Source organism: Brevibacillus sp. HB1.1, from assembly GCF_013332445.1.
Classification (GTDB): Bacteria; Bacillota; Bacilli; order Brevibacillales; family Brevibacillaceae; genus Brevibacillus; species Brevibacillus porteri.
Map to the genome: position 1 here is coordinate 57,672 of NZ_JABMIV010000009.1, position 115,343 is coordinate 173,014.

Here is a 115,343-nt window from a genome sequence, read left to right on the forward strand (position 1 = left end):
GACATGATTCATCTCTCCTTATCTTATGTGCCTATCAGTATACATAAGTCCAAGCAGCAAAGTCTACATTTGCGGTGCAGTGGAGAAATGAAAAAAGAGATACCTTTCTTCCAGGCATCTCTTTATCCTTACACCATAATTTTCGTGAGACGTTCGCGTAGCTCCAACATCCATTTTTCATCGCCAAGGGACTGCGCCAACAAAAACAGATCCAATAGCTCGTTGACTTTTTCACCAAGTAATTCTCTTACGGTCGAATTCACCTTCTCATTAGCAATCAATACCAATAAGTTGGATAACTCTGACATTTCTTCGAATTCGACTGCCTTGCGCTGCGGATGTTGGCCCAGTTCCTCCATGAGTGACTTCAAATCATCCTTAATCACATCTACCACTTGGGAATGGTCACAGTCTTCGTCCACGCAGACGTGTACAGGTACATTCATAATTTTAACCCGTTTCCGGTACACGACGTTGCGCAGCTCGATCTCCATTTCGTTCCCGCAGCGGCTGCATCTCTTTTGCACGGTGTTCACCCCTATATCTACTTATGTATGCCTCTCATACTATTCGAGAAGCCTCCTTTCAATCCTGCTAAAGAACAGGTGGTACTTGGTGGATATAGAGTCAGATATAGACTAGAGTCAACATAGTGGAGGAGAAGAAAAAGCACAGTTCTCTTCGACTCTGACACGCCAGCATGGGGGGAACTGTCCGTCTACACTTAAAAAAGGGGACCGTCGAGCCAAAGCCACCCTACGGGCGGAAGATTCTCAAGGAAGAAGTGTTCGACAAGCGTGGTCCCCTTTTGAAAGTTCCGACTGGGTAGGCGTTGTCAAGGTCTACGAGCCCTGTGCTTTTTCTTCTCACCAGCTTTGTGCGTTCATCGGTACCTTTGAAAACTAGCAACAACTTAAACATACTAAAAAAGACGATGCTAGCAAGCAGCATCGTCTTTCCTTTGCGATCAAACTTCAATCTCACGCGTAGATAGCGTTTACTTTTTCACAATGCGGACAAACAGCGACTTTCCCTGCTTTTCCGTCTTCATCTTCTACACGATAGCCAGTAATTTGCTCGGAAAAACAAAACAGACATTCTGTATTGAAGTCCATATCGTACTGCGCTTTCCACACAATGGATTTAAAGTCTTCGCCAACATTAATCGTAATTTGGACCAACTCATGCTGCAGGCTCGATAATAATCTTTGCATCACATAAACATCCTTTCATACTTGCAAAGTCTTTTGGTATCCTCTAGCTTTTCCTGCTTTTCAGAATAATAAACATCGAGAACTGCAAGAGTATGAAAAAGAGAGATTCCCCAAACAATTTTCTTAAAAATGGGCGGATGCCCGGTTCGGTCCTATGCGATCACCCATATGTTGTAGATGTAAGCACAAGAGGCTTAACACACATATGAGGAGGATGTTTATTCGATGAGCGGCATCTTTAATGGAGAATTCGACGGCTTCACTCTGGTTTTGATTCTTTTCATCCTGCTGGTTATTATCGGGTGCAGCTGCGACTAATCTTTCTTCCCCGAAGATATAGCCATATTCAGCAGGTCCTTGCATATACATGAAATACCGAATCCTTCAAGCGCGTTTCCTCCGCAAGCTACCCTCGCCAGTGGGTAGCTTTTTTCTGTTTGAGTTGTGTACAATGGATATGAATGATATGGAAAGCGAGGGATCCCCTTCCTATGAAAGATCCACGAATTGAAAAACTGGCTGACGTCCTCGTCAATTATTCAGTGACTGTCAAGCCTGGTGAAAACGTTTTAATTTACTCCATTGGCAACGTTACCGATTTGACAAAAGCCGTGATTGCCAAGGTATACGAAGCTGGGGGAAATCCGTTTGTTCAACTGATCGACCAATCCGTTCAGCGTGAACTTTTGATGGGTGCCAACGAAACACAATTGGGTATCATGCGTGAAGCAGATGTGGCTTTCATGAAGCAAATGGATTGCTACATTGGCATCCGCGGCGGCGACAACATCAGCGAGCTCTCTGATGTGCCTGGAGACAAAATGCAGCTGCACTCCAAGCTGCTAGCGCGTCCTGTACTGGATATTCGCGTACCGCATACCAAATGGGTCGTGCTTCGCTATCCAAATGCATCTATGGCTCAGTTGGCTAACATGAGCACCGCTGCTTTCGAAGATTTCTATTTCAAAGTGTGCACGCTTGATTACGGCAAGATGGATAATGCCATGGACAGCCTGGTCGAGCTGATGGAGAAAACCGACAAGGTACGTATTGTAGGGCCAGGCACCGATCTGACCTTCTCCATCAAAGATATTCCTGCAATCAAATGTGCAGGCGAAGCCAACATCCCTGATGGAGAAGTATTCACTGCTCCTGTCCGTGATTCTGTCAACGGTACGATCGCGTACAACACGCCATCTCCTTACCAAGGCTTTACATACGACAATATCAAGCTGACCTTCAATGATGGCAAAATCATCGAAGCAACTGCCAACGATACAGAGAAGATCAATGAAATCTTTGATACCGATGAAGGTGCCAGATTCGTTGGGGAGTTTGCGATTGGTGTGAATCCGTACATCCAAAACCCGATGAAAGACATCCTCTTCGACGAAAAAATCGATGGAAGCTTCCACTTTACACCAGGCCAGTCATACGATGAAGCGTTTAACGGAAACAAATCCTCCGTACACTGGGACTTGGTTATGATTCAACGCCCTGAGTGGGGCGGAGGAGAAATTTGGTTTGACGATCGCCTGATCCGCAAAGACGGACGTTTCGTTGTACCAGAGCTCGAATGCCTCAATCCAGAAAACCTTAAATAAATGAAAATAAGCGAAGGGCTCATTGTTCACAAGACATGAGCCCTTCGCTTTATGTGGCTAAACGGAATAAGCTGGTTGTTTCATCAAGGAAGTCATTTTTTGTTCCATGAAGGAAATCGTTGACTCCAGATGATGGATAGTATACTCCCAGCAAAAACGTTGATATTCGTCAAAATTCACTTCCAGCTTTTTATAAGAGGCCTTACTTTGTTGGAGCAATTGACGTTGCGTATCCAAACAGCCCTCTAGCAAATCCTTTTGTTCGTCGATCGTGCGGCTCTTGCCGAAGAAAATCTTAACCAGCATGTCTGAGCGTAATACTGGCGGCAAGATAGGCGTCTGGATTTCTTGACGGAAAGATTGTTTTCCGGCTTCTGTAATACGGTACAAAATCTTGTTCGGCTTGCCAGACTGAATGATTTCTTGCTTCGTCACGAAGCCTTCTTCCTCCAGTTTGCGCAATGCTGGATAAATAGCACCAAAGCTAGCGTCATAAAAGAATCCAATGCTGTTTGTAAACGCTTGCTTAATATCGTAGCCACTCATTTCCCCATAGCTTAAGAAACCCAGTATGATCGTTTTAACATCCATCTCTTCGCATCCTCCGTTACCGTTCTTTTTCTCTCTCTAGCGGCTAGGACTTAGCCTTTATGTTCAAAATATTCTTTAACTACATGTTATTATAAATGGATTTAAATAATTATACCAATGCTATTTCTTTATTATATCAATCAAAATTAATGATATATCCTTCACGTGACTAGAAATTGGGCGTCCCTTCCCACTCCACTCCCCATAAGATGATACATACCTATCTGCTGTAGGGGGAGAGATCGGTGAAAAGTAAAAAATGGTCCCAATATACGCGGGTAAAGTACCCTGTGAGCAGCAGTAGTCTGCACCCATTCAATTTCTTCGTTCCCATTGTCGAGCGAGTTCAAGAAGGAGTAGTCTCCATCGTGACCGAGGATGCTCCCCATTCCAAAGACGTGGATTCGTTAATTCGCAGCCTTATTGATCAAGAGGATAATTCTCCACCCACGGAACGAAGCTTTGGCTCCGGATTTCTTTTTCATCCGAAAGGGTATATCTTGACGAGCGAGCATGTCATCGGTAAATCCAAAAACATTTTCGTGAAGCTATATAACGGTAGAGTGTTTGAAGCCAAACGCATTATAGCTGATCGAGTCCGGGATTACGCCGTCATCAAAATTGATGCAGACTGCAAGCTATATCCACTGCCACTAGGCAACTCCTCTCATACAAAAGTAGGAGAATGGGTCATCAGCGTCGGTTCACCATTTGTGTTCAAAGAGACAAAAAACGAGCCTGGTTCCGGGCCAAATACAGCGCAAATTGAACGGGACGAGCGATCGCCTTTTTGTATAGTCCCATGTTACCCATCTGGCGAAAAACCTCTCTCCCCGGCTTGGGGTTCACTTCGATTAACCACGAACGTCCGTCCACATCCACCCCAATATCCAGACCGAATTCCATCATGCGACCGAAATAATCCTCGAGCGTGTTTGCTACTTCGAAAGCAAGCTGATAACATTCCTGCTTGATCAGCTCTCCCCGCTCCTCTCCAAATCGCTTGAACATAAACCATTCAAAGGGAATCGCTCTGCCTCCCCCATGCAAATTGGAAGTAGCACTGCCGTTCTCCCCCATACGTACTGCGCAGCCTGTCACCACCCACTCCCCACGCTCGTCCTTTTGAATCAATAACCGTACATCGGCGACATGCTTGCGTAGCAGCCCCAGGTTCAAACCTTGCTGCACCAGGAAATTGCCATCGCGAATACGCTGTTCCGCCACCCACGTTTTGACCCATTTTTCCACGCCTTCCACCGTATCAATCCGAGCTACATGATGGTTATGTTTTTTGTCACGTCCGGAGAGGCTATAGTCCTTGCCGCTGCTCTTCACTCTGAGGATACTTCTTCCCCCTGTGCCATTGCCTGGCTTGACATAGACGAGCCCATGACGTGCGAGCATGTTTCGGACCAAGCCTTTTTCGTAAATATGTGTCTCCGGAATCCAGCGTTTGACACGATCATCGGAAGCGAGTAGATTCGTCACTCTCCATTTCTTACTGAACGGACTGTTTGCAAAGAAAAACAGATCGCTATTCCGCAGCCGGATATACTCTTTTACCCTGCGTCGGTACCGATCGATTACAACTTGTGGCCAAGGGAAAGATTTACTTATCCAGCCCCCGTTCGGTTTGGGGATGAAGCCCTTGATCTTTCTTGCGGAAACATTGACGTCCTGATGCGAAAACAGGTAGATTACTGCGCCTAGCTTTTGCCCTGTTTGAACCAACCTTCGCAAATAATCTGGTTCCTCAAAGCGTACACCCTCCCGCCAGGTTAAAATACCGATTACCCGTTTAGAAAGCATCGTAACACCCTCTTCGCTTCTTATTTCGCGATTAGTGTATGTGTGGACACCTTATAGGGAAACATTTGTCCATGAAAACGGGCTTGACTACTCAACCATTGACAAAGTGTCATTCCAACTTTTCGTTACTTACTTTTTTCAAGCTAATCTGTTAGAATAAAGGGCAACAATAATGCTGCTAGATAGAGGTGACGCCGATATGAGTCAAGATTTTTCTGGCGAACACATGTGTCCAAAATATGAATGTGCAATAAACGTCCTTGGAAAGCGCTGGACCGGCCTGATTATTCATGTGTTGCTACGTGGTACTGTACGATTCAAAGATATCCGCGAAATGGTTCCGCATATGAGCGATAAAATGCTCTCTGAAAGGCTGAAAGAGCTGGAGGAGCTGGAAATTTTGGAGCGAAAAGTGTACCCAGAGATCCCGGTTCGCATTGAATACGAATTGACCGAAAAAGGAAAAGATCTGCGTCCTGTCATTGATTCCATTCACGAATGGGGCCAAAAATGGATGTAGCATAACCCCACTTGTCCAAGACGGATAAGCGGGGTTTTTTATGTGCGGTCAGGCATAAGCTCCTCCCTTTTGCTGTACACTCTAGCAACCCAAGGTGAAGGGAGGGCGGGCGATGCGAACGGCCGTCTACATTCGTGTCAGTACAGAGGATCAGGCACGTGAAGGATTTTCGATTCCCGCTCAAAGGGAAAAGCTGCTCTCGTACGTTCACTCTCAAGGTTGGGAAGTCCATGCCGTCTACGCAGATGAAGGCGTGAGTGCCAAAGATACGAATCGCCCCGCACTCGGTCAGCTCCTGCAGGATATCCGAACGGGTGAAATCGATGTCGTCCTCGTCTATCGACTCGATCGACTCACTCGCTCTGTCCTTGATCTGTATCAGCTCCTGCAGGAGTTCGATCGACATGCGGTACACTTTAAAAGCTGCACCGAGGTTTACGATACGACTACGGCAATTGGGCGACTGTTTATTACCTTAGTGGCTGCCCTCGCACAATGGGAACGAGAAAACTTGGCAGAACGGGTCAAGCTGGGAATGAGCCAGATGGCAAGAGAACGAAAACGACCAGGAGGACCTGCACCGTATGGATACAATCTGGTGCGAGGAACGCTGGTCGTGAATCAAAGGGAAGCAGCTGGCGTACGCAGCATGTTCGAGCGCTATGATCGAGGCGAGTCCCCGCGCCAAATCGCTGAATGGGCGAATCATTCCGGATTGCGCGGGAAAAATGGCGCTTCATGGAGTGCAAGTGCCGTACTTCGACTGTTAAAAAATCCCGTCTATCATGGTGCGTTGCGTTGGAATTACACCGACGCCGATCAACAACGCAATGACCCGGAGGAATGGATTATCGAAGAGGCGACTCACCCAGCCATTATCGATCAGCCATGTTTCTCGCGAGTGCAGGAGCGGATGAGTGCTCGCGGAACAAGCCATCCCCGCGTTCTCAGCTCCAACTACCTCTTTTCCGGATTGCTGTACTGCTCGCGTTGCGGCTCCTCTATGCGCGGGAAAACAACCACGATTACGGGAAAAGGAGAAAAACGTTACACGCACCGCTACTATTTATGTAAAAACAAGCTGGCTGGTACGTGTGATGCTCCTGCTATACGTGAGGATCGCTTGGAAAAAGCCATTGTGCACGAGCTGATGCAGCATTCGCCAGAATCAATCGCTGCGTTGAAGGAAGTGTATCAGATTGTGTTACAGACGAATTCCCGCGCTCCTGCGAAAGAAACCGAGCAACAGCTGCAAATTCGGAGGCAGCGCTGGGAACAAGCTTATGAAGATGGATTCCTTACTCTCCCTGCCTTACGAGAGAAAATCAGTGCGTTGGAGAGAGCTGCAAAAGAACAGGAACGCGCTTACTCCTCTTTTTCAAAAGGACAACGGCTGGATCTAGATGCGCTTTCCAATTGGAAACTGATTTGGACGTATGCAAATGAAAAAGAACGGCGATTGCTCGTATGCACACTCATCCAACGTGTTGATGTGGAAGCAACAGACACTGCCTCTGGTCAGAAAAATCGAGAGGTCTGCCTGCATCTATTGTCTTTTCACTAAAATTGCCCCTGATTTTGCCTGTATGGCGACAGGTGGTTCCCCACTTGGTTTGGAAAATTCTGTGACAGCGGGAATCATCAGTGCCAAAAACCGCCGCTTACAGGTTGCGAAGCGAATGTACGAAGAAATTTTTCAGACGGATGCTGCCATTAACCCAGGGAATAGCGGAGGTCCACTCATTAATTTGAATGGGGAAGTCGTTGGCCTCAATGCATTCATCATTCAATCCAGCCAATGCTTGGGCTTCGCCATCGGGATTGACGCCCTCAAAATGCAACTGGAGCAATACGTATTCAAGTGAGAAGCAAACGATTCAACAAAAAAACCCCGTCTAGGAGGACGGGGATTGCTTCTCTAATGCAATAAGATATACATTTGGACCTTCTGTGTTGATTTGTTCTTCTGCCTGTTTTAATTGTTGCAGCTGAGCGGCCGTAAGCTGTGCGATAGGCAGTTCACTCAAACGATTCTGTTCCATGCGTCATTCCTCCGTTGGTGTCAGACTCACGAACGTAGTCTGCCCGTTCTGGAGAGTATGTATTTACGCAGTGAGATCAAAGGCTTTGGCAATCGCAGAACACGAACGCTTGCAGAATACGATGGGCAGCTCGCGATCTTTGGCTTGGTTTTTCACCGTTTTGGCTAAGTTGTGATTGACGAAATCAGTCAACACCAAAATCATGTGGATACCAGCTGGAATTTTCACCCCGGTTTGCGAGCTTTTCCGTCCAGTTACGTGGTGAATATCCTTGAAGCCTTGCCCTTGCAAAAGTTCGATAATATTGCCCAGGCGATCTCCGCCTATTACTAAAATGGATGACATAACTTGTTACCTCCTTAAATTTAGGTAATGTAGGATTTATGTTTTCTTCTCAGAATGCTAATTGATAATGAATATCACTCTTATTGATAAATATTATCATTCCCAATTGACTTTGACAATACTCTCCATGATAACTTTTTTGTCAAAAAACAAAACTAGAAACGAAGCCTCTAGGCAAAGCCACGGCGCTCTAGTGCTCCCGCCCTCTTTTCCAAATTACACCGCACCATATTCTTCGTAATCATAAGAAAATGTACATAGGTGTTGCCCGGGTGTTTTTTCCAACGGTATAATGAAAAAATAGATTGTAATGAGGAGGTGGCGTAGGGTGCAAGAAATTACACAGCTGCACGCCATTTTTGATCGCACCAGAGGTTATATCAACAGCTTCATGGGCGTTATCCAGCCGATTATCGACGCGGCAACGGACGAGCATACTCGTCTTTACTACCATCATATTTTGGAAGAAGAAGAACAGCGCATGGGTCGCTTGCAGGAATTGGTTCCCTACCTGGAGAAGGTCTCCTCAGGAAAAAGCCTGGATCAGCTAAGTGATCGCGACCTCTCGCAAATGCTGTCCGATGTGAATCTGGAACGTTTTGGACTGCACAATTTCCGCGAGCATCTGGAGCTCTCTCTGTATGAATTCAAGGATGACGAAACACGTCAGCTTCTGGATGGCATGCGTGAAAAGACGCATACAGACTATTTGACAGTCAAAGAGATCATGGCGAACATGAGCCAACGATTCTCTGATGCGGCTCATCCTGATCTCACTGATCACGATGAGGGGCACGACATTCACCAGGTAGATCATTTGAAAGCTTCGGCTTCCGCTCCTCACGGTGTTGCTTCCGTGGTCAAGCATTCCGCTCCTGCAGTTTCTGGCAAAAAAGGACTGACAGTTGGCAGCTTGAAAGGAATGTAAAGAATCGGAAATCCTGAAATAACATGGAGGTTACACTATGGACAAGCTTCGTAAATACCCAGACTCTCCCTTGACGACTGAAGAATGGAACCAGTTGGATGCAACTGTCGTTGACATGGCTCGCCGCCAGCTGGTAGGACGTCGTTTTATCGATATTTATGGACCATTAGGTGAAGGTATCCAAACCATTACCAACGATGTATATGAGGAATCCCGTTTTGGCGGTCTCTCCCTGCGCGGAGAATCACTGGAAATGACACAGCCTAGCCGCCGTGTCAGCATGACGATTCCAATCCTGTACAAAGATTTCATGCTCTACTGGCGTGATGTTGCCCAAGCACGCACACTGGGCATGCCTTTGGACATGAGCGCGGCTGCCAATGCAGCTGCTGGTGGTGCACTGATGGAAGACGATCTGATCTTCAACGGTGCTGCTGAATTCGACCTCCCAGGTCTGATGAACGTAAAAGGCCGTCTCACTCATCTGAAGAGCGATTGGATGGAATCTGGCAATGCGTTTGCTGATATCGTGGAAGCACGCAACAAGCTGTTGAAAATGGGCCACAGCGGTCCGTATGCACTGGTTGTTTCTCCTGAGCTCTACTCACTCTTGCATCGCGTGCACAAAGGCACCAACGTGCTTGAGATCGAGCATGTTCGCAATCTCGTTACAGATGGTGTCTTCCAATCTCCTACCATTAAGGGCCGTTCCGGCGTATTGGTAGCGACTGGCCGCCATAATCTCGACCTGGCGATTGCAGAAGACTTCGACTCCGCATTCCTCGGAGACGAGCAAATGAACAGTCTGTTCCGTGTTTACGAGTGCGTTGTATTGCGGATCAAGCGTCCAAGCGCAATTTGCACGTTGGAAGAAACAGAAGAATAGGAAGCCCTTTGGCACACCCATTGACGATTCTCGTTGTGGGTGTGTTTTTTCATCCTTGAAATATGTAACAGATCCCTTATAATAAGAACGTACGTTCCAAACTTTCGAAACAATCTGACACAAATGTCGTTGGGGGGATTTATATGAGATGCGAGGTCAATGGGGTTAACCTTTATTATGAGGAGATCGGAAGCGGTTTTCCTGTCGTGATGATTCACGGTTTTTCACTTGATCACCGCTGCATGACTGGTTGTCTGGAACCAATTTTTGAGAAACGCTCAGGATACCGACGACTTTACATAGACCTGCCTGGAATGGGACAAACGGAAAACTACGAACATATCCACACCACGGACGATATTCTGGAGGTTGTCCTTGCGTTCATCGATCAGCTCATTCCAGGTGAACCCTTTTTCATTGCGGGTGAATCATACGGCGGATATCTTACACGAGCAGTTATCGAGAAGCGCCGGGATCGAGTGAAGGGCGCCCTGTTCATCTGCCCGAACGTCATTCCTGAAAAAGCAAAGCGCACACTGCCGGATAAACCCGTCTTAATAGAGGAGCCTTCTCTCTGGGAGAAGTTGAGTGAGACGGAACGAGCAGAGTTTGAGTCGATGGCGGTAGTAGCTACCAATTATACGTGGAACCGCTATAAAAAAGAGATTGTCGACGGCTACATGCTGTCTGACCCTTCTTTCCTCAGTAAAATCAGACAGTCATACGGCGTGTCATTCCCATTGGATACGGCTCCCTTCCCTCACCCGAGTCTTTTTGTTGTGGGCAAACAAGATCATTCTGTCGGCTATCGCGATATTTGGGATATTATTGAGAGCTATCCCCGCTCTTCTTTTGCCGCACTCGATTGTGCGGGACACAACTTGCAGATTGAGCAGCCGCTTTTGTTTGCAGAGCTTGTGAATGAATGGCTGGATCGGGCGCAAAGAGAGCTTTCCCTGTAAATATGCATCAAAAAAGACAACCAGCTCCAATGGCAATGGTTGTCTTTTTGCTTCTATTAAACATTTGTCACGAGAGATTCACTGTAGGCGTGGAATGCTTTGCCCAATCTCGAAATCGCAAGCTCCGTGTCTTCCTGGTTCAAGAGTGTATAATTCAAGCGCATTGTATTAACTTGAGGCTCAGCTGCATAAAACGGCTTCCCTGGTACGAATGCCACGCCTTCCTGTACGGAACGGGCCAGCAGCTTCTCCGCATCGATATGCTCCGGCAGATTCACCCAGAGGAACATCCCGCCTCTTGGTTTTTCCCACTGTACGCCCTCCCAGTTTTGCGCAACCAAGAGCTCATGCATCCATTCCATGCGCGCTTTGTAAGACTCGCGAATCTTCTCAATGTGGCGCTCCAGATCAAAGCGGGACAAAAGCTCATACAGAGCGTACTGGTCGATTGTGCTTGACTGCAAATCAACTGCTTGCTTCGCCTTCACCATCATTTGAATCACACGTGTATCTCCGATGGCCCATCCGGTACGCAAGCCTGGCGCGACAATTTTGGAAAAGGTACTGGTGTACACCACACAGGAATCAGTCGGATGCTCATCCAGTGAGAAAATCGAGCGGTACGGTGCTTCCCCATCGAATTGGATCTCTCCATATGGATCGTCTTCCAGGATGAGAATGTTTTGCGCCTTACATTGACGAAGCAAGCCGAGACGGCGTTCGAGACTCCATACCTTTCCTGTCGGATTGGCAAAGGTAGGAATGACGTACACCATTTTTGGGCGGTACTGGGCAATTTTTTTCGCCAGATCGTCCAAATCCATCCCATTGGCGTCACCGTCCACAGGGACCGCTTTGATTCCCCGGAATTGAAATAACTGAACAGCTGCCAAATAAGTAGGGTTTTCAACGAGAACGACATCGCCTTCGTCTAAATATACACGACACAACAAGTCTACTGCTTGCTGAGAGCCCGTTGTGATGATCATATTATCTACACCGACGTTCATATGCTTTTGCTTCATGCGGGATGCAATCCACTCACGAAGCGGCAAGTATCCATCAGTTAATCCGTACTGAAGAGCTTTTGCTCCTTGTTCAAATGCGCGGTTGAACGCTTCACGCATCTCTGCGATTGGAAAAGAATCCTCTGCTGGCAGTCCACCTGCGAGCGAGAGCACTTGATTGCCTTGGGTCAGCTTCAAGATTTCCCGGACAGCCGAGGAGGATAATGCTTCGACAGATTTTGAAAATGAGTACTCCATGTTCCGTTCCCCCTTGATTTTGCTTATCCTTGTTTTATCACTGTCCACAGCGTAAGTCCAATCCTTGGTAGCTATGAGTGGATAGGTTTTGACTATGTCGAGCGGTTGTTCAATCGTTAGTCTTGACACACTGCATGCAAAAAACCCCTCTTCGTCTCAAACGAAAAGGGGTTCATATGTATGGGCTATATCTTCTTAGGCGATGCGAAACACACGCGGTTTCTCTGTGTGTGGGAGGAAAGAGAGGTCTACGTGCGTGGACGCTTCTTCCATGCCAATATCGTTTGCCAACAGCAATGCCTCTTCCTGGAAGGTCGGCGTACAGCTGCCTTCATTCAGTTCACAGAGACGTTTCAATCGCTTCAGTCTCTCTGCGGATTTCTCCACTCTCATGCCTTCATTCGTCAGCTCACAAACGTTGACGTGACGAGCATCAGCGATCATGCTGATATCATTCACATGGACAATCAGTCTTTTGCCTTCTTCCGTAACAAAACCGATCGAGCAAAAATGCGCACCTGACATTTCCAAACGAGTGAGAACAGCATTGGCGTAAACTTCTCCCGTCCGCAGGCGAATTTGGCCTGCTTCAATGGCTCCGCCGATTTTCCGCTCGTTGGCGATCACCGTATACATATCCGTGTAACCGTTAATCTGATAGCGCATGGTACCCTCCCGCTCTCGATGAGACTAATTATCATTAACAATGCCATCGTATAATGAAAATCATTATCTGTCAATAATGAGAATGATTTTTATTCTAGAATAAAAAAGCCACACTCCATTTGTATGGTAGTGTGACCCAATTACCTCGCCTTTATTTTGTTTTCGTAAATAACCCCAACCGCTCAATTCGCTGAACCGCTTCTGCGAGACGCTCTTCATTTGATAACAAAGCCGCTCGCACATAACCCTCACCTGTCGGACCAAAGCCATTTCCTGGCGCTACGACGACATGCGCTTTTTCCAAAAGCAGGTCAGAGAACTCCACGGATGTGAAGCCGCTTGGAACAGGAAGCCAAGCAAAAAACGACCCTTGAGATGGTGGCGCCTGCCAGCCAATCCGATGCAGATTGGAGTACAAAGCATTGCGGCGGCTTTCGTAGACAGCAACGAGATCGCGAACGCACTGCTGTGACTCTGTCATCGCCTTCGCTGCCGCCATCTGTACCGCTCCGAACAGACTGACGAAGTAATGGTCCTGAATGAGATTAATCAGACGAACCAGCTCGCGATTTCCTACCATAGCACCAACACGCCAGCCTGCCATGTTATACGTTTTAGACAAGGTATAAAATTCTACACCCACTTCTTTTGCACCCGGAACCTGCATGAAGCTGACCGGCTTTTTCCCGTCATAGCTGATCGCCCCGTAGGCGAAGTCGTGGCAGACGACGATTTCATGTTTTCGGGCAAAACGAATGGTCTCCTCATAAAACTCCAGGGGTGCGTTGACTGCTGTCGGATTGTTCGGATAGTTGAGAAACATCAGTTTCGCTCGATCCAAATCAGTTTGGGAGAGCTGGCTGTAGTCAGGCAAGAAGTCATTTTCCGCCTTCAACGGCATCATGACCATCCGTCCGTCTACGACAGCAACACCCGACCAATAATCCGGATAGCCTGGGTCTGGAACCAGTGCAACATCGCCTGCATTCATAAGGACTTGGCAAATCTCTACGAGTCCGGTTTTGCTGCCGAACAATATCGCGACTTCTTCCTCCGAATCGAGGTCCACATCAAATTCTTGCTTATACCAATGAGCCACTGCCTGCTTCAGTTCCACGCGTCCCTGAAAAGGCGGATATTTGTGATGGAGTGGTTGTGCCGCTTGCGCCTGTAATTCTTCAATAATGTGTGGCGGTGTCGGCAAATCAGGATTGCCCTGCCCTAGGTTTATGACGTCATGGCCTTGCGCAATGACCTTGTTTACTTTTGCCACCAGGGTCGCAAAAAACTGGGTAGGGAGTCGATCAATCATGTCGGAGGGTTGAATGCGCATCTTTCTTCCATTCCTTTCTTGGGCCCAATACAGTAAAACCCCCTTTTTCCATACAGAAAAAGGGGGAGATCAGCTTGGTCACGTCCTTATCTGTCAGGAAAAAATCCTGCTGGAATTGGCACAGCATCTGTCCATCGCATAGAACAGATCCGCTGCCGGGCTTCATAGGGCCAGTCCCTCCACCTCTCTGAATAAGTCAAACACACGGAATATACTGTTTTTTCGTCTATATCATACTACTTGAGCACGTAAACCGTGTCAAGATGCTTGATTCTGTAAGGGTACCTGATGCCTTCTTTTTTGAAAAGATGTGTGGAAGGCAAAGAATGCGACAGACAACAGACACAAGCCCGCCATCACGAACAATAGTCCCTGCGCATGAATCGATTGGAAAATGAAGGCGCCAAGAAGTGGTCCGAGCATCCTCCCAGCAGATCCAGTCCCTGCAATCAGACCTTGAATGAAGCCTTCTCGTCCCTCTGGCGTAAACTGTGCCGCTACTGCCGGCACCGCTGGCCATACGAGCATTTCTCCCAGCGTCATGATGAACATGCCTGCAACAAAGCCTGCATAAACCGTTGATTGAGACAAAATCAACATCGACATGGCAAAAATATAAGCGCCCAAGAGCATTTGTGCTTTTAGCGTACGGGCAAAGCGTCGTATGACCCACGCAATCAATGGCTGACCAAACAGGATCAAACCGCCGTTCAGCGTCCACAACAGACTGTATTGACGGAGTGAAATGCCCAGGGATTGCATGTAGGTCGACAGCACCGTTGTCCATTGTACATAGACAATCCAGCTAATGAGCAACCCTCCGCATAAGAGTAGCAATGCTCCCCATACGACCTTGGTCTCTTGCTGTGGTTCTCGTAGAAGTTCTCCCTCTGCTTGTTCGGGAGCAGTCGTCTGCAATTGACGTTTTTGCTCTGCCAGTTTTAACTGACGCGGCAAAATGAGCATAAACATCGTCAGCACAATTACTTGTGTGATCGCATTTCCGAAAAACGTCCAAGCAAACGAAACGCTTGCCAAGAAGCCGCCTAAAGCAGAGCCGGCAGCTACACCCACATTGAGGGCGACGTAAATCAGATTGATTCCTTTACGGCCTCCCTCCGGCCATAAAACCACTGCCAGCGCATTCATAACGGGAGAAAGGGATCCATAAAACAGACCATTCAATAATAACAGTAGGACATATACGGTAAAATCTTGTGTAACACCTAAACAGACCGAAATGATCATTCCACCGATGGAGCCTACAACAATGGTGCGCATTTTACCCCAGCGGTCAAACATCATCCCGCCGACAATACTCCCGATCAGGAATGCGCCTTGATTTAAAAGCAACAAGAAGCCGGCTACAGTCAGCGGCTTTCCGAGATGGTTGTGAATATAGATCGTGACCAGCGGCCAAATACACGCCATTCCGGTAGAAAAAATGACGGCAGCAATCGCCAATAAACGAATGCTGCTCGGATAGGATTCCCACTTTTGCCTCATGGCTTACTTCTCACCCCGATGGAAATCGCCGCTTTTTCCGCCTGTTTTGGATTGCAGACTGGTCGGACCGATTATCATTTCTTTATCCATGGCTTTGCACATGTCATACACCGTCAAAGCCGTTACACTGACAGCGGTCAACGCCTCCATCTCGACGCCTGTTTTCCCTGTCGTCTTCACGGTTCCTGTAATCGCAAGCGTCGTTTCATCTACAAAAGCAAATTGTATGTCGATGCCAGTCAATGGCAGCGGATGACACATCGGGATGATTTCCCACGTCTTTTTGGCAGCCATGACACCTGCTACCTGCGCAACTGCGAGTACATCGCCCTTTTCGATTCGACCTTCACGGATTCGGGCGAGTGTTTCGGGTTTCATGCTGATTTGGCTCTCGGCTACAGCCACCCGTTTTGTGACGTCCTTCTCAGACACGTCCACCATCCGCGCTCGATTTTGTTCATTAAAATGTGTTAATTGATCAGTCATACGAGTATCTTTCCTCCTCTATCTTCTCCTACCTTACTCCCGCCGCTGGATAAAAGCAATGGGAATGTAGAGGACATCGTTTCGTTATCTTGCTCATCCACTCCCAAAAACGTACGAAGAACAGGTGCTGGAGGTATACTGTGCGTACACAGCTCAAAGGAGGCGTATGGAAATGGAAACGATGAAGGATCAGACGGTACGTTGGTCAATGCTTGTGCATGGTGATTGGACTATTTATTTGGCTGCAACGGCTGCCGGACTTTGTTATGTCGGCTCAGTCAACCAGCCTTTTGCTGAATTGGAAGCGTGGGTTGAAAAGCATCGCCCACAAAGTGCACTGGTGCAAGACGATCCATGGCTAAAGCCTTTTGCAACAGAACTGATGGAATATATGCAAGGAACGCGCGAGCATTTTTCCATGAATTGCGACCTCTCTGGAACGCCTTTTCAGCTCGCTGTCTGGGAAGCACTCCGTCAAATCCCATACGGTCAAACGGCATCGTACACCGACATTGCAAACATCATTGAAAAGCCTGCTGCTGTTCGTGCAGTCGGTGCAGCAATCGGTGCCAATCCGGTTCTCATTACAGTCCCCTGCCACCGCGTTGTCGGTAAAAACGGTTCACTGACTGGCTATCGTGGAGGACTGCCCATGAAGACAACTCTGCTTGATCTGGAGCAAAAGTCGAATCGGGGTGTGAAGCATGGCTAGTTCACTGACAGAAAGGATCGCTGCACTTGACTGGCATTCCCTGCAACAGAAGTTGGACGAACAAGGGTATGCAGCTTTTCCTTCCTTAATAGGCTCGAATGCGTGCGAAGAATTAATCGCTTCGTATGGACAGGATGATCTTTTTCGCAATACGATCCAGATGGCACGGTACCGTTTCGGTGAAGGGGAGTATCGTTATTATCAGGCTCCCCTTCCCTCACTTTTGCAGGAGCTTCGCGAAGGCTTTTATCCGATGCTTGCGCAGACTGCGAATCGGTGGCTCGAAATGCTTGGACGTGAAGCTATTTATCCTGCTACCCTCCCTGATTTTTTGGCGCAATGTCACGACCAGGGGCAGCTGCGCTCTACTCCATTGATTTTGAAATACGAAACGGGTAGCTACAATTGTTTACATCAGGATATGTACGGCGAGGTGTTCTTCCCGTTTCAAGTCGTGTTTGCCTTGAATCAGAAGGAGAAGGACTACACTGGCGGAGAATTTCTGCTGATGGAGCAACGGCCGCGCGCGCAGAGCCGGGGACATGTGATAACCTTGGACCAAGGCGCTGGACTGATTTTCCCGACATCCTATCGTCCTGTGCAGGGAACGCGAGGCTTCTATAAAAACACGCTGCGCCACGGTGTCAGCACGATTACCTCAGGAAAGCGCTACAGCCTCGGAATTATTTTTCATGATGCAAAGTGAGGAACGCACAATATGAAGAGCATCCTTTCCTATAAAATGCCGAAAACCCTCCTCAATAAAGGAAGCGGATTTCTTGCGGATTACACCCACTCGCTCAATCCGTATACGGGCTGTTCTTTCGCCTGCTCTTATTGCTATGTTCGGCAAATGCCTGTCTCTTTGTTTCGCAACGAGCAATGGGGCACATGGGTTGACATTAAGCAGCAAGCTGCCGATTTATTGCGCAAGGAGTTAATACGGGCTAAGAAAAAAGGAAAGGTGACCATCTTCATGTCTTCGAGTACAGACCCGTACCAGCCCATCGAACAAACGGAAAAGGTAACGAGGTCTTTACTCGAAGTCATGGTAGAGCATCCACCCGATTTTTTGCTGGTGCAGACGAGAAGTCCCTTGGTTTGGCGGGATGCCGATTTGTTACTCCTGCTGGGTGATCGCGTCCGCGTCAGCATGACCGTCGAGACCGATTTGGAGGAGATTCGCAGGCACTTTAGCCCACAAGCTCCCCCCATTCAAGCGCGGCTTAAAACACTCCAGCGTTTGGCGGAAGCAGGCATCCCTACACAAGCAACCATTGCCCCTGTTTTGCCTAGCAGTGAGTCATTTCCGGAGATTTTGCGCCCCTTGGTAACACGTATCTGTGTCGACGACTTTTATATGGGAGATGGCAGCGGCGGTAAACGAACGAAAAGAAACGGCATTCCCGCTCTCTATGAACAGCTTGGACTGGAAGAATGGTATGATCCTACCGCCTATCGGATCGTCTATGATCGGCTATTACGTATTTTTCCCCCGAACCAGATCTATTTGAGTCAGGAAGGCTTCGCCCCTTAGAATCAACCGCTGATTGAAACACCCCATTCATTGGCAACTTTGATCGGTTTATGATATCGTCTAGCCTAGAGTGTAGTATCATCCAGGGAAATGAGGAATTGTCTTGACCATTACGATCTTGTTATTTGCCGGACTCGCTGAACGTGCGAATGCCCGGGAAGTACAGTTGACCCTATCTGAAGGCGCGACCGTTAGCGACCTACTGCAAGCAGTGGAAAGAGAATATCCTGCGCTCTCTGCGCTTTTGGGCAGTTGCTTTGTCTCCATCAATCATGAATATGCGGCGAAAAATCAGGTCATTTCAGCCGACGACGAGATTGCCCTCTTACCTCCTGTAAGCGGCGGAGAAGAAGACCCGCGCTTCGCCATTACCGAGGAGCCCATTTCTGCGGACAAGTTGGTTCGTCTGGTGAGCAACCCGCATGCAGGCGCAATCCTTACTTTTGTCGGAACTGTTCGGGAATTTACCCATGGTCAGCGCACCGTGTATTTGTCCTATGAAGCATATGCCCCTATGGCTGTTGAAAAAATGAAGCAGGTCGCAGCAGAGATCGAGGAACGCTGGCCGGGAGCGCAAGTCGCTATGCACCATCGTATCGGTAACTTGGCTGTAGAAGAAATTGCGGTTGTTTGTGCCGTTGCAACAGCGCATCGAAATGAATCGTTTGAAGCAGGCCGTTATGCCATCGAACGACTCAAAGAGATCGTTCCCATTTGGAAAAAAGAAATGTGGGAAGATGGAAGCGAATGGAAGGGACATCAGCAAGGACCGTGGAATCCGCTTGCGATGCCAGAAGGAAAGGTGGAGTAACGCCTTGGATACTCGCTATTCCCGTCAGACATTGTTTCATCCGATCGGGCGCAGTGGACAGGAAAAATTGGGGCAAAGCCGCGTAGCAATCGTCGGTATGGGAGCACTTGGGACTGTTCTCTCCAATCATATGGTCCGTGCTGGAGTAGGTTTTGTCCGCATCATTGACCGCGACTTCGTCGAGCCGAGCAACCTGCAGCGTCAAATGCTCTACGACGAATCCGATGCAGCCGAGCATTTGCCAAAAGCAATCGCCGCTCACGCCAAGCTGACAAAGATCAATTCAGCTGTCACGATCGAACCGATTGTCGCAGACCTCACCGCTTACAATGCGGAGGAATTACTGGCAGATGTCGATCTCGTTCTGGATGCGACGGATAATTTTCAGGTGAGATATCTCGTGAACGATGTTTGCGTTAAGCATAGTATTCCGTGGGTGTACGGTGGCGCTGTGAGTGCGACTGGAACATTTACCGCGATTCGTCCGGGGATCACGCCTTGCTTGCGCTGTCTTTTCCCTGAAGCACCAAACCCGGGTGAGATGCCTACCTGTGACACGGCTGGCGTCATCGGACCAATCATTCACATCGTCGCCTCCTATCAGGCAACAGAAGCATTCAAGCTGTTAGTTGATGCAACGGATGAGCTTAATCCGAATTTGGAGCACTTTGAGATTTGGCATAACCGCCATCAGCAAATCAAGGTGGTCAATGCCCGCCGAGACGACTGTCCGACATGTGGGCACAAGCAATTTTCGTTTTTGCAGCCGGATACCCAGGATGGACAAGCCGTTTCGCTTTGCGGTCGAGACACCGTACAAATCTCGCCCGCCGCTGCCATGACACTTGATCTGAACGCATTGGCTGATAGACTCTCCCCTTTGGGACAAATCGAGCAAAACAAATTTTTGCTGCGTTTCCGTGTCGATACATACACGCTCGTCATTTTCCCGGATGGTCGTGTCCTCGTGCAAGGCACAGATGACATCAGCCTAGCACGTTCGCTCCATGCCAAGTATATCGGCGCGTAACTGGTACCCGTAATGAAAATAAGCTGTCCCAGACCGTCATCCGGACGAAGGGGCAGCTTTTTTATCTGTTTGAACAAATGTAATCGTAAACGTGGTACCAATCCCTACTTCACTCTCAACGACGATCGTGGCATGATGCAAATCGATTATTTTTTTCACGATTGCCAGTCCCAGGCCACTGCCCGAATTGGCTCGGTTCCGCGATGGGTCCGCCTTGAAAAATCTTTCGAAAATGCGCTCCTGATTTTCCTTGGATATCCCGATTCCCGAGTCGATTATTTTCACGAGTACTTCTCCGTTTACCCTCTCCAGCTTTACGTTAATTTTCCCGCCTGCCTCCGTGAATTTGATGCTGTTGCCAAGCAAGTTAGTCCAGACTTGGTTCAGCATATCTTCGTCGGCGACGATTTCGACTTTTTCCAAGTCTATGTCCATTTCAATCTCTTTCGCCATCCATTGCGGCTCGCATGCGAGGATGATTGCGCGTAGTTGCGTGTCCAGCCGATACCGCTTCCGCTCTAAATCATGCTGGATGCCCTCTAGCGCAGTGAGTTTAAGCAGGTTGTCACTGATCTTGGATAGGCGCTTGCTTTCCGACTCGATAATCTCCAAGTAACGTTTACGATCTTCTGGGCTCAGTCTTTCATTATGCAGGGCGCGAGCAAACCCGCTGATCGACGTCAAGGGCGATTGAATTTCGTGGGAAACATTGGAGATGAACTCCTGCCGCAGCTTCTCCATCTCGTTTAATTGCTCCGCCACGTGGTTGATGCCCTCCACCAGCTCCCCCCATTCGTGCGCCAGCTTGATATCGAGATTGACCCGAAAATCCCCCATGGCAATCCGTCTGAGCGCATCAATCAATGGTTGAAACCTGCCCCGATGTCTTGGCATGGTGAAGAAAGAAATGATCATGCCTACCCCAATAAACAGAATGCAGCTCAAAACTGAATTGACCAACGTTTTTACAAGATCATGGGGATCATAGTCCATATAGCCATAAAAGAGAGAGGTAATCCCGTATGCACCTAGCCCGCACAAAGCAAAAACAGCACATAAGCCCACTACGCCTGCGATTTTCAGCAAAACATGGGGACGTTCTGGCCTCCTCTTTTTCATACGACGATCTCCAATCGATAACCAAGTCCCCGGACTGTCCGGATCAAAAAGCCGTACATCGCTTCCGGAAAACGCTCCCGCAATCGGTTGATGTGCACGTCTACCGTACGTTCATTGCCTTCAAAATCATAGCCCCATATTTGTTCGATCAGCTGCTCGCGGGAGATGGTCTGCCCGGGATAGCTGGCCAGTTTGAACAGCAGCTCGAACTCCTTTAGTGGAATGCTCCATGTTTTCGTGCCACTGGCGACTGCAAACGTTTTACGATCAAGCAGCAGTTTTCCTGCTTGAACCTGATGCGAAGCGGCAATCCGGTAACGCTTGAGCAGCGCTTTTACCCGGACGACCAGCTCTTGCGGATCAAACGGCTTCACCAAATAATCGTCTGTCCCTAGCTCGAAGCCTTTGATTTTTTGCGATGTCTCTCCCTTGGCAGTCAGCATGAGTAAGGGAAAATCGTAATGCTTGCGAAGCTTTCGACACAGCTCCCAGCCATCCATGTTCGGCATCATAATGTCAAGAATCACCAGTTGTGCCTGAACCGACTCTAGTTTATCCAGTGCCTCCTGTCCGTCTGCGGCTTCCACTATCGTAAAGCCTTCATTGCGCAAAAAGACGCTGACGAGCTCGCGAATATGCGGATCGTCGTCGACTACCATAATTGTGGTCACGTTCTACACCCTCTCTTTTACGAGCAATTGCTGACTAGCCAATTCACGGTACATCGCATGGGTTTGAAAAAGCTCTTCATGTGTACCCATCCCTGTGATTTTTCCCTTTTCCAAAAAGATGATTTGATCTGCTTCCACCACAGTCGACAAGCGATGGGCTATCACGAGGGTGGTACGTCCCTTCATCAAATTTTGCAACGCCTTCTGGACGATCATCTCGGAATTGCTGTCCAAGCTAGAGGTCGCTTCATCCAGCATCAAGATTTGCGGGTCACGAAGCAGTGCACGGGCAATGCCGATTCGTTGGCGCTGACCGCCCGATAGCTTCATACCTCGCTCCCCTACTTCTGTTTCATAGCCATTCGGCAATTCCTCAATAAATTGATCCGCATAGGCCATCTTTGCCGCCTCCTTCAGTTCCTCCTCGCTAATCGTCCGTGAAATCCCATAGCAAATATTTTCTCGGATGGTTCCGGCGATCAAAGGACTTTCCTGGGATACGTAGCCGATTTGACTTCTCCATGACTTCAAGGAAAAATCCGTGATGGGATCATTGCCCAGCCTGATTTCTCCATTCAGTGGCTGATAATACCTTTCGACCATTGAAAACAACGTCGTTTTGCCGCTGCCGCTCGGCCCGACAATCGCATTTACTTTTCCGGCCCCAATCGTAAAGCTGACATCGTCAAGAATCGTTTCCCCGTTCTCATACGCGAAGCTAACATGATTCACATGAATCGGCAGCCCTGCGTTATCAAGGGTCCGTCCTGCCAGAAGATCTTCTTCCTCTGCTTCCAGTGTCGCAATGATTCTCTCTGTTGCCCCCATGGCCTTTTGCAAGGAGGTGAAAAACTGTGTGAATTGCCCCAGCGGTATGACAATTTGCACCAGATACAAAATAAACGCGACCAGCTCACCAGCTGTCAATGCTCCCGAGGACACCCGCATGCCGCCATAGCCGATGACAACCACGAGCAGCACCATCAGGATAAAGGACATTAACGGTCCAATGATGGCTTGGACTCTTCCTTCTCTCAACCCGAATCGGAACAGGTTTCCGATTGCCTTTGTCCCCATCCCCAATTCGTACACCTCGGCATTGGAGGATTTTACGAGCCGCATCTCCTGAAGCACCTGATTCATGATCGTTGTAAAGCTCGCAGTCTCATCTTGCAATCCTTTTGAAATTTTGTACATTTGGCTGCCAAGCGGCAGGAGAATCCCCATGCACAACGGAACAGCAACGAGCATCGTTAAGGTCATTTGCCAATCGAGGTATAGCAACGTCACGACGGAACCAACAATCGTGATCAATCCGGTGAAAAAACTGGATAATTGATCACTGATCAGGCTTTTCACGACGCCCGTATCGTTGGTCATTCGACTGATCGTCTCACCTGTCCGGTTGTTGTCATAATAAGAGATCGGCAGGACGAGAAGCTTTTTCCAGAGTCGTTCACGGAGCGAAGCTACCACACTTTCGCCAACATGGTTTAATAAGTAGATGGACAGCCCTCCCGCAATGGCTTGTGCAACAAAAGCGACGACCAAAAGCACAATTTGTCCTGTCGTGATCGTAGCTAAGGAAAAGCTGTCGACCAAGTCTTTTGTAAAGAGCGGAATCACTAAAGTAACCAGTGTGGTGGCGATGCTCATGAACAATGCGACACCGATTTTTAGCTTGGATGGTTTTGTTTCCTTAATTAATCGAAAGAAAGGCCTCCAGTTTCCCCATTTCGCTACGCGATTGGTCTGTTCCATTCGTTATTTCTCCCCTTTTTCTCCACTCATTTCTCTTGCAAGAGATAAGATACTGCATGAATGTAAACGAAATATAAACGGGATAATAATTGAAGTGCGTGCAATTTTCTTCTTTATAATAAGAAGACGTTCGTGATCCAATTTTCTTTACCTATGATTTTTGTATAATAATGATGAATTTGGGGTAGAAGCCGGGAAACAAATCGTATATAATAGGTTCGTAATGAAGAAACGAAACAACGTTTCACCTGGTGAAACTCCAAGTTATTATAGGGAGGTTGTATACATTGGCTAACAAAGATGCTTACAAAGTAAAGTCATCCCTGCAAGTAGGCGACAAGTCTTTTGCTTACTATCGCCTGCAAGGGTTGGAAGAACAAGGTTTGGGCGATGTTTCCAAACTGCCGTTCTCCATTAAAGTTCTGCTCGAGGCTGCTGTTCGTCAGTTCGACGGCCGTGCAATCACGAAAGAACACGTACAACAATTGGCGACCTGGACAAAAGGCCGCGACGAAAACCAAGAAGTACCTCTCATGCCTGCTCGTATCGTACTGCAAGACTTCACTGGTGTACCAGCTGTAGTTGACTTGGCAGCAATGCGCATCGCGATGAAACGCGCTGGTGGAGATCCAAAACGAATCAACCCATTGGTTCCAGTTGACCTCGTTATCGACCACTCCGTCATGGTTGACGATTTCGGTAACGCGTCCGCTCTGGACAACAACATGAAATTGGAATTCGAACGCAACCAAGAGCGCTACCGCTTCCTGCGTTGGGCACAAACTGCGTTTGACAATTTCCGTGCGGTTCCTCCAGCTACTGGTATCGTTCACCAAGTAAACTTGGAGTACCTCGCTACTGTAATCGCTACTCGCGAAGTTGATGGCGAATTGGTTGCTTTCCCTGACTCTCTGGTAGGTACTGACTCCCACACCACTATGATCAACGGTCTTGGTGTTCTTGGATGGGGTGTTGGTGGTATCGAGGCAGAAGCAGGAATGCTCGGCCAACCTCTGTATTTCGTAACGCCAGAAGTAGTTGGTTTCAAACTGACTGGCACACTGAATGCTGGTGCAACTGCAACTGACCTCGCTCTGACTGTTACGCAAATGCTGCGTAAAAAAGGCGTTGTAGGTAAATTCGTGGAGTTCTACGGACCAGGCCTGTCCAACATCTCGCTGGCTGACCGCGCTACCGTAGCGAACATGGCACCTGAGTACGGCGCTACAATGGGCTTCTTCCCAGTAGATGCTGAGACACTCAACTACATGCGTCAAACTGGTCGTGAAGAAGACCTCATCTCCTTGGTTGAAACTTACACCAAAGCACAAGGCCTCTTCCGTACTGACGAGACTGTTGACCCAGTATTCTCCGAAACATTGGAACTGGATCTGTCCACTGTCGTACCTAGCTTGGCTGGTCCAAAACGTCCTCAAGACCGCGTAGAACTGACTGCTATGAAGGAATCCTTCAATAACAGCTTGCGTACGCCGATCGACAAAGGCGGATTTGGTCTCTCTGAAGAGAAAATCGCAGCTAGCGCACCAGTTGCTTATGCAAACGGTGAAACAGCTACGTTGAAAACAGGTGCAGTTGTTATCGCAGCGATCACTTCCTGTACCAATACATCAAATCCTAGCGTAATGCTGGGTGCAGGTATCCTGGCGAAAAAAGCTGTGGAAAAAGGCCTGAAAAAGCCTGCTTTCGTAAAAAGCTCCCTGGCTCCAGGTTCCCGCGTAGTTACGCAATACCTGACTGACGCTGGTCTGATCGACTCCTTGGATGCTATCGGATTCAACGTAGTAGGTTATGGTTGCACCACTTGCATCGGTAACTCCGGTCCATTGCCAGAGGAAACCAGCAAAGCAATCGCTGACGAAGATCTGACAGTTGCAGCGGTACTCTCCGGTAACCGTAACTTCGAAGGCCGTATCCATGCACAGGTAAAAGCGAACTACCTCGCTTCTCCTCCATTGGTTATCGCCTATGCACTGGCAGGTACTGTAGATATCGACCTGACTACAGAGCCAATCGGTACTGGCAAAGACGGTCAACCTGTATTCTTGAAAGACATCTGGCCTTCTCCACAAGAGATCGCAGCTGCAATGGACAAAGCTATGAATCCTGCTCTGTTCCGCGCTGAGTACGGCCAAGTGTTCACGCAAAACGAAGCTTGGAACAAAATCGACGTTCCAACTGGCGACCTGTACGAGTGGGATGAAAAATCCACGTACATCCAAGAGCCGCCATTCTTCCAAAACCTGGCTGGAGAAATCGCTAAAATCGCAGACATCAAAGCAGCGAACACCATCGCACTGTTCGGTGATTCTGTGACAACTGACCATATCTCCCCAGCTGGTAACATCTCGCCAACTAGCCCAGCAGGTCTGTATCTGCAAGCAAACGGCGTAGAGCGCAAAGACTTCAACTCCTACGGTGCTCGTCGTGGTAGCCACGATGTAATGATGCGCGGTACATTTGCAAACATCCGTATCCGCAACCAAGTAGCTCCTGGAACTGAGGGCGGCGTAACCAAATACTTGCCAACTGACGAAGTAATGTCCATCTACGATGCTTCCATGAAGTATCAAGCAGACGGTACTCCACTCGTTGTACTGGCTGGTAAAGAGTACGGTACTGGTTCTTCCCGTGACTGGGCAGCAAAAGGTACATTCCTCTTGGGTATCAAAGCGGTTATCGCTGAGAGCTTCGAGCGTATCCACCGTGCTAACCTGGTTGGTATGGGCGTTCTGCCTCTGCAATTCGCTGGTGACCAAAGCTGGAAGTCCCTCGGCATCGACGGTACTGAGTCCTTCAACATTGTAGGCCTCTCCGATGATGTTCAACCTGGCCAACGCGTAAAAGTAGAAGCTACTAAGAAAGACGGCAGCACTTTCGAATTCGAAGCAATCGTGCGCCTCGATTCCATGGTAGACGTAGACTACTACCGCAATGGTGGTATCCTGCAAACGGTTCTGCGTCAATTGCTGGATGAAGGTAAACCAGTAACTGCGTAAGCAAACGATTAAAAAATAAGTTCGTATCAGCACCCACCCAACGAAAAGGGCAGACTCCGAGTATTCGGCAGTCTGCTCTTTTTACGTTTCCAGCCAGACACATGGTTGTCGTTTGCAGGCCACTCTACACATGGCCTGCTTTTTGTTATCTCTTCCCGGTAGGCCACGCTTAAGTGGAAGATACGGTGAATACGCATGGAAGAGGGAACCGTTTCCCAGAAAAAGGGAGGGATTCGTGATGAAACAGTTGTTTCGCGAAACCTGGATTGAGGTAAATCTCGATGCCATCAAGAAAAACATTCGAGCGATACGTCGGCATATTCCTAAACAGACGAAAATCATGGCGGTTGTAAAAGCGAATGCCTATGGCCATGGTTCTGTTGGAGTAGCCCGCCATGCCCTCGAATACGGGGCTACTTCCCTCGCTGTCGCCATTCTGGAAGAAGGTATCGTCTTACGAAAGGCAGGAATTGTAGCCCCTATACTCGTGCTGGGATTCACTCCTCTTTCACGTGTCAAAGAGGCAGTCGCCTGGAATATTGAGCTGTCTGCCTTCCAGACTGATTGGATCAAAAAAGCCGATCAAATTGTCAAATCAACAGCTTTCTCCAATCGTCTGAACATCCATATCAACATCGATACAGGTATGGGACGTTTGGGCGTACGGACAAGATCTGGGTTGCTTTCAGTCGTGAAGGCCTTAACGTCAAGCTCTTCCCTTACATGGACCGGAATCTTCACTCATTTTTCCACTGCGGATGAACCCGATCACACATTGACCAAAGCGCAACACGAGTTGTTTGTTCAATATCTTCGTTATCTGAAGGAAAAAGGGTTCGAGCTTCCGACCGTACACATGTGCAACACCGCTGCTACCATTGCTTTTCCCGCATACAGCGCCGATATGATCCGCCTCGGAATCGGCATGTATGGGCTGTATCCATCCGCTTATATCCGACAACTCAATCGCGTCAAGCTCGTTCCGGCACTCAGCTTGAAATCGCGCTTCTCCTATGTAAAGACCATGCTGACGCCACCGTATACGATCAGTTATGGTGCTACATACATAGCAAAGCGCGGAGAGGTCATCGGGACGATTCCAATCGGTTATGCCGATGGTTATTCGCGCGCACTCTCTAACCGGGGATTTGTTCTGTATCGAGGCAAACGGTTGCCGATCGCAGGGCGAGTGACGATGGATCAGATGATGGTCAGCTTGGGAGAAGGCAGTGGAAAGCAAGGCGATGAGGTCGTGATTTACGGCAAGCAAGGAAACCGCGAGATTACTGTCGATGAGATTGCCGAAATGCTCGGGACGATCAACTATGAAGTCGTTGCCACCCTCAGTAATCGCATCCCTCGCTTGTTTTTGGAAAAAGGGGTGGTTGTCGAGATCTCTCATCTGTTACCGGAAGGTTAAATGAGGCAGCCTTGGAGAATAATTTTTCCGCGAAAACAAAAAATAGGGAAAACCAAATTCACAAAAAAGGAATGGAAACATGAAGTCGCGATTCACATTCGCCATCCTTCTCCTGTTGGCGCTGAGTCTGACTGTGATCAGCTGCAAGCCAGACTCAGCCTCCCAAATCCGTCAGCATAGCCTTAAGGCTCAACCCTCAGCTGAGAGAAAGGAATCGCAAAAGCCTGTCCTGCTCATTCTCATTGATTCGTTAATGGACAAACCACTTCAAGAAGCGATCCGGCAAGGTCGCGCTCCTGCTTTAGGTTATTTGCTTGCAAACGGGCGCTATTACCCGCAAGTTGTGAGTTCTTTTCCCACCATGTCGGTAACTATCGACAGCACGCTCCTTACAGGAACGTATGCCAATGAGCATCATGTACCGGGATTATCCTGGTTCAGCAACAAGGAAAAGCGGATGATTTATTACGGGTATGGTCCCAAAGAAGGTCTGAAGATCGATCAGCCACAAGTGCTGCTAGATATCCTTCATCAATTGAACCTGGTCCAGCTCAATCGAGATACGAAAACCATCCATGAAGAGTTGGCGGAAAAAGGCAAGGATACCGCTTCCATCAATGCTATTCTATGGCGAGGCACAACGCCGCACACCTTACAAATCCCCCGTCTCATTGATTTCGGCACGCGATTGCCTGGCGAACTGAATGTGACCGGACCAAAACTGATGTCGTATGCAGCATTTGCCCAGCTGGATCCGAATCAAAAGAGTGAAAAGCGCATTTGGCGAAAATACGGGATGAATGATGAGTTTTCCGCGCAGGAGGCTGCCTATCTCATCGCCAACAAGAAGCTCCCCCCTCTTACCATCGCCTACTTGCCGGAAAATGATATGGAAGTACATAAGAAGGGCCCCGCTACGATCAAAGGGATTGAAAAAGCGGATAAAGCGCTTCAAGCCGTACTCGATGCATTTGGATCTTGGGACAAGGCAATCAAAGAAGCGCGGTGGATCGTCATGGGAGACAGTGCCCAGAGTGCTGTTCTGGATGATCGCAAGGCCGCTACCATTGACTTGCGCAGCTTACTGACCGACTATCAAATAGCCAAAATCAGTCAGCCTGTCACCCCTTCTGACCAAATCGTGATTTCGGCCAACGAACGGATGGCCTATATTTATGCCCTGGACTCACGTATTCCGTTATCCGATATCGTAAAACGTTTGCAGCGTGAACCAAAGCTGGACATCCTTGCAAGAAAGGAAGACAAAAAGATTATCGTTACAGCAGGCAAAATCAACCGAGAGTTTAGCTATCAACCAAACGGTCCCTTTACCGATCCATATGGGCAAACATGGACCTTCAGCGGCGATCCGCGTCTGCTCGATATGACCATGAACAAGAACCGGATCACGTATGGGAAATATCCGGACGTTTTGGCGAGGCTCTACGGTGCGATGAATTCGCATGAAGGCAGATATGTGGTCGTTACTGTTCAGCCAGGGCATGAGCTCATTACCGAAAGTTCTCCCACCCATATCGGCGGAGCGGCACACGGTTCCTTGCACGAGGTGGATTCACTCGTTCCCCTCCTGGTAACTGGGACCACCACAGGGCCCCAAACTTTGCGTATCGTCGACTTGAAAGATTGGCTGCTGCGCCTGACAACCGAATGAGCGAATCAGCTTTTACAAAAAAGGGCAGGTATCGGCAAATCTGCCCTCTTCTCTTTTTATTTCACCGTCTCCAGCAATGTTGTAAAATTAGGAAAATAAAGGAGCTGAGAAGATGTCATTAAAAGAAACCTTGCTCGCGATTCGGGCGAATAGCTTTCTGGCGCCGCCACATGCTTTTGAACTGGCGCTCGAAATGGTTACGCACATCGGTTCAGCCGATCCCCAACTGCGTGATGAGCTCATCTATTCCACGTTTTCTCATTGGATAGAGGAAGGTGTGCTCTCCCCTGAACAGCTACAAGAGTTGCTAGCGATTGCACTCGACGACCAGCATTTATTTTATCGCATAGGTGAAAATGGGACTGACTCAGTATTCACGCGCTCCTTTTCCGTTTTATTGCTCCCCCTTATCCTGATCCTGCATCGGAATCATCCTTTTCTCGCCAAAGAAGCGATCCTTTACGTGAAGGACAAACTTTTCGCTTACATACGGCAAGAAACAGACCTGCGAGGCTATGTGGAAGAAAAGGGCTGGGCACATGCTACCGCTCATGCTGCTGACGCTCTCGATGACCTGGCCCAATGCTGTGAACTGGATCAGACTGACCTGAAGCAAATTCTCGGAGTCATCCGCGAAACAATCATAGGGGCGAAATCAGTTTATGCGCACGAAGAAGATGAGCGCCTGGTGACTGCTGTCCTTTCTGTCTGGAATCGTGATGAACTCTCCTTGGATGATATCGATGGATGGGTTCGGAGTTTTGCGAATCGTTTAGATAGTAGCTATTCAATCGAAGCGTACACGGGGCGAATCAATGCGAAAAACTTTTTGCGGAGCCTGTACTATCGCATCCACGACCAGGAAAAATATAAGCGGATAGCAGCGACCTTACTTCCTCTTAGTGCACAGCGAGCATAGTCCCCGAAAGCAAAAAACGAATGCATGTTCTCCTTTGTTTTAGGCACCCTACTGATGAGGAGGGATGATGCATGGATCAGCGGAGCTTTGAACAAATTTATGAGGCCTACAAAAATGCTGGAGAACAACAGGCGATCCAGGAAAATGGAGATAACAGCCCACTGACGAATACAGGAAAAGAGCAAATCGTGGCTGTCAGGAAAAACGACGATGGAGACTTGATCGCCTTTAAAACAGACACAGGCCGTGAGCTCGACTATATCACCGCACTCAACGATGCAAAGGCTGGCAAGCTGGCTCATGTAGACGTGTTTCACAAGTATGGGAGAGACATTCTGCGTAGTGAGCCAGACGGAATCAAGGAAAACAATTTGGATCGTCTACCTGACTTTTGACGGAAAAAAGGTCGCCCACAGCAGAATCGGGGCGACCTTTTTGTATCGACGCGTATTGGATTAGTGGATAAACTTACCGGTAATCGACTCTTTCGTGGCCGCCACTTCTTTTGGTGTTCCGCTCGCAACCACGTTCCCTCCAGAACTACCGCCTCCAGGTCCCATATCAATCACCCAGTCAGAAGCGGCGATCAATTCTGTGTTGTGCTCGACCATAAAAACGGTATTTCCGGCGTCGACCAATTTGCTCAAGAGGACATGGAGCTTCTCGACGTCAATTGGATGCAATCCTGTCGATGGCTCATCCAGTAAATACAGTGTATGACCTGTAGAAGATGCACTCAGCTCCCTAGCCAGCTTCAACCGTTGTCCTTCACCACCGGACAAGGTCGTCACGGACTGCCCCCATTGCAAGTAGCCGAGTCCTACCTCACACAGCAGGGTCAGCAATTGCGTCATCTTCTTTTGCTCGCTGAACAGGGAGAGGCTCTCCTCAATACTAAGCATCAATATATCGGAAATGGAATAGCCTTGGTACGATACCTCCAAGACCTCTGAACGAAATCTTTTTCCGCGACAATCCGGGCAGACGACCTGTAAGTTGGATAGAAAGTGCATGTCCACTTCCACTCGCCCCAGTCCCTCGCATCGCTCACATCTTCCGCCCGGCGTATTGAATGAAAAGTGTTTGGCATCCAAACCACGCTTTTTGGCTGCGGGCAAGGCAGCGTATATTTTGCGTAAGAGCGTGTACAAGTCGACGTACGTGGAGACATTGGAGCGCTGCATGCGTGATAGCGGCGACTGATCCACTGTTATGACGCTTTGAATGGCTTCGAGTCCTGTAATTGCGCGGCATCCTGCTGCTTTTCCCGTTCGCTTCTCGGCAGCGGCTGCCAGCAAATCGTAGACGAGTGTCGATTTACCCGAGCCAGAGACACCCGAAACTGCTACCAGCCTTCCCAGTGGGAACGATACCGTCACATCCCGCAAATTGTGCAACGTGGCCCCTTCAATCGTAATCCACTCGCCTGTTCCCTTGCGCTCTTTGGACGACAGCACTCTCTGCTCTTTCAAGTAGCGACCTGTGACAGAATGCGGTTGGTTCAGCAATTCTTTCAGCGAACCTTGCCCGACGATTTCGCCGCCAAAACGTCCTGCTCCTGGCCCTACATCGATCACGTGATCCGCTTCTTGAATGACTCGTTGGTCATGCTCGATGAGCAGCACAGTGTTGCCCAAATCACGCAGCTCCTTCATGACCTTCACGAGTCCATCCGTGTCCTTTGGATGTAATCCCGAGGTTGGTTCATCCAGCAAATAAAGTACACCAGTCAAGCCAGAGCCGAGAATGGAAGCGAGCCGCAATCGCTGTGCTTCACCGCCAGAAAGAGAGATGGCCTGTCGATCGAGAGTCAAGTAGCCCAGCCCCACATGGATGACGCGCCTGATCTTGATGAGCAAATCATGAAGGACAGCCTCCAAAATCGTGTCTCCTTCACGGACAGCTCGTACAAGCACACTCTCCACCCAATCCCCCAGCTCCTCCAATGAGCTCTTGGATAGGCTCGGCAGCGTCCTCCCTTCGACTGTAACGAGGCGACTCTCCTCCTTTAACCTCTCACCATGGCAGTCGTGACAAGGCTGGGTCAGAAAGTAAGCAGCTTCACCCGATTGTCCGTCTTTTTCCTTATAGCGTTGCCACATCCCTGTGATCACACCTTTAAACCTTCCCTTTCCTACCGTTTTCGGAGGCTGAACAGAAGGGAAGTGTCGAGAAAACTCCTCGCTCTCCACGCCATATTTGAGCAAATCCCACTGCGCTTCGTTGTACTCGTTCAAAGGCAGATTCATCGACAAGCCGTAATGTTTTCCTGCCGCCTCCATCACGCTGGCCTGATATTCATTAATCGCCTCGTACCAAAAGGTAACAGCTCCTTCCCGAATGCTCTTTGTTTCATCAAACACGGCTTCCACATCAATATCGACGACCGTCCCCAATCCACTGCAAGTCGGGCAAGCACCTTGGGGCGTATTAAACGAAAAATCTGCTTTGGTCAGAGGGAAATGAATATAGGCACATACCGGACACGTAACGGCTTCTGTTTCTTTGCCATTGGCAGCAGGTGCTATTGGTGTGTGACATTTTTGGCAGTGTCTCTCCCCCTTCTTTTCATAGACTGTCCGCAGATAGGTATACATGTCTGTAACGGTTCCCACTGTTGATCGAGGATTACGGTTGGTCACATGTTGACTGATTGCAATGGAGGGAGACAGTCCCTCGATCGAATCCACACGAGGCTTCGCTAGTGATTCAGATGACATTCCACTGGACTCCATATATTGTCGTTGGCATTCTCGTTGCAGAATATCAAGTGCCAGTGTCGATTTACCCGATCCAGATGGTCCGGTTACCACCACGAGACGATGCTTGGGAATCTCAAGAGAAATGTTTTTCAAGTTGTTTTCTCTTGCTCCCCGAATGCGAATCAAGTCTTTCATGCAAAAAACCTCCTTCATGATTGAAATGTCAGTCCCTTTCGCTGACGAAGACCGACCTGCTTGATCTACTATACAACATTCATGCAAGTGCCAAGGTTACTGCAAAAACGACCCTTTGACTACTGCTAGAAAGACGAAGCATCACGTCATGGAGCTTTAAAGTTTTTCTCGAACAAAACGACCCTCTCTTCCTTAGACCTTGCAGCAGTTGGACAATCAGTCCAATGCTGCATCGCTCTAAAAAGAAGAAAGGGCCGCTTGTTTGCGACAAGCTATTATAGTGTAGGAGAAGGAACCGCTGGCTCGTTCTCACCGCCCAAACGCCGGCGTGCCGTCTCCCTTTTTCTCGCGTAATTTTCCAAGTGCTCATAGGATCGCCAGTACTGGATTTGGGTGATTTCACGCAGATTAAAATGCGAAGTGTGACCCAACAGTCCGAGCTCCGGGTGCTGATACAACTCTCGCATCATGCCTCCCATGGCGTTGGCTACTGGCATCCATTTGTGAACCGCAAGCCTACGATTGATTCGCATCCCGATGATAAATACGACGAAAGGTCCTTCCATTTGTGCTGTAAAACGCCCCGGAACTACTTTTGCCATCCGACTCCCCTACCTTATCAAAGATTTGAGGTGCAACTCGTAAAACGCCATATAATCAGACACATGAAACAAATGTGCAGTCAGATAGGCTCCGTAAAAGATCGAGAATAGCAAAATAACAGCCTCTTCCTCCGACAAGTGAAGGGCAAGCTGTCCATCTTCGGCTGCTTCTTGCACGCACGTTTGCAACATTTCATGCAGATCAGTAGCTCGAATGGCTTCTCTCTCCTCTTCCTCGGGGAAGCGCAAATACAATTCAGCATCAGATAAAAGTGGGACACACGGGTGCATTTTTTGCTCGGCTAAAAAGCTGATAAGGCTAAGCATGATCCCAGGTTGCTTCTCACTATCGCATGTAACCTTGGCAAAAATATGCCGAACGGCTTCCCATCCCCTCTTACCTGTACTCCGCAACTCAACAAAGCACTCTGCTTGCCATATGCTCATGTAATAAATCAAGAGCTCTTCCTTTTGCGGGAAAAATTTAAAGAATGTGACCTTCGACACCTCTGCTCGTTCGCAAATGTCATCCACTAGGACATTTCGGAAGCTCCCGTCGCCTATCAGCTCCAAGGCAGCGTCCAGAAGGGCGAATTTAGTTTTGGCTTTCTTTTTCTCGCGTAGCGATAATGCTTCTGCCATCTTGAACTCCTTTTTCCATATTTCCACTTTACATTTATAATAGTATATAAATTAACTTGAGTAAAGTTTTTTATTCAAGTAAGCAAAAAAATCAGCTCTCCTATTCAAAAAAATGAAAACTTTAATCAAATGACTCCGTATAAAATAGGAAAACAACCAAGGCTAATTGGAGGGCGAAGAGATGAAAGCGATCGTATACGAGCAATATGGGCCGCCCAATGTCCTACAGCTCCGGGATGTCGCCAAACCGGTACCGAAGGACGACGAGGTATTAATCAAAGTCTATGCTGCAACTGCCGCAGCGGGGGATTGGCGTTTACGCAAGGCAGATCCTTTCCTGGCACGTCTGTTCAATGGTCTGTGGAAGCCGAGGAAAATCAAGATTCTCGGCTTCGAATTAGCCGGAGTGGTCGAATCAACGGGCAGTGGCGTTTCTCAGTTTAAACCGGGGGATGCCGTCTATGCTGCCTGCGGAATCGGCTTCGGCGCGTATGCCGAATACAAATGCTTACCTGAGAACGGTTGTATTACACTGAAGCCTGCGAACATGACGTTTGAGGAAGCAGCCGCGGTTCCGGTCGGTGCCTATACTGCCTTGCAATTTCTCCGGAAGGGCAATATCCAGCACGGCAGGCGTGTGCTCATATACGGTGCTTCTGGCAGTGTCGGGACGTATGCGGTACAGCTCGCCAAGTATTTCGGTGCGGAAGTGACCGGAGTATGCAGCACATCGAATGTGGAGCTGGTAAGATCGTTGGGGGCCGACCGAATCATCGATTATACAAAAGAAAACTTCGAGGACGAGACTGCGGTCTACGATATCATTTTCGATACGGTCGGAAAGAGTCCGTTTCAGGCATGCGTCGAGCGACTGACACCGAACGGTTACTACCTGCGAGCGGTCCATTTCAGCCCTTTGCCAATCGTTCGCGGGTTATGGACGAACATGACGAGTGGTAAGAAGGTGATTGGTGGAACCGCGAACGAAAACGCGGACGACTTGAGGTATGTAAAGGAGCTAATCGAGGCCGGCAAGCTGCGTGCCGTCATCGATCGCATTTATCCGCTAGAGCAAGCAGCGGAGGCCCACTCTTATGTGGAGCTGGGGCATAAGAAAGGCAACGTGGTGTTAACCGTGCGCCAATGATTACGCATCGATCGTTCAATAAATAAAGCCAATCAAAACACATTCTCTTTGTGTTTTGATTGGCTTCTTCGTTATTTCATCATTTTCCCCATCCGATAGGCTGCTTCCATGATATAAGGCGCATATTGGCTCATTTTTTCAGGAGTCAAGCGGTTGGAAGGACCCGACGCCGCAATAGACGCTACCAATTGTCCGTTGCGGTTGAATATCGGGACGGCTACGGCTGCTGTCCCCAGCTCCCGTTCCTCCACGCTAGTCGCGAAGCCTTGCTTCCTGATTTGATCCAATTGCTCAATAAAAGACTCCTTGTTCACATAGTCAGGCCAATTCGGGTCGCTGATGACTTCCTGCAAAATAAAAGGCTCTGCATATGCCACAAGTACTTTGCTGGATGCCCCCACCGTGAGTGGCATACGCGCTCCGATTGGCGCCACCCTGCGAATCGGCTGCTTGCTTTGGACTGCCTGTACGCGTATCCGCTCGTTTCCATCCCGCACGTACAGACTGATTGTTTCCTCCACCAAATCCCGCAATCGCTCCATCTCCGGCAGCAGCAAAATCGCTGGATCATCGTTTTGCGACAAATTGGCGGATAACTCCCAAACCCGAAACCCAAGTCGATACTTCTCCGTCTGAACATCACGTATCAGAAATCCTTTGTTCTCCAGCGTTGCCAGCAAACGATGCACGGTACTTTTATGCAAGGAGAGTCGACTCGCTATCTCACTCAGGCCCAGGTCCGTAGCGTCTGTAAAACAGAGCAGGATATCCAAAGCCCGATCGACTGCCCGAACGTTTGCTTTTTGTTCTTCTTCCATAAGTGTTTGACACCTGCTTCCTACTTTGTTCCGATCGTTTCGTCTGATGAAACGAATATGCTACTTTTCAGTATACGAAAAAATAAAGCATAGTAAAGAGCGAATCCAAGGTCCACTCCAAGACAGGAATGAAAAAAGGGTAGCCGACCTGTTGCGGCTCCCCTTTTATGCCTTATCGTTGTCCCTTTAAAAATCAAAGTTATCTGGGTCTGGCCCAAACCGCTTGTTGTCATTTACGGCAGTGATTTTTTCTACATCCTCTGCACTGAGGGAGAAGTCAAAAACATCTGCGTTCTGGCGAATCCGCTCTGGTGTGATCGACTTCGGAATCGTGACCACTTGGTTTTCCAAATCCCAGCGAAGCACAATTTGTGCAGGAGACTTGCCATATTTTTGTCCCAATTCCACCAAGAGAGGATGATCGAGGTTTCCTTGCATCAACGGGCTCCATGCTTCTAGTTGAATATGGTGCTCTTTGCAATACGCATGCAATTCTTTTTGGGTAAGCAATGGATGATACTCGACTTGGTTGACAACCGGAATGATCTCGCTATGTTGGCGTAAATCCTCGAGGTGGTGGCTATGAAAATTACTGACGCCAATCGCACGTACATATCCATCGCGGTACAGCTTTTCCAAAGCCCTCCATGTATCTACGTACTTGCCTTTTACGGGCCAGTGAATCAGGTACAAATCCAGCGTATCGATACCCAATTTTTTCATACTTTCATCAAAAGCCTTCAGCGTTGACTCGTAGCCTTGATCCGCATTCCACACCTTGGTCGTGATGAACAATTGATCGCGATCAATCCCGGCTTGACGGATTCCTTCGCCTACGCCGGCTTCGTTACCGTAGATGGCTGCTGTGTCTATACTGCGATAGCCCGCCTCAATCGCGGAACGGACGGCCAACGTTTCGTTTCCGTCTTTTGCCTTCCAGACACCCAGACCCAGCCAGGGCATCTTCACCCCGTTGTTCAAAACGGAATGATCTGTGATATGTGTTGCCATTGGATCTCCTCCCGTCTAACGCTGATATGTACTTACATTAAGAAAGTGTAGCATAAATACAGAATGAAGCAAACCTTGCTACTCTTGTGAATCTTGATGCGCCACGTCCTCTGTCCCAGCTGCCTGCGGTTTGATCGCCCACCACCTGATCCTTGCCCGATCTGTCTGAACAGCTCCCTTTACCTGAACACCGATCCGAAACGTTCCTTTCTGCGGATAAACGATGACCCCTACGGCAAAATGGGCTGCATCTGTCGCATACTCTGAATCATCAAAAACACTACTATGCCCGTACATCACTTGCTCATGTTGGGAAAGCAACTCATCGATCACATCTGCATGAAAATCCTCGACTCCTGCACTGACATACACGTTCCCTTTTCCGAGGGAGTGCTTGATCTCGTCAGAAAAATATCGATTGCCGATCCTGACTCCAAACGGCCAGTTGGACGAATATGGCTCAATCGGTATTTCCACCACGCCAGTTGCTACTTGTTCATTGGCCTTTCCGGGTCGGGGCAGACCAAGCTCAAACTGGTAGACGGACGCCAGATGATCGTAGCTCACATCAAACTGCGGCTTATCGCCTGCTGCGATTTCTTTCACACGCGTGGTCACCCGGAAGGAATCCGCATGGGACCCTTGCTCGACTTGCTTCCCCTTCTGCGCACGCAACGCAAGCTTTTGCAAAAGCGCTGGGGTATACACGTACTCACCAAACGGAACAGGAACAACCTTCTCAATGACATAGGTCGCATTCATTTGCAGCAAGCATACTTTTGCCAAATAAAGAAAAGGTTGTTCGTTTGCATGTGTCACCTGATCCAGCTTGCGATTGTAGTAATCGGACACGAGCCGCTCTACCAGATCGTCTGGCGTGATTTCGATTTTTCCTACAGAAACGAGATCAGTATGCACCAAGCGATCGCCGAGTTGAACCTCTGCCTTGCCCCCCAGCACTGCCAGCTCCACCGTTCCACGATCCCAGCCAGCCTTGATCGGAATGGAGATGACGTAATCCGTCTCTTTCGCGTCAACAGGCTCTAAGAAGGATACACTACCGTCACTGCTCTCCAAGACTGTCAGCCCTGGTGCATCCAGCTTGTATTGGAAGTGCACGCGTGACGTTTGTACCGTCTTCTCGATGTGCAACTGCAAGGTAAATACTTCACCTGGATTGACGTATCGTGGGGTCGCCTGCCAGATGCGCACCTGTGGATCTGCATATAGTAGCACTCTTTGCTCTACCAGTTGCACCCCTTCGATGGCAGCAGGATGTGGTGCCTCCTCTTTGATAAAAAGCCGATATCCTTCTGCCACTCGGTTGTATTCAGCCATTTCCTGCTCGACCGTTTCGGAGACGGAGAAGACCTGTTCTTTGCCTTTTTCATCATAGGACAAGCAGACGTACACATTTTTCGCGTAATCGTTGTTGCTAAAGCCTTCCATCATAGACAGCTTCAGCTTCACAGGCTCAGGAAGTACGATTTCCCTCCCGAGATAATCGAGAGCGACTCCAGCCTCGACCGAAATCTGCTTTTCGTCCACAGCGATCACTTGCAAACCGCATACCACTCCACCCCCGTGAAGCAAGCGATTGGTGAGTCGACGTTTGTCATTGAAATAGCGCTGTTCTGATTCGAAATCTCTGACGGTCAACAGCTTCCCTTTGAAATACACATTCCGTTCATGTGGAAAATAACGCAGATTCTTCATCTCGAACACCTCACTTTGCGTAAAAATCTCGGCTTCTTACTCCAGCTCTGCATCCAGGCCAATCCTCGTGTCATAATCGATTCGTCTGCTGCGGTCCTTCCCGCTTAGTACCGTGTTGTATGGTATGGATAAATTTTGATCAAGCGTAAGGAACGACGGCTCTGTCAAATAAGAATTAATCCCCACGTAGCTATGGAGGTCCGCGTAGATGCCCGGGCGCAGAACGATGAGCTTCGCCTCTGTAAAAGCAGGCTTTTGATCTTCCAAAATCTTTTGCAGAACCGACTGCTCCCGCTCTGTTTTCGCGCATTCCTGTGAAACGATCAGGCAAAATTGATACGGATGATCCATGTATAAGGAAGAGATCAGCTCGTGCAGCTCCGGGATCGCCTTCATGTCCCTAATTTGAAAATACTCTACGATCATCGGGCGCTCGCCGGTATACAGCGCCACCATCTTTTCCAAGCCCGCACGAGTGCCCCGCTCTGCGTACAGCTCTGGCGCACGACGAATCAACTCTCGTCGCTGCGCCTCTGTCCAATGCTCTTCCCTGCCCATCCCTAACCAGGAAGCGAGCCAAGGGACAAATTCGCTAGGTGTCGTATCTGGATCGAACAACCGCGAAATGGTATCAATCTGTTCCTCCAGCTCCAAGTAAAACGTCCCGAAAAGGGAGAGGAAGCGCTCCAAAAAATCAGCACTGGCAGGTTCACTTTGATAAGTCGCTGGTAGATACCGCAAAAATGTGTCGCGCGGCGAGTAAATCCGCAATTGCCTGAGCAACGGGGAGTGACGGTCAGTACCGAGCCATTCGATTTTGATCCATAAGTAACGACCTTTGGCTGAATGAAACAACGCATCTGAGGCGTTGATTACCGGCTCCGACCATAGATTGGCCGACCTTTGCAGCTTGGTTTTCCAGTCCATGTCGGGTGCCAGCAAAAAATCATCCAGGTTGTGTACGGCTCCATGAATCACATGCTCTTTTCGATCAGAAGAAAACGTCGAGATGAGTAATTGCGTTTCTTCCGGTATGTCTGCATCCAGCGTAAATTTATGCCACACCGTTTCAAATTCCGCGCTATCCAATGCACGAGAGAAGTAGATGCCCGTGGGTATTCCGGTCGCATCCAAGGTGGACGTCCGCGAGACGAGCCGCAACATGGTCAGAACATTTTTCTGTGCGTCCCAAACATACAAACGTTGCTGATTGTCAAAAACGAGCTTGTCTGCTCGTCCATGGTAGTTGGTTAGTGGCGTGAGTGCTTCTCCCGTTGGTTGAAACCGCAAAATGAATCGGGTATGATCATGAGCCGAATCGATGGAACGACTATCACCCACGTAGAGAATGGGACCTGGACCCACTGCAAATCCCGCGGGCTTGGTGCCTGACGGGATCGCCAGGTTGCACACATCGGAGCCTTCCGAAGAGAATCGAAACACTTGATTCGTCTGTGCCCAAAATAGATAGGCCTCGCCCGCTTCGGCAACGTACAGGCGAAACACCCTTCTTCGCCTGATCTCACGGAGTGTAGCTGTCTCTGTTACTTTCAATTCCGCATGCGCGTATGTAGCGTCTATTTTGCCTGCCCGATTCAGCCGAAGGACGACGACTTGTGTTCCCGCCGCGATTTCCTTCCGTTCATTATCTCGATCTACGACCACAGGTGTCGTGATGTAAAGATGTCCTTCTTCATCCAGCCCTGCATCCAAAGGAAAAAGCCGCTGTCCGTCCCCATCTTCCCAGCTCCAAACGCATTGGCCGTTGGCTATGGAATAAACTCCGACTTTTCGCCTCGCTTCGGGGTCGATAATGTACACGTATTCATCGTCAGCGACGAGAAACGAGTCTTTGGAAAACAACCCCCGTCCAGCGCGAAACACCGTCTCCTTGAAGTTGTTGCTGTCATCGTAATGCGTGATATGCCCGCCCTCATCCAGCCAAAGCAACGAACCGACGCGTGCAATGGAAAAATCCAAGAGTCGAGAGTGATGTGTCGTCCCAGCTTGATGCACATGATCGATCACATATTCGGGCGATTTGTTCAGCGCGATCCCCTCGTTGGAGACGTGAAGGTTATACCAAGCCCCCCGCTGCCAATCGGACGGATTGTTCAGGGAAAAGAAACGATTCATTGTATCCACGCCCACTCCTCCGTTTGTTCCCGTCTATCTTTCTCTATCCACAACGAGCTCCAGAACATGTTCTCCTGAGTACACCAGTGCATGGAGCGGAATCTGAATATCTCCCCCTTCATCCCTGATGATGCCTGTACCCTCTGTGGAAACCCACAAATCCGTCACGTATAGCACACCCTCGATCTGGTTTAACACCTCGTAAAGATCGCTTTTATAAACAGGTCGACCAAATTCCCATCCTTTTCCTTGATGAGTCGAAGAATCTTGGACATTCAATGGCGTCAAATACCGCTTCAGTGCCTGTAGCACGATCTGCTTTTTGTCTGCAAACGCAGGCTCCACCACGATTGTCGCGAAAACGGTCACTTTGATATAGGCTGGAGCAGTCACATGGACTTCTGTCGTCAGCAGCCTTCGCTGTTCCAATTGGTGGCGAACGGTCCGAAGGAAGCCTTCACTTGGCAGTGGTGTCGGCTGGTCGCTGAACGGGACGATGACGACGGTCATTTGAGCGGCTGCGTTTTGCTCGGTTGCTCCCATTTCCCCTACTTTATACAGGGGGATGGCCTTCGCGCGGGCCACTCGCAATCCGGGAGTCGACAGCGCGATGGCCTCATAATCTTCTGCTGTAACGGCCCGCTGCGGTTTCTTCCATTCCATTCTCATCCTGCGTTTGGCTTGATCGATCGTTTCGCGCTCGCTTCCCCCACTGGCTGGACGGGGATTCGTCACCTGCGCGGTAGTTCGCTGCCTGGCGAGTGGAAGGAACCGGGTAATTTGGCCACCCTGTACATTCCCCTTCGCGCCTTGGCCTGTCTGACACGATATGATCCGAATGCCCGCCATGCCTTCCAGCCTTTCGGGAATGGCTCCGTGCTCATTGTTGCCAAACGCGATTTCTGCCCCGTCCGAATCATTCAACATAAAATGGCGGTCCTGTGGTCCCGATCGATCAAAATCAGTGACCAGCAACCAGTCTTCCCAGACGGGAAACGGACTGCCTTCGACCTGACGCGCCACCTGAATGACAAACGTTTCTGGCAAGATCGATTGGACATTCAACCGGAACATTTGATGTGGCAATCCACTGCTTTCTCCAATGAATCGCTGCCCTGCAAAGTCACTCCGATAGGCGATGACCCGAATATTTTTGCGGCCCTCAGGTATTGCACTCCCAAACCGAATCATCGTAGCTCCCTGTTCTGAGTCGCGCGAAACGCGAAAAGAGAATGCACCTGTATCGGCTTGATCTGGTTCATCTTGATCCCATCCACTTTGCCAATAACGCCCCTTTTTGCATTGAACCTCTACTGTGCCTTCATACGATAGCGAGCTTGCAAGCACGATCGTCTGATCCACTTGACCCGTTCCATCGTACTCCCACACTTGACTGAAGGTTTCACGTTGGATGGCGTTCACGGTGTTCAGCTCTATTTTTTCCATGCGTGGAGCCAATTCGAATCGACCTGCACGCAATGTCGCACAGAGCCAAAATCGAGGCCGATCATTGGCGGGGTAAAGCATGATTGGCTTCATTGCCCCTTCAAGCTCGATCAGGACTCGTCCCGAAAAGGAGAGATGCAGCGTTTCATCCGAGACTGGTAACGGACTCCATCCCATTTCTTGCGTGCGCTCGTTCTGTCCATAGTACTCCCAAACGAGACTCGCCGATGGAACGAAAAGGGACGTGGGTGTAAGCGAGACCATTGGGACAGGATAGTCTTCAAACAGACGCAAACCGATGGAGACTGCCTTCCCCACTGGCAGCGGTCGATCAAAGCCTAAGTAAATCTTGTTCCCTATCCTTGGTTCCTGGCCAAATGCGTAGTAGGAAACACCGTTATGCGCATTAGATGAACTCACATCCGCCGTCCCGCTTTCTGTATGAACCAGAACACGCTCCAGACTGGCTGGTACCAGAACAAGCGAATGTTCCGTCTCGAAAGGAAGATTCCCCGCGAACAATCTCGTCTTCTCCGGAAGAATCGCTTCTTCTGACACGTCGAAAAACGTAACATCAGTCGTCGCACATGACTGATGTTGTGGGTGTACACCCATGAGCTGCAAAAATTTCCGTTCGTTCTTTTCCGTTATCCGATTGAGATAGTATTGCTGCATTTCCATCAACCACGCGAACATCTCCAAAAGCGTAATGCCCGGATCGTGATGACGGTGATCACCCCACTCTGGCTGCAGCTTGGGGATCGCGTTTTTTGCTTGTTCTAGGATCTCTTCAAAGTGGCGATCATCCAGATTCTTGGATGGAAGCATAGCGCACACTTCCTTTTTCAATGTTTGGTTGGGAAGAAAGCCTGGCTGTCGTGAACGCGGACGCTGATTCGATGCGCACCCTCTGTGACGATCCCATGTACGATCGTTTCGTATTCAGAAGCGAGTATTTCCTTTCGTTGCCCACTTTCCGTTCGAAATACAGCCAAGGTCAGATGATCCACAAAGCGGACGCCTTTTACGGATTTCAACAAGGCAAATAAGAGCGACGGGTGCACACGTTGTCCTATTTCCCAGCCTCCACCATGCAGATTTCCCGATATCGGGTCAAGGAATCGCGCGAGCTTGCTGAGTGTCTCCAGCTCCACCTCAACGATTTCCTCCAAAGACCCCACTGCTAGCTCTGCTGTCACCGCAATTTCCAAGTAGAAAGGCTCCCTAACATGAATCCGCTCGGGAGAAGCTACCGTCGCTGCCGCATGTGTAAGCAAGGAGTTCGTGACAGAACGCCGAAGCTCCAAAAATTGTGTGCCGAAGCATCCCGCTGCGGGTAATACGATCACAGTGACATGCCCTGCTTCTCTTTGCAGGCGGCTGTTCCGATTCGGTAAACACTTCACCTTGGCTATCCCCGGATGCGCTTCACGGACGAGCCATTCGAAATCTTCAGCCGTCACCGCTCGATAGCGATGCTTGATGGTTTGAGGACCTCGCTGCAAGGCTTCCGCCAGCAATTCCCGATCACTTCCCCCAAGTGCAGGCACCGGATTGCTGACAGCTTGGACAAACGGAATCGATTGTTCCAGTTGATTCAACTGCCCAGCTGGAAGATTCCCTGCTGTTCCCCCTCCGACCTTATACGTCACCCTCACGGAACCAAGTCCGGTTTGTGGAAGCTCCCTACCGTGTCTGCCATCGCCAAACAAAATGATTCCGGTAGCGCTCTCCAAGCAGTAATGGCGATCATCCGGGCCCGAATCGTGCAGATGCTCTACTCGCTTCCACAAAACCCAGCATTTTTGCTCGTTCCCTTCCGAATCATAGAGAAGTTCCACCCGGTTTTCTGGATGTTCCAGCCAGTTCTTTCGTTCACTCGGCAAAAAGAAGCCTGTTTCATCTACCCACACCTCTTCGCCCATGATGGGATGTCGGATGAGTCTGTACTCGGCTTGTGGCCCCTCTGCTATCCGCTCCGCCATTTCATTGCGAATCGTCTCCTGTTGAATGGCTCGTATCGTATTCGGATAAAAACCGCTTAGCACGGGATGTCGTGCATCCAAAGCGCCTCCTCCCAGACGATTGTCTACGTTGACTGCGCGAATCCAAAAACGCTCCCGCTCAAACAGTTTGCTTTTTTCCATATCAAAAGGACCAGCGAAACGGACGGTACCACTTTCCGTAAAACCAGCGGTCTGATCAATTGTCTGCAGCTTGGCCCAAGAAGTTGTTCCTGTTTCTTTACGCTTGTATTCCCATTGCACAACCGGAGCAGGCCCTGGGGATTCTTCCATCGGTAGAAAAGAAAAGTAGAAAGAGAGCGGTCCTTGTAAAGGCGGCTGTTCAAATCCAAAGTAGACGGCGGGATGCAAGCATTCGGACGGCAAAAACGGCTGGAAGCTAGCCTGATGATTACCTGTACGGACAGGGTGCTGCCAATCCAAGTCGTTCTGTGTGAGAATCGCTTCCGGCTCATGTAGCGACTCTTGGTACGAGTAGGTCAGGCGCATGTCTTCCAGCCATGGCGCCATGTATACAGGATTCGGGCCGTATAAACCTTCCACCTGAAGAATTCTCACACGGATCCAATAACCAAGCTGTGAATGGACGGTTGTCGGCTGCGAATCATCTGGACACGTAAAGATAACCACAATCTCTTCATCCGAATCGGTGCCAGCAAACAGCTTCTCCCGATCCTCTCCTGCCAGGAGCACCATCCATCCACTGCCGTTCCAGTATTCCCATACCACCTTGCTGACCGTGACGGGTGTCGTCGCAGGAGGGTCAAAGGAAGATTCCTTCATGATCCATTTCCATTTCGGTTCCGGTTGTGACAGATGCGTAGCGGGATAAGCCACCGTCTTCATCCGAAAACGAAGGGCGACCGTACTTCCAGGCTTCGTCAGCGCCTCTTCACAGGACAAAAAAAACATGCCATACGGAGCGAGCTGCTCGCCAAACGCGAGACAACCGCTCCCAGAAACCTGTACATCATTGGAGAAAAGCATGTCGGGTGAAAGGCCCACCAGGTCATCTGTTGGCAAATAATCCGTCTTCATCTGGATGTGGGTCAGAGAGGTGCTCCCGCCATTTTTCACCCATTCATGAATCATGCCTGGCTTCACTCTGCAACGGAGCCAACGATTTTCGATTCCTTGTACTTCACTCGATTCCCATTTTTTCCGCTGCTTTTTTTCCAAACGTAGCCGATTTTGATCAGCCTCCACTTTGTCGAACAAAACCCATTCGCCCTCTGACAAATACGTCCACTCGACCAGCTCTGGATTCGCCAGCTTCTCTGTCAGCAAGGATTCCAGATAGCGTTCCTGATTGGAAACCATCGTGAGCTGGATCGAAGCACGATCTCCTAAACAAAACAAGTCCTCATGCCCCAAATACCAGCAATGCTCCTGATGATTCGGCAAAGCCTTGCAGTCCAAGAGAGAGAGCGGTGCATTTGTTCCAAGCCACCCCGTTACATCTGTTAAAAAATCTCGACTGCCATTGGAAAACAACAGATCTGTCGGGAGAGAGGGGGTAGCCAGCATAGGCTGATCGGTTTCAAAAACCACTTCATCGCCTTCGTCAGACTTACCCGAAACTTTTGTGCCCGCCGGAATCCACACTGGCTTTTGCACACCTGTACTCAATTCAAATGTCAAAAAGGTTTCTGCCGATCTAGCCTGAGCCATTCCAACACCGAGCATATTGAGAAAAGCGATAAAATTTCGCTCGGGTACTTGATTCAAACGCTCACGATTATTCATCAGCATGTCTGCGAAAAGGAGAAATAAAGCCGTACCCGCATCAGGATCTTCTGGAGTGAAGCGCCACTCCGGGGTGTAGAATGGCACCATTTCGCGCATTTTTCGGATGACTGCCTGCATGTCCCGCGGATCGACCAAAGGTGGTTTCACGTTACCCACCTCCCTTCCATTTTTCTTCACGCGACTGTGACTCTTGCACTATCCACGTGGACCGTGACGATGGACAGGATACAACAGCTGATAGCCTTTGTTTGTCGCACGTACCGTATAGCTGATCGTAACGTTCACCGTTTCGGAATGAGTCTTGTCGACCTTGGCCTCCACCTGCACATCCCGCACACGTGGTTCCCAGATCATGATCGCTTCTGCGATGTCCGACTGGAGCAAAGCTAGACTCGTACCGTCCGTGCCATCAAACATGAAGCCTTGCAATCCGCTCCCGAATTTCGGTCGCATCACACGCTCTCCCTTTGCCGTAGAAAGAATGATGCGAATCGCTTCAGCGATGTCATCCTCGTAGTTGGACAAACGAATCCGGCCTGTAGCCTGATCCACCTGAATAGGGAACTTCCATCCTTTTTCACCGAAAGGCTGCTGCATGGAATCCTCCCATGAATTAATTCAATTTGATCACCGAACCGTTGACGGCAACCATTCCGTCAGATTTGATGTTCAGGGACGCTCCTGCTTTAATCGACATGGCTCCCTGCGCCTCCAGATTCAGCTGGGTGGACTTGATTGTCAGCGATGTGTCTGACTGTATGGTCACTTGCCCTTTTGCATTCAACGTAATCGTACTTGAACCGCTCTTCACCGTAACCTCGTTGGTGCTGCCGCCTTTGATGGAGATTTGGTTGTTTCCACTGCTCTCCGTAAGCACAATACTCTCATCCTTGTCCGACAGCTCCACCTGTTGTCCTTTTTTCGTAGCAATCGTGATCTTCCCGTCATTCGGATCATCACCAAAAATCACTTCGTGGCCTGCACGGGTCGTGATTTTTCGGATATTGTTTTTCTCCGCCATTTCCGGGCCTTTGTTTTCCTGATTCCAGAGCATCCCGATCACAAATGGTTCGCGTACATCTCCCCAGTGAAATGCAACTAGCACCTCGTCGCCTACCTCCGGAATGAATAAGCTGCCGCGATCTTTTCCTGCAAAAAGCGTGGCGATTCGCACCCAGTCCGTCTCCCGCTCATTATCAACCAAAGGCAGCTTCAGTTTTACTCGCGAGAGCTTTTCCGGGTCTTCGTTGTTCGTCACAATGCCGACAATGACACCGTGGATTTTCGCCCGTTCTTCTTCTGTGATTTCATCCTGGTAGAACCAATGATCAAAGCTCATATTGTATTTCCCTTCACATGAAACGTCGTGACGTAGCCAGATGCCACATCGATGGTGTGTGTGACGGATGTGATGTAATAAGGCTGACTCAGCTTTTTCCCCAGGCCCTCTAGCTTGATATAGCGGCCAGCCCGAATTTCTGGTAGACCCACTGCCTCACAGTTGCCGTCGAGAAGGTTCATGGCGAGTTGATTCAAGCGTGCTTTGGCAACCGCTTTTATCTCCTCAGGTGAGTCCAGTTTTTTCGTTGACTCGTATTTATCAAAATAATCACCGATTGCTTTCAACAGATCAGCACTTGTCTTCGAATTGGTCCCGAGCTTCCCGATATCTGTGCTCGTTGCTTTTGCTTCTTGGAGCACCGTTGATTTGTCCTTGTCTACCCATCGCACCGTGTATGAGGAAGCTTGGGAAGCGATGTTGACATCGACGGAAAAGCTGCGCAAGGAAACTCCCCAGATCAAGGTGAGAACCGGCGTCATGTTGCTCAGTGGCTTACGGAAATATAAATTCTTCCCGACGATAAAAAAATCGTAGTTACAAATTTTAGCGAGACGATTTAAAAATTGAAAGTCAGTCTCGGAGACCGTCTTTGTAATGGTCTCGATTGTCTGAACTGTATCATCCACATGCGTCGACAAGCCGTATTTTTGTCCCAACTCTTTCACGACATCGCTGTATTTCTTTTTATTCCAGGAGGTAGACTTGTTATCCACCATAAGCAGGAACGATTTGTCCATCCCTTTTACCGTAATGGTAGGCGTCTCCTCGCATGCAAACGAAACGGCTGTAATATGCCCGTAAAAGAGACTGGAAAGCTCAGTTCCGTAGCCCAACTGAATTTCGATTTCATTTCCAGGAACCAAATGATCATCTGCCCAGCGAAATTCCCACTTTGCCGTATCAAAAGCATTGGTTACCGAAAACGAAAACGTATCGGCTTTGCCGTCCAAGCTGGAGTTGATCGTTGCTTTGGTAATGGCGACACCTACCTGGCTGATCAGCTTTTTCCCTCCAACGAGTATTTCCAAGGCTGGGGAATGAAAGTTATTGTACGTTTGGCGCAGGTCATCGAAGGAGTGGCGGTCTGTCGTCAATTTCAATTCGCTCATTCCTTCGTCACCTCACAAGTGGCACATGCAGGGTAGTAGCCGGTTTTAGAAGTCTGGGATTGTCGATCCGATTGGCGTTCGCAATGTTTCGCCATTTCGATGCATCACTGTACGAGCGATACGCCATCAAGTACAGCTGGTCTCCTTGGTTGACCGTTTGTTGTGCGACTTTTTCTCTTGCGGCTCCGATATCTTCCGCGGACTTTTTCACACTCGTGCCTTTAAACGTGACGCCTAACGTGGCTCGTACTGGTGTCCCTTGATCGAGAAACATCGTAAACCGTTGCGAAACCTTTTCGATAACACCGGTGAATTGAAAGCTGTCCCAGACGAATTTGCATAGGGGTGGTGTACTGATTTTCTTTTCTACGGCCATCAGCCCCAGCACCTGATTCGTGAATGCACGCACATCCACTCCAGCCTCGTATGTATCAAAAAACAAGTCGACCGATAATGTCTCGATATCTCCGCTCGTGAACATCCCCACTGGTACCGATTGTCCCAATATCTTTTGCCACGAGTAGTTATTGGAAGCATCCACCTTGTATTCGGAAGGGTTAAAGAGAACGGAAATACTCTCCTTGAAGTCTCCTTGCCCGTTGCGATCCACTAAAATTTTGGCCTTTTTCTCCTGACCCATCATTGGCTTTTGCCTCTCTTTACCGAAGAAATAGTCGTCTGTGAATGCGGCAGTTCCTGCTTATAAACCTCGTCGCTGCCGCTCTTGAATGAGGCGCTTGTCCAGCTCCTTCATCATTTTATCCATCAATCGATCCACCTCTTGTGGGGATAACGACGTCTGATTGCCAGCCCTCTCTTGCACGTCTAGATCGAGTTGTCGTTGTAGTGGAAGTGTTGTCGTCTGCTGCACTGCGGTTTCTTGAGGCGGAATGCTTTTTCTCAGAAACGCCATGGACGGCGGGGACTGAACGGTAGCAGCAGGGCTTGCATAGCTGTCTGCTGTGCGTAACGATTGTCGATGAGTATGGGTTGCGTTTTCGGACAGGGAGCGCTGCTCGGATTCTCCGGGCGCTCTTTGAGCTTGTTGCAAAGCTTGCAGGAGTGGTGACTGCTTCTCCATCGCAAGCATTGGCTTTAGCAAAAGTGCCAGGGATGTGTTTTCTTTCGCATGCTCCACTTTTTCCGCCGCCATTGGTGTTGTTGACGTCAGGTTGAATATCCCTTGATTGACCGTCAGAATCTGCTCATGGTTCGTTTGTTGAAAACGGCTGTGGCGAGATAATGGCTCCAAGCTGTTGACGCGACCTTTTCGTGGTAGTCGCTCTGTTGCACGTCTGCTTCCACTCTCATGCATGAAACTGTCGGGCACCCCCACGCTTTGACCATGCACAAGGCTAGGGAGTCGTCCCCATTGTTTCTGAATAACCATTTGTGCATCGTGACGATTCAGAACAGTCGCGAGTAAGTGATGGTTTTGGACATATGCTTCCGTTCGGAAATCAGTCTGGATAGCCTTTCTGATTTGCTCCATGACTTGAAGATAGAGACGAGCACGCAGGGCAATGGAGCTTGTCCACAAGCTGGCTGTCTGGCGCAAGAAACGGGAGTGGTAGCTTTCACGGGATGGACGGCTTTCTCGTAATGGATTGCTTTCTCGTAATGGATTGCTTTTGCCCTGGCGAGACCTTGGCTGATCATTCGATTGCTTTTCACTGCTCGGGGGAGCTTTCCCACTTGTGCTAATTTTGCCTACCTTTGCAAACTCGCTCATCGCAGCCAGCTTCGCGCTTTTTTGCAAGAGGATCGTGAGTCCTAGTTCTGCACTCCATCCAGCAGCGATCCGTTGCAATGAGTTCCTGTCAGAGACATCCTCTCTGATAGAAAACGACTTCGCAGACGTGTTGTACAATCGCTGATGTTCTGTTCTTTCAAGTCCAATCCACTCTGTGACACGAAGCATTGCAGAACCAAAGCCGTTCAACCTGAGGGAAACGGCATCCCGATCATGACGATGAGTATGCAAGAATGCTCGACTTGTACTCTGTTCATTTTTTAGGAAGAAGGTGTGCCGTATTGGTCTATGCTCATGCTCGTGTACCATCGAGATCGTCGCTTTTCGTCCCGGTAGGCTGAACTTTTCTTGATTCTTGAAGAAAGCAACATCTGCCCGCTTGTTTTTCCTACCCTGGAACGACAGTAGCTGACGTATCGTCTCGTATGGCAACTGATACACGTGTTTATTTCCCGGAAAATGAATAGGTGACTGAAAAAACGGTTGGGAGATGCCTTCAGGATACGGAGATTGATTCCCCAGCTCATACGGAAGGTACCTTGGCGCATGCGTTCTAGTTGCAAGGAATTCCCTTGCGCTGAGCTGTTTTGCCACTCTCTGTTGAAGATGCACCCACGCCATCACAGACTTCCTGTTCATCTCCTGATGGGTAGAACTGACGATTTGATTCTGGAGCGTTTGCCAGAGTTGGCGATTCACTTGGAAGACAGGTACGAAGCGATTCCATGCAAATCGTGCAGCACTAGCTATACCAGCTGGCCCGCGCTCTATTTCGTTATGCGTTTCAAGATATTCCTTGATCCAAGGCTGGTTCAACCATCCTCGTTTTTCAAAGAAAACAGGAGCATTGGCGGACTGGAAGCTCTGTATCCAATAAGCAGCGATCGACTTCCTGACAATTGGCTGCGAGAGAAGCGGAGCTGTTTGGGAACTATCTGTGATACGCGTCATACGCAATGGGAACAGTAGCCCCTGCACGGGGTGTAAAACGCGTAACGACAAACCCGTCCACCACTCATGCTGTAGCACGTCAAGCTGCTGATACGATGCATGAGAGACAACCGGGATCACGCGCGTTTTGCCTGGATGAGTTTGCTCATGGCTTGATCGCAAGGGAATGGACTGCTCCCGGACAATCTCGTTCAACCTAGCTTCCTGAAATATCGTTTGTTGAAGGAACGCGTATGTCTGCTGATTCCTTGTTCCGATGGATTCGAAAGGAAACAGCAGTTGTGACGGGTGAAATGTAATGCTACTCGGCTGCTCCTGCTCCACCCTAGATGCAAGCGCGGTTGCTTGTCCCTCTCGACTTATGACAAGGTGACGCAACCAATGCGCCAAGGCACTCGACTGTTCTTCCCGCCTGCTTTCTATCTGCTTCAACCTCTGTCGGGAAACAAGCACTACTTGCCCACGTTCACTTTCTGCCCTCGAAAACTGTTGAGCCAAATGGAACAGCTGTTTGAACCGTTCCCTTACAGCCTGCTGTTTGGTCCGACCAGCATCAGCTCGATGAAGTATGCTAGGCAATACGGACGAGAACATCTTCGAAAGCTCATTGCTCTGAAATATCTTCCGTTCCAATGGGGACAGCGTTACTAGCATCCATGCGCTTTTCGCTTGCGGATGTTGACGGCTTTTCGGGAAAACAATCGGCTGTAAAACACGTAGACGTGGATGCACAGTCATCGTCCTTGGCAGCCATGTTGCTCTTCTACTTTTCTGCCAGTACAGACTCAGGTTTTCCCACCAGCGCACCCACAGCTCAGTCTGCCGGGAAGCTACGGACCAACGTGTACTTTCACTTTCATGAACGATTCGTCTAGTGATATCTTTGCCGTCAATTCCGGCTTTCTCTGTCCACACCACGCGATCCAAAAAAGAGCTCGCAGCCCGTCCTTCTGCTCGTTTTAGCAAAACAGGAAAAGACCACGTCCCAATCTCTGGTTCCCTTCCTCTACCGATCAACTGCCAAAAATTGCGAACCCCAAACCGTTCGAAGCGCCCTGTTTCAGAACGCGTCGCTCTGACACGTGAATTCGAGATCGCGTCTATTCTTGTCGCTGATTCGAGCCGTATCCGCTCACGTGCATTTTGCATGCCCTTGCGTCCACCAGGATCACCCATTCGCGCCATGTGTACCAAAAATTCCGGTGAACCATAGGAAGTATCAGACGTCCTGAATCTTTCCCGTACGGTTTCTTTGCTGTCTGAAACGATTGCTTTCCAAAGAGGCGAGGTAATATCGACCGGGTCTATCTGCTCTTTGAATCGACCCAGCGGCAGCCATTTTTCAAGTGAGCTTGCTCGCTGAACTAAAGACTGAACATAACTGGGCCAGCGATATCTATCTCTCCCATTTGAGACAACCGTGATCCGAGGCAGGTAAACCTTCTCGATTAATTTGGATGACTCCCACTTCCGAAAAAGCTCATGTATCAAAGTAGCTGGTTGTACTTTTCGTCCTGATCCCGATGCTTGCGTTATCACCGCACGCTCTTTTGGCCATGGGAAACCAGCCTGTCCGTTCGGCAACATTTCTCGATTCAATCCGAGGTAGGAGTCCACTTGTATTTGCATGCGTACATGAATGAAGGTTTGATGAAAGTGGTTTTCCTGCCCTCCGATACTCGGCGAAAAATCACGATGGATCAAAGCGAGGTAGCCGGGATCGCGCCCTTCCCCGTGCCGATACTTCTGCATGATGCTTTGTGCAAAGCCTTGGCTGGACGCCCTTGGCAGCAGTGATGGACCACGCGAAGGTGGGAGCGCCTTGATCGTTATCATCGTTTCTTTTGCTCCTTGCAGACGGGATAAGGCTTAAAAATACGCTTTTAAGCCGTGGTGCACGATTTCCAATGTCTCGATGGCCACTTCTCCATGCGTGGCCCGGAACTCCGGTCCAACCCACTTGACCGGATAAGCCCCTTCAAATGCCCAAGCCCCCACGTCATTTCCGTTTGGGTCCATCAGAATGATCGCTCCCTGCTTGCGCTTGCGCTTTTCTGGCGGGCCAAAGTGGAAGTCCTCATACCATCTCCACAGCTCGTTTGATCTCACAAACCCTCGTTTGAAGACGAGATTGGGAAACTTGCTGCGTTTCGGCAGCTTGTGGACGAAATGATTCACGCCGCCCTCTTGGTACTCCTCCAGCTCTGTTTCTACGGCCAATCCGGACACTTCACTAAATCCAGCGACCCAGATGCCATCCATCTCCAATCCAAACGGAAGAAAGTCCACACGAAATCGGAGGTTGGTGTAATATGGATTCTCATTGGCTAACACCAGAATCACCTCCGCTTGAACACATCAAAAACGTTTTCGGGTTCGTCATTTTGCTTGCGGTTAATCGCGGATATCTCTTCACACCAGCGCCGCCGTTCCTTGTGTTCCATCGACATGATCTCGTCATGTGGCCAGTGAAAATAGTAGGCGATGAAGGCGGCTTCTTCATAAATCTTGTCGATGGGATACCCACTCATACTCCCTCCAGCGCCCCTGAAAAAGCCATGTCTACCTGGAATTCATGCTCGCATTTCGGGCAAGATGTCTTGAACATCGAGCTGTCCAACTCATTAATCTGTCTGTACAGGTTTTGCAGGTACGCGAGATCAGCGGTAAACAGCCTTTCCACCACTCTTGTGTCAATTCCCCGTACATCTCCCAGCTTGGTAATCACTCTCGTCAGCAAAATAATCGTCAAGTAACCGGGATTTTGCTGGACACGTGGATCACGCATCGGCAAAATTTCGTCGGCAGCCGTCGCCAAGCGCATGACACCTCGTTTGTGCAGGTTTCCTTCTTCATCAACATAGCCGCGCGGGAGCTCGAATTCGTATTCCGTTTTAAATGCCATGGTATCATCCTCCTCATCACCCTAGGCCAGCAAGAATGACAAAGAAAAGTCATTTCCTTGCCATTCTTTGGCGTCGGGATCTTCTATTATTTCGTGCGTGTCATTCCTTCGTGGGCGATTTCCAGCTGCTCAATCGCTACCTCTGAGGACGTACCGTTAAAATCAGGCGCCGTGTATTTGGTCGGCCATGCTTCAATGACCTTCCATGTAGCGACATCATCCCCAGCTTCATTGATGGCGATGATCGTTACCGTTTTGCGTGCGACCTTGCCCTGGATGGTGTCCTGCATCCAGTTGTACAAATCCATCGAATCCGTCACGCCCCATTTCAGCGTGATATTCCCGTACTTCGCCAAGCCCGGGAGCTTGCGCGGAGTAATTACCTCATTGCCTTCGCGATACTCGACTACGTCCACAGACGCATCAAAACCCGAAACCTCACTGAAGCCAGCCTGCTGAATCCCATCCATCTCTATCCGATACCGAAACTTGCGGTATGGATCCTTGCGATCTGCCATACTGTACCCCTTTCCTCACACCGTTTTCCGTCGTGAATTATTGCTGATCAGATGTTTTTTGCGTAATACGGAAGATGACGAACTCTGCTGGTTTGACAGGTGCTATACCAATCACGCAGATCAATCTGCCATTGTCGATATCATCCTGTGTCATCGTGCTTCTGCCGATTTGAATGTAAAAGGCTTCCTGCGGGCTTGAGCCCATCAACGCGCCATCTCGCCAAACACGCGTCAGGAAAGAATCAATCGTGCGTTGGACGCGGGCCCACAGCCTCTCGTCATTCGGCTCAAATACCACCCAGTTTGTCCCGTTTTTGATCGATTGTTCGAGGAAAATGAACAGGCGGCGTACGTTTATGTACTTCCATAGCCCATTCGATGACATCGTCCGCGCACCCCAGACGCGAATTCCTTGACCTGTAAACGCGCGAATCAGGTTGACTCCCTTCGGATTCAAAATATCCTGTTCGCCCGTATTGTACTGGCAATCCAGTCCTGTGCAGCCGCGCACAACCTCGTTTGCCGGAGCCTTATGCACGCCTCGGGTATTGTCCGAGCGTGCGTAAATACCAGCCATGGAGCCTGATGGCGGAATGTAGATGTTGCGCTTGTCCAGCGGATCAAACACTTGCAGCCAAGGATTGTAGATGGCCGCGTATTGCGTATCGAAAATATTGCGATGCGTCAACACATCGCTTACTTTTTTCTTGTCGCGTGGGATATCGAGGATGGCGAAGCGGCTTTTCAAGTTTTCACAATGAGCCACAAGCGCGAGCTGCACATTTGGGTCTGTCACGCCAGGAATGGCCATAATACTCACTTCGTCATTATCGATGAAGGCTTGGATTCCCGTACGTTTCCCCGGTCCGTGATCCTCCCCCATGTATTCGCCCGCTGACAGATTGGCGACAGAACCGTCGCTACCTCCTGCCAAAGAGATTTGATACAGACCGAATTCTGTCTTTCCGCCCTCGGATTGAGTTTCTTCTGCCATCCCTGAAATGACGGTAAAAGGAGGAATGACTTCAGGGCTTGCTGGAGCAGCACCCGCTTCGACCTCAACGATATTGCTCTTGGACAGCAGCTTGCTTACATGATTGGCAGCAGAGACATTGAGCGAGCATTTGTCGAACTCTTCAGCCTCATCGTTGTAGAAGACTTGCACCGTGAATTCGCATGTGGACAAAATTTTGACTGGCAGCAAATTGTTATCGACGACGTCTCCTGTGAGCACAGCTGACAGCTCGATCACATTGTCTTGGGATGAAACCACTTCCCTGTACTGTTTGGTTTCACCGTCATAGAAAGAGACGACATCACCTGGTTGAAAGCCTGCACTATTTTTCACACGGTACTTGGGAGCCTCTCCTAGCTGCTCGTAAATCTGCGTTTTTGCCTTGCTCGACGGAATCAAATTTACGCGGATCTGATTTCCCCATGCCCCTGGGTTTTTAGCAGCAATCCGAAGGACAGCTCCTTCGCTGTTGCCTTCATTGGAAGCTGGCTTCGCATCTGCTGGCGCTACTCGCATCACATAGCAACGGGAGCCTCCATTCAGAAAGAAGTGATCCACCGCATAGGCGAGATAGCGGTATTCGCCAAACGCGTTCTCAGACAAATAGGAACCGAACAACTTGCGGAAATCATTGACACCTGTAATCAGCTCAGGCAATCCCGCAACGGGTCCTTTTTGGGCCAACCCGATAAAGCCGGCCGTGCTCGTACTCGCTCCCTCCATGGGAACGGGGCCACTATCAAACTCCTCGACATACACCCCTGGTGATAAGTACTCTGGCATCGTATCCTGATTGGAGAGTTCCGCATGTATTAGCAGCAGAAACCTGCAATCAGTCCCTCCCTCCGATTAATTTCATCACTTGCTTTACCACTTACGAAAAAAGCCGTTTTGATACATGAGTCTTGCTCTATAATCAGGCAGCAGGGTGTCATGGACCGACGCCAAACAACTGCCGGATCACCCTATTTGGGTCTGTTCATTTGGATGATACCTATGGATTGGGTCGTACCGGCTTGAATGGAAAGCTCGGCAAAACCAGCGGCTTCTTCCCGCCGCACTTCAATATTCATACGAGCATGAGTTTTTTCCAGAAACAACGGAAGGGCAACTACGAATTCTCCTCTGTCGTCGCAATGCGTTTCGAGCAGGGGGAGTAAGACAGTGCCTCTTGGGTAGGCAAAAGAAAGAGGTTCGGTCAAGGGATAAACCCGACCTTTTGGGGGACTTGCAAAACGAATGATCGTCCCTTTGCATGTGGGTGTTTCGAGAAGAAAAGCGTCAGCCAAATCGACTTGACCTTTTTTACTGGCTACGATTAGCTCCATGGCCTCTTTGTCAGCGTCCTCGGCCAATCTCACCGGGGCATCTCGCTCATACGAGATGACAGCCTGCACATAGGCTCCGCCAGCTGGGGAACCATCCTCCACGCAAGCTCTCCCTCGAACAAGGGAGTCTCCTGCCTGGAATGGATAGGCTGGACTCGGTTGCAAGTAAATGATGGACTCCGTGTAAGATGTACTCCCAGTGATCACGGAGAAGGACATGGAGTGATCCATATACTCCCGGCTGCTTATGGAGAGCGTGTAAATCCCATCAGGCAAGTCCGTAAAGATATAACATCCGTCCCCTTTACATACGGGCACTTGTGGATGATTCGCCAAGCGAACAGACAAGCTCGAGCGAAAAGGGGCTCCTCTTGTATACATGTCCACCAGACGGACGGCATACGAGAAGACGGAACGAATGCGCACCTGGAAATGCTGATCCATTAACCATGACCTTCCCCTCGTATCCGAATATCCCGTTCCAGTACGCGCTTCGTTGAACGAACTCGGGTTGAATCGATATGAACCGGCCCTACCGAGTAGCCGATGGATAGCTTGTACGGAACATGTGGAAATAGTTGGATGAGTTTATCAACGGGAGGCTGCTCCACGACGACACGAAGCTCTGTATCCATGTTTGCGAGGGAGCCTTGAAGATGATCGCCACGCAAAATGGCGTTGTCGTAGAGAACCTGCATGGCACGCCCGAGGATGCGATGCTCGTCCAGCATGCGGGTATGCTGTTCTGCTGGGGAATGGGCGGTCAATATGTAGGATAGATTGACCGTCATTGGGGGATATCGCAACTGATCAGTACCTTCACTGATCATCATGTGCTGCCTCTCCTGACTTTCCCGGATTTCGTATAAAAACAAGGCTAACGCCAAATCTCCTGGCTGAGCAGGCGAGCTTAGGCCAATCAACTCCGGCTGGCTAATCGGCTCCGGCGTCATTTCTTTGCGCAAAAGAGCGAGCAGCGTCTCTCCTACTTCAGCAATGGCGGTGTACTGGCTGATACCCGTTCACCTCGACATTATTTGACAGAATATACTTATCATAACATTGAAATTAATGGTTTTGCATGAATTTTTATCTAATTTTGTAAAATCATGCACCCTTCCGATACGTACTACCTGATGGCATACTCCCCCAAATCCTCTTTCAATAGCAGCTTACCCGTCTTTTTTAACTCCTGCTTGGCAGCCGCAATCAAATGACTCATGGAAACGGGCGTGCCTTCCGATGCAGCCAAGAAAGAGGCAGCGAGAACCACATTTTTGATCCCGCCCCCAGCAATGTGTAGCTTGGACGCGAGAAACTCAAAATCGATGTCAGCAGCTCGCGGCGTATCGGCCGGGAACATGCTGCGCCATATTTCTTCGCGATAGAACGGTTCGGGAAAAGGAAATTTCACCACGTAGTTGATTCTGCGCATGAAGGCCTCGTCAAAATTTTGCAGGAGATTCGTCGCCAAAATGGAGACCCCCTCGTACTCCTCCATCTTTTGCAGCAAGTAGGCCGTTTCCACATTCGCGTATTTGTCATGCGAATCTTTCACTTCTGAGCGCTTGCCAAAAAGGGCATCGGCTTCATCAAAGAAGAGGATGGCATTGCCGATTCTCGCTTCTGAAAAAATGTGGTGGAGGTTTTTTTCCGTCTCCCCAATGTACTTGCTGATCACCTGCGACAGGTCAATTTTAAAAAGCTCCAGACCTAGTTCATTTGCCACGACTTCCGCCGACATCGTCTTGCCCGTACCCGGAGGACCTGCAAACAACATGCTGACGCCCTTGCCATAAGAGAGCTTTCGCCCAAAGCCCCACTCCCCCAAAACAACATTTCGATAGGTCACCTGATTGCAGGCGTTTCGCAACAAAGTCAGTTGCTCCTCAGGTAAAATCAGATCTTCCCAGCTGTATTTGGGTCTCAATCGAGAAGCGTGCTTTTCTAGCGCATGTCTCATTTGCAGGAAACAAGCGTCATGCAGGTGCATTTTCGTAATGATCCTTTCTTTCGTCTGCATCGCCATCTCATTTGCTCTGTGAAGCGCCTGATTGATTTGCCCCGCATTCAGCTTGAATTTCCCTGCGAAAACGCCTATGTCAATCTCTTGAGAAAAGCTCATGCCTGCACAGCCCGTTTCCCATAATCGCCTCCTTTCCGTTTCATCTGGACTAGGTACCTCCATTTCCAGCCAAATCCGCTTCCCCAGAGCGTTTTGCGGCTTCCATTGACTTTTCGCCACAATGGCAGTGGGTCCTGAAAAGCTTTCGAGTTCATCCATCAACAGCTGCTTGCGCCCAGCTGTTTGTACCTCTTCTGTCAGAAAAACCTCGAACTGATGCAAGCACAGTACCCCCCGCCGCAGCTGCACCTCCCGCAATACCTGCTGTAATCTTCGTGCAAAAGCTTCCTCCCGGATCAAGCGCTCTGCATCGACGAACAGCACCGGCCGCCTGACGCGATGAAACAAATGCTTAACGCGATGCCTTTTACCAACGCCAGTCGGACCATGCAAGTGCAGGAGAAGTCGCTCTGCATCTGCTCCTGCTGTTTCCCACAATGTTTCAAAGCGCTCCTGCAAATGAATCGCGCTCTCCCCTACATATGGTTCCAACTCTTGATCTGGCAAGCTCCAGGATAGCCAAGGCGGCAGACTGGCATCACCTCCATCCCTTGTCGTCAAAAAGTGCAGCATGCGTTCATCCAGCTTTAACGGCCGAGAGAGCCAAGAGCCGCTTCCACCCATGTCCGCCTCGGTAAAAAGCAGCAATCGGCCCAGCTTGCTTTTTTGCGTAAACGCTGTCCAGGCCTCTATTCTCTCAGCAGCTGTCTGGCAAAATAGCTGCATCGCCAATTCGGGAGTAGGTGACTTGCACGTAATATCATCAAGGAGGTAGCCAAACAGCTTTTCGTACTTCCGATCCAGCTCGACTGCCAGGCAAAGAAATAAACATCCCAGCTCGAAGCGATTGAGCGAAAAAGCCTCTGCCACTGCCAGAATCGGTACGCTACCTGCTTCTTGCATGTGCAGGGCATCCAGTCGTTCCTCGCATGCTGCCACCCGCTCTGTGAAAGCTTCCCATAGCTGCGTTGCTGGCGGGGCTGCCTCGAGCAATTGCACGACTTCTTCCTCTGTGACAATCACCCCTCTCATTTGATCAAGCGGATAATCATCCCCCTGCTGTGCTCGCACTGCCAGCAAGCGCATCAGATGAACATCCAGCCATCGAAGCATTTCTTCGTAATAGTTCCACTGGTTGTGATTCGATTCGGGACTAGTCATTTCGCTTTTTCACCGCTCCTACGATATTTTCAATTCGCCAGACCAATCTCGTTCGGCCCCTTTTTGGGCGTATTCGTCACATAAGTAGAAATACTGTCGCGCCGCCTGATCCCAACGATTTTGCTTGATGACGGATAGAAAAGCGGAGCGTGCATCGTGAAACCTCCCATTTTGATACATCACAATCGCTTGCTCAAACAATTCCTTCGTCTCCTCCTTGTGTGCACGAATCTGGTCAGTGTCCCCTTCGTAGACGTCATACAAATGCATCGGCTGAGCCTCTCCCTCCATATGCACCCAGCCTAAATCACGATATCGGTACGGCGTGCTCTCTCCCATTTTGGCAAACAGCGAATCGGACATCAGGATGCAGGCTCCGAGCGTTTCTGCCATCTTTTCCATTTTCTCCACCACGCGGACGTGATCCGATATGATCGCAGCCTCCAGACGCGTCGACTCGCCAATAATTCCGAGCATCAGTGGACCGTGATGCAGCGCAACCCGCAATTCAATCGGATCGTACCCTTTTTCCGCCCGTTGCTCGTTATAGTCCGCTAACGTACGGCGCATTTGTACAGCCGCATCCAGCGCGTCTTTCGCTTCTTTTGGATAAACAGCAAGCACGCCGGGATCGAGATATTCGGTAATCATTCCTTGATTCTCGTTCACAATCGGAGCAAAGCGCTTGAGAAACGCATTGATGACGCGGAAGGTCGTCTCTGGTCGCAGACGATGAGAGATGGCATGAAACGATTGCAGACTCATGCGCATAATCGCCATTTCCCGCTCCACCTGATCACCCAGCTCCACGTCGAGTATGCTTTCCTTCCCGAGAAAATGGATAAACTGCTGCGGCACAAAGCGATTGTTCGCCTCGCTCATCCTCGTGATATTCGAGATGTACTGACGAATGCGCTTTGCCATTTGGTTGAAGCTTTCTGCCAGCTTTTGAATTTCATCCATGGAGCGAACCCTCGCCACCACACTGTAGTCGCCTTTTCCCATATCGGAGACGTTCGTTTGCAGATTGCGGATGTTTCGGTATGTCAGCCACGAGAAAAGGAAAAATAGACTCGCACAAATCGACCAGACCAGCGCAGCGCCTTTTCCGAGCTCACGGGACATGTCGGTGTGCTGCATACGGACTCCGTTCATTTCTCTGCCCAGCTCCAACACACCGGATAGCTTACCGGAGGAGTTGTATATCGGGGCCATCGCGTACATCCAGTAGCCTGTCCGATCCTGTGCTTTACCGGAAACGATCTCCCTTTTCATGACCACACTGCGGAACTCGTCATCAATGGGCACATTCTCAAACACTTCTGCGCTGTCATTGTCATCCATCATGAGAAACAATTCGCCATCTTTGTATTTATAAATCGTTTTGTACAGCCCCCTGTTCACATTCACATCATCTGGGACCTCCAGTTTTTTCAGGTCGGCCTGTACTGCTTGATAATCCGCATTCATGTAATCAATGGCTCCGTTGATTCCATCCAGCTTGTCCCCTTCGATCAGGGTAGAAATAACATAGGCTTGGAGGCGAAGATCGGTTTGATTTTCCTGCTCCATAAAAGAAAAGGTCAGCTTCGTTCCCTCCAGTTGAAGGAATACGGGGACAACAACTAGTGGAGCTATCACGATCGTTTGCTTGATAATCAACGGAATCCGGAAGAGGCGAAACAACAGAAACTGAATGACACAAAACAGAAGAATTTCCACTCCCAATCCTGTCCACCAGGTCCATTCCTTCAAGCGGTCTTTTTCGGATACTGACGGGGAAGTGAGCTTGGTCATCACATTTCCTTGTTGATCCAAGAAGGCTAGCTGACTATCTGTGGCCACTACGAACTCATAATTGGGGGTTACAGCAAACGCCGTTAGTGCACTGCTATCACTCGACTTGATCTGCTCGAATGTTTTGGAAGACACCATCAAGGCGATTTCATCTGGATGTGCGGGATCGAAGCGTTCCATGACATTTTGATCGGAATTGTAGAAAAGGAGACGACCTGCTGGCCCCACTTTTACATGATTGGGGACGGTATGATTCTTTTCGGACCGTTCGGAGTGAATGTAGAGCGGACCCTTCACTTGAGCTTCCCTGCTCCCAAGGGGAACGTCGACCTGGAAAACCTCTCCGCGCTTGGTAGTGACATAGGTATGTTGCGGGTCTACTCCTGTGATTTCATTGACGTATACTTCATTAGGCAATTGGATTTGATAGAGTTGTGTGGGGGGTGAGTCAGAGGGTACAAATTGATAGGCAATCACTTCAGGGTGTTGATAAACATAAAAGGAAAGACGATCTTTCGCGACTTGCAGGGAGCGTACCTTGCCAATGCGCTTGTACGAGCTGTTCGCTCCGTATGAATCTTCATACACGACTTGTACGATTTCTCCATCTGGCGACATTCGCACGATTCTCTCGGATACGGTTCGCAAACCAAAGCTATCGAGCTTTGTAATCAGCACGTACGCATAGCCTTCTTCGTCGATGGCTACCTCTGTGAAATTTTCCAAGCCTTCTTCTGGATTTTGCTCCAGTACTTGTTGGTACCTTAGCGACCGATCAGGGGACAGGCTAATTAGCTTTTGATGTCCATCCGTTATGAGGATGACATCCTTTTGACTATTGACCGCGATGCTGTCGATCCCTCGAAACGGTACGCCCTGCTTCCCGCTTCTATCCACGTTCCAAACGAGCAGCAAGCCGATCCCAACAAACACAATCAGCAGTCCGGACAACCAGGAATACTTCTTGTTATTTCCCATCGTTTGCGGTTCTCCCATCTCTCGAAAACATATTTTCGAAAATGATACCAAGCAACATTATACTAAAAATTACAAATTTCGCTATACATCTTCTCTATTTGACATTTATACTACTATACAGATTGATTTTCAATATCTTACCAGATGACTTATGCAAAGGAGTTGGCTTTATGGGACAACTCGTCTGCGGAGGAGCCATGCTACAGTGCAGCTTCGGGGCAGCTCCCAGCTCACTCATGGTGCTCCCAGTGAACCGCGTCACAACCAGTATGCCGATCGCAAACATCATGGACAATAAACCGATGGTAAACGTCCTTCCATTCGGGATGTGCAATACGATGTCCAACCCTCAGGTCGCAGCAGCTACAGCGGCGAAGCTGGGTGTTTTCACTCCGGTCCCCTGCGTTCCTGTCACCGCCGCTCCTTGGGTTCCTGGCTCCCCTACTGTTCTCGTCGCCAACATGCCTGCCCTCAATCAAACCTCCAAGCTCATGTGTAGCTGGGGTGGCGTCATCCAGATCACGAACCCCGGTCAAGCGACGATTCAGGTTCCCTGACAGATAGGGAGGAAACGTTATGGACAAACAACTCCAAAAGCTAACGGAACAAACGATTGTCGACCCGCTCATCAATCCGCTCAAAAAATGGGTGCAGGATTGGATAAAAAAAGGAGCCGCTCTCCCCAAGCAAGCCCTCGATTGGATCAAGAACGGCATTGCCGGACTGTTCGCCAAAAAAGAAACTTCACTCAACGATTACGTGCATATCGGCCGTTTTTACATCGCCAAACGCTTTCTCATTTTGACAGGACTATTCCTCCTTGTCCTGGTCTACTTCCTGTTCATCAATCCTCCCGATGCGCTTAACCGCTATTTGCAGCGTCCCATCGTCATTCATCTAAAAACTCCAAATCAACAGATTTCCGACACGGGTCTGGCGATTATCTACAACCCGGAAGGCACGATGATTTATCATGGCCAGCTCGTAGATGGTCTGTATGACGGAAAAGGCGAGCTCTATGACGACAATGGGAAGCTCCTTTACAATGGCGAGTTCAAAAGTGGCACTCCACAAGGCTTAGGCAAAGGATACCGGAAAGGCGTTCTCGTCTATCAAGGTGGGTTTGAAAATGGCGTTTACGCTGGTCAGGGAGCGTTGTACAACGACAACCAGCAAGTCGTTTTTCAGGGAGAATTCAAAAATGGGAAGCTCGATGGAGCCGGTCAGGAATTGTACACAAACGGCGCAATCAAATACGAGGGCGCTTTTAAAAATGGCGTGTACAACGGAGCTGGCAGGCTTTTTACGAAGGATGGAAAGCTGCTCTACGGCGGACTGTTTGACAATGGCTTCTACGGCGGTGAAGGTACCGATTACTACGAAAACGGGCTCGTGCAGTACAAAGGGCAATTTGTGGACGGCAGATACAATGGAACCGGTAGTTTTTTTGATCGGGATGGCAAGCTCGTGTATGAAGGTCATTTTCGAAATGGGCACTTCAATGGAGCCGGTACCAAACTCTCCACCAGTGGTAGCATCGTCTATCAAGGTGATTTTTTACTGGGTGTGTATCACGGGCAGGGCGAGCTTCGTGATGCAAGTGGCGTAACGCTGTATAAAGGCGGCTTTGCCGAAGGGCATTATCACGGAACGGGAGAGCTTCGTTCTGCCGAAGACGCTCTGTTGTATCAAGGGCAATTTCGCGCAGGTTCCTACGATGGCATCGGGGTGCTCTACGACAAGGAAGGCCTGCCGTTGTACAAGGGGTACTTCCGTGAAGGACGTATTTATTTACCTGGATTCATCGGCATCTCCAGGAGCAAGCTGGAAGAGATTATGGGCAAGCCCGACGATGACGCGCCAAAACAAGACGAGGGAGCTGTCACTCCTTCTGCCGATCAAAAAGTACCCGAAGCTCCACCAGCAAACGAGGCCATCTTATCGTCTCAAAAGCTTACCTACCGTGACATGAGCATGGCTTTTACACTTGAACCAGCACCAGGACACCCTAGCAAGCAGATTGTCATTGCCGTCCACGTATATCACCCACAGATCATCTCTATCGTCAAAGAAGATCGGAACGAGCTCGACAGCAAATCTGCCATTTTGCCCAAGACGTCCACCACGTATTCTAACCGTTCTGGAGCTATCACGAGCTATTTGGTCGACCCGTATTTGTATCTCTATTTCTATCAAGCACAGCAAAAGGAACCCATTCAATTGGACGTGACAAAAGCAGAGGGGGTGTAATCATGCGACGCTATGAATCTAGCAAGCCATCTATGGATGCGACTCATGAAAAAACGAAAGCACCTGCTTCCAGGTCCATGCTCCAACCGAGCCAGGTCCAAAGAAAGGCAAGTCACTCTTCCCACATCCTTTCTCTGCAAAAGACTCTTGGCAATCAGGCTGTGCAGCGCATGTTATCGAGGACTCCCTTGCAAAAATCGGAGAATCTCTCTTCCGGCAGCGGTCGCTCACTCCCCGATTCCGTCCAAGCAAAAATGGAGAAGGCTTTTCGCACTGATTTTTCAGATGTACAGATTCACCCAGAATCGTCTGTCGCCTCCCAAATCGGGGCTGTTGCCTTTGCCCAAGGGAATGACATTCACTTTGCTCCCGGCACTTATCAGCCCGAGACGCGAAGTGGTCAGCAACTGCTCGGTCATGAGCTGACACATGTGGTTCAGCAACGACAAGGACGCGTAAAAGCGAACGTTCCGGATGCCAGCCTGCCGATTAATGACGATCCTGCTCTCGAAGCCGAAGCTGATCGCTACGGATCTGTTGCGGCTTCTGGTACCAAGCTGGACAGCACGGACCATAACACAACAAGTTCAGTATCATCCCCAATCATACAAGGAACGTGGGATGAAGCCTTGTTAGATGCACGCAGAATGTGGAATAAGCATGTGGCGAAAACCAATGATTTGCATGAAGGAACAATTAATGAACTTTTTGACGAGACAAACTACTTGTCTTACTTTAACAAAGTGAAATACAGCTACAGTCTGCACTCCAAAATTTCGGACATTTTCTCAGTTACAGGTGGGAACTATACAGAACTAGAAGAAGCACAACGTCTTTTCGGACAGGAGATCACGCCATATTTCGGTCAAGATAAGGACAACGATCCTGACATCGATTACAACTATTTGGAGAAGCAGGAAAACGCCAACGATGAGAGTGTCCACATAATGGACGAAGACGAGGATCATTCCAACGTTTTAGAAGTAAATAAACGCGTTGCGATGGAGATCAAAACGATCAGCTCCCATGATGATTTACAAATTAACGCCCGCATTCACGAAGCGATCGGCCAATTGGACAAACGGCGCGACACTGGTAATTATGATGAATACGTCATCGTCATTCAAAAGTATCATTCGGAAAATCCTTGGCCTTACACAAAAACGGAAAACAATGCAGCTGCCGAACTAGGCGATCTCAAGCAAAGAGTTATTAATAGACTGAGGAGCATGACCAATCTGCCCACCTATAATATCAAGGTCATTTTCCGCGGGATCACCAAAGGAACGCCCACAGGCGGAACAGGTGGCGTAAATCCCGCATTCCTTATCCCGGAACACATCCGCTATTCGAATATGCAATCGTATTCGTTGGAGTGTTACTACTGGGGTGAAGTCGGTGCAGGATGGCTGGTAGATGATCCTGTTCGCGAATAACATGACGAAACGGCAGCCATCACGCTGAATGGATGGCTGCCGTTTCTCTTTCGACATGATTAGTACAATCGTTTCGTATAGCTGTCTTGCAAGCCCTCCGCCACTTCTTTTGCCGTCACACCCGGAAGCTTCACATGGTCCGCCAGCATTTGTGCGACATTAGGAGTCGTCCCCTCTGCCGGCCATGACTCCGGCTTCCATAGACCAGAGCGCATAAATGCCTTCGCACAGTGCACAAAGCACTCCTCTACCTTCACACCGATCCCAAGCGTAGGCACCTTCCCGTTTACCGCCATCTTCGCCAGTATTTCTTCATCGCGAATAATGCAAGCCTTGCCGTTCATGCGGAACGTCTCTTCCAGCGTAGGAATCAAAAAGATAAGCCCAATATGCGGGTTGACCAAAATGTTCGTGATAGTATCCATCCGCTTGTTTCCTGGGCGCTCAGGGATGACGAGATGATGATCATCGATGACATGCACAAAACCAGGCGCATCTCCGCGTGGCGAAGCATCGCAATGGCCATCTTTGTCTGCTGTGGCAATGATGAGAAATGGCGCTTGGGCAATATAGTTGCGGCTATGGTCATCCAACTGGGTTATCGCCTTGTTCTGTACGAGACGACTTGGTTCTCCAACCATTTCGCGCAGTTGCTGTTCTGACGTGACCACATCACGGAAAATTCCGAATCCTGACATGACTAACCCCTCTTTCCTCTGCTTGTTCAAACCTGCCACCATCATACCACTTTTCTTGCTCATGGCAGAAGCAGGAAGTCCGGAGAGAGTCATATTACGCCAGTCTGCCCCCAGCAACGACAATCGCTCCGTTTTTGATTACTGTGTTTACGTGGTTGATTCCGTAACGATATTGCAAGGTCATGAAATCAGGGACGTCAAAAATCGTGACATCTGCTTTTTTCCCTACCTCAAGGCTGCCGACTTCATGCGCGCAGCGGATTGCGTGAGCAGCATTGATAGTAGCTGCCGTCAGCACCTCGGCTGGCGTCATCCCCATTTTCAGGCAACCCAGATTCATGATGAGTGGGAGCGAAACGGTTGGAGACGAGCCCGGATTGCAATCCGTCGAAATCGCGACAGCCACCCCACGATCAATCATTTTCCTGCCATTTGCTGACTCTGCCATCAGGAAAAATGCCGTACCGGGCAGTAACACAGCGATGACACCCGCTTCTGCCATCTGTTCAATCCCCTTGTCAGAGGCGCGCAGCAAATGATCCGCTGATACCGCGCCAACAGAAGCTGCCAGCTCTGCCCCTTCATACGGTTCGATTTCATCGGCATGAATCTTCGGCAGCAACCCATGACGGACTCCTGCTTCGAGAATGCGTCGGGACTGCTCAGGGGTGAACACACCTCTTTCGCAAAACACATCGTTAAAAACAGCCAGCTTGCGACGAGCAACCTCTGGGATCATTTCCTCGATGACCACATCTACAAATGCATCCGGATTTTCCTTGTATTCGCGCGGCACCGCATGTGCACCCATGAAGGTACTGACGATGTCCATGGGATGTTCCTCGTGCAACTGCTTGGCGACCTCCAGCTGCTTCAGCTCATCTTCCAATGTCAGGCCGTAGCCGCTTTTCGCCTCAACAGTTGTAACCCCATGCAACAGAAATTGGTCAAGACGCTGCTTACTCTGAGCAAACAGCTCTTCGTGGGTAGCTGCGCGCGTCGCTGCGGTTGTCGAGTGAATTCCCCCGCCATTGTTCATAATCTCCATATACGTCGCACCGTTTAGCCGCATATTAAACTCGTTTTGCCGACTGCCCGCGTGCACCAGATGTGTATGCGGATCGATCAGCCCTGGTGTGACCAGCTTACCCGAAGCATCGATGATTTGCGCCTCATGCGCACGGTCTCGATAGTAAAGCGCCAGCTCCTCATCTGTTCCCACACGCTGAATAACGCCGTCTTCCAGCCAGATGCTTCCGTCCTCGATGATCGACAGCTCATTCATTTGCGCTCCTACTACCGGGGAAGAGGAGCTGCCAGCCAGCGTAGCAAGCTGACTGGCGTGGCGAATCCATACAGGTTTAGTCATGGCTCTTACTCCTTTATCATCGGAATGTGGACGCCTTTTTCCTTGGCTGTTTGAACTGCGAGGTCGTACCCTGCATCGACATGTCGGACGATGCCCATGCCTGGATCGGTCGTGAGAACTCGTTCCAGACGACGTGCTGCTTCTGGAGTACCATCTGCCACGATGACCATTCCGGCGTGGAGAGAGTAGCCCATGCCAACGCCTCCTCCGTGGTGCACAGATACCCAGCTCGCTCCGCCTACTGCATTGATCATGGCATTGAGAATCGGCCAGTCTGCAACCGCATCGCTGCCATCCTTCATCGCTTCCGTCTCACGGTTTGGCGAAGCGACAGAACCGGAGTCCAGATGGTCACGCCCAATGACGATAGGGGCCGAAAGCTCACCGCGCGCTACCATCTCATTGATGATTTGACCAAAACGCGCACGCTCGCCATAGCCTAACCAGCAAATGCGGGAAGGCAGTCCCTGGAACTGAATGCGCTCCTGCGCCATGCGAATCCAGTTGCACAGATGAGTATTGTAGGAGAACTCGCGAAGAATGACTTCGTCTGTCTTGTAAATATCCTCAGGATCGCCGGACAGCGCTACCCAGCGGAACGGCCCCTTGCCCTCACAAAATTGCGGACGGATGTAGGCTGGCACAAAGCCAGGGAAACGGAATGCATCCTCTACACCCTCGTTTTTTGCCACCTGCCTGATGTTATTGCCATAGTCGAAAGTAACTGCTCCTTTTTCCTGCATGGCGAGCATGGCGCGAACGTGTTCAGCGATGCTTGCTTTTGCACGGGATTCGTACGCTTTCGGATCGCGTGTCCGCAGTTCGGCTGCTTCCGCAAGTGACATGCCGATGGGAATGTAGCCGTTGAGTGGATCATGCGAGGAGGTCTGGTCCGTCAGCACATCCGGGATAAAGTCGCGAGCCAGCATGGCATTCAGCACTTCCGGTGCATTGCCTAACAATCCGATGGAAATGCCTTTTTTGTCGCGTTTCGCTTCTTCCGCCAAACGGATCGCTTCGTCTAGACTGTCTGTCATCACATCCAGGTATTTCGTGTCCAGTCTGCGTTGGATACGGGTCGGGTCCACCTCGATATTGATGCTGACGCCACCATTGAGCGATACGGCCAACGGTTGCGCACCACCCATTCCGCCCAAGCCAGCTGTCAAGGTAATCGTTCCGGTCAGTGTGCCTTCAAAATGCTGGCGTGCCAGTTCTGCAAACGTCTCGTACGTCCCTTGCACGATGCCCTGGCTTCCAATATAAATCCAGCTTCCCGCTGTCATTTGTCCGTACATCATCAAACCCTTTTTGTCTAGCTCGTGGAAATGCTCCCAATTCGCCCAAGCAGGCACCAGATTCGAGTTTGCCAGCAGCACACGCGGTGCATCGGTATGCGATTTGAATACAGCAACCGGCTTCCCAGACTGGATGAGGAGTGTTTCATCACTCTCTAACGTTTGCAATGTTTTGACAATCGCATCGAAGCATTCCCAGTTCCGTGCCGCCTTGCCAATTCCGCCGTATACGACCAGATCCTCTGTACGCTCAGCTACATCAGGATTGAGGTTGTTCAAAAGCATGCGCAGCGCCGCTTCCTGCACCCATCCCTTTGTATGTAATTGGGTACCTGAAAAGGCTTGGATCAATTGCTCAACGGATTGTGTCGTCGTCATCATTTCCACCTGCTTTTCTAAAAGGATGTATTTCTTAGCTCCATTGTAAAAAAGCAAGGAAAGACAAAAAAGGCACCGCACTTTCGATTTGGTGCCTCTATTTTCGATTCACATGCAACCGCATTCATGGTTTGACAAAAAAATCTGTCTTTTCTTTCGATTTCTATCTTTTTCTCTGATTTCGTAACAAACGTGGAGTTGTCCCTGTCTTTTCCTTAAAAATTTTACTGAAATAATTGGCGTTGATGAATCCACATCGCTCTGCCACCTCATGGACAGACAAGGATGTCTCGAGAAGCAATCGGCGTGCTTCTTTTACTCGCAACGATGTGAGTATTTGGCGAAAAGAGCTTCCTTGCTTTTGCGCGAGCAGCGTACTGAAATAGGAAGGGCTGCGGTCGATATAGCGTGCGACTTCCTCCAAGCGCAGTGCCGGATCGGTGTAGCGGCCTTCTATATAGCGAATCGCCTGTTCCACAACATCTGCACGGGACTCGTCGATGGAATGATGAGCGACATCAAGAAGCTGATTGATGAACAGCAGCAGTTCCACTACGATCCGATACAAGATCGGCGAGTAAAGAATCGTTTCGAAAACCCGGTGATACTCCTCTTCCAAAGGTGCGGAGTCAAGACCACGTGATTTCATGTAGCGCCTGACTTGGGCCAAAATACTCGTCAGCCGAATACGCAACAGTCCCGGCTCCGGATAAGGCTCTTCCTTGTAAAAGAAGTGTGTATACAGCCACTGCTTCAACTCTTCCCGATTGCCTTCATCCAGCATTTCAACCCACGTGCGCTGTTCGGCAGGGGTCAAAAATGGGTCAATCATCATCCAATTCACACGATTATCAATGACCGTCACTTGCCGATATCCTTTGAAAAAGCGGACTTGCAGCGCTTGGCTCGCTTCCGCATACGTTTCGTTCAAGCTCTGCTCATAGTTGCTTGCGTCATACATGACCAAAAAGAGCGGCGCATCACTGTTTGCTTCCCAGTCCATCAGCAAGCGCTTGCCCATTTGGTGGAGACTAGAAGGCGAGACCGCAGCATCCATTGGAAAAACCCCCACAATGGTCTCCCCTAGCGGCAATAGATTGGGTTTGTCGCGAAACGGATATTCCTCAAAAAAGCGCAGCAGTTCCGGATGCCGCTTCGGATCCTCCAATTGAGCCAGCATGAGCGAAAAAGACTTGGCTTGTGCATGCCCGGGGAAAAACAGGTCAAGATACGAGACATCCCTGTCATTGTCCGCTCCCATTCCCTTCTCTTCGTTCATTCGCTTCCGATCCAAGCGCTCCTGGCAACATCTCGTCAGGATTCTCCTGATGTATTCAGGTGTCTGTGGCTTCAGCCATAGATCGCGTGCAAAAAGTCCAATCCCCTGCATCGCACGCTCGAATGTCGCCTCTGATGTGGTCACCACAACAGTCGGACGATACTGATCCACCAGAAGCTTCAGCCGATCCCACTGCCCGCGCCCAATCATGTCCAGTTCAATACAGATCACTTCCGGTGTATGCGCTTCCATCATTTCGTAAACGTCTTCCATGGTCCCGGCACTATGCACCTTGTCATACGGAATGGCATAGCTGGTGACGAGCCATCCGATTCCGATTCGTTCGTTCTGGTCCCGATCCGCTATCAAAATGCTGGGCATAAGCCGTCCTCCTTTTTAGAGCTATCAGAAGAGTGGGACATCTTTTTCTATGAAACAAAGGTTGCCCATAATTGGACAACCTTTTCTCACTCACGTTCTTACTTTTTGAGAGGATTTTCGATCATGGTTCCCATCACATGATCCAGCGGAATAAAACCAATATCGCGGGAATCTGTGCTGTGATTCCGGTTATCTCCCATGACAAAAACATGATCGGCTGGAACCGTGATCTTTCCGTCTGCTACATATTCCATCGTTTCTTTGATATATGGTTCGTTCAATGCCTCACCGTTTCGATACACCTTGTTGTCTTTGAACTCTAGTACGTCGCCTGGTCTTCCAATGACTCGCTTAACATACATCGTGTGATCATCGCCTTGACCAGTGACCAGCGACACCAAGGGATGCCCCACGATATCGTCCATCAATGTACGGTCTCGCTCTACCCGACTGTCGATCACGACAATCTCGCCGTAATCTGGCAAATAAGAAAACGTGTGTGATAGTTTAGACACATATATGCGCTGTTCGTCTTGTAAGGTAGGGTCCATGGAATGCCCATCAACCTTGAACGGTTGAAATACAAAGATTCCGAGGACAAGAGCGAAAACGACAGCAAAGGTTATCGATCGAATCCATCCTAATACTTCTCTCATTTTCTTTTGGCACTCCTTCCTTATACCATTCTCTCTTTCATTCATCGAAACCATCATACCACATTATCTGCTCAATCCCAAAAAATCAGCTAGAAGCAAAGATCAGGTGAGACCATACTCGCGCAGTTTCCGAAACAGCGTTGCCCGGCTTATGCCTAATAGTGCAGCTGCTTCTTCTTTTCGTCCGTTTCTATCCCGGATTTGTTGCATCGCAGTATCGATTGCTGCTCGTTCCAGTTCTTTTAGCATAAGTCCTTGCTTTTGCCAGTCGAATGACCCCTGACTTTCTTTTACGGAATGTGGGGGAGATTCACGCAGCATTCCCGTTCGAATGGGCAAGCTCGAGGGCTGAACCCAAGCGTTTGCTTCCATATTGACTGCGTACTCGATTACATTTTCTAGCTCTCGGACATTTCCTCTCCAGTCGTGATGAAACAGGACGTTTTGCGTCTCTTGGGAAAAGCCGTGCAATTTCTTCCCCACCCGATTCGCATGCGCCAAAAGGATATCGTTCGCCAAAGGAAGTATATCCTCTCTACGTTCTCGCAGCGAGGGCAAGTGAATGGGAATCACATGCAATCGATAGTACAGGTCCAAGCGAAACAACCCCGCGTCTACCCGCTCCTGCAAATCCAGATGGGTTGCTGCAATGATCCTTGCCGCTAAGCGTATGGGCTTGCCGTTACCTCCAATTCGATACAGTTCCTTTTCTTGCAACACGCGCAGCAGCTTGCTCTGTAAATGCATCGGCATATCCCCGATTTCATCAAGAAACAGTGTACCTTTTCCTGCGACCTCAAACAACCCCGGTTTTCCACCCTTTCGCGCTCCTGTGAATGAGCCTTCCTCGTAACCGAACAGCTCGCTCTCCATCAAATGCTCAGGGATTGCGGCGCAATTAATCGAGAGAAACGGCTCGTCACGGCGCGGGCTTGCCTGATGAATGGCTTTAGCAAAGAGCTCCTTTCCGGTTCCACTTTCACCTTGGAGCAAGACAGTCGAATCACTGGCTGCTACACGTCTTGCCACTTCCTTTGCCTGTACAATCGCAGGACTGTTTCCACCGATCATCCGAAAAGCGTCGGGCTCCGAGTATCCACTCACCTGCCTTGCGATTTGCACGACTTCCTGTACATCATCTAGCGTAATCACCCATTCTTTGACCGTTCCTGCCAGGAGAATGGGCTTGATGGCAAACAAAAATGTCTTTTCTTCCTGCCCGATAGACAAAACGACCTGCTTTGGCGCAGACTGCGCGGCATCTGCATCGCGAATAGCGTCTATCCATCCTGCCATTTGACTGTCGTCGTGATCGAGCTGCAAATACTGACGGGCACGCTGGTTCGCCTGAATGATCCGATTGTCTTGATCGACGAGAAACATGGCTTTGTCCATTTCATCCATGACGACACGCAGCTTTTCTACCGTATGCAACTGCTCGACGTACAAGTAATGCTCTTTTAGCTTAATGGCGATCAGCTCGGCCATTTTTTGCAAATAGGTCAATATCGCATCCACATCCGCAAACAACCGCTCGCGCTGCTCCTCATCGAAAGCGAGCAGGCCGATCACACCTATATTTTCGTTGTCTAATTGTATCGGGCAGCAAATCTCTCCCGTCTCCGTGCAATTTCCATAATGCATACAGGGACGACACCGCTCATCCTGCCCTGGATGCATGATCACAACAGGATGCCCGGCGAGCAACGACTCCCGGTATATATGGTCCTCTCCTGCCATCGTCCGCAAAACGCCAGCCTCATTCTTCCCCGTCCCTGCGATCCGCAAAAACTGACTGTCCGCAATCTCTACCTCTACGCGCAGAACGGATGCAACAGCCGAAGCAATCTGTTGCACACTTTCTTGAATATCTCGCAAGGGCATCGGGCTTCCCCTCCCGTCAATCTATTGCCTACATTATAGCGCATCACAAAGGAAGCCAGCCCTTATGCATTTTTTTACTGGCAAAAATCGCAAATTGTCTCCACCAAGATGGCACTCATGTCTACCAAGCTATCTACCTCTACATATTCGACTGTCGCATGCAGACCGGCTCCCACTGGTCCGAACAAGACAGTAGGGATTCCCGCTTCCTGCAATAATGCCGCATCCGTCCACCCTGAGAATCCGCATACCTCGGGTGTTTTTCCCATCACGCTCTTACACGCTGCCTGAAGAGCGATATAAACAGGTTCATCCAGCCCGACTTCAAACGGCTCTCGCAAAAATGACAGCTCGGCGCTTGCTTGGAACGTCTCATCTTCAGCGCGCAGCTTCTGTAGGATCGCTTCTATTTCATTAACCACGTCTGCCTCTGTCTCGCCCGGCAACGTCCTTCTCTCCCAGTCGATGCGGCAATAATCTGGGTAGGTGGACAGCTCTGTTCCACCCTGAATGAGTGAAGCATGGACAGATGCCGCACCGAGTATCGGATGAGCCGTGCCTTGAGCCAATCTGTCTGAAAGACGCTCCAGCTCTTGCAGGACCCTGCCCGCTCGAACGATTGCATCAATCCCTTCTGTTGGACGACTTCCGTGAGCTGCCTTGCCCAGCACCTCGCATTTGACCCAGGCAAATCCTCTGTGAACGACGCCAATCGCCAGATCGGAAGGCTCACAGCATATCGCCGCATCTGCTTTGTATGCCTTTACCAGCTCCTCTGTGCCGATGCTTTTATACTCCTCGTCAGCGACAAAAGTCAAAATGACATCTCCTGCTAAAGTAACCTTTGCTTGTGCGATCGCCTCTACTGCGGCGATCATGGCCCCCAGACTACCCTTCATGTCCTGACTGCCTCTACCGTAAATTTTGTTGTCCACAAGGGTAGGCTCAAACGGCGGAATCTCCATGCGCTTGGCGCTCACCGTATCCATATGTCCGTTTAGCATCAGGGATTTGCCTCCGCCTGCTCCCCGTAGGATCCCGACGACATTGACCGCGGTGTCGTTAATAGGCGTGACATGAACCTCCAGTCCTGCCGCCTCCAAACGCTCTCGAATAAATGCGGCGATCGCTTTCTCGCCCGGTCCATCCTCATCAAGGTACGGGTTCACCGAATCAATCCGAATCAAATTCTGTACCAATGAAATCAGTTCGCCTCGATTGATCGTCACGTTCATTTTGTCATCTCCTCCTCTTCTCGGCATGCACCTTCCCAGATGATACGTCTGTAGATATCCCGATCCGTATCCCCTTCCGTACTAAAGCACAGAACAACGGAATTTTCATTCAAGCCGAGCTGCTCACGCTGTTGATGATACATAGGCTTGCTCATCAAGGCAGCAAGAAGCCCTACCCCGACTGCTCCACTTTCCCCACTCACAATGGAAGGGTCGTCTCCAGCCGGTGCCGCAAGTAGGCGCATGCCGTTTGCCGCCACGTAATCGGCACAGCTGACGAAGAAGTTTGCATGCCCCTGCAAGATCTCCCATGCCATCGGATTCGGCTCACCACATGCTAGACCCGCCATAATGGTTCCTAGCTCGCCGGTAGCTGCATGTGGTTGACCGTCGTTCTTTTCTGCTGAGAGGACCATGCAATTGGCGCTATGCGGCTCGACGATCACCGTCGTTAGGTCTTTATTTGCTTGTGCTGCTACGAAATGTCCCAAGACTGCGGCGGCCATAGAGCCGACACCTGCCTGCAAGAACAAATGCGTCGGCTGTTTGGCGTCAGTGAGGGCTGTGAGTTGTTCCATGGCCTCTGCTGCCATCGTCGTATAGCCTTGCATGATCCACGTGGGAATGGTCGTGTAGCCTTCCCATGCTGTATCTTGAATCACTTGCCAACCACGTTCCTTCGCCATTTGTTCTGAGAGACGCACGGCTTCATCGTAGTTTCCATTGATGACGTGGGCATGTGCACCCGCCTCCCGTATCGCATCTACCCGTTGCTGGGCGGAGCCTTTGGGCAAATAAACAACGGCATGCTGTCCGAGCGCTTTAGCAGCCCATGCAACTGCCCGTCCGTGATTGCCATCTGTCGCAGTGACGAAGGTGACTTCTCCGATTCGGTCTCTCATTTCTTGGGAACATAATGCTTCAAAGGTCATCTCTTCTGTTGATTTCCCCAGCTTTTCGCACAAGAAACGAGCCATCGCATAAGAAGCTCCCAGAACCTTGAAGGCATTGAGACCAAATCGCTTGGACTCATCTTTTACAAGTACCTGATCTACTCCCAGCTCACGTGCTAGTACAGGCAATGTAACGAGGGGAGTCGGCTCGTAGTTTGCAAGAGATTGGTGAAAGCCTTTGGCAAAACGGGTTTCTTTTTCGGTCAAATAGGTAGGAATGCGAGAACTCTCGCTATTTTTTCTATTATTTTTCACAACGTAGATTGGTGGGCGTTTATCCATCGATGGGTTCCTCCTCGGGTGGTTTCATCCTTTTTGATAGAGCAAGGATCGTGCCAACCGTACGAGGCGTGGGTGGCTTATTAGTTTGGTGGTAACCGTATCAAAATGAGATTAAATTGTATCATTTTGATACTTTAAGTCTTGTTTTGATACTCGTCATTCTAGCTGCTGTGGTGGGAGGAAACAGGAGAAAACGCTCCAGCTTCTTGGGTCACCAGCTTGGGGGATTGACTGCACGGCTCCATGGAAAAAGCGAAACCGCACCCAAAGTAGAGGTTCAGGGATGCTTTTCAGAGGTGGACGCTTAAAGGCGTGTTTCGCTTTTTCCATTGCGCCTCGGTAGGTGCCCCAAAGATCTTCGCTTATTTCTCCTGTTTCCTTACGAGCTGTTGGTTTTCAGATAGGCTTTGAAAGATTGTGTACAAACCATTAGCTAGGCCAGAGAAGAATATTTCCAGTCCTAGCGACTTTCGAAGTCCATCCCAGCTTTGCGGGGATTTGCGGGCAAAAGAAATGCAACATGCCCCTGCGACGGAGCGGCTACCACTTTTGCGTTTCCCCGCAAAGCGCTGCGGAGCGGACAGTCTACACTTCCTAGCAGGACGTAGCCCGGAGTGTAGACTTGAAATATTCTTCTCTCCACCGCAGCAACTACAAGTTCGGTCTGGATTTATATGCTATATTTTTATTAATCTCCAAAGTACTGAGATGGATTGATACATAGCACAGAAGTCAGGAGTTAAGAAGGAAGGATGAAGGAAATGCCAATTCATAAGCAATCTCGTTCTCCTATTGGTTCTATTAGAGAAGATGGTCGTTATCCCATCGACCTGACTGGCCCACAGAGCCACACGCTTGTTCTCAAGCCCGGCGTAGGGAGCCTCTCCATCGGACCGTCACAATTGGGCAATAAAGCAGACCTTCACATCGATCCCTATACACCTATCAATTGGAGCGTATTCGATTCTTTTGCCACACCAGCTGGATCGCCCTGGCCGCGAGTTCTGTACTACACAGGTAGCGACACAGGCTTCTTCGACTGGGCCAAAGAACGCCCCATTGAAGGAATGTCATGGGTTCCAATCCTGCCTAATGACATAGTCGTGGACGCCAGCCATTCCAAATTGCACGACTTGTCTATCGAACTGGACAAGTCTGAAAGCCGTTTGCATCTAAAACTCCCGAAGCACCTGGTCTCTGAATATTTCCGTCTGAGTGTAGCTGGCGATCTATCGCGTTTCTCTGTCGATGGCGACATGCCATACTCTCTGACACTGAAGCCGGGCACCAGCCGCCGCAAGAATAAGGATCCCTTCTTGCTACCCGATCTGGGCGAGCTGCATCAGGTCACGAGCCTGACGCTTCGAAACGAACCGCTGGCGCAGCCTATCTCACTGGAGTGCCTAAGTCGATTTCAGAATCTTACATCACTGAGTTTGTGGGGGAATTTCTGCGATTTGGACTTGCTAGCTCGTCAGTCCCAGTTAACGAATTTGGAGCTGCGCTTCATGCCTGATCTGGGTGACTTGCCGCCATTACATGTGTGGCCTTTGCTTGACAGATTTATCGCCTATAACGTGGAGGAGATTGCTGGCAAGCGACTGAGACAGCAAATGAAAGCGCGAGCTAAGACCCGCCCATGGACGAGCTACGCTTCAGTGAGCCAATTAAGGAAGCCTGAGTGGTGGACGACCGAGTTTGGCCGCCCATTTTCATCCTGGCCGAAACGTCTGGCCAAGCTGGCTAATGAAGCTTATGACGTTGCACAAGCGGCCTTGGCTCAAGCCCGCAGCCTTGCTGATGCGGAGGCAGCCATTACCGCCTTCACCGTGCGTTTCAACACCCTCAAAGGTATCGAAACCATTGAACGAGAAGACCTTGGTGAAGCTGTATGGCAACTAAGCCAGTCTGACCACCAAATCGGCCAGCCTATAACGGAGGAGACAGCTCAACGCTGGTTCGACGCAGCACGCGATTACTGAATAAAGTGAAGCAATGTTGATAATAAGTTTTAAGGCCATCCTTTGCGGGATGGCCATTTTTGAGTTCGTTGTATTTGACGCTCGTTCTCCGTTCGTTTAATCAAGCTGTAAAGAAACCTATTTTTTTCGAAAAATAATTCATTTCGGATTTACTTGAAACAAAGCCTCCGGTTTGGTGGCTTTGCTTCTTCGGCCCAATTATTCGCTTCTCAAGATGTGCTCGATTCGCTTTTCTGGCACGACCCAGATCACAGCAACGAGTACGTAAAAGAAACCGGAAACCCATGGACCCACATACGCGGTCAATATTGCGAGCAAGTAGAGAAAAGGAGATACTTTCACCTTCCAGTCTCTGCCCATTGACTTTACGAATGCGGAATCGCCGGAATGCTGGCTAATGATTGCGAGCTGGAGAAACCTGTAAGAAGTCGCTGCAAGCAGAAGAACGATCCCGTACAATGCCATCGGGGCGGGGGCAAAATGGCTTTCCCCCATCCAGGCGGTCGTGAAGGGAATAAAGGATAGCCAGAAAAGCAATATCAAGTTGAGCCACATCAGCCGCCCGTTCATTGTTCGAATCATGTGCAACAGATGATGATGGTTGTTCCAGTAGATGCCGACATAAACGAAACTAAAGATGTAGCTAAGCACTTTTGGGCCTAGTTCGATTAACGAATACCAGTCTTGGCCTTCCGGTACTTTGAATTCTAGCACCATGATCGTAATGATAATCGCCAGTACGCCATCGCTGAACGCTTCCATCCGGTTTGCTCTCATTTGGTGATCACCTGTTTCCCTTTTTACGTGCTTCATTGATCTATAGTATCTGTAGTTATTCTATATGTTCTGCATAATGGCAAGCACCACCTTTTCGCTAATGAAGGACCGAAAAAATTGTTACGAACATTCCCTTGCGTTTCTGGCCGAATTGAACCGCAGGATCGCTGCGGAGCGGACAGTCTCTACTTCCTAGCAGGTCGTAGCACGGAGCGTGGACTGGAAATATTCTTCTCTCCACCGCCATCCCTGAATCTAGAAATAATCACCTGCTTAACTCTCTCAGGTGGCTTTATCGAACAGAATGACTCTATGCGTTTCGCTCTTCATCCTCAGAAGAAGGCCATCCACCCCATAAGTGGTTCAAATGCCCGTCAGGATCACGAAACGTAAAGCTATAGCCCCCGCCTCTCTTATACGTCATTTCACCTACTTCGATTCCTTTGCTTTTCAGTTCCTCATAAACCTCATGGATTTGGTCTACCTGCAAAGAGATGATCGGTTGGGCTTGTCCGGCCATATCGGTAAAGTCCAAACGCGGAACATCTGGACAACGAATGAGTCCGAGACCTACTCCGCCTACGTTCAACCAAGCCTCGTTGTCTCCAGGTGAAAATTCGAAAGTAAACGGAATGCCAAGCACATCCCGATACCACTTTATGGATACCTCCAAGTTTTTGACTGGTAGCTGTACAACCGCAAAGTTACGTACATGAATACTCATTTGTGTTCGCTCCTTTATTTCCAATATACGTTCACCCTCATAAACGAAAGAAAAGAACAAAAAGAAACGGGTACCTCTACCATTTCTGAAAAAAATGCAGCAAATGTCCATCCGGGTCACGAACAGCAAAGAAAAGGCGATCGCCTGCTACCGAAACCTTTTCCACGCTCACGCCCTGCTCTGCGAGGCGCAGGTACGTTTGACAAATCGCATAGGCATCCCCCGCACGAAAAGCAGCCAAAAATTGCTCGAACCCTTCTTTTGATACCAATCCAGACGAATCACGACGTCCAGCTTTGTCGATTTTCTTTTTGCTGGATGGGCTTTCATCCTGTCTGTATTGCTCTGCCAACACGAACAAGCGCTGGCGTGCCCTCTTCACACCTTCCTTCACTGCCCCTACAGTCGTATGCAGCAATGTGGCTGTTTCCTGCGCCGTAAACAAAAAAATGTCCATCATGAGAATCAGCACCATCTGTCTGGCATTTAGACGATCAGCCAGTTGCTCGAACACCTCTCTCTGCACAAACGCATCGGTTACAGTGGGTTGATGCAGATAGATCTCTTCATCAAACAGGGCGAGATGCTCATTCGCCTTTCCTTTCCGGCAATGATCGATCCAAGCATTCGTGGCAATTTGCCTCAAAAATGCCTTGGTCAGTTGTCTGCCTGGAGCCTTCTGCAAGGAACGATACACCTTCGTCAATGTTTCTTGCAGGAGATCCTGCGCATCCCAGTCGTTTTTCGTGAGGGACAAGCAATGCTTTTGGATATCCGCAAGTAAAGGTTTTACGCGCAAAAAGGAAGCCTCTTCCTGATCCGCTCCCATACTATCCCTCCAAAATCTTTCTGACTATTCACATTTATTTTCGATAAAAGAAGGAACGCTGTCAAACAAAAGAAAACGACCGTCCAGAACAGATTTTTCCCGTTCAGGACAGTCGCTACGTTATTTCCTACCAATCAACACAACCAAGTCTATCGTCATGTCCGCTCCTGCCAAGTCAGACACCCGTTCCAACTGCTCAGGTGTCGCCCCCCATGCCAACGGAGTCATCTGGAGCAGGGAAGAAAGACTCCCTTCATCCAGTCGGAACTGATACTGAATCCGTTCTTTGCCGATTAGCTGGAAGCTGGCTTTGAAGTGATCGATCGTACGATGATTCGCATATTTTGTTTTTGGTGTCTCTTGATACAAGACTTCTCGTAGTTCTCGCAAATAGTTGGCTTCGGGAATGACTTTGATCATCCGTCCATCATCAGCCAGGAGTCTATGAAACTCATCCGAATTGGATGGAGATAACAGATTGAAAATGTAAGGAAACTGTCTGTCGGCAAACGGCGCCTTCGTCAAATCGCCAACGCACCAAACTACTTCTGGATCGCTCTTCGCCGCGAGCATAACTCCCTCTTTGGCGATATCGACACCCACTCCGATAAAGGGGACTTCGCTCGTTTGCATCACTCTCTGCCGAACCTGCGACAGATGATAGCCTTCGCCACATCCTGCATCCAGTACATACATCTGGCTTTCCTCGGGTTCTGTCGTATGCAGGATGACTTCGCTTAACACGTCATACAATGGATCAAAAAAACCTTGTTCCATTATCGTCCTTCTCGCTGCGAACATTTGCTTGTCATACTTTGTTTTGTAGGTTCGCGTAGCCAAGTGAACATAGCCGTGCTTGGATAAATCAAAGCAATGATGATTGTTGCATACCAAGCTGGTTGCAGGTACGTTGCGCATAGCTGCCTGGCAAATTGGACAACGAAAAATCTCCACATGCTGAGAGATAGCTGTAGACATCAAAAAAAGCACCCCATTCATTCGTATTTCGGTGAATGAAAAAAGGCACAGTCAAACAAACCCCAAGCATTTTCAAAAAAATGCGGGATTACGTTGATCTGTACCTCACATTACCGATTACGAACGAACTGGATCATAACCATAACAAGTAACACTCCTGACCTTCAATCGAATGAGCGACTCGCCCAACTATGATTGTAGCACAGTAGAGAAATATACTGTTACTGGTATTATAAAGTGTTGGTGCCGGAAAGCAGGGAGAGGGCAGGAACTCCGTTTTGCTTCCTGCCCATGCTCCGCTCATGAATAACGATGGTTGCGTTCATTCCAGCAGCATGACCTCATCGTATTTCATCATGATGCTTCCTTCCTTGTACTCCCCCACTTTTGGCACATTCACCAGACCCTTTATGTTTTGAAGAAGCGCACGCACGCTGTTCACTCCGCTTTCGTGCGCATGCGGATATCCGCCGCCAAAACGGGGATTGATCTCCGACACAACGTACTGATCTCCCACCAAAAAACAATCGATGTCAATTGGCCCACGCGGCTCTAGGACACGAATGAGTTCCTTCGCTAGTGATAGCAAACGCGGATCTTTTACCGCGAGGGAGCGATCCGTCTCCCCCGCCCGCATTCGCAGCTTTTTGCGGGTGAAAAGTGTCACCAGCTCTCCCGAGATCAGATCCACATAGCCATCCACTCCGTACTCCTCTGCCTGTAAGAACGGTTGAATGACGACATCCTCCGTTTTTTCCATGAGCGCGGACCATTCTTGATCATTCTCCACGCGTGTGATGCCCAAACTGGCACTTCCATACCGCGGCTTGACGATCAATGGATACATAATCTGCCCTGCAAAAAGCGCTGCTTGTACCTCGTCCATTTTGGTAAAGGTGGGAATGGCGGGAATCTGATGCGCGGACAAAAACTCATACGTTGCCCTTTTATCCAAGCACATCTCGATTACATCCCGGCTGGACACGATTACCTCGATGCCCTGCATGTAGAACCGATCTGCATGCGCAGCCAACAGTGTCAGCTCAGGGTCAATTAAGGAGAGGATTGCCTTGATCTCGTACCGTTGGCAAATCTGTAGCAGGGCATCGAGATAACCAGGATCATCAATACGCGGCACCTGCTCATGATAATGAGCAGCGTACAGGGCGGGGGCCGTCGGATCACAATCGACTGCGATGATTTTGCCAGAGTCACCCCATTCTCGTACAAAATAGTGGAGCAGCTTGACTCGCCTGCCTACACTGGTCACAAGTACGTTCATTTAGTTCACGACCCCCTGCTTGTCAACGTGAAAACGATAAACCGATTCGGGAATGAATTGTTGGAGAGTCTCTTTTCCTCTGACAATGATCGCTTCTTTTCCGTCGATAGCGAGAACCGGCGGCCTCTCCCGAATAAAAGGTGGATTAAAGACAAGTGTATACGCCCCTACGTGTCCGAAGACAAAATAATCCCCGATATCAGGCAGAGGCCCCGTGTAGCCTTGAAGCAAATAATCTTTTTCCATGCACGTATACCCGACAACATGATAGCTCGCTTCGGGAACTGACTTGCGGTTGCACACAAGTCGGGCTGGCAAGAGGTGCGCGTGCATCGTCGGCTTGACATTGTGAATGCTTCCATCCACGAGAACAAACCGCTCTCCTCTGTTTTCTTTTACATCGATGACTTGGCACACGAAATCAAGGGCATCTGCCACGAGTGAAATACCTGGCTCCAGAATTAGCAACGGCGCATGATCCAGCTCTGCCAGCTCCTCCTTCATAACTGACGTAATCGCTTCGGCGTACTCCTCAAAGGTTGGTGCAGCCGTCATCCCGAACGAGGTCGGGAGCTCGCCATAGAATCCGCCTCCCATATCGATAAAAGCAAGCCGCTCGCCCAAAAGCTGCTTCCCCACACGGCATAGATGGCGCGCAATTTGGCGATACACACCGACACTGCGATTGGTGGAAAAGTGTCCATGCAACCCGACTACATGCACATTCGGGGCGACAGCCAAATGGCTCAGGGCTTTTTCCAAATTGCCGTTTTCGACGCAAAAGCCAAATCGACTGACCTCGTACCCATTTTGCAGAGGACTGACTCCACCCCTGGACAAATCCACATTAATCCGTAGCCCAATCCGAAACGTCTTCTCGGGATACCGCTTGGCGTAGGCCACCACCCACGGAATTTCCGAAAAGGAATCCAGATTGATCAGGCTCCCCTGCTCCAGGGCAAGGTGAATGTCCTCTTCCGTTTTGAGCGGGCCGTTAAAAATGATGGACGCAGGATCGACGCCGAGCTTCAGTGCCAATTCGTACTCCAGTCGAGAAACGACTTCTGCATGCGCCCCTAACTGATGCAGCTTTTGGCATAAAAACGGCAAGTAATTGGTCTTATACGAATACGCGACGACCACATGCTCATAGCGTCGAGTAAAAGCCCGTTGGAAACGACGATAGTTCTCGGAGAGCTTCACTGTGTCCAGTACGTAAAAAGAAGACGAGCACAGACTACGCCATTTTTCTATCTGCTCATGACTATACATGGCGCACCCCTTGCTCCTGGTTCAGGAGGCAGTTCGTGATAACACCGATGACTCGCTCCTGCTGTTCAGCGGTCAAGCTGGAACCGGACGGCAAGCAAACACCTTGGGCAAATAGCCGATCTGATACACTCTCATCAGGTTGATGCGGATAGTATTGGCACTGCGCGAACAACGGTTGCAGATGCATCGGCTTCCACACGGGACGGGCTTCAATATTTGCTTTACCCAGTGCATCGATCAGTTGTGCAGCAGAGAGGGTTGTGTCCGCTGGATTCAGTGTTATCACCGTCAGCCATCGTGTGGATCGCCCTGTCGCCGGCTCTGGCATAAACGAAATACCAGGCAATTGTCCGAGAGCTTGTTCATAACGTTTGTAAATCCCTCGCCTTGCCTCGATTCGCTCCTCCAAAACGTGCAGCTGCCCCCGGCCAATTGCCGCCAGTACGTTGCTCAACCGATAGTTGTAGCCCATCTCTTCATGCTGGTAATGCCTGGCTGGCTCCTTCGCCTGCGTCGACCAGAAGCGCGCCTTTTCGATCGCCTCAACGTCATCGGAGACGAGCATTCCACCACCTGAAGTCGTCATAATTTTATTGCCATTAAATGAAAAGGTCCCAACATGACCAAAGGCACCGCTCATTCTCCCTTTGTATACAGCCCCTAACGATTCTGCGGCATCTTCCACCACGCACACTCCATACTGCTCACAAAGCGCAATCAACTGCCCCATTTCCGCGCTCTGCCCATATAAATTAACGATGACCACCGCCTTGGGCAACTTGTCCGCTGCTGCCGCTTCCCGCAGGGCTCTCTCTAATGCCAGCGGTGACATATTCCAAGACTCTTCCTCGGAATCAATGAATACCGGAGTTGCTCCCTGGTACAGAATCGGATTGGCACTGGCAACGAAGGTGAGACTGGAGCAGAACACCGTATCACCCGGAGCAACGCCTGCTAGCCTAAGCCCGAGATGGATAGCAGACGTACCAGAGGAAACAGCCAGTGCAGCTTTTACGCCCACATACTGGGCAATCTCTCTCTCAAAAGCATCGACGTGTTCCCCCAACGGCGCGATCCAATTGGAGGCAAAGGCGTCTGCCACCAAGTCCCGCTCGTCCTCCCCCATATGTGGCGGTGATAAAAAGATCCGCTGCTGCACACTCATTTCGACGTCCCCCCATTGCGATAGGCAGGAAAAAAATCTTGCTCGCCAGCCTGATCGACCTGTAGTTTTTGGCACAAAGCCAAATACACTTCCTCATCGTGAACTTTCTTGCCCATCCAGTAAGCAAAATGATTGCCATTTGCAAACGAGGACTTGAAACGGAACAAGCCATCTCCGTCCAGATTTCCTCCTCCAAGGAGAAGCAGCTCCGCTCCATCCAGCTTTGCCTGCTGGATCATGGCGTCGAAGAGGAGGTGGTTGACGCCAAGCGCCATGTCTTCCGTATGTGATGCCCCTAGCTGATAATGGGCAAATTGATTTCCACTGTGCAAAAGCACTCCCGCCACCGGCCGATCCTCATGCATGGCAAGCAGAAGCCGCGGATTGCACAGTGCTGTTTTTTTCATGAGTCCTAAAAAAAATTCTGGAGTATAGTAGTAGATCGCCGCGGCTTGGTTGCGGTCCATCGTCTCCCGATGCAACTGGATAAAAGAAGGAAGCCAATCAGTTCCGCCCAATGTAACCCGGACGTCGTTTGCTGCGGCCTTCCTCATATTTCGTCCCACGTTTTGCGTATAGTGGGCACGAATGTATGCAAGTGTGGGGCGCAAATCGACTGCCGTTACCATTCTCACCAGATCCAGTCGCATTTGATCCACGAACAGCTCCGCATTCCCCAGCAACGGATGAAAGCGAACCGTTTCCGTCAGGTAGTTTTTGTACCGACAGTAGACATGGAATTGCTCCTGGAACAATCGAGCAGCCGTCTGTCCCCCCACGACGAATGGCCCTCCGTATCCAATCGAAACCAAATCGGCATAGCCAGGAATCCACTCATCCAGACGTCTGACCAAATACGGGTAGAAAACCTCGTTCTCCCCACTCTTGAAAAAAACAGCTTCTGGCGTGCCCTGCTCCATTTCGGCGTACAGCTGTACGTATTCTTTCGTGTAGGACACATCTAATTTTAAAAACCGTTGCAAATATTCGGTCCAATCATCCAGTTCCGAAAGTACGATCAGGCTCACATGCTTCCCTCCCAGCGCGCTCTGTGTTTTCACTCCCTCTGAAGTCTTCTACCGTGACGCTGCCCTGCTGATTTATGCCTGTCGATTGAAAAACGCGTTTGATCGTCAGACCGATGATCCGCATATCCAGAAAAAAGCTGCCATTTTCTACATACCAGACGTCCAGCTCGAACTTTTGCTCCCAGTCAATCGCATTTCTCCCATTGACCTGCGCCCAGCCTGTAATCCCCGGCTTTACGTCGTGTCGCTTCAACTGCCGCGGCGTGTACAGGGACAGGTACTCCATCAGTAGCGGTCTCGGTCCTACGAGGCTCATTTCACCACGAAGCACATTCCATATTTGCGGCAGTTCATCCAAGCTATACTTGCGCAGAAGCGTTCCGAATGATCCCAGTCGCTGCTCGTCAGAGAGAAGCTCTCCACTCTCATCGCGTTCATTGGTCATCGTGCGAAATTTATAGATGAAAAATGGTTTTCCGTGCAAACCTGGTCGCTCTTGTACAAACAAAACCGGAGAGCCCAGCTTCCAGCGGATGAGCAGACTCACTAGCAAAATCAAGGGGGACAGAATGACGAGCATCAGGAAGGAAACGCAACGATCAAACAAGGACTTCATGCCGCACCTCCTGTTGATTCCACTTTGCTGCCGCTTCCTCCATGCTGAGGCTCTGCATGCCGTACCTCTCGCGCAACATGGCGTAATGCTGGAGGATTTCCTCCAAAAAGGACAAATTCTCTTCGATGTGACTCCCAAAGTTCTCCGGATGCCACCACAGATGATACAAGCGCTTGTGCTCCGCCGTATGAGTCAGGTCGCATTTGATTCTCTTCATGCGCCATTTTTCCAACCTCTGTAGGCGAGGAGAATAAGGACGCAAAAACCGGCTGGATGGAACATCGACCATTCCCTCTGGACTACGCCGCAATGATTCATAGTTGTTATGACCGGAGAGATTTACATACGCATCCATCAGTCGCATGGCTCGTTTGAACAATGTCTCTTCGGCAGCCCCTCTTGTGTGATACATCCAAGACTGCTCGTTGCCGCGATAAGAACGGAACCCCTTTTTCTTGCACAAAGATAAATAGGCAGGCTGTACCTGATTCCGCGGAAAAACGATGCTGGAAGATGAGTACCCTTTTTTGCGAGTGACTCTCTGAAAAGAGTCAAGGTCAGCAGCAAAAGCAGCGGGAGTCTGACCCGGCTCTAGACAATAATAGTGGGAAAGAGTGTGGCTTCCGATGAATTGATGCGGGTAAGAGGAAATCAGCTTGATCAAGGAAGGAGCAAAGTGATACGGATCGACCTGCTCATGCTCACCGATCGCATCTGTGTCCAAATAGGGATAGGGTGACAGCTTATCATCGGAATACACCGGGAGATGCCGTGGGATGACGCCTGCTAGCTCCTTGCGCGACTCGCAAAACAAAAAACCGACAGTAGCCCAGGTGACGTGCATTTCATACTTGGCAAACAGCTCCAAAAGTGCGGGGATCACTTGACGAACACCTAACAAATTTTGCTCATATGACTGAATGGTTCTCTTGTCTCGGACGCCCCAGTAAAGTTCAAAGTCTAGGGAAATGACGAATGCTCCCGTCTTGTCCAATCTTCTCCGCTGCCTCCTTTCTCCTGCCCTCTTTCTTCTCGTAGCTGACCAGTCAGTTGGGCAAACAAGGCCGCCTGCTTCGCAAGGACCGTTCGCTCATCGAAGTGCTCAAGCGCGATGCTGCGGCTATTCTGCCCGAATGCTTCTCTGAGTCTGGAATCAACTACGAGCTTTTTTAAGGCTGCATACAAGGGACACACTTGTTTCGGTTCTACTAAAAATCCGTTGACACCGTCCCTGACTTCTTCCCGACATCCACGGATATTCGTGGCGACGATTGGTTTTGCCATCGCCATCGCCTCAATGATGGATCGAGGCAGTCCTTCGCGATGAGAGGGAAGAACAAATATATCGCTGGCGGCCATCAGCTCCGGGATGTCTGTGCGGAATCCAGCCAAAATGATTTGCGGATGCTGGCGGCAAAGCCCTACGAAGTCTTGACCTCGCTGATCGCGTTCACTGGAAGACACGTCCCCCACCAACAAGAGGCGCAGGCGCGGAAATTCGCCCGCCAGCTTGCGAAAGGCTTCCAACAGCTCAAAAATCCCTTTCTCCGAGACCATACGTCCTACATAGGTGATCACCACATGCTCATCCCGCAGCCCCAGAGAGGCCTTGATAGACTTGACCTTTTCTTTCGTTACGTGTCGCGGGTGAAAGCGTTCTGTGAGATCAACGCCGTTGCCAATGTGCAGAATCCGCTCCGTCTGGGAAGAGAAGCTATCCTTCACGCTCAACTCGTAATCCTCTCGACTCTGAAGTAAAAGATAGTCAGTCATATGCCGGGCAAACCATTTTTCCAGCGTGTAGTACATCTGATACGTACTTTTGCTCATGCCCTCATGAAAAAAGTAGCCATGCGCTGTGTAAATGACATGTGGCACTCCTGCCAGCCTTGCCGCCACGCGCCCGAGAACAGCGGCAATCGGTGTATGGACATGCACGACATCATACTTCTCCCTTTTCATCAGTCGATACAATGCCCCAATTGTCACCAAATTGGAAATCGGGTCGATCTTTCGCTTAATGGGGATACTTTTGAGCGTCAATCCCTTTGCTGTTAACACATCAAAGCGCCCCGTATCCGAACACGCGGTATGCACCTCGTAGCCTTCACCCATCAGCTTTTCAATCAGGGGAAACAACAAGCTTTCTACAGAGCGGTCAATTGCGCATACTTGCAAGATTTTTTTCAAGCAGATCACCGCCATTTTTGATCTGACGCGTATTGATTTCGGCTGTCACGAAATACAGCGCGAGCATGATCCAGAAAAACGTTTCGCGAATTCCGTTATGAGTGAGTCCGTACAAAATTTGGAAGACAAGTGGATACCAAGCAACCAATCGATGCCCACGGACCGCCCCATAAATCATGAGAATGAACAACACCGTTCCCATGACACCGTAGGAGAAGAACAGATTGGCTAAGGTAGAATGGAGTTCCAATGAAATGCTGCTGTTAAATCGATCGTACATCCCTTCCCCTGCTCCGAACAAAATGTACTCCGGATGGTTGGCAATCCGGTCATAGCCCCGCGCCGCCAAATTGTCATCCGAATCTTCCCCGAGTGATACCATTCGCTCTTCGATTTGTGTGTAAATAGATGCATCGCTCAGTACGTTTTCGTTGGTGTACAAATAGATGAAGAAGACAGTGAAGGACGAGACGAGCACACATATCAGATTCATCCAAAACAAGCCCGTTCGTTCTTTGATGGAGAGGAGCAAAAAAACGAGGTACATCCCTACAGCACTAATGATCGCTGCTTTCGACAAGGATGCTGCAATGATACTGAACGCCGTGCCGATCGCAATAAAGAGAGGGAGGGTCTTCACAGATACGAAACGAGCACACAGCAGGCATATCCCCATGCACAAAAGCCCAAAATAGCCGAGCTGGTTCGGATTGTTGAAGAACAAGGATTGCCTGAACTCGTCACTATCCGGTGACAGTCCTGACACGAGAATGAATGCCTGAAGGAGCAAGGAAGTGGACGTAGCCAGGAAGACCCATTTGACGTACTCTTGAGGGTTGCGCCTGAACAAAATAACCAGGGCAAGCATCACGGCGCCGTTGTACATATACCACTTGGTCGAGCTGAATACATCCATTTCCCCGCCGAGTGCAATCGTCCATATGCCATTCACCATCATAATGTCGTACAAAAACAGAAAGGTAAGGAAGAGAAAAAGTCCGAGTCTGCGGTTAATGCGACCCAGGCGAAACAAGAAGCTGTAGCCGATCAAGATGAGCATAATAAAATCGGCGATTTGCGGATTGCCACTTGGGAAGAAGTAGAAGGGCTTGAGCACCACATATAGCAAAAGTAGAACCTTGTCCGGTGAGAGCTTCTCCTTGATCATCATTCACCTGTGCGCCAGATGGTTGGTGAATTGCAGGATTCGCTGATAATCCTCCCACGTATCAACCTCTGCCCAAAACAATCCCGGTGGTATTCGTGCGACATATACATTCCTTTCGCCCAAAAAAGAATAGAGGACATTTTCCCACCACAGATCATACTGCTTCTCCTGAATCAACCTTTGTAATCGACGCAAAAATATCGGCAGAAAGCTCTCGTGTAGTTTGGCAATTCCAACGTATTCGCCAGTTGTCTCTTCCAGCGAGAGTCCCTTCCCATGACGAAGCAGCAGTCCGTTTTCATAACCAAATTTATAATCTCCCTCATAGCGACGGGCTGGATCAGCATACATGACGGGACACGCGGTCTCTTGCAACACGACTTCCAGTACCTTCGATTCAAAGTAAACGTCGGCGTTCAACAGCAAGCAGTCGCTTCCTTGCAAAAACTCGCGGGCGAACCAGAGGGACACCATACTATTCGTCCGATTATAAAAAGGATTGTGATAAAAACGAATAGGTTCATCTCTGAGCAACTCGGTAATCACGTTAGCTTGATAGCCCACCACCATCGCGATGTCTTCAATTCCGTGGCGCCTTAGCTCCGCTATCGTATTTTCAATGAGCGCTTGGCTTCCGATATCCACTGTGCACTTGGGAATTCCGTCAATTTGCTCGTTGATTCGTGACCCGAGACCTGCTGCCATGAGCAGTGCCTTCATCTGACTCCCCTCCTTCTTTCAGAGATGGCATGACGTATTTGATGTTCAGCTTCAGCTTGTACATCGATCTGGCCAGCCCAACAAACAGGTGGTAGAAGGACCAAAGGAGCAAAAATAGCATCTGACCGCTGATTGCCCACAGAAATGCGGTAACCAGCACGCCCAACTGATAGCCCGTTTGGGTAAGAAAAAGGAAGACAAAAGCATCGATCCATTTGCTGCGCTTTCTCATAGAGACTGTTTCGTGAGAGATTTTCCCTTGACTAAAGACGAGATCGGAGCCATTGGTCGCCAATATCTCTGCAAAAATCGTGAGCAAAATCAAATAGAGCAGCCACGGACTCAACATCGCGTGATGATTCGTGATGCCGTATATCACACCGAATGACGCCAGGTAGAGTGCATAGTTGAGCCCGATGTCCAGCCATTCTCCTCCCTTGCTCTTCTGGTTGCGCATGCGGGCTACTTCTCCGTCGACGCAATCCGCCAAGTAGCACACCTGACAGAAGAAGCAGCCGAGCAGAAAGGATGCCGCCGTTCCGTACATAAATGCTCCAGCGCTAAGGAGTCCGGCGACAATCCCCCCAATCGTAATCGCGTTGGGGGATATTTGTGTTTTTCGGGTCAGCAATAAACTCACATAGATGGAGATGCGTCGTGTGAAGTAGTACGACCAAAATTCCTCTCTGCTCCACGGCTTCTGCACCTGCACACGGCAATAGCGGGTCTCTTCACTATCCCAAAACATAGACGGATACAGCTCATCCTTCACGGTAAGCCACCTTCTTCATGACCTCGTCTCCGAGAGCGAGACGGAATATTTTTCGGATAAAAACGGGATATACCACGTGCGAAAACCAAAATATTTGGATGCCCAATACGAAGCACAAAGATCTCGACAAATCAGGCTGATCGAAGTAGCAATGGCGGCCCCGATAATTCCATACAGCGGAATGAGACAAGCGTTTCCGATTATGTTTAGAACAGCTGAACAGACAAGAATATTGCGGGCCGTTTTTTGATGTCCGGTCATCGTCAATAAGGGGATGACACTGCCTGTGCAAAAATTGACAAACTGCCCCATACACAAAATCACAAGGACGAGGCTCTCACTCGCAAACTCTTCACCAAAAAAAGTAAGCAACGGAACGGCAAATATCGCTACGAGCAGATTGAGAGGAGCTGAGGTGAAGAAAATGAGACGATTGGCAAACGCAATCATCTTTTTCAAGCCGTCCATATCATTACGTGCGTACAGCTCAGAGAACTTGGGAGAGAGGATCGTATTGATGGAAATCAGCGCAAAGCCCGTCACCATTGCCAAACGAATGACCACACTGTATACCCCAACTGTTTTTGCATCCGTAAAAATGCCCAGCATGATCATATCTGTCCACGTCATAATCAATTCCATCGACGCACTGAGATACATGGGCAGTGCGACTGCAATAATTTCCCTCAAGCCAACGCCAGGTTCTCGCGTAGTCGGCTGTACACCATTACGGAATCCTCGGCTCGTCGCATACCACTGCCCCATCCCATAGACAGCATTCAAGATAACAGCAGCTGCGAGCAGTTGAATCAAGAGCATCGTACTGGGTTCGAAAAAAGGAATGGCGATGAAAAGAAACGCCAAGTGCAGAAAACGCATACCGACGATATCGACAGTGATCGAGATGACAACCCGATGCAGTGCCCGAAACGCAGATGCATACAGCCTTGCGAGCGACACAAACGGAAGCATCCACGCCACGACTCGCAGTGCCTCTGCTGGCAGCTCCCCTGCAAACACGTAGGCGGACACCTGCTCTGAGAACACATGCAAAAGTACCCCAAGCACAATCGAAATCAGCGTCGCCCACAGCACTACTTTGTTGAATACTTCGGAAATCTGATAAAGCGAGCCTTTCGCGCGAAACTCCGAGAGAAAGCGGATTATGGCGGTATCCGTCCCCAAAACGGCCAGCACCATTCCGATGTTCATCAGGGTAATCGTCAGCGAATAGATGCCCAGGCTCTCGGCTCCATACTCTCTGGCAATGTAGAACTGCAAGAGATAGAGCAGTATGAAGCCAAGGAGCCGAAACAAAAACGTGAAGGCCGAGCCGCGAATCACTTCGTGAACATCGCGATCTTTATTCAGACGGTTCCATTGTCGTTGCCAAGCTAATTTGAGGGCATGCATGCTTACAAACGCCCCGCTTTCTGCTATGCGTTGTACCCATATCCGTAGTAGCCTTCTCTCTTCCCTACCTTCTTGTTGTTGAGAACAACACCGAGCAGATTGGCTCCTGCCGCTTTTAACTGCTCTACCGCTTTGACAGCAGAATCCCGCTTCGTCTTGCTTGCATCCACCACCATGACACAGCCGTCCATTTCCCTTGCCAGCACCATTGCGTCGCTTACGATTAATGGCGGGCTGTCGACAATCACAAAATCAAAATTGTGGCGCAGGTATGCCATCAATTCCAAGAGCCGTGGCGTTCCGAGCATTTCCGCCGGATTATGCGGGATTGGCCCTGCCGTAATGATCGACAGCTCTGACACGCCAGATGGTTGAATAATATCGTCAATCTGGCACATATCCGAAAAGTAAGAACTAATTCCGTACAGATTCGGCATATCAAAGGTGAAATGTACCCGCGGATTGCGCAAGTCAAAATCAAGCAGCACCGTTTTTTTGCGATCCTTTGCCATCATCAAGGACAGGTTGGCAGCGGTGATCGTTTTTCCCTCAGAAGCCCCTGGACTGGTGACTAAAATCGTTTGCATCAGCTTGTCGCCCATGGAAAACTGAATGTTTAAGCGAAGGGTACGGTAGCCCTCTACCAGCGGAGACAGCGGCTCCCAATGGGCGATCAGCTTTTGGTAACGATCATCAGGCTTCTGCCTTCTCATACTCATTCCTCACTTCCTCCACCTTGGGCTGGCGAAATGCCTTCCGCGTTTTTTTGTCAATCACCGCAATCGTTGCCAGTACAGGTAAGCCTAAATACTCCTCCACTTCTTTTTCCGATTGAAGTCGGGTATCTATCTGCACCAACAAGAAGACGACGACCATAGATGTTGCCAACCCGAGGACAAAGGCGATCACCGAATTGAGGATTGGTTTTGGACTCACTGGAATGGCCGCCGGATTGTTTCGGGCTTCTGCCAAAATATGCACGTTGTTCATGCTAAGCATTTTGACGACTTCTTCCTGAAAGGTCGTCGCGATTGTATTGGCGATGAGCACAGCTCTGCCCTGATCCGGATCTTCTACTGTAATGGAAATGACCTGCGAGTCCTTAACTGGCTCCACCTTCGTTTGAAGCAGCAGATCCTCCATCGTAGCGCCCGCCCCGATCACTTCGAGCACGCGCTCCATCACCCGCGGACTTTCAATTATCACCCGATAGGTCTCAATCAATTTCAGATTGGAATCAATTTCCGCGACGGATAACATGCTCTCTACGGTTGAATCCAGCGAGCGATTCACTAATATCTCCGTCTTCGCCTGATAAATTGGTGTCAGTAAATAGAAGCTCACGAGCGCTGTTCCGATGGTGCATAAGGACGTAATCAAAAGGATCAGCTTCCATCGCTTCAACAACATCAGAAGTATTTCACGAAGATTAAGCTCCTCATTCATCCTGCTTCCCCCTTTGCCCCGCCATGCTGTCACTTCCTTCTTTCGGCAATTGTACGGGAGGTTCGATTTGTTTTTGAAAAGTTGAAAGACTCTCGGTCAACCTCTCACGCTCTTGCGGGCTGACGATATAGTAGTAGATTCCATTGATCATTTGACCCTTTCCTTCCAAACGAATCGTCTCGACGGAGGTAACTGCCGTGCTGTAGCTTAAGGCAAGCTGTTTCATCACATCAAAGGTCATGTTCGTTTTCACGTATTTCTCCATCGTCGCAAGGACGTCATTCAATCGGGTAGGCGCTGCAAGGGTTACACCTTTGTCCAGCAATGCCTTGATGATTTCCTGCTGTCTTTCGTTGCGCCCGAGGTCGCCTCTCGGATCTTCGTAGCGCATGCGAGCATAGACCAAGGCTTGCTTCCCGTCTAACTGGATGGGACCTACTGGAAAGGTGTAATCCGCATAAGTAAAGGCAAGCTTGTTGTTGACTTCCACTCCTCCCAGCGCATCGATCACACCTGCGAATCCTTCCATATTCGCGGTCACCACGTAATCAATGGGAAATTGGAGAAACTGTTCGACGGTGTCTACTGTCTGTTGCACTCCACCGAATGCATATGCGTGATTGATCTTATCCTGAGTACCTTTGTGAGCCATAGCGGTTCGCGTATCACGCGGTATGCTGAGGAGCAACGCAGATTTCGTTTTCGGGTTGACGGAGAGTACGAGGATGACATCAGAGCGCCCCTTGTCATTCTCTCGTTCATCAACGCCAAGAAGCAGCAGAGTGAGCGGTTCTTTGGACAAGATAGCGGAGTTCTCCACTTCAGCCGCAGACGTTGTAGTTGCTTCTTGGGAATTCACGGTCGGCGATTGCCTCACAGTAGCTGGTGCAGTCGCTACAGGTACCTCGACAGATTTCTGCGTGCGGACAGGGAGATACATTTTACTGGCCGTTTCTTTTAACGACAGATAGACATACACACCATAGCCACTCAAGCTGATGAGACAAATCAATCCTCCCCATACAAGCAGCCGCTTCCACTTTATCAAGGCAATCTTTTCCTTCCATTTGCTGACGCTCATCCGATCGCCACTTGATAAGGGACTGGCGTAGACTCTTCCTTTACGTAAGAAGTGGATTGATAGCCAGGAACGATCCCTTGCAAAGTCTCGATAATGGTTTGTTTGTCCTCCATCGTCGCTCCCTTGTCTGCAATTTGCTCCAACCGGGCGATCCCTGCCAAGAGCTCATTCCAGGAAAAATCGAGCGGCTTCCCAATGAAGATGCGATTATGGCAAGTAGACGACAAGCCTTCTTCCTCCGTCAAAATTTCTTCGTACAGCTTCTCACCCGAACGAACTCCCGTGAATACAACCGGAATATCCTTACCGGGCTCCAAGCCTGCCAAGCGAATCAGGTCGAGGGCCATATCGACAATTTTGACCGGTTTCCCCATATCGAGAATGAATATCTCCCCTCCCTGAGCGAGTGCTCCCGCCTGGATGACGAGCTGGGCAGCCTCAGGAATGGTCATAAAGAATCTCTCCATATCTGGATGCGTAATGGTAATCGGTCCACCTGCCCGGATTTGATTGAGAAAAACAGGAACGACACTCCCCCTGCTCCCCAGGACATTTCCAAAACGAACAGCCGCAAAACGGGTAAGTCCGAAATGGTTATAACCCTGGATCAGAAGCTCAGCGATCCTTTTCGTGGCACCCATCACACTGGTTGGGTTCACTGCCTTGTCCGTCGAGATCAGGATGAAATGAGAAACGCTGGTTTCCAGCGCGCATTCCGCAACGTTTTTCGTACCCAAAATGTTATTTTTTAATGCCTCACACGGGTTGTTCTCCATTAACGGCACATGCTTGTGGGCTGCCGCATGAAAAACAACGGCGGGACGATACTCATGCATAATCGAAGCAATTCTTTGTCTGTCACGAATATCTGCAATCAGGCTGACCGTTTCCTGTTCAGGAAACAAACGCGAGAGCTCCAGGCTCATTTCAAAAATGCCGTTCTCTTCGTTCCCCAAGAGAAGCAGTTTCCTTGGACCAAATCTAGCTATTTGTCTGCAAAGCTCGGACCCAATCGAGCCGCCCGCTCCTGTCACAAGTACGACTTGCTGCCGCAAGTACCCCGTAATCTCTTCCAGATTGACCTGAACAGGCTCCCTTCCCAATAAATCCTCCAATGCTACATCCCGAATCATGTTCATCGTGATTTTTCCGCTGATGATGTCTGCTACATGCGGCAAAATTTTGACGCTCGCTCTCGTCGTTTTGCAAATGTCGAAAATCTCCTTAATCGTCTGCCGGGAAGCGGATGGCATGGCAATCACGATGTCTGATATGGAAAGTCGTTGCACGACGCGGGCGATGTCAGCCCGATTCCCTACAACTGGCAGGCCGTACACACGCAGATTTTGTTTGCTGGGCTCATCATCGATAAAAGCCACTGGACGTAGCTCCGACAAAGGCGAGGTTTTCATCTCCCTGGCTACGAGCACACCTGCGCTACCTGCCCCGATAATTAATGTGCGCCTGCGATCCTGGGTTCTTTTCTCCCGCTCTTCATACCACCACTTCCATACAAACCGGGAGCCTGTGATCCCGAACAAGACAAAGGCGAGCGTCATGAGAAAAAGTGAGGTGGGAAATCGGATGGACCAACCAAGCAGGTACGTCATTTTCAGTACCAGATAGAGAGCTAAAACGGAAAAGCTCGTAGCTAAAATGATCGAGACCAGTTCGCGAACACTGACATAGCGGAAAACAGCTCGATAGAGTTGAGCAAAGTGCATGCCTGTCACGACGAACAGTACGTGGCCCATCATCAAATACATAGGTTGATATTCGCTTATCTCCGCGAAAGAAAAATCAAATCGAACCAGGCAGGCCAACCAGACAGCCAAGCTGATAATTCCTGCGTCCGATAAGCTTAACCAGAATCTTCTCTTCCGGTAGCTCATATTCATCCGCTCCAGGTGATCGTTATTCAAAGAATGGTCATCATAAACGCCACAGACTAATTTCTGCCGGGCATGTTTCGCGATTTAGCACGCTTTTCACGTCTGCGATGACACCTTGCCCCTGATACAAGAGCCCTGCAAGCTCCTCCCATCCCAGGTGCAGATATCGCTCATGGGGTACGGCCAATACGATTCCGTGGGCAGGCTGCAGGTCTTCCCACTCTCGTAATTGAATACCGTATTCCTCTCTCGTCCGCTCTGGACAAGCCAATTCATCTGTCACTTGGACCTCTACTCCGAACTCCTTTAGTTCCTGAATAATGTCGATGACCCGACTATTGCGAATGTCCGACACGTTTTCTTTAAAGGTGATGCCCATGATCGTAATTCGCGAGCCTTGAATCGCAATATTTTGCCAGATCATTTGCTTCACGAGTGAGGTCGCAACGAACTTGCCCATTCCGTCATTGATCCGTCGTCCAGCCAGTATGACCTGCGGATGATAACCCACACTCTCCGCCCTGTATGTCAAATAGTACGGATCGACGCCAATGCAATGACCACCGACGAGTCCCGGAGAGAAAGGAAGGAAATTCCATTTTGTCCGTGCTGCTTCGAGTACATCTGCCGTAGAAATGCCCAAGCGGTCAAATATAATCGAGAGCTCATTGATCAAGGCGATATTGATGTCGCGTTGTGTGTTCTCAATCACCTTGGCTGCCTCAGCCACCTGAATCGAAGGCGCTTTGTGAATACCCGCCTCTACAATCAACCCATACATCTCGGCAATCGTTTCACACGTCTGGCGATCTTGCCCTGAAACGACCTTGACGATTTGGGACAATCTCCGTTCCCGATCCCCCGGATTAATTCGTTCAGGTGAGTAACCGACGAAAAAATCAGTCCCCGCTAGCTTTCCAGACGCTTGTTCCAATACAGGAATACAAATTTCTTCTGTTGCCCCTGGATAAACGGTCGATTCATAGACGACGATGGTCCCTGAAGTCAGATGTTGCCCAACGCTTTCAGATGCGAAAATGAGTGCCCGCATATCGGGCCGTTTCGCAGAATCGACAGGAGTGGGTACCGTGATGATGATAAAATCGCACGTTGCGAGACTTGCGGGGTCATCTGTATACGTGATGTTGGCTCGCTTTAGCTCATCCGTCGACATCTCTCCCGTTTCATCCATTCCGCCCTCCAGACTGCGTATGCGTCTTTCGTCTATGTCAAAACCAACTACTGGAAGCACTTGCCCAAAAGCAATCGCGACAGGCAGTCCTACATATCCAAGACCTACTACACCCACTTTTTTACGCATGAGCCACACCATAATAGCTGACGTACCAGTCTACAAAGCGAGATATCCCTACATCGACTGGTGTTTTCGGTCGAAAGCCTGTCGCCTCATACAGAGCTTCCACTGACGCATAGGTAGCAGGAACATCCCCCGGCTGGATGGGCAAATAGTCGCGAACAGCCTTTTTACCCAGCTTCTCTTCCAGAATCGAAAGAAAGGTAAGTAAATCGATCGGCTGGTGATTCCCGATATTGAACACCTCATACGGCGCCTTATCCCCTTCCCTTTGGGGAATTCGATTCATCAGCCGCAGCATCCCTTCGACGATATCGTCCACATACGTAAAGTCCCTTGTCATGTTGCCGTAGTTGAAAATGCGGACAGGCTCTCCCGACAAAATCGCCTTGGTAAACGTATAGAGCGCCATATCGGGTCGTCCCCAAGGCCCATATACCGTAAAGAAACGAAGTCCCGTTGCAGGCAGGCCGTATAAATGACTATAGGTATAGGCCATCAGTTCATTGGCTTTTTTCGTCGCTGCGTACAAGCTGACCGGCTCATCTACGGGATCGTACTCAGCAAATGGTAGCTTTGTATTCCCTCCGTAGACGGAGCTTGAGGATGCGTAGAGCAAATGCCTGACTCTCGACCGTCGGCACCCTTCCAAAATGTTCAGAAACCCGGTGATATTGGAGGTCGTATAAGCATGAGGATTTTCCAGACTGTACCTGACGCCCGCTTGAGCAGCCAAGTGAATGACAATCTCCGGCTCCATTTCTCGGAACAACTCGTCCATTTTGCTCTGATCTGCAATATCCGCTTTGAAAAAACGAAATGATGGATACGCTTGGAGGATTTCCAGTCGTTTGCTCTTCAAGACCGGGTCATAATACTCATTGCAATTATCTACCCCCCACACCGTCTGTCCTTGTTCCAAAAGCCGTCGTGCTACATGAAAACCGATAAATCCAGCTGCGCCTGTCACCAAAATCGACATACTATCCACCTCTTTGCTTATTCATACGGAGGTTCTAGGACAAATATGCCAGTGGCTGCCCGAAGTTTATGGAACACATTTTTTATGTAGTCCATGCCCTTTTTACCAAATGGTTGTCAACATTTGAGAAATGGTTGAATGAAATGAAAAGAAGACAATCTTGTCTACCCATTTTTTGGAGGAGAATGCTTTTATGTGGATTGATGTAAAAACGTACGGAGCAAAGGGGGATGGAGTGACCGATGATACCCAAGCAATTCAGGCTGCCTTGACTGCTGCTCTGAACTTGCAAATTCCTCTGTTTTTCCCTGCTGGCACCTATATCATTGAACCAAACAGGCTAGAGGTCATCCTGGGAACAGGAAAAAGCCTAGTGATGCTGGGAATCGGTCCTTACTCCGTGTTAAAAAGGAAAGCCAATTCAACTGCCGCAGATTGGCGCTGGCTGTTCTCGATTACATCCATGGATGGTGATGCGGATTCTTTTGTGGTCACCAACCTAAAGATTGATTCCAATGCCAGAGCAAACCCACTGCCTCCCGATCCTTACGATTACGAGCATAGCGCCGATTTCTACATTCGTGGTGGCGGTCCTAGCAGCTATATCAATTACGTAGCGCTACGACAAGTATGGTGTACGGATGGAATCGCCGACCATTTTTACTTTGCCGGAGAAACGAACTCCTATGTCCGCACTGTGCAAATTACCGATTTTTACAGTGACAACCGCAAGCGTACACGCTCAGATATTACGGTGACGGGTGGCCTGGAACGTCTGAATGCAGCGAATGTAGCGTGTGATCGTTTTGAGGTCGAGCTCAATGCAGGGTTCGACGGAGCCACACCCATGTTCGTAAACCTGAGCAATATCTCTTGCCGTCAACAGCTCGACTTGGAAGGAGATCTGTCCTCCCCGATGGTCGTGCAAGGTAGTCAGCTTGTTTCGCTCGCCAGCTTCAGTCTCACTGGCATGACAGGCTGTATCAGCTCCTCGGTTTTTTATACGGCACCTGATCAGAAAAATCGGGTGAACTTTATGAAAAACATGACCTTCAGCAACTGTCGCTGGGTATTGCATACGACCGCACAAGGAAGTACAAAGACGGTTGGTACCGGTCTGACCGTGGATTATTCGGACGTAGGTCTTGTATTTGATGGCTGCAGCTTCGAGGCCAACGATACAGCTACTTCCATCGGCGGCTATGCCTTGAGCTTGGAGCCATGGGATGTACTCGCCGAAAGACAGGTTACCGTGAGAGACTGTTCGTTTGACCCTCGGTTGACCCAAAACATTTCGTTGAACCGCTGCGGAAATGTCTCCCTCATCAATAACCGTTATTCCGGTTCTGATCACGCGATCATGCTCTTCGGCACCGGAACGTACCCATTGGTAGTCACCGTGGATGGTGGCGACTTCAGCCAGGTTACTGGAAAAATGTTTTATCACAAGTCTTCGGATAAAATAACCCTCTCCATGAAAAACCTCCCTGTTCCTGTTTCCCTCACTAGCGGCTACAAATCCGAAAACTCTACCTTTATCCCAACTGTTTCCATCAACGAACGTGTGGTGTATGTCGCAACAGCCCCCAGCGCCTCCGTCAAATACGGCGGTCTCAAAGGCGATACACTGCGCTTGATCACTCCTGTAAACAATCAACCATGCGAATGGATTGCGATTACGACAAATAAAACTGCCTGCACCTGGCTAACGACCAAAACGGCCAAAAGCTAAGGGGAATGAAAAACATCCATCTTGCCCCTCGTTGTGGGATAGATGGATGTTTGTTATTAGGCAATACGCTCCAAATCCGGATTGTAGCGTTTTACATAGGTATAAATTTCTTCCCCGAGCAATTGCGTTCTCACGAGCTCATCTGCCTGTTCACTCAAATGCTGGGTGAGTTGATTGGTTCCATTTTCGATGCGTCTTTTGGCAGCCTCAGGCAGCGTCAATACATGCGGTACGAGTAATTGCAGGTACCAGACGCCCTTTTCTTCCTCGGAGACATCGATCTCCAGTTCCATATCCGAACTATCGAAATCGTACAGCTGGTTAAAGAGCGACTCCCTTTTTTCCAGCGTCATTGCGGTAATGTCGATTTTTTCCACGCTCAAATAATACTCTTCATTGAACAAGACAATTTTGTCGTCAATCTCCTGATACTTTTTCGCCAGCGGATTCATCGTCATCGTTCCTTTCCATCTCACATCTATCCTATAGCATACTACCTTACTGAATATTTAGGCAACTCGTCCGTGTAGAAAGGGCCTTGCTCGATGCAAGACCCTCATTTATTACAGGAGTGTCGATCCCTCCACTACGGCTTGTGCGTCCTCCTTGGAAATAAGGACAGCGCGAGCCTTACCGCCGCTTTGTCCTGCGACGTACCCATCTGCCTCCATCATTTCGATGAGACGAGCAGCACGGTTATATCCGACGCGGAAACGGCGTTGCAATCCAGATGCAGAAGCTTGTCCTTGATCGGCCACGAACACGAGCGCTTCTAGATACAACGGATCATCTCCGCTGTCAAACGATGCAACCTGCTGCTCCAAATCTTCTTTGCTGAAAATGTACGCAGGCTTTCTTTGCTTTTTGATCATGTGCGTGATTCGCTCGATCTCGTCATCTGAAACGAAGTTCCCTTGCAGACGAACCGGAGTCGTGCCGCTCTCAAGGAACAGCATGTCCCCTCTACCCAACAGTCGTTCTGCCCCAGACTGATCGAGAATCGTACGTGAGTCAACTTGGGAGAACACGGCAAAAGCAAGACGAGTCGGTACGTTTGCCTTGATGTTTCCGGTAATAACATCTACGGATGGGCGCTGTGTCGCCAGAAGCAAATGAATACCGCAAGCACGTGCCTTCTGAGCGATCCGGATAATGCAATCTTCCACATCCTGCGGCGAGACCATCATCAGGTCAGCCAGCTCATCGATGATGATTACGATATAAGGCAGCTGATCATCTGTCGTCTGATTGTAGCGTTCAATATCGCGAACACCCGCATCTACGAACAGCGCATAGCGCTTCTCCATTTCTTCCACGGCCCACTTGAGAGAAGCCGTTGCTTGCTTGGCCTCCGTCACGACCGGCGTAACCAGATGCGGCAAATGATTGTAAGGGGCGAGCTCCACCATTTTCGGATCGATCAAGAGCAATCGCACCTGCTCAGGAGTCGCCTTGTAAAGCAGACTGACGATGATAGAGTTGATGCAGACACTTTTACCTGAGCCTGTCGAGCCGGCAATCAAACCGTGCGGCATCTTTTTAATATCCGCAATAATCGGCTCTCCGCCGATGTCCATACCGAGTGCGACCGCCAGCGGAGAGGAATGCTCCTGAAACTTGTCTGAGCTGATGATCTTTTCGATTAATACAGGCTGGCTGGACATATTCGGGACTTCGATTCCGATGGCATTGCGACCTGGAATCGGTGCCTCGATGCGAATGTCTTTGGCAGCTAAATTCAGTTTGATATCGTCAATCAATCCCGTAATCTTGTTCACTTTTACGCCGGGAGCCGGTTGCAGCTCAAAGCGTGTCACGGATGGACCTTTGACAATCCCTACTACCTGAGCGCTGACATTGAAATTCGCGAGCGTCTCTTCCAATAACAGCTTTTGAATTTGGGTATGCTCATCGTCGTCATCGCTAACCGGCGGGCTCGGATTCAACAGTCCCAAATCCGGCAAGTCGTATGGCGGCTGTGCTGACTCTGCTCCTTGGTCAGCTTCAGTGGACGAGTCTTTTACCGGAGCAGACGCAGGTTGCTTCGTCATGGATACCTGAGACATGTTCACGGGCTGTGCAGCGGATGCAGCAGGGACAGAGACTGGAACGGATTCTGGTATGGTTTCTGCAACGGATTCAGCAACTGGTTCTACAATCGGTTCTACAGATTCCACAACTGGTTCCACAATTTGTTGAACAATAGATTCAGGTTCAGTTGGCTCTGTTTGCTCTGGCGTATCTTCGGAAACCGAACCCACTTCTGCTGAACTGAGCTCCTGTGGTGAATCTACTTCTGCCCTTTCTAGCAATCTGCTAATTGCAGATGCATAGGCAGGCTCTTCAAGGCCATCGCTCTCTAGCTCTGTTGCGTCTTCTTGATTCTCCTCCCCAGCAGAAGGAGACTCCACGTGATCGCCATCATTCTCGCTCTCCACCTGCACAACCGCACTGCGTGTAGTGATCAATCTATGCTCGGCTTCCTCATGGGCTAGTCGCTCTTCCATCGTTTGAGAGTAGTCTGTCGGTTCTGGTTGCCCAATAGACTCCGATTCCTTCTCTTCGGAATTCTCGCTCGCCATTGATTCTGCGAGTTCTATCTCTTCAGTTTGTGCCTCTTCTTCCTCATTCTCCCGAGCTACAATCTCTTCGCCTTTTGGCTCAAAAGCATCAACATCAGAATCTTGCAGATCCGTAGCTTGCAACTCCGTATCTATCATTTTCCCTGCTATTTCTTCTGCTACCGTCTCTTCCATTTGTATGGAAGCAACAACCTCTCGTTCTGAATCAAGAGCTTCTGCCATAGCAGACTCCGAAGCAGTCTCTTCTCTTTCGTTATGTATAGATTCATCTCCAACAACATGCTGCGGTTCATTTTGCTCAAAAGAAGCAGTCTCTTGCTCCTCTGGAAAATACCGCTCGCTCATCTCTTGTTCCCACTGCTTCACCTGCTGCAAATGCTCTTCTTGCTCCAGACGCGGATATATGATTCCCGCAGTCGTATGAATCCGATGCTCTGCCTCGCGCGTCGCGGGGGTTATCTTCCCATAAACAGGGGAAACGATTTCAGACGGCTGGTAGGCACGCTTTTCTTCTGTAGAAAAAACGGGTCTCGTTACTTTTTCCGCTTCTTTTTGCGGCGTACGGTTTGGACGCTGCGGTATCTCGATGTTGTTTTTGACAAGCTCAGGTTTCTTTTTCTCGAAAACAGGCTCTGTCTTTGTTTCCAGCACACGATCATTTCCTGGCCGCACCGTTTCACGCTTGGGCTCGAATCTCTCACGAGGTGCCTGCTGACGACTGCGTTCATTCGATTCGGCAGGATTTACGCTATGATTACGCTTCTTGTCCAAATAGTCATCCGGGACAACTGGAAAACGAAACTGACGCTCTCTTCTTTGACGCACATTGTCTTCTATATCTCGATTGCTTACCCGTTCTTTTGGGTAGATGCTTTTTGTTTTCGCCTGAGGCTGAGGCTGACGGGGAACGGGATTACCTGTTGGGTTACCGGTACCTACTGGACGGCCTTCTTCCTCTATTTCTTCTTCTCTTTCTCCCTGAAAAAAGTTCATCAGCTTTTGAAGCCACGACCACATGTTGCAACGCCCTTTCTTCACTAACCATCTTTTCCCCTTCATCTTACCACGAAAATGGGGCAGAATTAGCTGGATTGTGATTTTTTTCCGTTTTTGCGAAACCTTTTCTCTATTTGTGCGTAGAAGAAGAGGGGAATAAAAAATAATATACATAGGGGAGGAACACATCATGTGGAAAAAAGGAAGCGCCCTTCTGGTAGCAGGTACAGTATTGCTGACCGGTTGTGCTGGCGAGGCATCCCTGGTGCGTGATTCTATCGTAGCGACAATTGAAAAGCCAAACTATGATTTTGAAGGCTCCTTGAAGCTGACAGGCGACGTTGAGAAATTGCCTGAAGCATTCGGAGAAACGGCTGACAAAGAAGGAACGGCGTTGTTGTCCGCTTTGAAAGCAGGCGTAACAGTAAAAGGCTCCCAGCTGGATATGGATACTGTGAAGTTTGAAGTAGAAGTTAAAGACGACAAACTCCTGCGCGACAACAAGCTGTGGACAGGTGACAAAAAAGCATCTGTTGAAACGATCGTTGACGAAGATAAAGTCTATGTGAAGTCTCCACTGGACAGCAAGTACTTGGTAATCGATTCGAGCGCATCCAATCCTTTCATGGCTGAGTTTGGCGGCTCCGATGCTGCTAACGCTGCGAAGCTGAAAGACTACCAAGACAAAATGAACGACCTTACTTTCAACTTTGTTAAAAAGTATGTAAGTAAATATGGCTATACATTGACAGACGCGAAAAACCATGGCAAACAATCCGTTACATTGCCGAACGGTGAAAAAGTAGAAGCGACTCACGTAACTGTAAAAATCGACGCAAAAGAACTCGTGAAAATGTTCTTCTTCACAGCTAACGATGCAGTAGCTAGCAAAGAAGTAAAAGATTTTGCGATCGATATGATGGTACTGACCACTTCCATGACAGAAGATCTGTATCCAGAACTGGGCAAGAAAACTACAGAAGCTGAGAAGCGTGCAACTGCAGAAGCAATGGTCAACGAAGGCATGGCTGAAGCGAAAAAATGGCTGGAAGAAACAGGTAAAGTATACACACCTGAAAAAATCGTAGAAGAAATGAAAAAAGAAGGCTTCCACAAGCTCGCTTGGAACCTCGACTTCTACATCGACAGCAACAAAATGCCAGTGAAACAAACAAGCGATCTGAGCGTAACTTTCCAAGCTCCTGAAATGAAGCAAGCAGTGACAATCGGTCTGGCTGCTGATCAATATGCATACAACTTCGGAAAAGCAACCAAGTTCAATGCGCCAGCAAAAGATGCTGGTCTGACTGTAGAACAGCTGGTGAAAGATGAAAAAGCAATCAACAGCTTTAGCGACAAAGGCTTTGTTCGTCCAATCGCTGAAAGCATGGTTGATCAACAAAAATGGATGGAAGAATTGACTGAGGATCTGGAAGCTGAAGAAGCAGCGACCACTACGAAGTAATATTTTTCCTCACGAAGAAAGCACGGCGCCTCTCGCGTCGTGCTTTTTTACATCCCCATAAAACTAGAGAATTTGCTGCTCTTCCAGGTATGTAAGGACACTCTGGACAGATTCTTCAATTGTCTGCTTGTCGCTTTCAATGACCAGTTCCGCTTGAACAGGCTCTTCATACGGTGCTGAAATCCCCGTAAACTGACCAATCTCTCCACTTCTCGCTTTTTGGTATAGTCCCTTCACATCCCGGCGCTCACACTCATCCAATGAACATTTTACGTATACCTCGATGAATTCTCCTGCCTCTACCAGATTACGCGCAAGCTCCCGGTCTTCCCGATAAGGAGAGATAAATGCCGTCAAGGTAATCAAGCCTGCATCTACGAACAGCTTCGCGACCTCGCCAATTCGGCGAATATTTTCCCGTCTGTCCTCTGCCCCAAACCCCAATCCGCGGTTTAAGCCGTGACGTATATTGTCACCATCCAGTACGTAACTGACTAGTCCTCTTTGATGCAATTCGTGTTCGACTGCATTAGCCAACGTCGATTTACCCGAACCAGACAGCCCCGTAAACCATAAGACACAGCTTTTGTGGCCTGCACGCTTTTGACGGTCTTGTTTGGTTACCGTCGTTGGATGCCATACGATATTCGCGGTGCCCTCTCTACTCATTGTCTCTCTCCTCTCTTACAACCGCTTTCTTCTAGCCGATTATGATACGGACACCGGTCGCATCCCTTCGATCAAGACCAGCGCGACCTCAGGACGGCTAAATTCAGGTGGCGGAGCCTCCCCGCGCGCCAGCATTTCCCTCACTTTTGTTCCGGACAGCGCGACATGGTGCTCACTATCATGCGGGCATGTTTTGGTAGAGGCCATGTTTTCGCAGATCTTACAATAAAAGCTGTTCTCGAAAAATAATGGCGTAATCCCTAGCTCCTCTGGCTGGAACTGGCGGAAAATATGCTGGGCATCGTACGTCCCGTAATAGTTGCCAACACCCGCGTGGTCCCGACCTACAATAAAATGAGTGCAGCCGTAATTCTTCCTCACCAGTGCGTGAAAAATCGCTTCCCGCGGTCCTGCATAACGCATCGCAGCTGGGAACACGGCCAACTCTACCCGGGTAGCCGGATAGTATTTTTCCAGCAATACCTGATAACTGTTCATCCGCACATCCGCTGGGATGTCATCTGCCTTCGTTTCGCCCACTAGAGGATTCAAAAAGAGACCGTCGACGATTTCGAGTGCTGACTTCTGGATGTATTCATGCGCGCGGTGGACTGGGTTGCGCGTCTGAAAGCCGACAATCGTTTTCCAGCCCTTCTCGGCAAATCTTTCTCTCGTTTGTGCCGGATCGAAGTGATAGCTGGCAAAGCGACCTTTTTCGGCGCGCCTTACCAACGTAATGGGGCCAGCCAAATAAACGGCGGGACGCTCCAGTAGTTTTTTCACCCCAGGATGATTCGTATCGTCGGTACCATAGACGAGCCGGGCTTCACGCTCCTTGTCAGGTGAATAAATATCGGTGATCGCAAGAATGCCATAGACCGAACCTTGATGGCTCAACCGCACCTTGTCTCCAATCTGCAAGGCTCCTGCGACAGTGGTCGAGACCGGAAGCGTAATCGGAATGCTCCAAACGGTACCATCTACCAGTCGCATCTGCTCTACGACAGAAATATAATCCGCACGATTCAAAAATCCCTCAAGCGGACTGTAGCCCCCAATCCCGATTAACTCCAGATCTGCGAGTGCAAATGCATCTATCTCTACCTCATGCGTAGTCACCGACAGGTCTGCCTGTGGATCAAAACGGTTTACCAGCTCTCCCCCGTGAGGTTTCCCACTCATACAAAAGCCCCTCCTATCCTTGGTTTGTTCTTCTCTTTTTCGTTACCTTGCGAGATGCAAGCCACATTCCGTTTTTCCTGCTTGCGCCCAGCGCCCTGCTCTCGAATCCTCGCCCTCTTTTACAGGACGAGTACAAGGAGCGCAGCCGATGCTCGGATAGCTCTGGTCGTGAAGGGGGTTGTACGGTAATTCAAATGCCCGAATGTACTGCCATACTTCCTCCGACTTCCAATGAATGAGCGGGCAAATTTTTAGCGACTGGAATTTTTCATCGCGATTGATAAACTCGACATTCGCTCTCGTGGCCGACTGCTCTCTGCGTAGTCCTGACAACCATGCAACCGCTCCGGTCAGCACACTTTCCATCGGCTGTACTTTGCGGATATGGCAGCACATATCCGGCTGCCTGCTCCACAATTCTTCTCCATGGAGGTCTGCCTGCTGTGCCAGCGTGATTTCCGGCTGCTTGACCGTTATCTGCAACGCAGGATACCTCGCTCTCACCTGCTCAATCAAGCTGTACGTCTCGGAAAAGTGGAGATTCGTATCCAAAAAAGTGACCTTGGCATCCTTTTTTATTCCACTGATCATATCGAGCAGCACCATGGCCTCGGCCCCAAAGCTACAAGAATAAATCAAATCATCTGAAAACGTTTGGTAGGCCCATCTGATTACATCTATGGTGTCGCCCTTTGCGAGACTATTATTGATGGAAGCGAGTTGTTCCTCTGTAGCTGTCGCAAAATTTAGCTGGCTCATGTGCCCCCTCCTTGATCATTCAGCGTACGATCCTTCCTGCGAACTAGTCGTCGACAAGACAAGCGTCTGCCCACGCTTGGCATGGTCGCGCCACGCCATGAGCTCATTTATATGGATCGCTTTATCTTCATGGCTGCTCACGGTTTGCCAGCCCATTTCTCTCGCCGCAGCTGCTGTTTCCTTCCCGACACATACGATCGGTGTCTTTGACCAGGCATTGCCGGCGAATTGCGCCAGCGCTGACAGCGTATGAGCCTCATCCGTCGCTAGCCAATCAAATGACAATCCTGCCTCTTTCGCACCGAGGTGCTTCTCATCCCATTCCACTGTGCCTGCTTGGATCACTTGAATCACCTTGCCGTGGCCCAACGTGATTCTTTGCGGCTTCCTTGCCCCTATGTAAAGCACCTGCTCTTCTTTTTCCAAGGCAAGCAGGTCAGGGAATGCGAGCAGTGATGTGTTCTCATCCAGCACCAAGTCCGGATATATCCCCCGTTTCTCGAAAGCCTCAAAAGCCAGTTGCCCACAAACAGCCAGCTTGCTCGTCAAGCGCCGTACATCAAAACGCTGTTGTCGCAAGGCAGAAGTAAAAAAGGATACTTGCTGCTCATTCTCGAAGACGAGCCAACGATAAGTGGCTAGCTCTGTCAATGGTGTGTCAAACGTGCAGCGTTTGATCAAAGGAATCGGTAGGACTTCGGCGCCCAACTGCTCCAATGCAATTACGAGCTCGCTATTTCCTTCATCGCTTGCTCTTCCTGCAACGGCTACTCGTTGTCCGAACAAGGGGCGTGATTCGTACCAATTCAGCGATTCTCGCAGACGAACGACCTCACCAACAATAATGATAGCGGGTGCGGCAAAACGAGCCTGCTCGACTTCCTTATCTATCGTCCCAAGCTTGCCGATCAACGTCTCCTGCTCACGCACCGTCCCCCAGCGCACGAGAGCAACGGGCGTATGGACGTCTTTTCCATGCGCAAGAAGGCGCTCCCTGATGCGAGGCAGATTTTTCACACCCATGTAGATGACCAACGTTTCCATCGAGGCGAGGGCAGCCCAGTCCGGTTCCTTTCCCGCATTTTTTTCACACAAGTGACCAGTGACAAAAGCGACGGAAGAGTTGTAGTCACGATGAGTCAGCGGAATCCCCGCATAGAGCGGAGCCGCCATCCCGGAAGTAATCCCTGGGACGATCTCAAACGGAATAGAATGGTCACGGCACATCTGTGCTTCTTCTCCTACCCGCCCGAACATACTCGGGTCCCCGCCTTTCAGTCGAACGACATATTTCCCTTTTTGAGCTTCCCGGATGAGCAGGAGGTTGATCTCTTCTTGCGGCAATGTATGATGATCCGCCTCTTTCCCGCAATAGATGAGGGTGGCTCCCTTTTTTGCGTACGAGAGAAGCTGCGGGCTTGCTAGGCGATCGTACACAATCACATCCGCAAGCCGAAGCGACTCCATGCCGCGAATCGTCAGCAGCTTGGGGTCACCAGGCCCTGCTCCGACAAAAACGACTCTGCCTGTGTTCATTACGAATCCGTCCTCCTTGCTGCTTGGTTCCTTCACAGGAAGAGCCCTCGCCATATTTAAGTAAACGTAGAGGTTTCCACTACGTACCCGACTCCTTGGCGTCCGAACGGCTTCTTTTCAACCAAGCTCAGCTCTCTGATACGAGGTGGCACTATCGTATGTCGCAAGAGATTGTTCTCAGCTGAAGTGAAGGCTCGCTCATCCGTTTTGGCGATGACCACAACCGTCAGTAATCGACCTTCCTCTAGCACGGCTTCCAGCTTGTAAAGGTAGCTCTCTGTTTCCTCTGCCATGACATGTCACCCCTTAACCTGGCTATACCCGCACAAGCATTACGCTGGTTGCAGAATGGAGTCAACCTGTGCTTGGATATGGGAAAGTCCTACCCGCTCCACATAGCGCCAGTATGGTTCGCCTTCCTGACGATCCGCCTTGTACAGCGTGATCAATTGGGCAAGGAACGGACCGAGTTTGTCCACAGTAATCCGCGCGTTGAGCTTGCGGTTGAATTGCGGTTCCTCCAGTGTCCCACCTACGTAGATGTCAAACGCCTCTACCATTCCGTTCGATGTCTTGACCAGTGCGCCTTGCAGGCCGATATCCGCAATTTGGCGCTGACCGCAAGAATTCGGACAACCGATCATATGAATGCGCAGCGGCGTTTCGAGAACGACCGTATCATCCAAATATTGAGCCAGCGAACGCATCCGCTCCTTGGTCTCCACGATAGCCAGATTGCAATATTCCGTACCTGTGCACGATACGGCATACCCGACAAACGTATTGGGCTGCAATTTGAAACGGTTCACAATTATCGGCTCATTGCGGAAAGCTGCGACCTTCGCTTCGGGAATGTTGCGTATCAGGACATTTTGGGTGTTACAGGTGCCAATCGTTCCATCGCCATATTCGTCTGCCAGACGGGCAACTTCATTTAGCTCCCCTGCATTCATTCGTCCAACGGGAACAGACAAGCCTGCGTAATATAGTCCTGCTTGGCGCTGCTCGTGAATGCCGTAAAAGTATCCACCATTCCAGCCCGAGGTTAAATCGATACCACCCGGCTCAAGCTCTCCAACCAGCTCTATTAATTGCTCCTTGAACTTTTCCGGTCCCCAGTCAGCGACCAAGAACTTAAGACGTGCATGGGTACGTTTTTGACGGTAGCCGAAATCGCGGAACAGAGTCGTAACTCCTGCCGCCACTTTGACGACCTCCTCTGGTCGAACGAACACATCCAGTTGCTTCGCCAAGTATGGCTTCGCTGACAAGCCGCCACCTACCCATACATGAAAGCCGATTACTTCCTCGCCAGCCATGACTTTTTTAGCCGGAGTGAAAGCCAGATCGTTGATTTGCGCATGCGCGGCGTTATGAATATTGGCAGAAAGCGATATTTTGTACTTGCGTGGCAGATTGGAGAAGTCACGATTGAGCAAGAAGAATTTTTCCAACTCCGCTACGATGGGACGCGTATCCAGCACTTCATTGGGATCAATTCCTGCCAGTGGGTTCCCCATGATTTGCCGCGGGCAGTCTCCACATGCTTCAAAAGAGGATAGTCCCACAAAGGCGAGCTGATCAAAAATGTCAGCGAGCGATTCTACCGTGAGCCAGTGAAATTGCACGGCCTGACGTGTGGTCACATCCACCAGATCACGTCCATAATCTTCCGCGATGTTGGCGAGCACCCGAGCTTGTTCGCTGCTCAAAATGCCTCCAGGTATGCGCACGCGCATCATGAAGTGGCCGTTCTTTGGTCGCTGCTGATAGATGCCTGCCCATTTAAATCGATCCATGTCAGAAGATTCAATCGATGCGAAACCTTCTTTGGAATAGGTGTTTACGATCGTTTCGATGACATCCAGACCGTCTTTTTCCAGCTTCGTAAACTCCATTTTGTTGAGGGATGGATCAGCAGCCCACTTCCACTGCTTTCTCTCTGCCATGCTCGTACATGCTCCTTTGTGAGAAGATGTCAGTTACCAATGCCATTCGAATCGATTGGCTCATCCAGTCCGCAATCAGGGGGTGGGGCAAGTACGCACTGCCCTCATAGCGATAAGCCAAGCCCGCAAGTCGTTTCGGGATTACTTGTCGCGTGAAATAGCCCTGGCTGACGAACAGAGGAAGCACGAGGACATCCCCTTTTTGTGCCAGTGAACAGGCTTGATCGTACAGAGTATCGGGCCTCAGTGTCGCATATCCGGCAGCGGCAAATGCATAGCGGTTTTGCAAGCGGAATGTCAGACGCAAGAGCAGCTTTTCCCACCGCTCATGACATCCAGGCAAGTCACTGCCGTGCCCGACGAGCAACAAAGCCTCCTGACTAGGCATGTGTGATAGACTTGCGATTCGCTCTGCCACGATCTGCTCGACGTTTCCGTGATCCTCCAATGGCGGACACCAGAGAATTCTTGCCTGAACCGGAACGCGAATCAGGTCTGTCTCTCCTGTCGGCCATGGGTCTAATCCAAGCATCGCGCGGATTTCCCCTACGTGATTGCTTCCTGCCGTAGCGAATAGCGGAACGACGACAATCGTTGTAGCTCCTGATGCTTCCAGACGTTTCACTTCCTCGCTGATGCTTCGTCCTTCCACTCCTCCCAAGTAAGCTACCCGAATTGGCAAATCAGTGCGGCACTGCCAAACGGCTGATTCCACCAACGCCAACCAGTCAGGATCGGGTGAA

101 protein-coding genes, 1 pseudogene and 1 riboswitch (2 of these 103 cut by a window edge) are annotated in these 115,343 nt (G+C 49.7%); of the genes and pseudogenes, 26 read left to right on the forward strand and 76 right to left on the reverse strand.

Annotation, left to right across the window (positions count from 1 at the left end; genetic code table 11):
- The 3 genes from ytxJ to HPY27_RS21475 form a co-directional block, all read right to left on the reverse strand.
- Positions 1–5, reverse strand: the 5' end (the start) of a protein-coding gene (ytxJ, locus tag HPY27_RS21465; protein ID WP_017250451.1) for a bacillithiol system redox-active protein YtxJ. Its footprint begins 322 nt before the window's first position; the window shows 5 of its 327 coding nt (coding positions 1–5); it begins with the start codon at positions 3–5; the stop codon falls past the left edge of the window.
- Positions 6–128: 123 nt separating this feature from the next.
- Complete coding sequence (locus HPY27_RS21470) at positions 129–527, reverse strand: hypothetical protein (RefSeq protein ID WP_017250452.1); 399 nt, start codon at positions 525–527, stop codon at positions 129–131.
- A gap of 453 nt (positions 528–980) precedes the next feature.
- On the reverse strand, positions 981–1,214 hold the full coding sequence (locus HPY27_RS21475; RefSeq protein WP_174225901.1) for a hypothetical protein: 234 nt from the start codon (positions 1,212–1,214) through the stop codon (positions 981–983).
- A gap of 225 nt (positions 1,215–1,439) precedes the next feature.
- Here HPY27_RS21475 and HPY27_RS21480 point away from each other — a divergent pair, with 225 nt between their 5' ends.
- Both HPY27_RS21480 and HPY27_RS21485 read left to right on the forward strand, forming a co-directional pair.
- Positions 1,440–1,532: a YjcZ family sporulation protein gene (locus HPY27_RS21480; protein WP_017250455.1), complete on the forward strand. Its 93-nt coding sequence runs from the start codon at positions 1,440–1,442 to the stop codon at positions 1,530–1,532.
- Between the two features lie 173 nt (positions 1,533–1,705).
- On the forward strand, positions 1,706–2,818 hold the full coding sequence (locus HPY27_RS21485) for an aminopeptidase (RefSeq protein ID WP_174225902.1): 1,113 nt from the start codon (positions 1,706–1,708) through the stop codon (positions 2,816–2,818).
- 57 nt (positions 2,819–2,875) lie between these two features.
- On the opposite strand, the gene HPY27_RS21490 is transcribed toward HPY27_RS21485, so the two are convergent.
- Entirely contained in the window at positions 2,876–3,409 is a 534-nt protein-coding gene (locus HPY27_RS21490; protein ID WP_017250457.1) for a PadR family transcriptional regulator, read from the reverse strand.
- 398 nt (positions 3,410–3,807) lie between these two features.
- Between HPY27_RS21490 and HPY27_RS30655 the strand changes: the two are divergent.
- Positions 3,808–4,062 (forward strand): annotated as a pseudogene (locus HPY27_RS30655) (trypsin-like peptidase domain-containing protein); the annotation flags it as partial.
- Positions 4,063–4,126: 64 nt separating this feature from the next.
- Here the strand turns inward: HPY27_RS30655 and HPY27_RS21500 are convergent.
- Positions 4,127–5,221 carry a YheC/YheD family endospore coat-associated protein gene (locus HPY27_RS21500; RefSeq protein ID WP_017250459.1) on the reverse strand — a complete coding sequence of 365 codons (1,095 nt, stop codon included), beginning with the start codon at positions 5,219–5,221 and terminating at the stop codon, positions 4,127–4,129.
- A gap of 199 nt (positions 5,222–5,420) precedes the next feature.
- Here HPY27_RS21500 and HPY27_RS21505 point away from each other — a divergent pair, with 199 nt between their 5' ends.
- The 3 genes from HPY27_RS21505 to HPY27_RS21515 all read left to right on the forward strand — a co-directional run bounded on the left by HPY27_RS21505 (position 5,421) and on the right by HPY27_RS21515 (position 7,606).
- The gene (locus HPY27_RS21505) at positions 5,421–5,741 is read left to right on the forward strand and encodes a winged helix-turn-helix transcriptional regulator (protein ID WP_017250460.1); all 321 of its coding nucleotides are present in this window, start codon (positions 5,421–5,423) and stop codon (positions 5,739–5,741) included.
- Between the two features lie 112 nt (positions 5,742–5,853).
- Positions 5,854–7,305 carry a recombinase family protein gene (locus HPY27_RS21510; RefSeq protein ID WP_174225903.1) on the forward strand — a complete coding sequence of 484 codons (1,452 nt, stop codon included), beginning with the start codon at positions 5,854–5,856 and terminating at the stop codon, positions 7,303–7,305.
- Positions 7,306–7,327: 22 nt separating this feature from the next.
- Entirely contained in the window at positions 7,328–7,606 is a 279-nt protein-coding gene (locus tag HPY27_RS21515) for a S1C family serine protease (protein ID WP_007721243.1), read from the forward strand.
- Positions 7,607–7,636: 30 nt separating this feature from the next.
- Here the strand turns inward: HPY27_RS21515 and HPY27_RS21520 are convergent, their stop codons facing one another.
- Together HPY27_RS21520 and HPY27_RS21525 are read right to left on the reverse strand one after the other, a co-directional pair.
- Entirely contained in the window at positions 7,637–7,783 is a 147-nt protein-coding gene (locus tag HPY27_RS21520; protein WP_017250462.1) for a hypothetical protein, read from the reverse strand.
- 63 nt (positions 7,784–7,846) lie between these two features.
- Positions 7,847–8,128, reverse strand: coding sequence for a DUF2325 domain-containing protein (locus HPY27_RS21525; RefSeq protein WP_016742090.1), 282 nt, complete (start codon positions 8,126–8,128; stop codon positions 7,847–7,849).
- A gap of 328 nt (positions 8,129–8,456) precedes the next feature.
- Here HPY27_RS21525 and HPY27_RS21530 point away from each other — a divergent pair, with 328 nt between their 5' ends.
- From HPY27_RS21530 to HPY27_RS21540, 3 genes are all read left to right on the forward strand, one after another.
- Positions 8,457–9,056, forward strand: a complete 600-nt coding sequence (locus HPY27_RS21530; protein WP_017250463.1) for an IMEF encapsulin system ferritin-like cargo protein — start codon at positions 8,457–8,459, stop codon at positions 9,054–9,056.
- A gap of 37 nt (positions 9,057–9,093) precedes the next feature.
- Complete coding sequence (locus HPY27_RS21535) at positions 9,094–9,942, forward strand: family 1 encapsulin nanocompartment shell protein (RefSeq protein ID WP_007721249.1); 849 nt, start codon at positions 9,094–9,096, stop codon at positions 9,940–9,942.
- Positions 9,943–10,085: 143 nt separating this feature from the next.
- Positions 10,086–10,904 carry an alpha/beta fold hydrolase gene (locus tag HPY27_RS21540; protein ID WP_174225904.1) on the forward strand — a complete coding sequence of 273 codons (819 nt, stop codon included), beginning with the start codon at positions 10,086–10,088 and terminating at the stop codon, positions 10,902–10,904.
- A 56-nt stretch (positions 10,905–10,960) separates the two neighbouring features.
- Here HPY27_RS21540 and HPY27_RS21545 read toward each other — a convergent pair whose 3' ends face one another.
- The 5 genes from HPY27_RS21545 to moaC form a co-directional block, all read right to left on the reverse strand.
- Entirely contained in the window at positions 10,961–12,169 is a 1,209-nt protein-coding gene (locus tag HPY27_RS21545; RefSeq protein ID WP_174225905.1) for an aminotransferase-like domain-containing protein, read from the reverse strand.
- 195 nt (positions 12,170–12,364) lie between these two features.
- Positions 12,365–12,835, reverse strand: coding sequence for a hypothetical protein (locus tag HPY27_RS21550; RefSeq protein ID WP_017250466.1), 471 nt, complete (start codon positions 12,833–12,835; stop codon positions 12,365–12,367).
- Positions 12,836–12,986: 151 nt separating this feature from the next.
- A complete protein-coding gene (locus tag HPY27_RS21555; protein WP_174225906.1) occupies positions 12,987–14,168 on the reverse strand; it encodes a pyridoxal phosphate-dependent aminotransferase in 1,182 nt (393 codons plus the stop codon).
- Between the two features lie 83 nt (positions 14,169–14,251).
- A riboswitch (SAM riboswitch) is annotated at positions 14,252–14,366 on the reverse strand.
- A gap of 60 nt (positions 14,367–14,426) precedes the next feature.
- Entirely contained in the window at positions 14,427–15,674 is a 1,248-nt protein-coding gene (locus tag HPY27_RS21560; protein ID WP_017250469.1) for an MFS transporter, read from the reverse strand.
- A 3-nt stretch (positions 15,675–15,677) separates the two neighbouring features.
- On the reverse strand, positions 15,678–16,160 hold the full coding sequence (gene moaC / locus HPY27_RS21565) for a cyclic pyranopterin monophosphate synthase MoaC (RefSeq protein ID WP_017250470.1): 483 nt from the start codon (positions 16,158–16,160) through the stop codon (positions 15,678–15,680).
- A 172-nt stretch (positions 16,161–16,332) separates the two neighbouring features.
- On the opposite strand from moaC, the gene HPY27_RS21570 reads away from it, so the two are divergent.
- The 5 genes from HPY27_RS21570 (at position 16,333) to HPY27_RS21590 (ending at position 20,250) form a co-directional block, all read left to right on the forward strand.
- Complete coding sequence (locus HPY27_RS21570; protein ID WP_173623684.1) at positions 16,333–16,872, forward strand: methylated-DNA--[protein]-cysteine S-methyltransferase; 540 nt, start codon at positions 16,333–16,335, stop codon at positions 16,870–16,872.
- Positions 16,865–17,578, forward strand: coding sequence for a 2OG-Fe(II) oxygenase (locus tag HPY27_RS21575; RefSeq protein ID WP_174225907.1), 714 nt, complete (start codon positions 16,865–16,867; stop codon positions 17,576–17,578). Before HPY27_RS21570 ends, HPY27_RS21575 begins: the two co-directional genes overlap by 8 nt.
- A 12-nt stretch (positions 17,579–17,590) precedes the next feature.
- Positions 17,591–18,409, forward strand: coding sequence for an SPL family radical SAM protein (locus HPY27_RS21580; protein ID WP_174225908.1), 819 nt, complete (start codon positions 17,591–17,593; stop codon positions 18,407–18,409).
- A gap of 103 nt (positions 18,410–18,512) precedes the next feature.
- Positions 18,513–19,220, forward strand: coding sequence for a molybdenum cofactor biosynthesis protein (locus tag HPY27_RS21585; protein ID WP_017250474.1), 708 nt, complete (start codon positions 18,513–18,515; stop codon positions 19,218–19,220).
- Positions 19,221–19,224: 4 nt separating this feature from the next.
- Positions 19,225–20,250: a ThiF family adenylyltransferase gene (locus HPY27_RS21590; protein WP_174225909.1), complete on the forward strand. Its 1,026-nt coding sequence runs from the start codon at positions 19,225–19,227 to the stop codon at positions 20,248–20,250.
- Between the two features lie 36 nt (positions 20,251–20,286).
- On the opposite strand, the gene HPY27_RS21595 is transcribed toward HPY27_RS21590, so the two are convergent.
- From HPY27_RS21595 to HPY27_RS21605, 3 genes are read right to left on the reverse strand one after another with little or no spacing between them, the layout of a single operon-like run.
- Positions 20,287–21,369 carry a sensor histidine kinase gene (locus HPY27_RS21595; RefSeq protein ID WP_017250476.1) on the reverse strand — a complete coding sequence of 361 codons (1,083 nt, stop codon included), beginning with the start codon at positions 21,367–21,369 and terminating at the stop codon, positions 20,287–20,289.
- The gene (locus HPY27_RS21600) at positions 21,366–22,040 is read right to left on the reverse strand and encodes a response regulator transcription factor (protein WP_069847628.1); all 675 of its coding nucleotides are present in this window, start codon (positions 22,038–22,040) and stop codon (positions 21,366–21,368) included. Before HPY27_RS21600 ends, HPY27_RS21595 begins: the two co-directional genes overlap by 4 nt.
- A 3-nt stretch (positions 22,041–22,043) precedes the next feature.
- Positions 22,044–23,801: an ABC transporter ATP-binding protein gene (locus HPY27_RS21605; protein WP_017250478.1), complete on the reverse strand. Its 1,758-nt coding sequence runs from the start codon at positions 23,799–23,801 to the stop codon at positions 22,044–22,046.
- Between the two features lie 287 nt (positions 23,802–24,088).
- Here HPY27_RS21605 and acnA point away from each other — a divergent pair, with 287 nt between their 5' ends.
- The 5 genes from acnA (at position 24,089) to HPY27_RS21630 (ending at position 31,224) form a co-directional block, all read left to right on the forward strand.
- Positions 24,089–26,818, forward strand: a complete 2,730-nt coding sequence (gene acnA / locus HPY27_RS21610; protein WP_017250479.1) for an aconitate hydratase AcnA — start codon at positions 24,089–24,091, stop codon at positions 26,816–26,818.
- 238 nt (positions 26,819–27,056) lie between these two features.
- On the forward strand, positions 27,057–28,238 hold the full coding sequence (alr, locus tag HPY27_RS21615) for an alanine racemase (RefSeq protein WP_174225910.1): 1,182 nt from the start codon (positions 27,057–27,059) through the stop codon (positions 28,236–28,238).
- 79 nt (positions 28,239–28,317) lie between these two features.
- Positions 28,318–29,910 (forward strand): alkaline phosphatase family protein, encoded by a 1,593-nt coding sequence (locus tag HPY27_RS21620; protein ID WP_174225911.1) that lies wholly within the window; start codon positions 28,318–28,320, stop codon positions 29,908–29,910.
- 112 nt (positions 29,911–30,022) lie between these two features.
- Positions 30,023–30,829, forward strand: a complete 807-nt coding sequence (locus tag HPY27_RS21625; RefSeq protein ID WP_174225912.1) for a DUF2785 domain-containing protein — start codon at positions 30,023–30,025, stop codon at positions 30,827–30,829.
- A gap of 71 nt (positions 30,830–30,900) precedes the next feature.
- Positions 30,901–31,224, forward strand: coding sequence for a DUF3892 domain-containing protein (locus HPY27_RS21630; protein WP_017250483.1), 324 nt, complete (start codon positions 30,901–30,903; stop codon positions 31,222–31,224).
- A 60-nt stretch (positions 31,225–31,284) separates the two neighbouring features.
- Here the strand turns inward: HPY27_RS21630 and uvrA are convergent, their stop codons facing one another.
- From uvrA to HPY27_RS21645, 3 genes are all read right to left on the reverse strand, one after another.
- Positions 31,285–33,726: an excinuclease ABC subunit UvrA gene (uvrA, locus tag HPY27_RS21635; protein WP_174225913.1), complete on the reverse strand. Its 2,442-nt coding sequence runs from the start codon at positions 33,724–33,726 to the stop codon at positions 31,285–31,287.
- A 275-nt stretch (positions 33,727–34,001) separates the two neighbouring features.
- Entirely contained in the window at positions 34,002–34,328 is a 327-nt protein-coding gene (locus HPY27_RS21640) for a monooxygenase family protein (protein ID WP_174225914.1), read from the reverse strand.
- A gap of 9 nt (positions 34,329–34,337) precedes the next feature.
- Positions 34,338–34,970 carry a TetR/AcrR family transcriptional regulator gene (locus HPY27_RS21645; protein ID WP_017250486.1) on the reverse strand — a complete coding sequence of 211 codons (633 nt, stop codon included), beginning with the start codon at positions 34,968–34,970 and terminating at the stop codon, positions 34,338–34,340.
- Positions 34,971–35,151: 181 nt separating this feature from the next.
- Between HPY27_RS21645 and HPY27_RS21650 the strand changes: the two genes are divergently transcribed.
- Positions 35,152–36,117: an NAD(P)-dependent alcohol dehydrogenase gene (locus HPY27_RS21650; RefSeq protein WP_173623690.1), complete on the forward strand. Its 966-nt coding sequence runs from the start codon at positions 35,152–35,154 to the stop codon at positions 36,115–36,117.
- Between the two features lie 71 nt (positions 36,118–36,188).
- Here the strand turns inward: HPY27_RS21650 and HPY27_RS21655 are convergent, their stop codons facing one another.
- The 20 genes from HPY27_RS21655 to HPY27_RS21750 all read right to left on the reverse strand — a co-directional run bounded on the left by HPY27_RS21655 (position 36,189) and on the right by HPY27_RS21750 (position 63,999).
- Positions 36,189–36,935 carry an IclR family transcriptional regulator gene (locus tag HPY27_RS21655; RefSeq protein ID WP_017250488.1) on the reverse strand — a complete coding sequence of 249 codons (747 nt, stop codon included), beginning with the start codon at positions 36,933–36,935 and terminating at the stop codon, positions 36,189–36,191.
- Positions 36,936–37,121: 186 nt separating this feature from the next.
- Positions 37,122–37,946, reverse strand: a complete 825-nt coding sequence (locus tag HPY27_RS21660; RefSeq protein WP_017250489.1) for an aldo/keto reductase — start codon at positions 37,944–37,946, stop codon at positions 37,122–37,124.
- 78 nt (positions 37,947–38,024) lie between these two features.
- Entirely contained in the window at positions 38,025–39,662 is a 1,638-nt protein-coding gene (locus tag HPY27_RS21665; protein WP_174225915.1) for a hypothetical protein, read from the reverse strand.
- A gap of 36 nt (positions 39,663–39,698) precedes the next feature.
- Positions 39,699–41,798 carry a phage tail protein gene (locus tag HPY27_RS21670; protein WP_217438062.1) on the reverse strand — a complete coding sequence of 700 codons (2,100 nt, stop codon included), beginning with the start codon at positions 41,796–41,798 and terminating at the stop codon, positions 39,699–39,701.
- A gap of 33 nt (positions 41,799–41,831) precedes the next feature.
- A complete protein-coding gene (locus HPY27_RS21675; protein ID WP_174225917.1) occupies positions 41,832–44,072 on the reverse strand; it encodes a putative baseplate assembly protein in 2,241 nt (746 codons plus the stop codon).
- A gap of 17 nt (positions 44,073–44,089) precedes the next feature.
- Positions 44,090–47,164 (reverse strand): putative baseplate assembly protein, encoded by a 3,075-nt coding sequence (locus HPY27_RS21680; protein ID WP_174225918.1) that lies wholly within the window; start codon positions 47,162–47,164, stop codon positions 44,090–44,092.
- 48 nt (positions 47,165–47,212) lie between these two features.
- A complete protein-coding gene (locus tag HPY27_RS21685) occupies positions 47,213–47,614 on the reverse strand; it encodes a GPW/gp25 family protein (RefSeq protein WP_174225919.1) in 402 nt (133 codons plus the stop codon).
- 16 nt (positions 47,615–47,630) lie between these two features.
- Positions 47,631–48,356, reverse strand: a complete 726-nt coding sequence (locus HPY27_RS21690) for a phage baseplate assembly protein V (protein ID WP_017250495.1) — start codon at positions 48,354–48,356, stop codon at positions 47,631–47,633.
- Positions 48,353–49,468: a phage late control D family protein gene (locus tag HPY27_RS21695; RefSeq protein WP_106836075.1), complete on the reverse strand. Its 1,116-nt coding sequence runs from the start codon at positions 49,466–49,468 to the stop codon at positions 48,353–48,355. The genes HPY27_RS21690 and HPY27_RS21695 overlap by 4 nt, the downstream gene beginning before the upstream one ends.
- A 7-nt stretch (positions 49,469–49,475) precedes the next feature.
- A complete protein-coding gene (locus HPY27_RS21700) occupies positions 49,476–50,111 on the reverse strand; it encodes a CIS tube protein (protein ID WP_173623696.1) in 636 nt (211 codons plus the stop codon).
- A gap of 57 nt (positions 50,112–50,168) precedes the next feature.
- Positions 50,169–54,008, reverse strand: coding sequence for a hypothetical protein (locus HPY27_RS21705; protein ID WP_174225920.1), 3,840 nt, complete (start codon positions 54,006–54,008; stop codon positions 50,169–50,171).
- A 33-nt stretch (positions 54,009–54,041) separates the two neighbouring features.
- Positions 54,042–54,506 (reverse strand): phage tail protein, encoded by a 465-nt coding sequence (locus HPY27_RS21710; RefSeq protein WP_017250499.1) that lies wholly within the window; start codon positions 54,504–54,506, stop codon positions 54,042–54,044.
- Between the two features lie 5 nt (positions 54,507–54,511).
- A complete protein-coding gene (locus HPY27_RS21715) occupies positions 54,512–54,703 on the reverse strand; it encodes a DUF6760 family protein (protein WP_017250500.1) in 192 nt (63 codons plus the stop codon).
- The gene (locus HPY27_RS21720) at positions 54,700–55,077 is read right to left on the reverse strand and encodes a hypothetical protein (protein ID WP_007721338.1); all 378 of its coding nucleotides are present in this window, start codon (positions 55,075–55,077) and stop codon (positions 54,700–54,702) included. Before HPY27_RS21720 ends, HPY27_RS21715 begins: the two co-directional genes overlap by 4 nt.
- 86 nt (positions 55,078–55,163) lie before the next feature.
- Positions 55,164–55,595: a phage tail protein gene (locus tag HPY27_RS21725; RefSeq protein WP_174225921.1), complete on the reverse strand. Its 432-nt coding sequence runs from the start codon at positions 55,593–55,595 to the stop codon at positions 55,164–55,166.
- Positions 55,596–55,632: 37 nt separating this feature from the next.
- Positions 55,633–57,393: a phage tail sheath subtilisin-like domain-containing protein gene (locus HPY27_RS21730; protein ID WP_173623698.1), complete on the reverse strand. Its 1,761-nt coding sequence runs from the start codon at positions 57,391–57,393 to the stop codon at positions 55,633–55,635.
- A gap of 182 nt (positions 57,394–57,575) precedes the next feature.
- Positions 57,576–58,382 carry a hypothetical protein gene (locus HPY27_RS21735; RefSeq protein WP_174225922.1) on the reverse strand — a complete coding sequence of 269 codons (807 nt, stop codon included), beginning with the start codon at positions 58,380–58,382 and terminating at the stop codon, positions 57,576–57,578.
- Complete coding sequence (locus tag HPY27_RS21740) at positions 58,382–58,954, reverse strand: Pvc16 family protein (RefSeq protein ID WP_173623795.1); 573 nt, start codon at positions 58,952–58,954, stop codon at positions 58,382–58,384. The genes HPY27_RS21735 and HPY27_RS21740 overlap by 1 nt, the downstream gene beginning before the upstream one ends.
- A gap of 113 nt (positions 58,955–59,067) precedes the next feature.
- Entirely contained in the window at positions 59,068–61,224 is a 2,157-nt protein-coding gene (locus HPY27_RS21745; RefSeq protein ID WP_174225923.1) for an AAA family ATPase, read from the reverse strand.
- An 18-nt stretch (positions 61,225–61,242) separates the two neighbouring features.
- On the reverse strand, positions 61,243–63,999 hold the full coding sequence (locus HPY27_RS21750; RefSeq protein WP_174225924.1) for an adenylate/guanylate cyclase domain-containing protein: 2,757 nt from the start codon (positions 63,997–63,999) through the stop codon (positions 61,243–61,245).
- Positions 64,000–64,169: 170 nt separating this feature from the next.
- On the opposite strand from HPY27_RS21750, the gene HPY27_RS21755 reads away from it, so the two are divergent.
- Genes HPY27_RS21755 through HPY27_RS21765 form a run of 3 tightly spaced genes read left to right on the forward strand, consistent with a single transcriptional unit; the run spans position 64,170 to position 67,685 of the window.
- A complete protein-coding gene (locus HPY27_RS21755; RefSeq protein WP_007721356.1) occupies positions 64,170–64,556 on the forward strand; it encodes a DUF4280 domain-containing protein in 387 nt (128 codons plus the stop codon).
- A gap of 19 nt (positions 64,557–64,575) precedes the next feature.
- Positions 64,576–66,249 carry an MORN repeat-containing protein gene (locus tag HPY27_RS21760; RefSeq protein WP_174225925.1) on the forward strand — a complete coding sequence of 558 codons (1,674 nt, stop codon included), beginning with the start codon at positions 64,576–64,578 and terminating at the stop codon, positions 66,247–66,249.
- 2 nt (positions 66,250–66,251) lie between these two features.
- Positions 66,252–67,685, forward strand: coding sequence for an eCIS core domain-containing protein (locus HPY27_RS21765; protein WP_174225926.1), 1,434 nt, complete (start codon positions 66,252–66,254; stop codon positions 67,683–67,685).
- A 59-nt stretch (positions 67,686–67,744) separates the two neighbouring features.
- Here the strand turns inward: HPY27_RS21765 and HPY27_RS21770 are convergent, their stop codons facing one another.
- The 8 genes from HPY27_RS21770 to dpaL all read right to left on the reverse strand — a co-directional run bounded on the left by HPY27_RS21770 (position 67,745) and on the right by dpaL (position 78,098).
- Positions 67,745–68,383 carry a pyridoxamine 5'-phosphate oxidase family protein gene (locus tag HPY27_RS21770; protein ID WP_174225927.1) on the reverse strand — a complete coding sequence of 213 codons (639 nt, stop codon included), beginning with the start codon at positions 68,381–68,383 and terminating at the stop codon, positions 67,745–67,747.
- Between the two features lie 94 nt (positions 68,384–68,477).
- Positions 68,478–69,752 carry an imidazolonepropionase gene (hutI, locus tag HPY27_RS21775; protein ID WP_173623703.1) on the reverse strand — a complete coding sequence of 425 codons (1,275 nt, stop codon included), beginning with the start codon at positions 69,750–69,752 and terminating at the stop codon, positions 68,478–68,480.
- Positions 69,753–69,757: 5 nt separating this feature from the next.
- Entirely contained in the window at positions 69,758–71,428 is a 1,671-nt protein-coding gene (hutU, locus tag HPY27_RS21780) for a urocanate hydratase (protein ID WP_017250510.1), read from the reverse strand.
- A 163-nt stretch (positions 71,429–71,591) separates the two neighbouring features.
- Positions 71,592–73,088, reverse strand: coding sequence for a helix-turn-helix domain-containing protein (locus HPY27_RS21785; RefSeq protein ID WP_174225928.1), 1,497 nt, complete (start codon positions 73,086–73,088; stop codon positions 71,592–71,594).
- Positions 73,089–73,186: 98 nt separating this feature from the next.
- On the reverse strand, positions 73,187–73,744 hold the full coding sequence (gene lepB, locus HPY27_RS21790; RefSeq protein WP_017250512.1) for a signal peptidase I: 558 nt from the start codon (positions 73,742–73,744) through the stop codon (positions 73,187–73,189).
- Positions 73,745–73,846: 102 nt separating this feature from the next.
- Positions 73,847–75,628: a sigma-54 interaction domain-containing protein gene (locus HPY27_RS21795; RefSeq protein WP_174225929.1), complete on the reverse strand. Its 1,782-nt coding sequence runs from the start codon at positions 75,626–75,628 to the stop codon at positions 73,847–73,849.
- A gap of 74 nt (positions 75,629–75,702) precedes the next feature.
- A complete protein-coding gene (locus tag HPY27_RS21800; RefSeq protein ID WP_174225930.1) occupies positions 75,703–76,863 on the reverse strand; it encodes an ArgE/DapE family deacylase in 1,161 nt (386 codons plus the stop codon).
- A complete protein-coding gene (dpaL, locus tag HPY27_RS21805; protein ID WP_173623707.1) occupies positions 76,860–78,098 on the reverse strand; it encodes a diaminopropionate ammonia-lyase in 1,239 nt (412 codons plus the stop codon). The genes HPY27_RS21800 and dpaL overlap by 4 nt, the downstream gene beginning before the upstream one ends.
- A gap of 761 nt (positions 78,099–78,859) precedes the next feature.
- Here dpaL and HPY27_RS21810 point away from each other — a divergent pair.
- Positions 78,860–80,080, forward strand: a complete 1,221-nt coding sequence (locus HPY27_RS21810; RefSeq protein ID WP_174226010.1) for a hypothetical protein — start codon at positions 78,860–78,862, stop codon at positions 80,078–80,080.
- A 198-nt stretch (positions 80,081–80,278) separates the two neighbouring features.
- On the opposite strand, the gene HPY27_RS21815 is transcribed toward HPY27_RS21810, so the two are convergent.
- The 21 genes from HPY27_RS21815 to HPY27_RS21915 form a co-directional block, all read right to left on the reverse strand.
- A complete protein-coding gene (locus tag HPY27_RS21815; RefSeq protein ID WP_173623708.1) occupies positions 80,279–80,857 on the reverse strand; it encodes a TMEM175 family protein in 579 nt (192 codons plus the stop codon).
- Between the two features lie 310 nt (positions 80,858–81,167).
- The gene (locus HPY27_RS21820; RefSeq protein ID WP_174225931.1) at positions 81,168–81,581 is read right to left on the reverse strand and encodes a VOC family protein; all 414 of its coding nucleotides are present in this window, start codon (positions 81,579–81,581) and stop codon (positions 81,168–81,170) included.
- 76 nt (positions 81,582–81,657) lie between these two features.
- A complete protein-coding gene (locus tag HPY27_RS21825) occupies positions 81,658–82,410 on the reverse strand; it encodes an RNA polymerase sigma factor (RefSeq protein WP_017250519.1) in 753 nt (250 codons plus the stop codon).
- A 120-nt stretch (positions 82,411–82,530) separates the two neighbouring features.
- A complete protein-coding gene (locus tag HPY27_RS21830) occupies positions 82,531–83,388 on the reverse strand; it encodes a putative RNA methyltransferase (RefSeq protein ID WP_254612960.1) in 858 nt (285 codons plus the stop codon).
- 322 nt (positions 83,389–83,710) lie between these two features.
- Positions 83,711–84,670 (reverse strand): ATP-grasp domain-containing protein, encoded by a 960-nt coding sequence (locus HPY27_RS21835; protein WP_174225933.1) that lies wholly within the window; start codon positions 84,668–84,670, stop codon positions 83,711–83,713.
- Entirely contained in the window at positions 84,671–85,942 is a 1,272-nt protein-coding gene (locus HPY27_RS21840; protein WP_174225934.1) for a type III PLP-dependent enzyme domain-containing protein, read from the reverse strand.
- The gene (locus HPY27_RS21845) at positions 85,935–87,107 is read right to left on the reverse strand and encodes a DegT/DnrJ/EryC1/StrS family aminotransferase (protein ID WP_217438058.1); all 1,173 of its coding nucleotides are present in this window, start codon (positions 87,105–87,107) and stop codon (positions 85,935–85,937) included. Before HPY27_RS21845 ends, HPY27_RS21840 begins: the two co-directional genes overlap by 8 nt.
- Positions 87,104–88,135, reverse strand: a complete 1,032-nt coding sequence (locus HPY27_RS21850) for a GNAT family N-acetyltransferase (protein WP_174225935.1) — start codon at positions 88,133–88,135, stop codon at positions 87,104–87,106. Before HPY27_RS21850 ends, HPY27_RS21845 begins: the two co-directional genes overlap by 4 nt.
- Positions 88,104–88,751, reverse strand: a complete 648-nt coding sequence (locus tag HPY27_RS21855) for a sugar transferase (RefSeq protein WP_069847703.1) — start codon at positions 88,749–88,751, stop codon at positions 88,104–88,106. Before HPY27_RS21855 ends, HPY27_RS21850 begins: the two co-directional genes overlap by 32 nt.
- Positions 88,735–89,745, reverse strand: a complete 1,011-nt coding sequence (locus HPY27_RS21860; protein ID WP_173623714.1) for a polysaccharide deacetylase family protein — start codon at positions 89,743–89,745, stop codon at positions 88,735–88,737. Before HPY27_RS21860 ends, HPY27_RS21855 begins: the two co-directional genes overlap by 17 nt.
- On the reverse strand, positions 89,712–90,950 hold the full coding sequence (locus tag HPY27_RS21865) for a glycosyltransferase family 4 protein (protein WP_371814355.1): 1,239 nt from the start codon (positions 90,948–90,950) through the stop codon (positions 89,712–89,714). The genes HPY27_RS21860 and HPY27_RS21865 overlap by 34 nt, the downstream gene beginning before the upstream one ends.
- Positions 90,910–92,112, reverse strand: coding sequence for an O-antigen ligase family protein (locus tag HPY27_RS21870; protein WP_174225937.1), 1,203 nt, complete (start codon positions 92,110–92,112; stop codon positions 90,910–90,912). Before HPY27_RS21870 ends, HPY27_RS21865 begins: the two co-directional genes overlap by 41 nt.
- Positions 92,113–92,829: a phosphocholine cytidylyltransferase family protein gene (locus HPY27_RS21875; RefSeq protein WP_174225938.1), complete on the reverse strand. Its 717-nt coding sequence runs from the start codon at positions 92,827–92,829 to the stop codon at positions 92,113–92,115. It lies immediately after the preceding gene.
- Positions 92,774–93,601 carry a CDP-alcohol phosphatidyltransferase family protein gene (locus tag HPY27_RS21880; RefSeq protein WP_017250530.1) on the reverse strand — a complete coding sequence of 276 codons (828 nt, stop codon included), beginning with the start codon at positions 93,599–93,601 and terminating at the stop codon, positions 92,774–92,776. Before HPY27_RS21880 ends, HPY27_RS21875 begins: the two co-directional genes overlap by 56 nt.
- A gap of 15 nt (positions 93,602–93,616) precedes the next feature.
- Positions 93,617–95,014 carry a flippase gene (locus HPY27_RS21885; protein WP_174225939.1) on the reverse strand — a complete coding sequence of 466 codons (1,398 nt, stop codon included), beginning with the start codon at positions 95,012–95,014 and terminating at the stop codon, positions 93,617–93,619.
- Between the two features lie 23 nt (positions 95,015–95,037).
- Positions 95,038–95,733, reverse strand: a complete 696-nt coding sequence (locus tag HPY27_RS21890) for a CpsD/CapB family tyrosine-protein kinase (protein ID WP_017250532.1) — start codon at positions 95,731–95,733, stop codon at positions 95,038–95,040.
- Positions 95,708–96,460, reverse strand: coding sequence for a YveK family protein (locus tag HPY27_RS21895; protein ID WP_017250533.1), 753 nt, complete (start codon positions 96,458–96,460; stop codon positions 95,708–95,710). Before HPY27_RS21895 ends, HPY27_RS21890 begins: the two co-directional genes overlap by 26 nt.
- Entirely contained in the window at positions 96,453–97,541 is a 1,089-nt protein-coding gene (locus tag HPY27_RS21900) for an LCP family glycopolymer transferase (RefSeq protein ID WP_173623718.1), read from the reverse strand. The genes HPY27_RS21895 and HPY27_RS21900 overlap by 8 nt, the downstream gene beginning before the upstream one ends.
- Positions 97,538–99,433, reverse strand: a complete 1,896-nt coding sequence (locus HPY27_RS21905) for a polysaccharide biosynthesis protein (protein WP_017250535.1) — start codon at positions 99,431–99,433, stop codon at positions 97,538–97,540. The genes HPY27_RS21900 and HPY27_RS21905 overlap by 4 nt, the downstream gene beginning before the upstream one ends.
- Positions 99,434–99,473: 40 nt before the next feature.
- Entirely contained in the window at positions 99,474–100,754 is a 1,281-nt protein-coding gene (locus HPY27_RS21910; protein WP_026043244.1) for a nucleotide sugar dehydrogenase, read from the reverse strand.
- A complete protein-coding gene (locus HPY27_RS21915; RefSeq protein ID WP_017250537.1) occupies positions 100,747–101,730 on the reverse strand; it encodes an NAD-dependent epimerase in 984 nt (327 codons plus the stop codon). Before HPY27_RS21915 ends, HPY27_RS21910 begins: the two co-directional genes overlap by 8 nt.
- Positions 101,731–101,923: 193 nt before the next feature.
- Between HPY27_RS21915 and HPY27_RS21920 the strand changes: the two genes are divergently transcribed.
- The gene (locus HPY27_RS21920; RefSeq protein WP_173623720.1) at positions 101,924–103,462 is read left to right on the forward strand and encodes a glycosyl hydrolase family 28-related protein; all 1,539 of its coding nucleotides are present in this window, start codon (positions 101,924–101,926) and stop codon (positions 103,460–103,462) included.
- Positions 103,463–103,518: 56 nt separating this feature from the next.
- Here the strand turns inward: HPY27_RS21920 and HPY27_RS21925 are convergent, their stop codons facing one another.
- Together HPY27_RS21925 and HPY27_RS21930 are read right to left on the reverse strand one after the other, a co-directional pair.
- Positions 103,519–103,914, reverse strand: a complete 396-nt coding sequence (locus HPY27_RS21925; RefSeq protein ID WP_026043245.1) for a hypothetical protein — start codon at positions 103,912–103,914, stop codon at positions 103,519–103,521.
- Positions 103,915–104,025: 111 nt separating this feature from the next.
- Positions 104,026–107,061, reverse strand: a complete 3,036-nt coding sequence (locus tag HPY27_RS21930; protein ID WP_173623721.1) for a DNA translocase FtsK — start codon at positions 107,059–107,061, stop codon at positions 104,026–104,028.
- Between the two features lie 169 nt (positions 107,062–107,230).
- On the opposite strand from HPY27_RS21930, the gene HPY27_RS21935 reads away from it, so the two are divergent.
- Entirely contained in the window at positions 107,231–108,505 is a 1,275-nt protein-coding gene (locus HPY27_RS21935; protein WP_017250541.1) for a hypothetical protein, read from the forward strand.
- A 63-nt stretch (positions 108,506–108,568) separates the two neighbouring features.
- Here HPY27_RS21935 and cysC read toward each other — a convergent pair whose 3' ends face one another.
- The 7 genes in view from cysC to HPY27_RS21970 are tightly spaced (at most 56 nt apart) and all read right to left on the reverse strand, a layout consistent with a single transcriptional unit that may run on beyond the window.
- Positions 108,569–109,174, reverse strand: coding sequence for an adenylyl-sulfate kinase (gene cysC, locus HPY27_RS21940; protein ID WP_174225940.1), 606 nt, complete (start codon positions 109,172–109,174; stop codon positions 108,569–108,571).
- Between the two features lie 39 nt (positions 109,175–109,213).
- Entirely contained in the window at positions 109,214–110,356 is a 1,143-nt protein-coding gene (sat, locus tag HPY27_RS21945) for a sulfate adenylyltransferase (RefSeq protein ID WP_174225941.1), read from the reverse strand.
- A 42-nt stretch (positions 110,357–110,398) separates the two neighbouring features.
- Entirely contained in the window at positions 110,399–111,115 is a 717-nt protein-coding gene (locus HPY27_RS21950; RefSeq protein WP_174225942.1) for a phosphoadenylyl-sulfate reductase, read from the reverse strand.
- A 15-nt stretch (positions 111,116–111,130) separates the two neighbouring features.
- Complete coding sequence (cobA, locus tag HPY27_RS21955; protein WP_174225943.1) at positions 111,131–112,651, reverse strand: uroporphyrinogen-III C-methyltransferase; 1,521 nt, start codon at positions 112,649–112,651, stop codon at positions 111,131–111,133.
- A 56-nt stretch (positions 112,652–112,707) separates the two neighbouring features.
- Positions 112,708–112,944 (reverse strand): DUF3906 family protein, encoded by a 237-nt coding sequence (locus HPY27_RS21960; RefSeq protein ID WP_173623725.1) that lies wholly within the window; start codon positions 112,942–112,944, stop codon positions 112,708–112,710.
- 39 nt (positions 112,945–112,983) lie between these two features.
- Positions 112,984–114,600, reverse strand: coding sequence for a nitrite/sulfite reductase (locus tag HPY27_RS21965; RefSeq protein ID WP_174225944.1), 1,617 nt, complete (start codon positions 114,598–114,600; stop codon positions 112,984–112,986).
- Positions 114,566–115,343: the 3' portion of a sirohydrochlorin chelatase gene (locus HPY27_RS21970; protein WP_174225945.1), read on the reverse strand. It continues 35 nt past the right edge of the window; 778 of the gene's 813 nt are visible here — the last part of the coding sequence; the start codon falls outside the window, past its right edge; it ends in the stop codon at positions 114,566–114,568. Before HPY27_RS21970 ends, HPY27_RS21965 begins: the two co-directional genes overlap by 35 nt.

Excerpts from the sequence above, each read along its gene's own strand:
- HPY27_RS21540 (WP_174225904.1), top strand. The coding sequence starts at position 10,086 with ATGAGATGCGAGGTCAATGGGGTTAACCTTTATTATGAGGAGATCGGA.
- HPY27_RS21505 (WP_017250460.1), top strand. The coding sequence starts at position 5,421 with ATGAGTCAAGATTTTTCTGGCGAACACATGTGTCCAAAATATGAATGT.
- HPY27_RS21895 (WP_017250533.1), bottom strand. The coding sequence starts at position 96,460 with ATGAATGAGGAGCTTAATCTTCGTGAAATACTTCTGATGTTGTTGAAG.
- HPY27_RS21725 (WP_174225921.1), bottom strand. The coding sequence starts at position 55,595 with ATGGCAGATCGCAAGGATCCATACCGCAAGTTTCGGTATCGGATAGAG.
- HPY27_RS21910 (WP_026043244.1), bottom strand. The coding sequence starts at position 100,754 with ATGCGTAAAAAAGTGGGTGTAGTAGGTCTTGGATATGTAGGACTGCCT.
- HPY27_RS21930 (WP_173623721.1), bottom strand. The coding sequence starts at position 107,061 with ATGTGGTCGTGGCTTCAAAAGCTGATGAACTTTTTTCAGGGAGAAAGA.
- HPY27_RS21545 (WP_174225905.1), bottom strand. The coding sequence starts at position 12,169 with ATGGAGTACTCATTTTCAAAATCTGTCGAAGCATTATCCTCCTCGGCT.
- HPY27_RS21510 (WP_174225903.1), top strand. The coding sequence starts at position 5,854 with ATGCGAACGGCCGTCTACATTCGTGTCAGTACAGAGGATCAGGCACGT.
- HPY27_RS21760 (WP_174225925.1), top strand. The coding sequence starts at position 64,576 with ATGGACAAACAACTCCAAAAGCTAACGGAACAAACGATTGTCGACCCG.
- HPY27_RS21515 (WP_007721243.1), top strand. The coding sequence starts at position 7,328 with ATGGCGACAGGTGGTTCCCCACTTGGTTTGGAAAATTCTGTGACAGCG.
- HPY27_RS21480 (WP_017250455.1), top strand. The coding sequence starts at position 1,440 with ATGAGCGGCATCTTTAATGGAGAATTCGACGGCTTCACTCTGGTTTTG.
- HPY27_RS21730 (WP_173623698.1), bottom strand. The coding sequence starts at position 57,393 with ATGCCAGAGTACTTATCACCAGGGGTGTATGTCGAGGAGTTTGATAGT.
- cobA (WP_174225943.1), bottom strand. The coding sequence starts at position 112,651 with ATGAACACAGGCAGAGTCGTTTTTGTCGGAGCAGGGCCTGGTGACCCC.
- cysC (WP_174225940.1), bottom strand. The coding sequence starts at position 109,174 with ATGAGTAGAGAGGGCACCGCGAATATCGTATGGCATCCAACGACGGTA.
- HPY27_RS21875 (WP_174225938.1), bottom strand. The coding sequence starts at position 92,829 with ATGAAGGCACTGCTCATGGCAGCAGGTCTCGGGTCACGAATCAACGAG.
- HPY27_RS21485 (WP_174225902.1), top strand. The coding sequence starts at position 1,706 with ATGAAAGATCCACGAATTGAAAAACTGGCTGACGTCCTCGTCAATTAT.
- alr (WP_174225910.1), top strand. The coding sequence starts at position 27,057 with ATGAAACAGTTGTTTCGCGAAACCTGGATTGAGGTAAATCTCGATGCC.
- HPY27_RS21950 (WP_174225942.1), bottom strand. The coding sequence starts at position 111,115 with ATGAGCCAGCTAAATTTTGCGACAGCTACAGAGGAACAACTCGCTTCC.
- HPY27_RS21560 (WP_017250469.1), bottom strand. The coding sequence starts at position 15,674 with ATGAGGCAAAAGTGGGAATCCTATCCGAGCAGCATTCGTTTATTGGCG.
- hutU (WP_017250510.1), bottom strand. The coding sequence starts at position 71,428 with ATGACGACGACACAATCCGTTGAGCAATTGATCCAAGCCTTTTCAGGT.
- HPY27_RS21965 (WP_174225944.1), bottom strand. The coding sequence starts at position 114,600 with ATGGCAGAGAGAAAGCAGTGGAAGTGGGCTGCTGATCCATCCCTCAAC.
- HPY27_RS21885 (WP_174225939.1), bottom strand. The coding sequence starts at position 95,014 with ATGCATGCCCTCAAATTAGCTTGGCAACGACAATGGAACCGTCTGAAT.
- HPY27_RS21535 (WP_007721249.1), top strand. The coding sequence starts at position 9,094 with ATGGACAAGCTTCGTAAATACCCAGACTCTCCCTTGACGACTGAAGAA.
- HPY27_RS21915 (WP_017250537.1), bottom strand. The coding sequence starts at position 101,730 with ATGTCGATTTTGGTGACAGGCGCAGCTGGATTTATCGGTTTTCATGTA.
- HPY27_RS21890 (WP_017250532.1), bottom strand. The coding sequence starts at position 95,733 with ATGAGTATGAGAAGGCAGAAGCCTGATGATCGTTACCAAAAGCTGATC.
- HPY27_RS21645 (WP_017250486.1), bottom strand. The coding sequence starts at position 34,970 with ATGGCAGAAGCATTATCGCTACGCGAGAAAAAGAAAGCCAAAACTAAA.
- HPY27_RS21490 (WP_017250457.1), bottom strand. The coding sequence starts at position 3,409 with ATGGATGTTAAAACGATCATACTGGGTTTCTTAAGCTATGGGGAAATG.
- HPY27_RS21810 (WP_174226010.1), top strand. The coding sequence starts at position 78,860 with ATGCCAATTCATAAGCAATCTCGTTCTCCTATTGGTTCTATTAGAGAA.
- HPY27_RS21580 (WP_174225908.1), top strand. The coding sequence starts at position 17,591 with ATGAAGAGCATCCTTTCCTATAAAATGCCGAAAACCCTCCTCAATAAA.
- HPY27_RS21715 (WP_017250500.1), bottom strand. The coding sequence starts at position 54,703 with ATGAGTGGGTATCCCATCGACAAGATTTATGAAGAAGCCGCCTTCATC.
- HPY27_RS21525 (WP_016742090.1), bottom strand. The coding sequence starts at position 8,128 with ATGTCATCCATTTTAGTAATAGGCGGAGATCGCCTGGGCAATATTATC.
- HPY27_RS21685 (WP_174225919.1), bottom strand. The coding sequence starts at position 47,614 with ATGCAGCAGCCTTTCGGTGAAAAAGGATGGAAGTTCCCTATTCAGGTG.
- HPY27_RS21795 (WP_174225929.1), bottom strand. The coding sequence starts at position 75,628 with ATGCCCTTGCGAGATATTCAAGAAAGTGTGCAACAGATTGCTTCGGCT.
- HPY27_RS21765 (WP_174225926.1), top strand. The coding sequence starts at position 66,252 with ATGCGACGCTATGAATCTAGCAAGCCATCTATGGATGCGACTCATGAA.
- HPY27_RS21640 (WP_174225914.1), bottom strand. The coding sequence starts at position 34,328 with ATGGCAAAAGTAGTTCCGGGGCGTTTTACAGCACAAATGGAAGGACCT.
- HPY27_RS21695 (WP_106836075.1), bottom strand. The coding sequence starts at position 49,468 with ATGAGCGAATTGAAATTGACGACAGACCGCCACTCCTTCGATGACCTG.
- HPY27_RS21835 (WP_174225933.1), bottom strand. The coding sequence starts at position 84,670 with ATGAACGTACTTGTGACCAGTGTAGGCAGGCGAGTCAAGCTGCTCCAC.
- HPY27_RS21670 (WP_217438062.1), bottom strand. The coding sequence starts at position 41,798 with ATGAATCGTTTCTTTTCCCTGAACAATCCGTCCGATTGGCAGCGGGGG.
- hutI (WP_173623703.1), bottom strand. The coding sequence starts at position 69,752 with ATGACTAAACCTGTATGGATTCGCCACGCCAGTCAGCTTGCTACGCTG.
- HPY27_RS21755 (WP_007721356.1), top strand. The coding sequence starts at position 64,170 with ATGGGACAACTCGTCTGCGGAGGAGCCATGCTACAGTGCAGCTTCGGG.
- HPY27_RS21570 (WP_173623684.1), top strand. The coding sequence starts at position 16,333 with ATGGAAACGATGAAGGATCAGACGGTACGTTGGTCAATGCTTGTGCAT.
- HPY27_RS21660 (WP_017250489.1), bottom strand. The coding sequence starts at position 37,946 with ATGGCAACACATATCACAGATCATTCCGTTTTGAACAACGGGGTGAAG.
- HPY27_RS21595 (WP_017250476.1), bottom strand. The coding sequence starts at position 21,369 with ATGAAAAAGAGGAGGCCAGAACGTCCCCATGTTTTGCTGAAAATCGCA.
- HPY27_RS21925 (WP_026043245.1), bottom strand. The coding sequence starts at position 103,914 with ATGAATCCGCTGGCGAAAAAGTATCAGGAGATTGACGACAAAATTGTC.
- HPY27_RS21575 (WP_174225907.1), top strand. The coding sequence starts at position 16,865 with ATGGCTAGTTCACTGACAGAAAGGATCGCTGCACTTGACTGGCATTCC.
- HPY27_RS21825 (WP_017250519.1), bottom strand. The coding sequence starts at position 82,410 with ATGGGAGCGGATCAGGAAGAGGCTTCCTTTTTGCGCGTAAAACCTTTA.
- HPY27_RS21720 (WP_007721338.1), bottom strand. The coding sequence starts at position 55,077 with ATGGCATTTAAAACGGAATACGAATTCGAGCTCCCGCGCGGCTATGTT.
- HPY27_RS21920 (WP_173623720.1), top strand. The coding sequence starts at position 101,924 with ATGTGGATTGATGTAAAAACGTACGGAGCAAAGGGGGATGGAGTGACC.
- HPY27_RS21620 (WP_174225911.1), top strand. The coding sequence starts at position 28,318 with ATGAAGTCGCGATTCACATTCGCCATCCTTCTCCTGTTGGCGCTGAGT.
- HPY27_RS21625 (WP_174225912.1), top strand. The coding sequence starts at position 30,023 with ATGTCATTAAAAGAAACCTTGCTCGCGATTCGGGCGAATAGCTTTCTG.
- HPY27_RS21905 (WP_017250535.1), bottom strand. The coding sequence starts at position 99,433 with ATGAGCTACCGGAAGAGAAGATTCTGGTTAAGCTTATCGGACGCAGGA.
- HPY27_RS21630 (WP_017250483.1), top strand. The coding sequence starts at position 30,901 with ATGGATCAGCGGAGCTTTGAACAAATTTATGAGGCCTACAAAAATGCT.
- HPY27_RS21935 (WP_017250541.1), top strand. The coding sequence starts at position 107,231 with ATGTGGAAAAAAGGAAGCGCCCTTCTGGTAGCAGGTACAGTATTGCTG.
- uvrA (WP_174225913.1), bottom strand. The coding sequence starts at position 33,726 with ATGAAAGACTTGATTCGCATTCGGGGAGCAAGAGAAAACAACTTGAAA.
- HPY27_RS21785 (WP_174225928.1), bottom strand. The coding sequence starts at position 73,088 with ATGCCCAGCATTTTGATAGCGGATCGGGACCAGAACGAACGAATCGGA.
- HPY27_RS21815 (WP_173623708.1), bottom strand. The coding sequence starts at position 80,857 with ATGAGAGCAAACCGGATGGAAGCGTTCAGCGATGGCGTACTGGCGATT.
- HPY27_RS21700 (WP_173623696.1), bottom strand. The coding sequence starts at position 50,111 with ATGATGGGTCAGGAGAAAAAGGCCAAAATTTTAGTGGATCGCAACGGG.
- HPY27_RS21690 (WP_017250495.1), bottom strand. The coding sequence starts at position 48,356 with ATGAGCTTTGATCATTGGTTCTACCAGGATGAAATCACAGAAGAAGAA.
- HPY27_RS21665 (WP_174225915.1), bottom strand. The coding sequence starts at position 39,662 with ATGAAGAATCTGCGTTATTTTCCACATGAACGGAATGTGTATTTCAAA.
- HPY27_RS21705 (WP_174225920.1), bottom strand. The coding sequence starts at position 54,008 with ATGATAACGATCAAGGCGCTCCCACCTTCGCGTGGTCCATCACTGCTG.
- HPY27_RS21855 (WP_069847703.1), bottom strand. The coding sequence starts at position 88,751 with ATGAAGTCCTTGTTTGATCGTTGCGTTTCCTTCCTGATGCTCGTCATT.
- HPY27_RS21475 (WP_174225901.1), bottom strand. The coding sequence starts at position 1,214 with ATGCAAAGATTATTATCGAGCCTGCAGCATGAGTTGGTCCAAATTACG.
- HPY27_RS21750 (WP_174225924.1), bottom strand. The coding sequence starts at position 63,999 with ATGGGAAATAACAAGAAGTATTCCTGGTTGTCCGGACTGCTGATTGTG.
- HPY27_RS21900 (WP_173623718.1), bottom strand. The coding sequence starts at position 97,541 with ATGAGCGTCAGCAAATGGAAGGAAAAGATTGCCTTGATAAAGTGGAAG.
- HPY27_RS21735 (WP_174225922.1), bottom strand. The coding sequence starts at position 58,382 with ATGGATCAGCATTTCCAGGTGCGCATTCGTTCCGTCTTCTCGTATGCC.
- moaC (WP_017250470.1), bottom strand. The coding sequence starts at position 16,160 with ATGACTGATCAATTAACACATTTTAATGAACAAAATCGAGCGCGGATG.
- HPY27_RS21655 (WP_017250488.1), bottom strand. The coding sequence starts at position 36,935 with ATGGAAGAAGAACAAAAAGCAAACGTTCGGGCAGTCGATCGGGCTTTG.
- HPY27_RS21960 (WP_173623725.1), bottom strand. The coding sequence starts at position 112,944 with ATGGCAGAGGAAACAGAGAGCTACCTTTACAAGCTGGAAGCCGTGCTA.
- HPY27_RS21820 (WP_174225931.1), bottom strand. The coding sequence starts at position 81,581 with ATGAGTATTCATGTACGTAACTTTGCGGTTGTACAGCTACCAGTCAAA.
- HPY27_RS21840 (WP_174225934.1), bottom strand. The coding sequence starts at position 85,942 with ATGTATAGTCATGAGCAGATAGAAAAATGGCGTAGTCTGTGCTCGTCT.
- HPY27_RS21800 (WP_174225930.1), bottom strand. The coding sequence starts at position 76,863 with ATGAACGTGACGATCAATCGAGGCGAACTGATTTCATTGGTACAGAAT.
- HPY27_RS21745 (WP_174225923.1), bottom strand. The coding sequence starts at position 61,224 with ATGACTAGTCCCGAATCGAATCACAACCAGTGGAACTATTACGAAGAA.
- HPY27_RS21555 (WP_174225906.1), bottom strand. The coding sequence starts at position 14,168 with ATGCGCATTCAACCCTCCGACATGATTGATCGACTCCCTACCCAGTTT.
- lepB (WP_017250512.1), bottom strand. The coding sequence starts at position 73,744 with ATGAGAGAAGTATTAGGATGGATTCGATCGATAACCTTTGCTGTCGTT.
- HPY27_RS21500 (WP_017250459.1), bottom strand. The coding sequence starts at position 5,221 with ATGCTTTCTAAACGGGTAATCGGTATTTTAACCTGGCGGGAGGGTGTA.
- dpaL (WP_173623707.1), bottom strand. The coding sequence starts at position 78,098 with ATGGATAAACGCCCACCAATCTACGTTGTGAAAAATAATAGAAAAAAT.
- HPY27_RS21830 (WP_254612960.1), bottom strand. The coding sequence starts at position 83,388 with ATGTCTACAGCTATCTCTCAGCATGTGGAGATTTTTCGTTGTCCAATT.
- HPY27_RS21520 (WP_017250462.1), bottom strand. The coding sequence starts at position 7,783 with ATGGAACAGAATCGTTTGAGTGAACTGCCTATCGCACAGCTTACGGCC.
- HPY27_RS21605 (WP_017250478.1), bottom strand. The coding sequence starts at position 23,801 with ATGGAACAGACCAATCGCGTAGCGAAATGGGGAAACTGGAGGCCTTTC.
- HPY27_RS21650 (WP_173623690.1), top strand. The coding sequence starts at position 35,152 with ATGAAAGCGATCGTATACGAGCAATATGGGCCGCCCAATGTCCTACAG.
- HPY27_RS21770 (WP_174225927.1), bottom strand. The coding sequence starts at position 68,383 with ATGTCAGGATTCGGAATTTTCCGTGATGTGGTCACGTCAGAACAGCAA.
- HPY27_RS21675 (WP_174225917.1), bottom strand. The coding sequence starts at position 44,072 with ATGCTTCCATCCAAGAATCTGGATGATCGCCACTTTGAAGAGATCCTA.
- sat (WP_174225941.1), bottom strand. The coding sequence starts at position 110,356 with ATGAGTGGGAAACCTCACGGGGGAGAGCTGGTAAACCGTTTTGATCCA.
- HPY27_RS21870 (WP_174225937.1), bottom strand. The coding sequence starts at position 92,112 with ATGATGATCAAGGAGAAGCTCTCACCGGACAAGGTTCTACTTTTGCTA.
- HPY27_RS21845 (WP_217438058.1), bottom strand. The coding sequence starts at position 87,107 with ATGAGTGTGCAGCAGCGGATCTTTTTATCACCGCCACATATGGGGGAG.
- HPY27_RS21550 (WP_017250466.1), bottom strand. The coding sequence starts at position 12,835 with ATGCGCTATCAGATTAACGGTTACACGGATATGTATACGGTGATCGCC.